The sequence below is a fragment of the Pseudomonas moorei genome (assembly GCF_042846945.1).
Taxonomy (GTDB): Bacteria; Pseudomonadota; Gammaproteobacteria; order Pseudomonadales; family Pseudomonadaceae; genus Aquipseudomonas; species Aquipseudomonas moorei.
In genome coordinates this window covers 4,159,566-4,274,908 of record NZ_AP035776.1, presented here as the reverse complement: position 1 = coordinate 4,274,908, position 115,343 = coordinate 4,159,566, and the positions used below count along the sequence as shown (strand labels likewise).

The 115,343-nt window shown below is 60.5% G+C and carries 94 protein-coding genes, 3 tRNA genes, 1 pseudogene and 2 riboswitches (2 of these 100 cut by a window edge); of the genes and pseudogenes, 44 read left to right on the top strand and 54 right to left on the bottom strand.

The annotated features are described in order from the left end of the window. Together ACGJAX_RS20110 and ACGJAX_RS20105 are read right to left on the bottom strand one after the other, a co-directional pair. A protein-coding gene (locus ACGJAX_RS20110; protein ID WP_390955855.1) for an integrase arm-type DNA-binding domain-containing protein crosses the window boundary here: on the bottom strand, positions 1-445 show its start. The gene continues 785 nt to the left of window position 1, outside the view; 445 of the gene's 1,230 nt are visible here — the first part of the coding sequence; its start codon is at positions 443-445; its stop codon lies beyond the left edge, outside the window. 163 nt (positions 446-608) lie between these two features. Beyond that, positions 609-695: transfer RNA gene (locus ACGJAX_RS20105), tRNA-Leu, on the bottom strand. A 617-nt stretch (positions 696-1,312) separates the two neighbouring features. On the opposite strand from ACGJAX_RS20105, the gene ACGJAX_RS20100 reads away from it, so the two are divergent. After that, positions 1,313-1,855, top strand: a complete 543-nt coding sequence (locus ACGJAX_RS20100) for an Hsp20/alpha crystallin family protein (protein ID WP_247257474.1) — start codon at positions 1,313-1,315, stop codon at positions 1,853-1,855. 102 nt (positions 1,856-1,957) lie between these two features. On the opposite strand, the gene ACGJAX_RS20095 is transcribed toward ACGJAX_RS20100, so the two are convergent. From ACGJAX_RS20095 to ACGJAX_RS20065, 7 genes are all read right to left on the bottom strand, one after another. Beyond that, on the bottom strand, positions 1,958-3,100 hold the full coding sequence (locus tag ACGJAX_RS20095; protein ID WP_090322506.1) for an ABC transporter permease: 1,143 nt from the start codon (positions 3,098-3,100) through the stop codon (positions 1,958-1,960). Continuing rightward, the gene (locus ACGJAX_RS20090) at positions 3,097-4,524 is read right to left on the bottom strand and encodes an efflux transporter outer membrane subunit (RefSeq protein ID WP_390955854.1); all 1,428 of its coding nucleotides are present in this window, start codon (positions 4,522-4,524) and stop codon (positions 3,097-3,099) included. Before ACGJAX_RS20090 ends, ACGJAX_RS20095 begins: the two co-directional genes overlap by 4 nt. Positions 4,525-4,583: 59 nt before the next feature. After that, positions 4,584-5,471 (bottom strand): efflux RND transporter periplasmic adaptor subunit, encoded by an 888-nt coding sequence (locus ACGJAX_RS20085; RefSeq protein WP_247257471.1) that lies wholly within the window; start codon positions 5,469-5,471, stop codon positions 4,584-4,586. Beyond that, positions 5,468-6,187: an ATP-binding cassette domain-containing protein gene (locus ACGJAX_RS20080; protein ID WP_390955853.1), complete on the bottom strand. Its 720-nt coding sequence runs from the start codon at positions 6,185-6,187 to the stop codon at positions 5,468-5,470. The genes ACGJAX_RS20085 and ACGJAX_RS20080 overlap by 4 nt, the downstream gene beginning before the upstream one ends. A 25-nt stretch (positions 6,188-6,212) precedes the next feature. Next, positions 6,213-7,586 carry an MBL fold metallo-hydrolase RNA specificity domain-containing protein gene (locus ACGJAX_RS20075; protein WP_390955852.1) on the bottom strand — a complete coding sequence of 458 codons (1,374 nt, stop codon included), beginning with the start codon at positions 7,584-7,586 and terminating at the stop codon, positions 6,213-6,215. Positions 7,587-7,683: 97 nt separating this feature from the next. Then, positions 7,684-8,604 (bottom strand): universal stress protein, encoded by a 921-nt coding sequence (locus tag ACGJAX_RS20070; RefSeq protein WP_390955851.1) that lies wholly within the window; start codon positions 8,602-8,604, stop codon positions 7,684-7,686. 66 nt (positions 8,605-8,670) lie between these two features. Further along, positions 8,671-8,925 carry an Lpp/OprI family alanine-zipper lipoprotein gene (locus ACGJAX_RS20065; protein WP_390955850.1) on the bottom strand — a complete coding sequence of 85 codons (255 nt, stop codon included), beginning with the start codon at positions 8,923-8,925 and terminating at the stop codon, positions 8,671-8,673. 237 nt (positions 8,926-9,162) lie between these two features. On the opposite strand from ACGJAX_RS20065, the gene ACGJAX_RS20060 reads away from it, so the two are divergent. Both ACGJAX_RS20060 and ftsH read left to right on the top strand, forming a co-directional pair. Further along, positions 9,163-9,810: a BON domain-containing protein gene (locus ACGJAX_RS20060; protein ID WP_090322524.1), complete on the top strand. Its 648-nt coding sequence runs from the start codon at positions 9,163-9,165 to the stop codon at positions 9,808-9,810. Between the two features lie 64 nt (positions 9,811-9,874). Then, the gene (gene ftsH / locus ACGJAX_RS20055) at positions 9,875-11,716 is read left to right on the top strand and encodes an ATP-dependent zinc metalloprotease FtsH (RefSeq protein WP_390955849.1); all 1,842 of its coding nucleotides are present in this window, start codon (positions 9,875-9,877) and stop codon (positions 11,714-11,716) included. A 23-nt stretch (positions 11,717-11,739) separates the two neighbouring features. Here ftsH and ACGJAX_RS20050 read toward each other — a convergent pair whose 3' ends face one another. Beyond that, positions 11,740-12,624, bottom strand: a complete 885-nt coding sequence (locus ACGJAX_RS20050; protein WP_390955848.1) for a universal stress protein — start codon at positions 12,622-12,624, stop codon at positions 11,740-11,742. A gap of 9 nt (positions 12,625-12,633) precedes the next feature. Beyond that, complete coding sequence (locus ACGJAX_RS20045; protein ID WP_390955847.1) at positions 12,634-15,030, bottom strand: phosphoketolase; 2,397 nt, start codon at positions 15,028-15,030, stop codon at positions 12,634-12,636. A 222-nt stretch (positions 15,031-15,252) separates the two neighbouring features. Between ACGJAX_RS20045 and fnr the strand changes: the two genes are divergently transcribed. Further along, entirely contained in the window at positions 15,253-15,999 is a 747-nt protein-coding gene (gene fnr / locus ACGJAX_RS20040) for a fumarate/nitrate reduction transcriptional regulator Fnr (RefSeq protein WP_390955846.1), read from the top strand. Between the two features lie 48 nt (positions 16,000-16,047). Here fnr and ACGJAX_RS20035 read toward each other — a convergent pair whose 3' ends face one another. After that, positions 16,048-16,971: a universal stress protein gene (locus ACGJAX_RS20035; protein ID WP_390955845.1), complete on the bottom strand. Its 924-nt coding sequence runs from the start codon at positions 16,969-16,971 to the stop codon at positions 16,048-16,050. A gap of 288 nt (positions 16,972-17,259) precedes the next feature. Here ACGJAX_RS20035 and ACGJAX_RS20030 point away from each other — a divergent pair, with 288 nt between their 5' ends. Continuing rightward, positions 17,260-18,186 (top strand): universal stress protein, encoded by a 927-nt coding sequence (locus ACGJAX_RS20030; RefSeq protein ID WP_390955844.1) that lies wholly within the window; start codon positions 17,260-17,262, stop codon positions 18,184-18,186. Positions 18,187-18,301: 115 nt separating this feature from the next. Then, positions 18,302-18,865, top strand: a complete 564-nt coding sequence (locus tag ACGJAX_RS20025) for a GNAT family N-acetyltransferase (protein WP_390955843.1) — start codon at positions 18,302-18,304, stop codon at positions 18,863-18,865. Between the two features lie 47 nt (positions 18,866-18,912). On the opposite strand, the gene polX is transcribed toward ACGJAX_RS20025, so the two are convergent. Both polX and ACGJAX_RS20015 read right to left on the bottom strand, forming a co-directional pair. After that, positions 18,913-20,703 carry a DNA polymerase/3'-5' exonuclease PolX gene (gene polX, locus ACGJAX_RS20020; protein ID WP_390955842.1) on the bottom strand — a complete coding sequence of 597 codons (1,791 nt, stop codon included), beginning with the start codon at positions 20,701-20,703 and terminating at the stop codon, positions 18,913-18,915. Beyond that, the gene (locus ACGJAX_RS20015; RefSeq protein WP_390955841.1) at positions 20,703-21,347 is read right to left on the bottom strand and encodes a c-type cytochrome; all 645 of its coding nucleotides are present in this window, start codon (positions 21,345-21,347) and stop codon (positions 20,703-20,705) included. The genes polX and ACGJAX_RS20015 overlap by 1 nt, the downstream gene beginning before the upstream one ends. 268 nt (positions 21,348-21,615) lie before the next feature. Here ACGJAX_RS20015 and ACGJAX_RS20010 point away from each other — a divergent pair, with 268 nt between their 5' ends. Then, a complete protein-coding gene (locus ACGJAX_RS20010) occupies positions 21,616-22,983 on the top strand; it encodes an erythromycin esterase family protein (protein WP_390955840.1) in 1,368 nt (455 codons plus the stop codon). 14 nt (positions 22,984-22,997) lie between these two features. Here ACGJAX_RS20010 and ACGJAX_RS20005 read toward each other — a convergent pair whose 3' ends face one another. Genes ACGJAX_RS20005 through ACGJAX_RS19995 form a run of 3 tightly spaced genes read right to left on the bottom strand, consistent with a single transcriptional unit; the run spans position 22,998 to position 25,305 of the window. Continuing rightward, on the bottom strand, positions 22,998-23,663 hold the full coding sequence (locus ACGJAX_RS20005) for a dienelactone hydrolase family protein (protein ID WP_090322552.1): 666 nt from the start codon (positions 23,661-23,663) through the stop codon (positions 22,998-23,000). Beyond that, positions 23,656-24,363 carry a phosphoribosyltransferase family protein gene (locus ACGJAX_RS20000; RefSeq protein WP_390955839.1) on the bottom strand — a complete coding sequence of 236 codons (708 nt, stop codon included), beginning with the start codon at positions 24,361-24,363 and terminating at the stop codon, positions 23,656-23,658. Before ACGJAX_RS20000 ends, ACGJAX_RS20005 begins: the two co-directional genes overlap by 8 nt. 36 nt (positions 24,364-24,399) lie before the next feature. Beyond that, positions 24,400-25,305 (bottom strand): universal stress protein, encoded by a 906-nt coding sequence (locus tag ACGJAX_RS19995; protein ID WP_390955838.1) that lies wholly within the window; start codon positions 25,303-25,305, stop codon positions 24,400-24,402. Positions 25,306-25,573: 268 nt separating this feature from the next. Between ACGJAX_RS19995 and ACGJAX_RS19990 the strand changes: the two genes are divergently transcribed. Together ACGJAX_RS19990 and ACGJAX_RS19985 are read left to right on the top strand one after the other, a co-directional pair. Further along, positions 25,574-26,140 (top strand): phosphoribosyltransferase family protein, encoded by a 567-nt coding sequence (locus tag ACGJAX_RS19990; protein WP_248916332.1) that lies wholly within the window; start codon positions 25,574-25,576, stop codon positions 26,138-26,140. Between the two features lie 42 nt (positions 26,141-26,182). After that, positions 26,183-27,148, top strand: a complete 966-nt coding sequence (locus ACGJAX_RS19985) for a ribose-phosphate diphosphokinase (RefSeq protein WP_390955836.1) — start codon at positions 26,183-26,185, stop codon at positions 27,146-27,148. 28 nt (positions 27,149-27,176) lie between these two features. Here the strand turns inward: ACGJAX_RS19985 and ACGJAX_RS19980 are convergent, their stop codons facing one another. After that, positions 27,177-27,737 (bottom strand): nitroreductase family protein, encoded by a 561-nt coding sequence (locus ACGJAX_RS19980; RefSeq protein WP_247257454.1) that lies wholly within the window; start codon positions 27,735-27,737, stop codon positions 27,177-27,179. A 254-nt stretch (positions 27,738-27,991) separates the two neighbouring features. On the opposite strand from ACGJAX_RS19980, the gene ACGJAX_RS19975 reads away from it, so the two are divergent. Genes ACGJAX_RS19975 through ACGJAX_RS19965 form a run of 3 tightly spaced genes read left to right on the top strand, consistent with a single transcriptional unit; the run spans position 27,992 to position 32,447 of the window. Further along, positions 27,992-28,840: a polysaccharide deacetylase family protein gene (locus tag ACGJAX_RS19975; protein ID WP_390955835.1), complete on the top strand. Its 849-nt coding sequence runs from the start codon at positions 27,992-27,994 to the stop codon at positions 28,838-28,840. Then, positions 28,837-30,105 (top strand): putative glycoside hydrolase, encoded by a 1,269-nt coding sequence (locus ACGJAX_RS19970; RefSeq protein WP_390955834.1) that lies wholly within the window; start codon positions 28,837-28,839, stop codon positions 30,103-30,105. Before ACGJAX_RS19975 ends, ACGJAX_RS19970 begins: the two co-directional genes overlap by 4 nt. Beyond that, a complete protein-coding gene (locus tag ACGJAX_RS19965; protein WP_390955833.1) occupies positions 30,057-32,447 on the top strand; it encodes a serine hydrolase in 2,391 nt (796 codons plus the stop codon). Before ACGJAX_RS19970 ends, ACGJAX_RS19965 begins: the two co-directional genes overlap by 49 nt. A gap of 39 nt (positions 32,448-32,486) precedes the next feature. On the opposite strand, the gene ACGJAX_RS19960 is transcribed toward ACGJAX_RS19965, so the two are convergent. The 6 genes from ACGJAX_RS19960 to groL form a co-directional block, all read right to left on the bottom strand. Next, on the bottom strand, positions 32,487-32,750 hold the full coding sequence (locus ACGJAX_RS19960; protein ID WP_390955832.1) for a phosphopantetheine-binding protein: 264 nt from the start codon (positions 32,748-32,750) through the stop codon (positions 32,487-32,489). Positions 32,751-32,761: 11 nt separating this feature from the next. Then, positions 32,762-33,880, bottom strand: coding sequence for a 2-oxo acid dehydrogenase subunit E2 (locus tag ACGJAX_RS19955; RefSeq protein WP_390955831.1), 1,119 nt, complete (start codon positions 33,878-33,880; stop codon positions 32,762-32,764). Beyond that, positions 33,877-34,872, bottom strand: coding sequence for a pyruvate dehydrogenase complex E1 component subunit beta (locus tag ACGJAX_RS19950; RefSeq protein ID WP_390955830.1), 996 nt, complete (start codon positions 34,870-34,872; stop codon positions 33,877-33,879). The genes ACGJAX_RS19955 and ACGJAX_RS19950 overlap by 4 nt, the downstream gene beginning before the upstream one ends. Beyond that, on the bottom strand, positions 34,869-35,852 hold the full coding sequence (gene pdhA, locus ACGJAX_RS19945) for a pyruvate dehydrogenase (acetyl-transferring) E1 component subunit alpha (RefSeq protein ID WP_390955829.1): 984 nt from the start codon (positions 35,850-35,852) through the stop codon (positions 34,869-34,871). Before pdhA ends, ACGJAX_RS19950 begins: the two co-directional genes overlap by 4 nt. Then, positions 35,849-37,612 (bottom strand): acetate--CoA ligase, encoded by a 1,764-nt coding sequence (acsA, locus tag ACGJAX_RS19940; protein ID WP_390955828.1) that lies wholly within the window; start codon positions 37,610-37,612, stop codon positions 35,849-35,851. The genes pdhA and acsA overlap by 4 nt, the downstream gene beginning before the upstream one ends. A gap of 68 nt (positions 37,613-37,680) precedes the next feature. After that, complete coding sequence (gene groL / locus ACGJAX_RS19935; protein ID WP_390955827.1) at positions 37,681-39,297, bottom strand: chaperonin GroEL; 1,617 nt, start codon at positions 39,295-39,297, stop codon at positions 37,681-37,683. 273 nt (positions 39,298-39,570) lie between these two features. On the opposite strand from groL, the gene ACGJAX_RS19930 reads away from it, so the two are divergent. Then, positions 39,571-40,068, top strand: coding sequence for a BCAM0308 family protein (locus ACGJAX_RS19930; protein ID WP_390955826.1), 498 nt, complete (start codon positions 39,571-39,573; stop codon positions 40,066-40,068). Between the two features lie 109 nt (positions 40,069-40,177). Here the strand turns inward: ACGJAX_RS19930 and ACGJAX_RS19925 are convergent, their stop codons facing one another. The 6 genes from ACGJAX_RS19925 to ACGJAX_RS19900 all read right to left on the bottom strand — a co-directional run bounded on the left by ACGJAX_RS19925 (position 40,178) and on the right by ACGJAX_RS19900 (position 47,083). Then, positions 40,178-41,080: a universal stress protein gene (locus tag ACGJAX_RS19925; protein WP_390955825.1), complete on the bottom strand. Its 903-nt coding sequence runs from the start codon at positions 41,078-41,080 to the stop codon at positions 40,178-40,180. Positions 41,081-41,231: 151 nt separating this feature from the next. Next, positions 41,232-41,687: a hypothetical protein gene (locus ACGJAX_RS19920; protein ID WP_247257443.1), complete on the bottom strand. Its 456-nt coding sequence runs from the start codon at positions 41,685-41,687 to the stop codon at positions 41,232-41,234. Between the two features lie 266 nt (positions 41,688-41,953). Further along, positions 41,954-42,027, bottom strand: a tRNA-Cys gene (locus tag ACGJAX_RS19915). Between the two features lie 314 nt (positions 42,028-42,341). Continuing rightward, positions 42,342-42,878, bottom strand: a complete 537-nt coding sequence (locus tag ACGJAX_RS19910) for a dihydrofolate reductase family protein (protein ID WP_090322603.1) — start codon at positions 42,876-42,878, stop codon at positions 42,342-42,344. Positions 42,879-42,971: 93 nt separating this feature from the next. Beyond that, entirely contained in the window at positions 42,972-45,866 is a 2,895-nt protein-coding gene (locus ACGJAX_RS19905) for an EAL domain-containing protein (protein WP_390955824.1), read from the bottom strand. A 245-nt stretch (positions 45,867-46,111) separates the two neighbouring features. Then, positions 46,112-47,083 carry a 2-oxoglutarate and iron-dependent oxygenase domain-containing protein gene (locus ACGJAX_RS19900; RefSeq protein WP_390955823.1) on the bottom strand — a complete coding sequence of 324 codons (972 nt, stop codon included), beginning with the start codon at positions 47,081-47,083 and terminating at the stop codon, positions 46,112-46,114. Between the two features lie 416 nt (positions 47,084-47,499). Here ACGJAX_RS19900 and hutH point away from each other — a divergent pair, with 416 nt between their 5' ends. The 9 genes from hutH to hutC all read left to right on the top strand — a co-directional run bounded on the left by hutH (position 47,500) and on the right by hutC (position 56,827). Further along, a complete protein-coding gene (hutH, locus tag ACGJAX_RS19895; protein ID WP_390955822.1) occupies positions 47,500-49,029 on the top strand; it encodes a histidine ammonia-lyase in 1,530 nt (509 codons plus the stop codon). 77 nt (positions 49,030-49,106) lie between these two features. Next, positions 49,107-50,303 (top strand): alpha-hydroxy-acid oxidizing protein, encoded by a 1,197-nt coding sequence (locus ACGJAX_RS19890; protein WP_390955821.1) that lies wholly within the window; start codon positions 49,107-49,109, stop codon positions 50,301-50,303. A 4-nt stretch (positions 50,304-50,307) separates the two neighbouring features. After that, entirely contained in the window at positions 50,308-51,684 is a 1,377-nt protein-coding gene (locus tag ACGJAX_RS19885; RefSeq protein WP_390955820.1) for an FAD-linked oxidase C-terminal domain-containing protein, read from the top strand. A 130-nt stretch (positions 51,685-51,814) separates the two neighbouring features. Beyond that, a complete protein-coding gene (locus ACGJAX_RS19880; RefSeq protein ID WP_090322617.1) occupies positions 51,815-52,651 on the top strand; it encodes a transporter substrate-binding domain-containing protein in 837 nt (278 codons plus the stop codon). Between the two features lie 73 nt (positions 52,652-52,724). Next, positions 52,725-53,384: an amino acid ABC transporter permease gene (locus tag ACGJAX_RS19875; RefSeq protein WP_090322620.1), complete on the top strand. Its 660-nt coding sequence runs from the start codon at positions 52,725-52,727 to the stop codon at positions 53,382-53,384. Continuing rightward, positions 53,381-54,052 carry an amino acid ABC transporter permease gene (locus ACGJAX_RS19870; protein ID WP_090322622.1) on the top strand — a complete coding sequence of 224 codons (672 nt, stop codon included), beginning with the start codon at positions 53,381-53,383 and terminating at the stop codon, positions 54,050-54,052. Before ACGJAX_RS19875 ends, ACGJAX_RS19870 begins: the two co-directional genes overlap by 4 nt. Before the next feature lie 104 nt (positions 54,053-54,156). Continuing rightward, a complete protein-coding gene (locus ACGJAX_RS19865) occupies positions 54,157-54,957 on the top strand; it encodes an ATP-binding cassette domain-containing protein (protein WP_390959939.1) in 801 nt (266 codons plus the stop codon). After that, positions 54,954-56,090 (top strand): histidinol-phosphate transaminase, encoded by a 1,137-nt coding sequence (gene hisC, locus ACGJAX_RS19860; RefSeq protein WP_390955819.1) that lies wholly within the window; start codon positions 54,954-54,956, stop codon positions 56,088-56,090. Before ACGJAX_RS19865 ends, hisC begins: the two co-directional genes overlap by 4 nt. Next, entirely contained in the window at positions 56,090-56,827 is a 738-nt protein-coding gene (hutC, locus tag ACGJAX_RS19855) for a histidine utilization repressor (RefSeq protein WP_090322630.1), read from the top strand. Before hisC ends, hutC begins: the two co-directional genes overlap by 1 nt. A 24-nt stretch (positions 56,828-56,851) precedes the next feature. Here hutC and ACGJAX_RS19850 read toward each other — a convergent pair whose 3' ends face one another. Continuing rightward, complete coding sequence (locus tag ACGJAX_RS19850; RefSeq protein ID WP_390955818.1) at positions 56,852-57,802, bottom strand: LysR substrate-binding domain-containing protein; 951 nt, start codon at positions 57,800-57,802, stop codon at positions 56,852-56,854. A 212-nt stretch (positions 57,803-58,014) separates the two neighbouring features. Here ACGJAX_RS19850 and ACGJAX_RS19845 point away from each other — a divergent pair, with 212 nt between their 5' ends. The 3 genes from ACGJAX_RS19845 to ACGJAX_RS19835 all read left to right on the top strand — a co-directional run bounded on the left by ACGJAX_RS19845 (position 58,015) and on the right by ACGJAX_RS19835 (position 61,077). Further along, entirely contained in the window at positions 58,015-58,791 is a 777-nt protein-coding gene (locus ACGJAX_RS19845) for a lysine/arginine/ornithine ABC transporter substrate-binding protein (RefSeq protein ID WP_390955817.1), read from the top strand. A 71-nt stretch (positions 58,792-58,862) separates the two neighbouring features. Beyond that, on the top strand, positions 58,863-59,936 hold the full coding sequence (locus tag ACGJAX_RS19840) for a Rieske 2Fe-2S domain-containing protein (RefSeq protein ID WP_390955816.1): 1,074 nt from the start codon (positions 58,863-58,865) through the stop codon (positions 59,934-59,936). A 1-nt stretch (position 59,937) separates the two neighbouring features. Further along, positions 59,938-61,077: an FAD-binding oxidoreductase gene (locus ACGJAX_RS19835; RefSeq protein WP_390955815.1), complete on the top strand. Its 1,140-nt coding sequence runs from the start codon at positions 59,938-59,940 to the stop codon at positions 61,075-61,077. 399 nt (positions 61,078-61,476) lie between these two features. Here the strand turns inward: ACGJAX_RS19835 and ACGJAX_RS19830 are convergent. The 6 genes from ACGJAX_RS19830 to ACGJAX_RS19805 form a co-directional block, all read right to left on the bottom strand. Continuing rightward, positions 61,477-61,552, bottom strand: a tRNA-Gly gene (locus ACGJAX_RS19830). A gap of 63 nt (positions 61,553-61,615) precedes the next feature. Further along, positions 61,616-62,176, bottom strand: a complete 561-nt coding sequence (pgsA, locus tag ACGJAX_RS19825) for a CDP-diacylglycerol--glycerol-3-phosphate 3-phosphatidyltransferase (protein WP_047529703.1) — start codon at positions 62,174-62,176, stop codon at positions 61,616-61,618. A gap of 32 nt (positions 62,177-62,208) precedes the next feature. Continuing rightward, on the bottom strand, positions 62,209-64,032 hold the full coding sequence (gene uvrC / locus ACGJAX_RS19820; RefSeq protein ID WP_090327357.1) for an excinuclease ABC subunit UvrC: 1,824 nt from the start codon (positions 64,030-64,032) through the stop codon (positions 62,209-62,211). 1 nt (position 64,033) lies between these two features. Then, on the bottom strand, positions 64,034-64,675 hold the full coding sequence (uvrY, locus tag ACGJAX_RS19815) for a UvrY/SirA/GacA family response regulator transcription factor (RefSeq protein ID WP_008015884.1): 642 nt from the start codon (positions 64,673-64,675) through the stop codon (positions 64,034-64,036). A 126-nt stretch (positions 64,676-64,801) separates the two neighbouring features. Then, positions 64,802-65,245 (bottom strand): GNAT family N-acetyltransferase, encoded by a 444-nt coding sequence (locus tag ACGJAX_RS19810; protein WP_390955814.1) that lies wholly within the window; start codon positions 65,243-65,245, stop codon positions 64,802-64,804. Next, complete coding sequence (locus ACGJAX_RS19805) at positions 65,245-66,003, bottom strand: nitrilase-related carbon-nitrogen hydrolase (RefSeq protein WP_390955813.1); 759 nt, start codon at positions 66,001-66,003, stop codon at positions 65,245-65,247. Before ACGJAX_RS19805 ends, ACGJAX_RS19810 begins: the two co-directional genes overlap by 1 nt. A 636-nt stretch (positions 66,004-66,639) precedes the next feature. On the opposite strand from ACGJAX_RS19805, the gene ACGJAX_RS19800 reads away from it, so the two are divergent. The 11 genes from ACGJAX_RS19800 (at position 66,640) to ACGJAX_RS19750 (ending at position 81,042) form a co-directional block, all read left to right on the top strand. Next, entirely contained in the window at positions 66,640-67,728 is a 1,089-nt protein-coding gene (locus ACGJAX_RS19800; protein ID WP_390955812.1) for a 3-deoxy-7-phosphoheptulonate synthase, read from the top strand. 317 nt (positions 67,729-68,045) lie between these two features. Further along, positions 68,046-68,927 (top strand): triacylglycerol lipase, encoded by an 882-nt coding sequence (locus ACGJAX_RS19795; RefSeq protein WP_247257426.1) that lies wholly within the window; start codon positions 68,046-68,048, stop codon positions 68,925-68,927. Positions 68,928-69,033: 106 nt separating this feature from the next. Next, the gene (locus ACGJAX_RS19790) at positions 69,034-69,315 is read left to right on the top strand and encodes a peptidylprolyl isomerase (protein ID WP_007984657.1); all 282 of its coding nucleotides are present in this window, start codon (positions 69,034-69,036) and stop codon (positions 69,313-69,315) included. Positions 69,316-69,449: 134 nt separating this feature from the next. Beyond that, entirely contained in the window at positions 69,450-71,318 is a 1,869-nt protein-coding gene (locus tag ACGJAX_RS19785; RefSeq protein ID WP_390955811.1) for an ABC transporter substrate-binding protein, read from the top strand. Then, complete coding sequence (locus ACGJAX_RS19780) at positions 71,318-72,379, top strand: microcin C ABC transporter permease YejB (RefSeq protein ID WP_090322651.1); 1,062 nt, start codon at positions 71,318-71,320, stop codon at positions 72,377-72,379. Before ACGJAX_RS19785 ends, ACGJAX_RS19780 begins: the two co-directional genes overlap by 1 nt. Beyond that, a complete protein-coding gene (locus tag ACGJAX_RS19775) occupies positions 72,379-73,401 on the top strand; it encodes a microcin C ABC transporter permease (RefSeq protein ID WP_390955810.1) in 1,023 nt (340 codons plus the stop codon). Before ACGJAX_RS19780 ends, ACGJAX_RS19775 begins: the two co-directional genes overlap by 1 nt. A gap of 13 nt (positions 73,402-73,414) precedes the next feature. Beyond that, entirely contained in the window at positions 73,415-74,992 is a 1,578-nt protein-coding gene (locus tag ACGJAX_RS19770) for an ABC transporter ATP-binding protein (RefSeq protein WP_390955809.1), read from the top strand. A gap of 135 nt (positions 74,993-75,127) precedes the next feature. Next, positions 75,128-76,543 carry a sigma 54-interacting transcriptional regulator gene (locus tag ACGJAX_RS19765; RefSeq protein WP_390955808.1) on the top strand — a complete coding sequence of 472 codons (1,416 nt, stop codon included), beginning with the start codon at positions 75,128-75,130 and terminating at the stop codon, positions 76,541-76,543. A gap of 287 nt (positions 76,544-76,830) precedes the next feature. Continuing rightward, complete coding sequence (locus tag ACGJAX_RS19760; protein ID WP_390955807.1) at positions 76,831-78,222, top strand: GntP family permease; 1,392 nt, start codon at positions 76,831-76,833, stop codon at positions 78,220-78,222. A 7-nt stretch (positions 78,223-78,229) separates the two neighbouring features. Then, a complete protein-coding gene (gene hbdH, locus ACGJAX_RS19755) occupies positions 78,230-79,003 on the top strand; it encodes a 3-hydroxybutyrate dehydrogenase (RefSeq protein ID WP_390955806.1) in 774 nt (257 codons plus the stop codon). A gap of 83 nt (positions 79,004-79,086) precedes the next feature. Continuing rightward, positions 79,087-81,042, top strand: a complete 1,956-nt coding sequence (locus tag ACGJAX_RS19750) for an acetoacetate--CoA ligase (RefSeq protein WP_390955805.1) — start codon at positions 79,087-79,089, stop codon at positions 81,040-81,042. Between the two features lie 464 nt (positions 81,043-81,506). On the opposite strand, the pseudogene ACGJAX_RS19745 reads toward ACGJAX_RS19750, so the two are convergent. Continuing rightward, positions 81,507-82,007, bottom strand: a pseudogene (locus ACGJAX_RS19745) (ATPase, T2SS/T4P/T4SS family); the annotation flags it as partial. Between the two features lie 130 nt (positions 82,008-82,137). Here ACGJAX_RS19745 and ACGJAX_RS19740 point away from each other — a divergent pair. Both ACGJAX_RS19740 and ACGJAX_RS19735 read left to right on the top strand, forming a co-directional pair. Beyond that, positions 82,138-84,675, top strand: coding sequence for a PAS domain-containing protein (locus ACGJAX_RS19740; protein ID WP_390955804.1), 2,538 nt, complete (start codon positions 82,138-82,140; stop codon positions 84,673-84,675). Positions 84,676-84,739: 64 nt separating this feature from the next. Then, positions 84,740-85,015 (top strand): peptidylprolyl isomerase, encoded by a 276-nt coding sequence (locus tag ACGJAX_RS19735; RefSeq protein WP_007933743.1) that lies wholly within the window; start codon positions 84,740-84,742, stop codon positions 85,013-85,015. Between the two features lie 164 nt (positions 85,016-85,179). Here ACGJAX_RS19735 and ACGJAX_RS19730 read toward each other — a convergent pair whose 3' ends face one another. The 8 genes from ACGJAX_RS19730 to ACGJAX_RS19695 form a co-directional block, all read right to left on the bottom strand. Then, positions 85,180-86,115, bottom strand: coding sequence for a PfkB family carbohydrate kinase (locus ACGJAX_RS19730; RefSeq protein WP_390955803.1), 936 nt, complete (start codon positions 86,113-86,115; stop codon positions 85,180-85,182). 86 nt (positions 86,116-86,201) lie between these two features. Beyond that, entirely contained in the window at positions 86,202-87,419 is a 1,218-nt protein-coding gene (locus ACGJAX_RS19725) for an alanine racemase (protein WP_390955802.1), read from the bottom strand. A gap of 39 nt (positions 87,420-87,458) precedes the next feature. Next, a complete protein-coding gene (locus tag ACGJAX_RS19720) occupies positions 87,459-88,223 on the bottom strand; it encodes an IclR family transcriptional regulator (RefSeq protein ID WP_090322683.1) in 765 nt (254 codons plus the stop codon). Positions 88,224-88,394: 171 nt separating this feature from the next. Then, positions 88,395-88,784, bottom strand: coding sequence for a RidA family protein (locus ACGJAX_RS19715; RefSeq protein WP_047529738.1), 390 nt, complete (start codon positions 88,782-88,784; stop codon positions 88,395-88,397). Positions 88,785-88,814: 30 nt separating this feature from the next. Then, positions 88,815-89,612, bottom strand: coding sequence for an ATP-binding cassette domain-containing protein (locus ACGJAX_RS19710; RefSeq protein ID WP_390955800.1), 798 nt, complete (start codon positions 89,610-89,612; stop codon positions 88,815-88,817). Next, a complete protein-coding gene (locus ACGJAX_RS19705; RefSeq protein WP_047529742.1) occupies positions 89,609-90,271 on the bottom strand; it encodes an amino acid ABC transporter permease in 663 nt (220 codons plus the stop codon). The genes ACGJAX_RS19710 and ACGJAX_RS19705 overlap by 4 nt, the downstream gene beginning before the upstream one ends. A gap of 8 nt (positions 90,272-90,279) precedes the next feature. Beyond that, positions 90,280-90,942 carry an amino acid ABC transporter permease gene (locus ACGJAX_RS19700; RefSeq protein ID WP_008015908.1) on the bottom strand — a complete coding sequence of 221 codons (663 nt, stop codon included), beginning with the start codon at positions 90,940-90,942 and terminating at the stop codon, positions 90,280-90,282. Between the two features lie 51 nt (positions 90,943-90,993). Continuing rightward, positions 90,994-91,842: a transporter substrate-binding domain-containing protein gene (locus ACGJAX_RS19695; RefSeq protein WP_047529745.1), complete on the bottom strand. Its 849-nt coding sequence runs from the start codon at positions 91,840-91,842 to the stop codon at positions 90,994-90,996. Positions 91,843-92,246: 404 nt separating this feature from the next. On the opposite strand from ACGJAX_RS19695, the gene ACGJAX_RS19690 reads away from it, so the two are divergent. After that, entirely contained in the window at positions 92,247-92,978 is a 732-nt protein-coding gene (locus ACGJAX_RS19690) for a hypothetical protein (protein WP_390955799.1), read from the top strand. Between the two features lie 133 nt (positions 92,979-93,111). On the opposite strand, the gene ACGJAX_RS19685 is transcribed toward ACGJAX_RS19690, so the two are convergent. The 5 genes from ACGJAX_RS19685 to cobW all read right to left on the bottom strand — a co-directional run bounded on the left by ACGJAX_RS19685 (position 93,112) and on the right by cobW (position 101,812). Continuing rightward, entirely contained in the window at positions 93,112-94,671 is a 1,560-nt protein-coding gene (locus ACGJAX_RS19685; protein ID WP_390955798.1) for a TerC family protein, read from the bottom strand. A 416-nt stretch (positions 94,672-95,087) separates the two neighbouring features. Further along, on the bottom strand, positions 95,088-95,633 hold the full coding sequence (locus ACGJAX_RS19680; RefSeq protein ID WP_346348935.1) for a VWA domain-containing protein: 546 nt from the start codon (positions 95,631-95,633) through the stop codon (positions 95,088-95,090). A gap of 119 nt (positions 95,634-95,752) precedes the next feature. Beyond that, a complete protein-coding gene (locus ACGJAX_RS19675; protein WP_390955796.1) occupies positions 95,753-96,751 on the bottom strand; it encodes an AAA family ATPase in 999 nt (332 codons plus the stop codon). A gap of 147 nt (positions 96,752-96,898) precedes the next feature. Next, positions 96,899-100,741, bottom strand: coding sequence for a cobaltochelatase subunit CobN (cobN, locus tag ACGJAX_RS19670; protein WP_390955795.1), 3,843 nt, complete (start codon positions 100,739-100,741; stop codon positions 96,899-96,901). Between the two features lie 3 nt (positions 100,742-100,744). Next, on the bottom strand, positions 100,745-101,812 hold the full coding sequence (cobW, locus tag ACGJAX_RS19665) for a cobalamin biosynthesis protein CobW (protein ID WP_196586166.1): 1,068 nt from the start codon (positions 101,810-101,812) through the stop codon (positions 100,745-100,747). 98 nt (positions 101,813-101,910) lie between these two features. Beyond that, positions 101,911-102,123, bottom strand: a riboswitch (cobalamin riboswitch). Positions 102,124-102,248: 125 nt separating this feature from the next. Further along, positions 102,249-102,475, top strand: a riboswitch (cobalamin riboswitch). 118 nt (positions 102,476-102,593) lie between these two features. Here cobW and ACGJAX_RS19660 point away from each other — a divergent pair. From ACGJAX_RS19660 to cobM, 4 genes are all read left to right on the top strand, one after another. After that, a complete protein-coding gene (locus ACGJAX_RS19660; protein ID WP_390955794.1) occupies positions 102,594-102,788 on the top strand; it encodes a CbtB-domain containing protein in 195 nt (64 codons plus the stop codon). An 11-nt stretch (positions 102,789-102,799) separates the two neighbouring features. Beyond that, positions 102,800-103,492 carry a CbtA family protein gene (locus tag ACGJAX_RS19655; protein ID WP_390955793.1) on the top strand — a complete coding sequence of 231 codons (693 nt, stop codon included), beginning with the start codon at positions 102,800-102,802 and terminating at the stop codon, positions 103,490-103,492. After that, the gene (locus ACGJAX_RS19650; protein WP_390955792.1) at positions 103,489-103,902 is read left to right on the top strand and encodes a cobalamin biosynthesis protein; all 414 of its coding nucleotides are present in this window, start codon (positions 103,489-103,491) and stop codon (positions 103,900-103,902) included. Before ACGJAX_RS19655 ends, ACGJAX_RS19650 begins: the two co-directional genes overlap by 4 nt. Before the next feature lie 82 nt (positions 103,903-103,984). Then, positions 103,985-104,731: a precorrin-4 C(11)-methyltransferase gene (cobM, locus tag ACGJAX_RS19645; RefSeq protein WP_390955790.1), complete on the top strand. Its 747-nt coding sequence runs from the start codon at positions 103,985-103,987 to the stop codon at positions 104,729-104,731. 165 nt (positions 104,732-104,896) lie between these two features. On the opposite strand, the gene nfuA is transcribed toward cobM, so the two are convergent. Then, positions 104,897-105,481, bottom strand: a complete 585-nt coding sequence (gene nfuA / locus ACGJAX_RS19640; RefSeq protein ID WP_024781251.1) for a Fe-S biogenesis protein NfuA — start codon at positions 105,479-105,481, stop codon at positions 104,897-104,899. 294 nt (positions 105,482-105,775) lie between these two features. Beyond that, a complete protein-coding gene (locus tag ACGJAX_RS19635; RefSeq protein ID WP_390955789.1) occupies positions 105,776-108,073 on the bottom strand; it encodes a fatty acid cis/trans isomerase in 2,298 nt (765 codons plus the stop codon). 155 nt (positions 108,074-108,228) lie between these two features. On the opposite strand from ACGJAX_RS19635, the gene metH reads away from it, so the two are divergent. Then, positions 108,229-111,939, top strand: coding sequence for a methionine synthase (gene metH, locus ACGJAX_RS19630; RefSeq protein ID WP_390955788.1), 3,711 nt, complete (start codon positions 108,229-108,231; stop codon positions 111,937-111,939). A 68-nt stretch (positions 111,940-112,007) separates the two neighbouring features. Here the strand turns inward: metH and ACGJAX_RS19625 are convergent, their stop codons facing one another. Further along, positions 112,008-115,343, bottom strand: the 3' portion of a protein-coding gene (locus tag ACGJAX_RS19625; protein WP_390955787.1) for an NEL-type E3 ubiquitin ligase domain-containing protein. 3,042 nt of this gene lie beyond the right edge of the window; only the last 3,336 of its 6,378 coding nucleotides appear in the window; its start codon lies off the right edge, out of view; the stop codon is at positions 112,008-112,010.

Below are 115,343 nucleotides of genomic sequence, written 5' to 3'. Positions count from 1 at the left end.
TGCGAGTGACATCCGCGATCGGGATCTTACCGAGCGATGGCAGCAGGTCCTTATCCAAGTAAAGCTGCGCCTGCTTGGCTGCGCCCTTCTTGGCCTCAGCCCAGCGCGGAAGTTTGAAGGCATACCACTCGCCGGCCACGACCTCAAATGTTTTGATGGACGAATCAGCAGCGGCCTGTTTCTCCTTGCGCCGCTCAGATCGGGGGTCGATACCCTTTGCGACAAGCGATCGGGCTTGATCGCGTTTCTCGCGAGCTTCTTTCAGAGAGATTTCAGGATAGGTGCCCAGCGACATTCGCGGCTGTTTGCCGTGCCATGAGAACCGGAAATGCCAAGACTTCGTGCCATTGGTGGCCACGAACAGGGAGAGGCCGCCACCGTCGGTTATGGAGAAGTCTTTGTCGGCCGGTTTGGCCTGGCGCACCGCGGTATCTGTGAGGGGCATTAGTACATCACCGAATCAGTCGAACTGGGAAAGGACTGAATGATGTACTAAAAAATATGAGATGTGGTGATAATTGATGAGAATCGCTGATAACAGTAAAGCCCGGCTCCATCGCGGGAGCCGGGCCTTTTGAGAAGCAGCGATAAAAGCTGAGAAGCGAAGATGGTGCCCGAAGCCGGAATCGAACCGGCACGCCCTTACGAGCGGGGGATTTTAAGTCCCATGCGTCTACCAGTTTCGCCATTCGGGCGGTAGCGCGGTGAAGCGGTCTGAAGTCTGGCCAATACGATCTGGCAGCCCTGACCTTGTGCAGCAGAGGGGGAATATATACATCCCGACCTGGTGAAGCAAGTTCGCATATGCCCTTTTGCAGACTAAATCTTACCAGCCGGCGCGAATAAAAAAGCTCCGTAAATCATGGATCTACGGAACTTGTTTAACAGTGGACACCAAAGTCGGAACCGTAGCGCCCCAGGCAAGTGGCTCATCCACTGACAAAGCCAAGCAGATCAATAGGTTAGCACGGCACCCGAAACGCAAGCCACTGATTTTCAAGGGATGAACCTGTTCGAAACCGCCGGTCCGGCTGATTCCCGGAGGCCTTGGCCGAAGGATGTGATGACGGATCCAGGCCACCAAAAGCGTTCGCCCTCTTCCTGATCTAAATCAAACACGCCTAGGGCGTTTACGCCGACATTAGAACCAGCACTCGCCCCTCGAATTCGGCGTCTGCGCAAACGCTCGTCTCGTGAAGGCTTTCCATCAATGCGCGTCCGCAAGGCCCGAGACAGCCACATCGTTGACTACCCGTTTGATCTGGGCGGACTGGCATTCGCAGCCTGCCCTTCACCATAGGAGTCATGAAAAATGAGCAATTCCGTGAAAAAAATGCCCGAGCATCCCGACGAAAAGGCCAGTCAACACCCCGTGACGACAGACCTTTGGCGGCCCCTGGAAAAGCTTCGGCAGCAGGTCGATCACCTGTTCGACGACTTCAATCGCGGTTCGAGCCTGTCACCCTTCGGTCGCGGGCTGTTTGATGTCGAGCCCTTCTGGAAGCGTGAGCTGACAGGGCATGGCATGCCGGCCGTGGACATCAGCGAAAAAGACGCAAGCTTCGAAATCACTGCCGAATTGCCCGGCATGGATCAAAAGAACATTGAGATCAAAGTGTCGAACGGCAACCTGATCATCAAAGGCGAAAAGAAAGAGGACAAGGAAGAGAAAAGGAAGGGCTACTACCTTAGCGAGCGTCACTATGGCTCCTTCGAGCGGGTGTTCAACCTGCCCAAAGGGGTCGACGCCGACAAGATCGAAGCGAGTTTCAGCAAAGGAGTGCTGAGCATCTCGTTGCCGAAAAAGCCCGAGGCCATGAAAGCCGATAAAGTCGTGCCAGTCAAAGGCGAGTAAATCCGAGGCGGCTGCACCCTTGCCGGGAAACCGGCAAGGTTTTTTTTTGCCTCGCGGATCGGTGTGAAGACCGATGGTTTTAACCTTTGGCCCCGCCCCGCCTCACCCCCTGAAAATATCGAACGGCTCAATTCTCAGGACTTTGCGGATCCCCAGGTAACTGGAAAAACCGGCAATCAACAGCACCAGCCCAAACGCCAGGCCAAGATTCCAGAACGTGATGATGGCGGCATAGTTGGGCAGGTAGCTCCGTGCGATAGCGATCATCAGGGTCACCAGGCCGATGCCCAGCCCGTAACCGGTCATGGCCGTAAACGTTGCCATGAACAGGATCATGTAGACCAACTCCCGACTCTTGGCCCCAATGGCCTTGAGGGCAGCGAACTTGTCCAGGTTTTCCAGAATGAAGGTGTAAAACGTCTGGCCGGAAATCGACAGGCCGACCAGAAAACTGATGATCGTCATCATCAGGATATTGGTGCCCACCCCGGTTTGATAGATGTAGTAATTGGCGATGCGCTGGTTGAATTCCTGCCTGGTCAGGGCGACATAACCCAACTGCGCTACTTGTTGCTTGATCGCGGCCTGAGCCTGCTTGCTCCTGGATTTGAGCAAGATGTAGGACACCTTGAAGCGGGTGGTCGGAATGTACTCGGTGGCGCGCCGGTAGGTGGTGTACAGCGTCGGTACGCCGGTCAAGCCGCCGACCAGGACCTTGGCAATGCCAACAATGGTGCCGCGGTGGTCGTTGAGTTCAAAGGAGGTGCCGATCGTCGGGTTGCCCAGTTTCGAAAACTCCGCATCGTGGACCATGATGAAGGCGTTCTCGGCGTAGATATCCTCGATAACACCCTGCTCCAGCGCCGGACGGCCAAACAGGCTGGTGTCGTCCAGGCCGATCACGCTGACCCCCTGGTAATTGCCATTGGCCAGGCGCACCTGCGCACTGCCGATGAAAATCGGCACGGCGTATTCCACCTGCTTCATGCTGCGTACGGCATCGAGCAGGTAGTCAGGCAAAGGGATGACACTGGTCGGGGTGTTCACCGCCGGATCAATGATCCACATCGGTGCGCCGATGTTGGTCACCGTCGAGTAGGCCCTGTTGAGGATGCCGGCAAACATCGCCGTCATCTGCATCATCAGGAACACCGAAAACGTGATACCCACCAGCAACGCGGAGAATTTGGCCCGGTCATTGACCAGGAGTTTGTAGCCGATGCGCAGGATGCCGTTGTACTTCATGGCGCCGGCCCGCCAGCACCGGCATCGGGCCGGTTCCACCACCCGCCTCCCAACGCCACGAACAGCGCGACGGTGTCCTGATGCCGCTGGGCCAGTGCCTGCAAGTAAGCGATGTTGACCTGATGCAACTGCACATCGGCCACCAACAGCTCCAGATAGGTCACCAGGCCCGAGCGATAGTTGGCTTGCAACAGCCTCAGGGCCTCTTGGGCAGTGGCTTGCGCCTCGGCCTGTTTTTGCAGGACCTGCGCATCATACTCCAGCGCCTTGAGGACATCGGCCACCTGGGCGAAAGACTCCAGCACCACCTGCCGGTAGTTCGCCGACGCTTGCTGATAGGCATCGATCGCGGCCTGGCGGCCGTACCACAGGCGACCGCCCTCGAACAGCGGGATGTCGACCGATGGCCCGACACTCCAGAATCGTCCGGCACTGCTGAACAATGAACCGGTGGAAGAGCCGGCGGTTCCGTAGGTGCCCGTAAGGCTGAAACTGGGAAACATCGCCGCCGTTGCCACCCCGATATCGGCGCTGGCCTGGTGCAACAGCGCTTCAGCGGAAAGGATATCCGGCCGCTGGCGGACCAGCACCGAGGGCAGGCTGACGGGCAGATTTTCGGGCAGCGACAGGCCCGTCAAGCGGATGTCGGGGAGCCTGGCGTCCGCCGGCATCACCCCTTCGAGCGTGGCCAGCAGATGCTCGGCCTGGCTGACTTTCTGCTGCAGCGCCGGCAACAACGCCTCGTTGCTGGCAATCAGGCTTTGGAGACTCAAGGTCGCCGAATACGGCGAGGTTCCGCTGCGCACCTGCACCTCGGTGGATTGCAGCTGCTGGCGTTGCAGCTCAATCAGCTGTTGCGTGGCCTCGATCTGCGCGGCGTAGGCGGCACGGGCGATCGCGGTGTTGACGACGTTGGCCGTCAAGGTCAGGTAAGCCGCCTGGGTCAGCCAGGTTTGATTCTCCACCTGGGCTTGCAGGCCCTCGATCGCTCGCCGTTCACCTCCGAAGACATCGAAGGTGTAGCTGATCGTGCCGCTGAGGGTCAGGACATTGAAGATTGAGCCGGTATTGGTCAGTCCTTGCTGAGCAAGGGTGCTGCGCTGGCGACTCGCACCGAAGCGGGCATCCAGCTGCGGGTAGAACACCCCATAACCGGCCATGAGCGTGTCCTGGCTTTGGCGCAAGCGCGCTTGTGCCGCCTGCAAGGTCATGTTGTCAGAGATCGCCTGCCGCACCAGCGCATCCAGCGGCGCCGATTGAAAGAACCGCCACCAGTCCGGTGTCACCTCGCCTCCGGGCACGAAGCGCTGGACCTGCCCCTCAGCCGCCACCGCAGCCGGCGTGGGCTCGCGCAGGTAAGCCTCCTGCCTGGGAGCTGCCGGGCGCGAAAAATCGGGCCCGACCATGCAGGCGCTGCTCAGCACCAGCAGACTCAGGACGAGACAACCGCTCCCTACACGACCCAACCGGCCTGGCCTGTCCATCATTTCTGACCTATGAAGACATCCACCAACTGCCCGGGGTAAACCCTCGGCAGATCTTTTTTCTCGAAACGGAAAACCACCGCCAGCACCCTCAGGTCGACCTTCTCCTGGCGCTGATTGGACAACTCGATCTTCGGCGACACATAGGGCTGAACCCGGACGAACTCCAGCGGCACCTTGATATCCGTGCCATGGATCAGCATCTGCGCCTGAATGTGCTCGGGGGCAGGCAAACGGGCAATCAGGATCTCGTCGACATAACAGCGCACCGCCAGATGATTCTGGTCGCCACTCATGACGATGAGCGGGCTGAATCCCTGGGTGTATGCGTCGTACGCACCTTGGGGCGACACATAGCTGCCGACGGTGCTGTTGATCGCCAGCACCACGCCGTCGGTCGGCGCGCGGATGACGTATTGCGCCAACGCCACCGCCGAGGCCTTGAGTGCGGCTTGGGCCTGGCTGGCCAGGTCCCTGGCCGTGTCCAGGGTGTCCTTGCTGATGGACTTCGGATCGATGCCATAGGAAACCAGCCGTTTGTTGTACTGATCCCGAGCGGTGGTCAACGTGGCTTGTGCCAGCTCGAAATTGGCCTTGGGCAAGGCATCGTCCAGGGTCACCAACGGCATACCGCGGGTCACCTCTTGCCCCTCGTGCACCAGCACTTGGGTCACGGGCCCGGCCACCTGCGGGTAAATCACGATGTTGCTGCCACTGGACTGTTCACTTTCGATAATGCCGTTGGCATAGATGGCGGTTTCATAGCTACTGCTCGCGGGGGCGAACGCTGGCGGCAGTGTCTGCGGCGTACGTCCGAACAGGTAGGCCGCGATCAATCCGCCCAGGACACCCAAGATCGCCAGTGTGAACAGCAGGGGCTTGTTCACGGCGAAGTTCCCTTGGGCTCGGTGATCCGGCCGTCTTCCATGTAAATGATCCGATCGGCGTACTCGTTGATCCGCGCATCGTGGGTAACGATCAAGATGCAGCGCTGCTCATTGAGGACCCGCTCCTTGACGAAGGCAATGATCATTTTCCCGGTATCACCGTCGAGGGATGCCGTTGGCTCATCCAGAATCAGGATCTGCGGCCTGCTCACGATCGCACGGGCAATGGCCACCCGTTGTTGCTCACCGCCGGAAAGCTTGACCGGCAGGATGTCCCCCCGATCCTTGAGCCCCACCACTTCCAGGCTTTGCCTGGCCTGTGCGATGGCATCGTTCCAGTCGTGGTGCTGGAGAATCAAGGGAATGGCGACATTCTCCGCAGCAGTCAACCGTGCGAAGAGGTGGTAGTCCTGGAACACGAACCCGATGTTGTTCAGGCGCAGCTCTGCCAGTTGATCGCTGCTCAGGCTCCAGATGTCCTGACCATTGATCGTGACCGTCCCGGCGTCGGGCCGCAATATGCCGGAAATCATGCTCAGCAGTGTGGTCTTGCCGCTACCCGAAGGCCCGACAATGAACACCATTTCGCCAAACTGCGCGACCAGCGCCACCTCATCGACCGCCTTCATCCGCGCATCCCCTTCGCCAAACCACTTGCACAGCCCGCTGGAAACGATTGCCGGATGATGTTCCGTGGCGACAGCGGTGGTGCTCATGCGCTTTCCTGCCCTGTGCTGAATGTCAAGACGGGTCGACGTGGGTCAGTTCGACGCTGTCGCGGTACTCCGGCACCGACACCGACCAGCCCAGTTCCAGACTGATCCGTCGACGCAGCACATCCGAGGCGTTGGGCTCTCCGTGCACGACATAGGTGTGTTTCGGTGGCCGCTTGAATCCGCGCAGCCATTGCATGATTTCGTCGGCGTCCGCATGGGCGGACAAGGTTTGCATCGGGACCACCTCGGCGCGTATCGGTACTTCCTTGCCGTGGATCCGCACCGAAGGCGCGCCCGCGACAATCTGCGCGCCACGGGTACCACCGGCCTGGAAACCCGGGACCAGCAGGGTGTTGACCGGGTTGGGGGCCAGGGTCTTGAGGTGGTGAATCACCCGTCCACCCGTGGCCATGCCACTGGCGGCGATAATCACGGCCGGGGTGTTGCGCTGATCCAGTTCAATGGAGTCCTTGGTGGTGCGTACGAACTGCGCCACATGGCACATGCCCTCGCATTCCTCCAGGGACAACCGGTGCTCGTTGCGAAACCGTTGGTACAGCAGCGTGACGTCGGTCGCCATGGGGCTGTTCAGGTAGATCGGCAAGTCCGGGATCGCCCGTTTCTGCATCAACCGATACAGGTGATACATCAACAACTGCGCACGCCCGACGGCAAACGATGGCACCAGGGTGATGCCATGGCGCAACGCGGTACGGGTGATGACGTCCGCCAGCTGCGCTTCAGGGTCCTCGGCCGGGTGCTGGCGATCGCCGTAGGTCGACTCCACCAGCAAATAGTCGGTCTGTTCGATGAGCTCCGGGGCGTACATCAAGGGATCGTTCGGCCGCCCCAGGTCACCGGAGCACACCAGCGTGGTGCCGTCGGCGACAACCTCCACCGTGGCGGCCCCGAGGATATGCCCGGCGCAGCGCATCAGAATGCTCATGCCGGGAACAATGTCCACCCGGTGATGCAGCTCTATGGGTCGCAGCAGTTTCAAGGCCCGCTGCGCATCGTCTTCGGTGTAGAGCGGCAACGCGGGCGTGTGTTTGGAGAACCCGTGCCGGTTGGCAAACTCGGCTTCCTCTTCCTGCAAGCGGCCACTGTCGAGCAGCAGGATCTTCACCAGTTCGCAGGTCGCGGGCGTGGCGTAGACCGGCCCGCGATAGCCATTGCGCACCAGCACCGGCAGGTAGCCGCTGTGATCCAGATGAGCATGGGTCAGGACGATGGCGTCGAGGTCCTGGACGGGCAAGCGGAACGGTTCCCAGTTGTGCAAGCGCAGTTGCTTGTAGCCCTGGAACAACCCGCAGTCGATCAGTACATGCTGGTCACGATGCTCGAGTAAGTACTTGCTGCCAGTGACCGTGCCCGCCGCGCCCAGAAATGTCATTCGCATGGCCGTTTCCTTGAAGGTTCATCGGAGCGCTATTGATTGCTCTTTGCGGCCCATGTGCTGTTGATTTTTATCAACGATGGGTGCGACGACTGCCCTGTCAGTCGAGCCACGGCAACGGTTTGACGATCACCAGACTGCACGGCGCCTTGTTCAACACGCTTTCGGCGGTGCTGCCGATGAACCGGTCGATCCCATGGGCGTAGGTCGTGCCCAGCACTACGATGTCGAAGGCGTGCTGTCGGGCGAACCGTGTAATCACCCGATGCGGGATACCCGTCTCCAGATGCCGGCGCTTCTGTTCAATCCCGTAGCGATCGGCCAGTTCATCAAACGCCTCTTGCTGCGCATCGTTGATCGCGTCTCGCAAACTGTCATCCAGCGCGGGGGTCGGCAGACTCGCTGGCGAGTCGCCCATCACCGACCAGCTGGTGACGTTGAGCAGGTGCAAGGCGGCGCCACAGGAGGCCGACAGGGTCGCTGCCAAATCGAGAATCCGGTCATTGAGGCCCTGGGTCAGTTGCTCCAGATGCGAAAGGTCAACGGCAGCGAGAATCTTCAACGGTTTCGGGTGTTGCGCCCCGGTCACCAGGTGCAGGTGCGCCGGACAATCGCGCAGCAACAGCCAGTCCAGGGGACGGTGGAACGCGCGGTCGAGGGCCGGGACATGGTGGGTGTCCTTGATCACCAGGTCCGGATGGAAGTCATTCACATACTCAAGCACATGCGCCAGGCTGGTCCTGGCCCAGACCACCTCGGTGGTTACCGGCCGCCCGACGCAGCGTTGAAACCTGGCTTGCTGCTCCAGCCACTGGCGATGCACCTGCAAGTAGCCTTCCCGAGCCTGGGCCATGGCGTCGTGGTCAAACAACCCGGCCACCGCCAGTGACTGCACATAATCGAACGCAACGATGTGCAACAACGCCCCGGTGGCACTGGCCAGGGCATGGGCCCGGTCAAACGCCGGGGTGCGAAGCATTTCGTTGGGGGCAATCAACAGGATACGTTTGATTTTCACCATCACAGACCTCGCCCTGCCTACCGGCGTACAGCCCACCCGACGTCCAGTCGTGCGGGCTATCACTCATTACTTGCGCGTAGCCTTTTCCAGCATCCGGCTGGCGCGGGTATTGGCTTCATCGGCCGTGCGTTGCGCCTGGGCGGCCGCTTGCGCCGCCTGTTCGGCCTTGTTGTAGGCTTCATCGGCCCTTAACCGGGCCGAAGCGGCATTATTTTCGGCGGCCTCCAGGCGGGAATCGACTTCCTGAGCGTGCTTGTTGCTGCACCCTGCCGTCGTGGCCAGAAATACACTCAGCAATGCAACGGACCAATACTTGTTCATGGTGTTTACCTCGTTTGGATGCAGCCGAAAAAATTCGGAGCACTTGACCGAGTATCGGGTGCCAGCGCCTGCGCACTCTGATTTTTGTCAACAGATCGCTGGCTGGCGGTTTGTACGGGCGCTCACTGGAGGCTTATTGATTTAACTCAAGGTCTTCGCGTCGATCAGGCGTACAAAAAAACAAACCGGGTTCATGTGACCCTCTGCCATTCCGTACATCCGCCACAGGACACGATCATGAGCGACTTGAGCCTACGTAAAACCATTCTGGAAGAACTGGAATTCCAGCCGCACATCGACGCCGCCAACATTGGCGTGAGCGTGGAGAACGGCATTGTCACCCTCTCCGGCCACGTCAATACCTATGCCCAGAAGGTCAACGCCGAACGCGCGGTCAAGGCCATAAAAGGCGTACGCGCCGTGGCCGAGGAAATCCAGGTCAGGCTGGAAAAAGGCGCTGGCACGGCGGATGACACCATCGCCAACCGCGCCTTGAACATCATCACTTGGAGCTCCGACATTCCCGAGGGCGACATCAAGCTCACCGTGCAGAAGGGCTGGATTACCCTCGAAGGCCAGGTGGACTGGCAATACCAGAAAGAAACCGCAGAGCGTGCGGTGCGCAAATTGTCCGGCGTGGTGGGCGTGGACAACCGCCTCACCCTTCGTCCGCGGGTGGATGTCGTCGATATCCAGCACAGCATTGAAGAAGCCCTCAAACGCAATGCCGAAGTCGACGCCAAGGCGATACGCGTCAAGGTCGAAGGCGGCGTGGTGAAACTCGAAGGCCGGGTGCATTTCTGGCGTGAACGTCAGATCGCGGAACGGGCCGCCTGGGCGGTGCCGGGTGTCAGCCAGGTGGACGATCAGTTGCTGATTGCCTGAGCCCGCCCTGGGTGATTCAAGCGCCGCCTCTCCGGCTCCCTGCGCCCATTACCGAGCCAAGGTCATGAAAAAAACTCACCAGTGGAACCTGTCTTACTTCTTGGTCGCGTTCGTCATGCTCAGCATGGTGCAAATGCTGTTTATCGAACGGCGGGTGGTGCAGAGCATTCCGTACAGCCAGTTTCTGCAATTGCTCAGCGAGCAAAAGGTCAGCGATTTGCAGATCGAGAAGGACCAGATCAGCGGCAAACTCCAGGAGCCGATTGACGGGCACACCCAGTTCTCGACCGTACGGGTCGACCCGACACTGGCCACTGACCTCGCCCACTCCGGTGTCGGGTTTACCGGGGTCAACGAAAACACCTTCCTCGCCAGCCTGCTGGGCTGGATTCTGCCCTTTGTCCTGATCATGGTGCTCTGGCACTTCCTGTTTCGCGGGCTGGCGGAAAAGCAAGGCATGGGCGGGCTGATGAGCATCGGCAAGTCCCGGGCCAAGGTGTTCGTGCAGCGCGACACCGGGATCACCTTTGCCGATGTGGCAGGCATCGATGAAGCCAAGGCCGAACTGGTGGAGATTGTTTCGTTCCTCAAGGACAAGGAGAAATACGGCCGCCTGGGTGCCCATATTCCCAAGGGCACATTGCTGGTCGGCCCACCGGGCACCGGCAAAACCCTGGTTGCCAAGGCCATCGCCGGTGAAGCCGGCGTACCGTTTTTCTCGATTTCCGGTTCTGAGTTTGTCGAGATGTTCGTCGGGGTCGGTGCCGCCCGTGTGCACGACTTGTTCGAACAAGCGCGGCAGGCGGCGCCCTGCATCATTTTCATCGATGAACTGGACGCCCTGGGCAAAATGCGCGGCGTCGGCGCGTTCGGCGGCAATGACGAAAAAGAGCAGACCCTCAATCAGTTGCTGGCCGAACTGGACGGCTTCGACCCGCGCGAAGGCGTGGTGCTGCTGGCCGCGACCAACCGGCCGGAGGTGCTGGACCCTGCCCTGCTCAGGGCCGGTCGCATCGACCGGCAGATTCTGGTCGATCGTCCTGACCGCAAGGGCCGCCAGGCGATCCTCAAGGTGCACCTGCAAAAGATCACCGTGGAACCGGGCCTCAATGAAGAGCGCATTGCCGACATCACCACGGGCTTCACCGGCGCCGACCTGGCCAACCTGGTCAACGAAGCGGCCATCGTGGCCACCCGCCGCGGCGCCGACGCGGTCAGCCTGAACGATTTCACCGCCGCCGTGGAGCGCATTGTCGCCGGGGTTGAACGCAAGAGCAGCGTGCTGCGCCCCGAAGAGCGCCAGGTGGTGGCCTATCACGAGATGGGGCATGCCCTTGCCGCCAGCAGCCTGCCGGCCATGGACCCGGTGCACAAGGTGTCGATCGTGCCGCGCGCCATCGGTTCGCTCGGCTATACCCTGCAGCGGCCGACCGAAGATCACTTCCTCATCAGTTGCCAGATGCTCAAGGACCGGATCGTGGTGCTGATGGCCGGGCGTGCAGCCGAATACCTCGCCTATGGCCAGATTTCCACCGGCGCGGCCGATGACCTGACCCGCGCGACGGATATCGCCCGGCAATTCATCACCCGCTTTGGCATGAGCCCCGAACTCGGTCAATCGGTATTGGAGCGGCAAAGCGCAACGTACCTGGGTGAGCGCATGCAGGGCGTCGGCGAGAAGGACTACTCGGAACAAACGGCCAGGGAAGTCGACATCGGAATTCGTGCCTTGCTCGACGAGGCCTACGGACGGGCCAAGGTTTTGCTAGAAAGCCGACGCGCCGACCTGGATGCCGGTGCGCGGTTGCTGCTGGAACGGGAAACCCTGACGCCTGAAGAGTTTCCCGCGCTTCTGCCGCTAAAACCCGTTGCAGTGGCTGGCCGGGTGACAGAGACCTCACCCTGAGGGTCTGTCACCCCTCGCCGCCTCTAGATCGCCATGACGCAGCAAGGGACCTGGTACAGGATGTGTTCGGTCGTACTGCCCAACAGCTTGTCCACTCCACCGGACTGGACTTTGCCCATCACGATCACATCGACGTTCTGCTCATTGGCAAACTCGCTCAGCACAGTGACGGGGTGTCCGATCACAAAGTGTCGATGATCGGCGGACACACCGTATTGGCTCGCCAGCTTGAGGAAGTTCTTTTCCAGGTCCTTGCGCAATGCCTTGGTCAGGTCCGCGAGGGTCAGACCGTCCATGTCCGCCAGGTAACCCGCCGAAATGTTGCAGGCGTAGAGCAAATGCAAATCGGCACCGCATTGCATGGCCAGGGCGGTGGCTTGCTGAATGATCCGCTCATTGAGTTCGTTGTCGGGCGACTCCTTGTCGGACACCTCCACCGCGGCAACAATCTTGCGCGGCAATACGAAACTGCTCGCACCCACCAGGTACACCGGTATCGGGCAGTGACGCAGCAAGTACCAGTCCAGGGGCGTGAAAAAGGCCCGCTTGAGCAAGGATTCATGCTGAACCTCCTTGATCAGCAGGTCGGGCTGCATTTCCGCGACATGCGCCAGGATGTCTTCGCGCAGGTCATCGGCCCATGCCACCTCGATCGTCACCTCGAGCCCCCGGGTACGCAAGTTATCGGTCTGCGCCTTGAGCCAATCGCGGTGATCCTGCAGGTAGGCCTCCCGCGCCGTTTCCCGGTCGCCCTGTTCAAGAAAGGACAAAAGGTCCAGCGGCCCGATCAACCCTGCGATGTGCAAACTGGCGCCGCTGGCCTTGGCCAGCGCGGCCGCATGATTGACCGCCGGGGAATGGCGCAAGGCCGGGTTGATGATCAATAACAGCTTTTGGTACTGGCTCATGATCTGCCTCTACTCGGGTGAGTGTTCGATTGCGCCGGCGGCCACGGGCGTCCATTGCCAGTTCAGGACTTCAGGCATGTCCTGCCCGTGTTCAATGAGATAGAGCTTGTGCTTCTCCATGGTCGACCAGTAGCGCGACCGCGCACCCTGCACCTGATCGTGCAGCCGGGGCACACGCTCGATGACGTCCAGGGCCAACTGATAACGATCCAGGTTGTTGAGTACCGCCATGTCGAACGGCGTGGTGGTCGCGCCCTCCTCCTTGTACCCGCGCACGTGGAAATTCTCATGATTGGTGCGCTTGTAGATCAGTCGATGGATCAGCGCCGGGTAGCCGTGGAAAGCAAAAATCACCGGTTTGTCGAGGGTAAAGAACTCATCGAAACGACTGTCCGGCAGACCGTGGGGGTGCTGGAACGACGATTGCAAAACCATCAAGTCCACGACATTGACCACCCGCACCCGCAGGTCCGGCACGTACTCGCGCAACAGGGTCACGGCGGCCAGGGTTTCCAGGGTCGGCACGTCACCGGCGCAGGCCATTACCACGTCCGGGTCGCCATCATCACGGCACGCCCAGGCCCAGCGACCGATACCTGCCTGGCAATGGCGGATGGCGGCATCGATATCCAGCCACTGCCATTCCGGTTGCTTGCCGGCGACGATGACGTTGATGTAGTTGCGACTTCGCAGGCAGTGGTCGGTCACGGACAGCAGGCAATTGGCATCCGGTGGCAGGTAGATGCGCACCACGTCCGATTTTTTATTGGCCACCAGATCGATGAACCCCGGGTCCTGGTGGGAGAAACCGTTATGGTCCTGACGCCAGACATGGGAGGTCAGCAGGTAGTTGAGCGAAGCGACCGGTTTGCGCCAAGGCACCTCGGCGGCGATCTTCAGCCATTTGGCATGTTGGTTGACCATCGAATCGACGATGTGGATGAAGGCCTCGTAACAGGACAGCAGGCCATGGCGCCCGGTCAGCAAATAGCCCTCCAGCCAGCCCTCGCACACCTGTTCACTGAGGATTTCCATCACCCGGCCATCGGCTGCCAGATTGAGGTCGTCCGGCTCCAGCGGCTCCATCCAGGCCTTGGCGCTGACCTCATAGACGGCATCCAGCCGGTTCGAGGCGGTTTCATCCGGGCCGAACAGGCGAAAGTTGCTGGCGCTCAAGTTGTTTTTCATCACGTCGCGCAAATACGTACCCATGACCCGTGTGGCCTCCGCACGCAGGCCGCCCGGCACTTCGAGCGGCACGGCATAGTCGGCAAAGCACGGCAGATCCAACGCTCGCAACAGTGCGCCACCGTTGGCATGGGGGTTAGCGCTCATGCGTCGATGACCGGTCGGTGCCAGCGCCGCCAGTTCGGGCAACAACGCACCATTGGCATCGAACAGTTCGTCGGGGCGATAGCTGTTGAGCCACTCTTGCAGCTGGCACAAATGGGCCGGTTGCCGGAAATCGGCCAGCGGCACCTGGTGCGCGCGCCAGGTGCCCTCGACACGATGGCCATCGACGAATTTCGGGCCGGTCCAGCCTTTGGGGGTCCGTAACACCAGCATTGGCCACAACGGCCGTTCCGGCGGTGCGGATCGCCAGGAGCGGCGCGCGTCGAGCTGAATGCCCTGGATCTTCAGCACCATGGTGTCCAGCGTCCGGGCCAGGGCCTGATGCACTTGCATCGGGTCGTCGCCCTCAACGAAATAAGGATCGTAGCCATAGCCATACAGCAGCGCCGACAGCTCGTCCTCACTGATTCTGGACAGCACGGTGGGGTTGGCGATTTTGTAGCCGTTAAGGTGCAGGATCGGCAACACCGCGCCGTCACGCACCGGATTGAGGAACTTGTTGGAATGCCAACTGGCGGCCAGCGTACCTGTTTCCGCCTCGCCGTCACCGATCACGCAAGCGACGATCAGTTCAGGATTGTCGAACGCCGCACCGTAGGCATGGGCCAGGCTATAGCCCAGTTCGCCGCCTTCGTGGATCGATCCGGGAATCTGTGCCGATACATGGCTGGAAATGCCATAAGGCCACGAAAACTGCCGAAACAGGCGAACCAGGCCGTTGCTGTTGCACTCCACCGACGGACAGAACTCGGTGTACGTGCCTTCAAGGTAGGTCTGGGCGACCACCGCCGGGCCGCCATGACCGGGGCCGGCGATGAAAATCATGTTCAGATCGTACTGCTTGATCAAGCGATTGAGGTGGGTATAGATCAGGTTCAATCCGGGTGTCGTGCCCCAATGACCGAGCAGGCGCGGTTTGATGTGCTCCAGGGACAACGGCAGCTTCAACAGCGGGTTGTCCTTGAGGTAAATCTGCCCAACGGCCAGATAGTTGGAGGCCCGCCAATAGGCATCCAGTCCCTCCAGTTGCTCAGCATTCAGAAAATCGCTCATGCCCGTCTCCGCCACAGCCCCGGCCCATTGATAGGCCTTTGTCGATTCTGCGAGCCTGGATCGCTTGGGACTTGATTTACATCAGATACCCAGGCCACTGCTCCGGGAGAAATGCGCAAGGACGTTTCCCGTTGGTCGATAACATCGGCCGACGTACGAATGAGGCGCGCGCCCGAAGTCCTGGGGCCTATGCTTAGTAGATCCACTGAGGCGTCATCTCTCATGCCGGAAGCCCGCCCCCTGCACAATCACTACCTCAAGGCTGCATGCTCCAGCTGCAGCGTGCATGAGCTGTGCCTGCCGATTGGCATGACCGGCGAGGAAATTGAACGCCTGGACACCTTGATCGTGCAACGTTTCAAGGTCAAAAAAGGCGTCGCGCTGTACCGCGCCGGCGACCCGTTGCGCTCGCTGTATGCCGTGCGAATCGGCTCGTTCAAGACCAGCGTGCTGTCGGTCGATGGCCGCGAGCAGGTCACCGGCTTCCAGATTCCCGGTGAAATGCTCGGTCTGGATGCCATCAGCACCGACCTGCATGCGTGCAATGCGATTGCCCTGGAGGACAGTGAGGTCTGCCCCATCCACTTTGCGCATCTGGAAGAGCTCGCCCATGAGCTGCCCTCACTGCAACACAACCTGAACAAAATCCTCAGCCGGGAAATCGTGCGCGATCACGACATGCTGATGATGCTGGGCAACATGAACTCGGACGAGCGGCTGGCCGCTTTCCTGCTCAACCTGTCGCAACGTTTGAACACCCGTGGTTATTCGTCCGCCGACTTTGTCCTGAAAATGCGCCGCGAGGAAATCGGCTCCTACCTGGGGCTGCGTCTGGAAACCGTTTGTCGCGGCATCGCCCATCTGCGCGATCAGGGCCTGGTGGCAATCACCGGCCGCAACGTCAAGATCCAGGATATGGAAGGACTCAAGCAACTGGTCGTGGGCTGCCATCGACCGGCTCCTTGCTGATTCCCGCTCGCCCATAGCATCACCACACGACTCATCGCACCCCATTGCTCAGGATTGCAACATCCGGCCAGGCTTGATCGCCAGCACGCTGCAAGGCGCCCGATGTAACAACTGCTCGGCCGTGGTCCCCAGTAGCTTGTCCAGTCCCTTGTTCTGAACCGTGCCCATGACGATGACATCCGAGTCGTGCTCGGCGGCGAACTCACAAATGCTCGGCACTGGCATGCCCTCCATGAAATGGCGACATTCGGGTGGTACGCCATGGCGTTCGGCGATCGCCGCAAACGCATCCTGCTGAGCGGCGCCCAACGCTTCATAAATGCCGGTGGCCAGCGGCAGTGCGCCAAAGCCCATGTCCTGGGTGTACAAAGACGTCCAGTCAAACACATGCAGCAGTTCCAGCCGGGCATTACAGACTTCGGCCAGTTTCACGGCGGCGTCGATGATCTGATCGTTGAATTCATGGTCCTGCTCTTCACTGCGCAGCACATCGATGATCGCCAACACATTGCGAGGGCGCGGATTCAGCGAATGGGTCACCAGATGCACCGGTACCGGGCAGTCGCGCAACAGTTGCCAATCCAGCGGCGTGAAGAACACCCGTTTCAAGGCCGGTTCTTCCTGCGCATCCTTGACGATCATCACCAGCGACATCTCATTGACGAATTGCACAATCTCTTCGTAGGGGTGCTGGACCCACACCACTTCGCTGGTGACCTCGATGCCGAGTTTGCTCATCGACACGGTTTGCTCCGTCAACCATTGCCGATGGGTTTGCAGATAGCCTTCAACGGCCTGGCTGATCTGCTCAGGGGCAAAAAAGCCGGCCACCGCCAGGGCCTGGACATAATCAAACGCCACAATGTGCAAGGGCAATTGCATGGCATGGGCCAAGGCGGCAGCCCGGTCGAATGCCGGTGTACGGGTCATGGCGGCGGGAGCAATCAACAGTAAGCGCTGGAGTTGCGACATGGAACACCTCGGCACGCGGGCAATGATATGGAACAGGCCTCCAGAATGAGCGCGCCACGTTCAACCGACTTGATATTTGTCAGTTAGCCGCGATCAACCGGGCACGAGGCGACTGGACAGGCTGCGTGTCACCGCAGGTCGGGCGCCATTGGCATTGCCATCTCTGTTTGACAAAGATCAAGCCCCGCTCTAGAGCCTGCTGCAGGATAAAGACGGGTTCCACTGCGCTGACGCACCGTTGCCATTGCGCACAAAAGCGTCCACGCCATTATCGACGGGAGATGTGCCATGCCTGATCAACCACGTTTCATGCTGGTCGTTTCGCACCAGATGGAAATCACACCGGCTTTCGACCGGGCCGCTGCGCTGGCCCAGGCTTCGGGTGCGGCACTGCACATCGTGGCGTTCGATTACCTGGAAGGTCTGGCGAGCGCCGGCATGGCCAATGACGAGGCGCGCGAGCAGATGCGCATTGACTACGTCGAACGTCATCGCCAATGGCTGGAGAGCCAGGCCCGTCCGTTGCGCAAAACCGGCATCCCCGTCACCACCGAAGTGGTCTGGGTGGAAAGACCCTTGCAGGAAATCCTCATTCATATCAAAGAGCAGCCGATGGCCTTGCTGATCAAGGCCCTGGAATACGAGTCGCTGCTGTCACGCCTGATGTTCACCCCCCTGGACATCCACCTGCTGCGCGAATGCCCGGTGCCGTTGCATTATGTCAGCCAAGTACATCACGACCTGCCGCGCCGGATCGTTGCCGCCGTCGACCCGTTTCACCGCGACGGTCAGTACAAAAATTTCAATGACCGGATCCTGCACGAGGCGGCGAAACTGGCGAGTACCTGCAACGCCGAGCTCGATGTGATCTACGCCCATGACCTTTCCTCCATCAGCGCTGACGAATTCGGCTTCGATAATGCTTCGGCGTTTTTTTCTTCGAACAAAGCCAAGACCCTGTTCGATGCACAGGCCGATGCCTTCCGCGAGCTGGCCGAACGCAACGGCATTCCGCCTGAGCACCAGCACATGATCATGGGCGATCCGGCCAAGGTTCTTACCCTCTACGCCGATGCCTATGACATCGACGTGATCGTCATGGGCCGTGTCGGCCATCGCGGCATGGGTCGCCTGGTGGGCAGTACGGTGGAACATCTGCTGTACAAGATGCCGTGCAGCGTCTGGGTGGTTTCGCCGCAGGTATTGGCTGATTGACAGTGTTCAGTTCTGATCCAGATCATGTTTGCCAGCGGCCAACGGTGTAGAAATAAGTGAACGGCGTCGTTCATCACGATGCGCCCACCTTTGTTACCGGACGGAGGATCACCCGATGTTCACTGCCAAAAATCATCCGTATCGGGCCGCTGAAGGCTATGCCAAAGTCACTGGCCAATACTGGATCGAAACCCTGCGCGATGGTCGTCACGTGTTGATCCGGCAATTGACGGATAAAGACTACGAACGTGAATACGCCTTCATCAAACGCCTGGCCCCCGAGTCCCGGCACATGCGTTTTCTCGCGCGGGGCAACGAACCGCAAAAAGCCATGCCGGGACGCTGGGTGGACAACGAAAATAAACAGCGCATGGCGTACATCGCCCTGGTCCACGAGGATGGCCAACTGATCGAGATCGGCGTCAGCCGCTATGGCGCCACGGGCGTGCACAAATGCGAATGCACCGTGACAGTCGCCGAACAATGGAAGCTGCTGGGGTTGGGTACGCTACTGATGGAGCATTTGATCACGGCCGCGCGCAAGAATGCCTTCCACCACATTTACGCGGTCGACGAGTCGAGCAACGCACCCATGCGCGCCCTGGCCAGATCCCTGGGTTTCGAGACGCGCGACGATCCTTTCGAGACCCGCAAGGTCGTTCATCTCCTGTACCTGTAATCATCCCGGGCTCCGTTTGGCCCGGGTTGCTGATCAGCCTTGATCGTTCAGATCACCCCGCTTCTGCCATTGCGTAAAAACGTCTTGAGCTCACTCAGCGAGCGGGTATTGAGAACGTCTTGTTTTTCGAGCCAGGCACGACGGGCCTGGGCGACGCCATAGCGCAAACAGGAAAAATCAGCGCTGCGGTGGGCATCCGAATTGATACTGATGAGCACGCCCTGCTCTTTGGCGGACTGGCAATGGATGTCGAACAGGTCCATGCGCTGCGGCTGCGCGTTGAGCTCCAGGCAGCAGCCACGGGCGGAAGCGGCCTTGATGATCGCCGGCAGGTCCAGGTTCAGCGGCGCGCGCTCATTGATCAGCCGACACAGCGGGTGAGCCAGAATGCTGAAGTAGCGATGTTCCATGGCTTTTAGCAGGCGTCGGGTTTGTTGCCGAGATGGCAGGCTGAAATGACTGTGGACGGCGCCCACCACCAGGTCCAGGCGGCCGAGAACGTCGTCCGGCAAATCCAGGCTGCCGTCCTCGAGAATGTCGACCTCGATGCCCTTGAGCAAGGTCATGCCCTGCAAGCGGGCGTTGAGTGCATCGATCTGGTCGATTTGCTGCAACAACCGGTCAGTGTCCAGACCATGGGCCACCCTCAGGGAACGGGAATGGTCGGTAATCGCCAGGTAGTGCAGCCCGGCCGCCTGGGCCGCACACGCCATCTCTTCCAGACTATTGCCGCCATCCGAAGCGCGGGTATGGGCATGCAAGTCACCCTTGAGGTCGTTCAACTCGATCAGCCCGGGTAAACGACCTGCCAGCGCCGCTTCGACCTCGCCTCGACCTTCGCGCAGTTCCGGTACGATCCACACCAGACCCAATGCCCGATAAACCGAATCCTCGGTGGCGCTGGCCACGCATTCCCTGGCCTTGAACACGCCATATTCATTGAGCTTCAGGCCCTGCTTCTGGGCCCGCTGCCGAATCGCAATGTTATGCGCCTTGCTGCCGGTGAAATACACCAGTGCCGCACCATAGGCCCCCGGCTTGACCACCCGGATGTCCACTTGCAGACCAGAACCCAGGAGGACGCTGGCACGCGTGCGCCCTTTGGCCAGCACACGGGTCACGTCCGGATGGCGGATGAAATGCCCACTGACGTCCACAGACGGCCCGGCAGCCACGAGGATATCGATGTCGCCAATGGTGTCGCGCAGGCGTCTCAGGCTTCCGGCGACCGTTGCAATCTCGACACCGGGCATCTGCCGCAGGTACTCCGTCATCCTTTGGGCCACCGGTTCGACAAACGCCAAGGGCCAACGACGTTCCTTTGCGAGGCCCTCCTGCACGGCCTTCAACAACCGGGCTTCCAGCTTTTCGCCGAAGCCGGGCAGATGGCGAATACGCCCCTGCTCAGCGGCCTGGCACAACTGCTGCGCGGTTGCGATCCCCAGGTCGTGGTAGAGGTGCTTGACCCGTTTGGGTCCCAGACCGGCAATGGACAGCAGTTCGACCAGTCCGGGCGGCACTGCCGACTGTAACCGCTGGCGCAGGGCGCAATCGCCGGTGACGACGATTTCATTGATCTTGCCGGCCAGATCGACGCCGACACCCGTCAGCTTGGGCAGCGATTCACCGCGGGTGATGAGCGGCGCCAGGCCAAAGGACAACGCTCTTAAGGTCCGCGCCGCATTACGGTAAGCGCGGATCCGGAAGGGGTTGGCGTCCTCGATGTCCAACAGATCGGCGATGTCGTCAAAAATCGCGGCAATCTCGTCATTGCCCATCAGACGCCTGGCCTGCGGCGACGAAGGCTGCAAGGCGGGCACCGGTGGTGCAAAAGGCATTATTTCTTCGTCCCCAGCGACGCCAGGTAATGAGCGACCGATTCGGCGTCCTCATCCGCCAGCGCATGAGCAACCTGCTGGGTCAGGTCGCCCCGGGGATGCTGTTCGGTGCGTTGAAAAAGCCTGATCTGCCCCATCAGGTAGGCGGCATGCTGACCGGCCAGGCGCGGCACCTGGCCACCGCCCTGACCTTGAGCACCATGACAGGCACTGCATTGAGCAATGCCCGCCCCGGGCACCCCCTGGCGAAAAATCAATTCACCCCGCGCATCCGGCGTATCGGCATCAGCCTTCATCGGGCTCTGGCTTGAAAAATAGTCCGCCAGCTCGGCGATCTGGGTCGGCGTCAAACGGGTAAAACCCCACATGTACTGAGTGCCGGTCTTATCGCTGCGTCCATGGTTCTTGAAGTCGACCAGTTGCAATTTCAGGTACTCCTTTTGCTGGCCGGCCAACTTGGGAAACGTCGGTGAGATGGACTCGCCCGTCAGTCCATGGCACTGCGCGCACACCTGGTCCGCCATGGCGATGCCGGACATGGGCGAAGTGCCTTGCCCGGCCTCCTCGTTCGAATGGGTACAACCCGTGAGCATCGCTACGCAGAGGGCAAGAACCCAGTGTGCCTGGTGCAAAGTACGCTTCATGGCGGTGGCTCCCATGGTCTATGCCCTGCGTCCAACTGTCCGGAAGCCATTCGGAACACCACCTGCCGTTCAGGGCCTATCGGGCGGTCTGCGAATGCTTGATCCAGACACCTTCTCCCAAGCCGTTGCAGCCTTTATTGACGAATCTCAATTTTCCCTCCGAATCAGGGTGTAGGAATAAACAATCAGCTCCGAAGCGACCCTCAGGGCCGAGCCTGGACACTGGCTTCTGCTGGCGGGCTAACCCACTTCTAAGGGAACGATGGTCATGAATACAGCCTCGCAAGACCTGCTGGACTCATTGGATGGCTCGCTGCGGCGCATCGACGATGCCGCCATCGAGCCGCTTCTGCGCCAATACGCCGAGCCGCTGCCGGAACTGGACGCTCCGGCCTTTGGTGAAATGTTCGATCGTTACGCCGATGCCCGTGTGGTGATGATCGGTGAAGCCAGTCATGGCACCCGCGACTTTTATCGAACCCGCGCAGCCATCACCCGACGGCTGATTGAGCAGCACGGGTTCAACATCGTGGCCGTAGAGGCCGACTGGCCGGATGCAGGCCATGTCGATCGTTATGTCCGGGGGCTGGCCCCCACGGCCTGGAAGCGCCACATCTTCAGCCGATTCCCGACCTGGATGTGGCGCAACGCCGAGGTGAAGGAATTCGCCCATTGGCTGCATCAGTACAACCATCAGCTAGCCCCGGAACGTCGCGTCGAATTCCGCGGCCTGGACGTCTACAGCTTGCGCAACTCGATTCATGAAGTGCTGGCTTATCTCGACGGCGTCGACCCGCAACTGGCCCACGAAGCCCGGCGCCGCTATGGCTGCCTGACCCCTTGGCAGGATGACCCGGCGCTGTACGGTCACTTCGTCGAACGCGGCGGCCTGATGCCCTGTGAACAGTCGGTCATCGACCAGCTCAACGCCATGCTTGCCGAACAGCTGGCCGGGGACATCAAGGACGACGAGGCTTTTTTCAACGCGGCGCAAAACGCCCGGGTGGTGCAGGCGGCCGAACAGTATTACCGGGCGATCTATCGAGGCTCGACCGCCTCCTGGAACCTGCGTGACCGGCATATGTTCGACACCTTGCAGGCATTGCTCGAGCATCGCGGCCCGCAGTCCAAAGCCGTGGTCTGGGCCCACAACTCCCATATCGGCAATGCGGCAGCCACGGAAATGGGCTGGAAGGGTCAGTTCAACATCGGCCAGCTATGCCGCAGCGCCTTTGGCCGAAACGTGGTGCTGATCGGCATGAGCACCGATCGCGGCCAGGTCGCCGCGGCCGACGACTGGGACGGCGAGATGCTCATCAAGGACATTCGGCCGTCTCGCCCGGACAGTTGGGAACATCAGTTCCTCAAGGCCGGCGTGCCGGCGTCGTTGACGGACTGGCGCGACCCTCAGCGCACGGCGCTGCGCCGGGTGCTGTCCAAACCATTGCTGGAGCGCGCCATCGGGGTGATTTACCGCCCCGAAACCGAACGCGCCAGTCACTATTTCGAAGCGATGCTGGTTGAACAGTTTGACGCGATGATCTGGATTGAACAGACCCAACCGGTCACGGCGCTGCCACTGCCGAGGCGCCAGACCCTCGAACCCGAAGACGAAACTTTCCCGTTTGGCGTGTGAAGGATCAAGGTTCATCAGGCCTTTGGATGACGACGCTGCAGATGCGTTCCAAACCAGTCGCGAGCCAGCCTGGCGACTTCCTCAAGGGTTCCGGGCTCTTCGAAAAGATGCGTAGCGCCCGCCACCACTTCCAGACGCTGCTCGCAGCGCAAGACATGACTGATTCGCTGGTTCAACTCGAGCACCATCGGGTCCCATGCGCCGACGATCTGCAAGGTCGGCGCCCTGACTTGCAACAATGCCGCCTCCGCCAGGTCGGTTCGCCCTCCCCGGCTGACCACTGCATGCACCACGTCTGCGCGCGCGGCGGCAGCCAACAGCGCCGCCGCCGCACCGGTGCTGGCACCGAACAGACCGATGCGCAGCGAGCGCAACTCCGGGTCCCGGCCCACCCAGTCGATCACCTCCACCAGCCGCCCGGTAAGCAAATCGATATCGAAACGCAGCTGGCCGGTGAGGTTATCCAGGCGTTGCTCCGCCTCCGTCAGCAGGTCGAACAACAGCGAACCCAGTCCCCGCCTGGCCAGCGACTCTGCGACAAACTGATTGCGCGGGCTCAAACGGCCGCTGCCGCTGCCATGAACGAAGATCACCAGACCCTCAGCATGCGGCGGCAGTCGCAAATCGGCGGATAACTCAACATCTTGCAATTCCAGCTGTCGAGATTGAGGCTCAGTCATCGAAAGGCTCCCGAGAGGAGGAATCGCTGGCGGCCTCTCGCTGCCAGGCCCGCTGCAACAGATCAATGACTTCCTCATCCGAGGTCTGGGGGAAGCTCAAGTACCAATATCCGATCGACATCATCCATTCCGGCATGAGCGGGCAGATCACCTCGTCGACTTCGAAGCTCAGCGTCTCCACTGTTTCCAGTGGCGCAACCGGCACGGCGACGACGATGCGAGCCGGTGCCTGCAGGCGCACCGCGCGGATCGCCGCCATCATCGAGGCGCCCGTCGCCAGGCCGTCATCGATCAGGATTACCACCTGCCCCTTGAGCTGCAAGGGTGGCCGGGCGCCCCGGTACAATTGCTCGCGCCGATGCAATTCGCGTGTTTCACGCGCCACCACCGCCTCGAATGCGGCCGGGGAAACCGGGTGTGCCCGCAGCGCTTCTTCATTGCGGATCTGGATACCGCCACTGGCAATGGCGCCCATGGCGAACTCAGGGTTGGACGGCACGCCCAGCTTGCGCACCAGCATCAGGTCCAGGCGCACGTCCAGGGCCTTGACCACTTGATAGGCGACCGGCACGCCGCCACGGGGCAAGGCCAGGACGATGACATCGGGTCGATGCGCATATTTGAGCAGCGGTTCCACCAGACGACGACCGGCTTCGCTGCGGTCCTGCAAAGTGGTTTGCAATGAGGGACTTTGAGTCATGGAATACCTCCACCGGCGATGACGCCTGGGGTTGGGTTACACAGGGTCTGGACCGTTCCAGATCGCCAGAACACTGCAAGGCACCTGATACAGGATATGTTCGGTCGTGCTGCCCAGAAGCTTCTCCAGGCCATGGTGCTGAACCCTGCCCATCACGATCACATCCACGTGCTGCTTGTTGACGAACTCACTCAGCCCAGCGACGGGATGCTCAAGGATGAAATGGTGACGATCGGAGGGTACGCCATAGCGAGCGGCCAGATTGAGGAACGCTTTTTCCTCGGTCGAACGCAGCTCTTCGGTGATGTCCGACGCCGACAGGCTGCCCATGTCCGCCAGATAGCCCGGGGTCAGATCGCAGGCATACAACAGGTGCAACTCGGCATCGCACTGCAGCGCCAGTTGGTTGGCTTGTTGGATGATTCGGTCATTCAGCTCGCCGTTTGCGGGTGCTGTATTGGACACGTCAACCGCGGCCACGACCTTGCGCGGCAACGCATGGGTCGCGCCGCCCACCAGATAGACCGGTACCGGGCAGTGGCGTAACAAGTGCCAGTCCAGGGGCGTGAAGAATGCGCGTTTGAGCGCGGATTCGTGCTGCACTTCCTTGATCAACAGGTCGGGTCGCATTTCCCTGACGTGGTCGAGGATGTCTTGCTGCATGTCGTCGGCCCAGGTCACTTCCGTCGTCACCTTGATCCCGAGTGCCTGGAGCTTCGCGACCTGATTCTTCAGCCAGTCACGATGGTCCTGGAGGTAGCTTTCCCGGGCTTTTTCCCGCACACCCTCTTCGAGGAGTAAAAGTATGTCCAACGGTTTTGCGAACGCCGCAATATGCAAGCTCGCGCCACTGACCTTCGCCAGGGCGGCAGCATGCTGTATCGCAGGGGAATGGCGCAGGGCCGGGTTGATGATCAGCAACAGGCGTTGATATTGACTCATGGTTTGACTCCAGCCAGGTGGGACTCGACGTCCACCACTGCCCCGTTGCCCGGGCCGACGGTGACGCCTGCGCCGGATCAGCCACCAGCGTGGATTCAGGTTCCTCCGTTGAGGTCTTCATGGCGTTGATTAATGTCAAATCCCCGCGCAAGACCGAGCATTGGAGGAATGGTGGCGAGTGTCATTTCAGCGCACTTGATCAATATCAATAGGGCCGGATCGAAGAGTACTAAGTTGAAAACGAATCGGTTCCCGTCAGGAGATGGTCATGTCGCCTCACATTGCCAGTCAGCGCTTACGCTTGTACGACAGCGAAGAACTCGAGGGCGTACTGCAGGCGATGGCCCGCCAGGCCGCGGCCTTGTTGCCGCCCACTCAAGCGGCACTGATTGGTATCCAGCGCCGTGGCGAGCCTCTGGCACAGCGTTTACAGCAGCATTTATCGCGCCTGACCGGACAACCGGAACTGCCGGTCTACCCATTGAAGGTCAAGCGCTATGCCGACGATCTCAAGGTGCTGCACGCACACACCGAATTGACCGAAAACCCGCTGTTGGGTGAACTGGACCTCGCCAACACCACCTTGCTGGTGGTCGATGATGTGCTGTTCGAAGGCCATTCGCTGCTGCGTACCTGCGCGTACCTGGCGCAACTCGGGGCCCGTCGGGTCTACACTGCAATTCTGGTCGACCGGCATGTCTGCCAGCAGCCAATCCGTGCCGACATTGTCGGCGTGCATCTGCAAGTTGCCGCCCGGGACATCGTCGAATGCCATGTCCCGCCCTATGAAACGGAGTTCTGCATTGAGGTCTGGCGTCATGGTGCCGCCCGATGATGGCGCGACTGTTCGTTCGATGAGCCTCAAAGGAGCCAAACCATGCTCAGCCATCGCCCGCTTCTTTTCGCTCTGCAAGGCAGTGAGGACTACGCAACCGCTGTCGCACAGCGACTGGGCTGCGCGCTGGCGCTTCATGAGGAGCGCGACTACGAAGATGGCGAGCATAAATGCCGGCCGCTCGATTCGGTTAACGGTCGCGAGGTTGTGGTGTTCCATTCCCTGTATGGGGATGGCCGGCAGAGCGCCAACGACAAGCTGTGCCGCCTGTTGTTTTTTTGCGGTGCGCTCAAGGATGCCGGCGCTCGCCATGTGCAGGTCGTTACGCCTTACCTCTGCTACGGACGCAAGGATCGCCGCAGCCAACCACAGGACCCTACGATCACGCGTTACGTGGCGACCCTGATTGAAGCCTGCGGCATCGATCGTCTGATGGCGCTGGAAGTGCATAACCCGGCGGCATTCGACAATGCCTTTCGTATTCCCGCGCGGAACGTGCAGTGCGCAGAATTGTTCGCCCGGCACTTCGCCAGGCATGTCGGTGATGCCGAAGTGGTGGCGGTATCCCCGGATTCCGGCGGCGCCAAGCGCGCCGAGCAGTTTCGCCAGGCCCTCGAACGACAACTGGGGCGTCCGGTGGGCAGTGCGTTGATGGAAAAACACCGTGTTCACATGACGTTGACGGGCACCCTGCTGGTCGGCGACGTCGCGGGCAAGACCGCCATTGTGTTCGACGACCTGATCAGCACCGGTGAAACGCTCAAACGTGCCGGCCTTGCCTGCCAAAGAGATGGAGCGGCGCGGATATTCGCCGCCGCCACCCATGGTTTGTTCACCAATGGCGAGCAGCTGTTTGACCCGCCGTTGTTCGAGCACATTGCGGTCGCTGACGGCATACCGCCGTTTCGCCTGTCTACCGAATGTGTGAAGCAGCATGTGCACGTCATCGACAGCACCGCCCTGATCGCCACCTTGCTCGCGGAAAATGGCGCATTTGAATGCGATTAGGCAGGTGCATCGGGCTTGGCCGTGAAGATCAACCCATCCAGCGAATCACCGGTTCCCTGTGCGCAACAGGCACCGGGCTGGTCTCCGGATAGCCGACGATGATGGGCGCCACTGGCGTCCACTCGGCAGGCAGACCGAGGGTCTTCTTGCCCTGCGGCGTATTGAGAAAGCCTTGAGCGAAACCGATCCAACAGCTACCCAGCCCTTCGGCATACGCGGCAAGCATCAGGTTCTCGGCGGCCAGCGAGCAGTCTTCGACGATCCACTGGCCCGGCATATTTCCAGAAATGAGGATGAGCACTGGTGCGTGGTAGAAAATCTGGAAGTCTTCGTCCGTCAGCAACCCATGGAAGTGCCCGGAGTGCGGGCCGGCCGGCATTGTTGCGAGCATGTAGGCCTTTGCTTCACGGGAGATCCGGTCCAGCAGTTCCTGGTCACGAATCACCGTGAACGTCCAGGGTTGCTGGTTTACCGCACTGGGCGCCTGGACGGCGGCATTGATCAAACGACGAATGATTTTTTCATCAACCGCTTCAGTCGTGTATTCGCGCGTCGAGCGCCGTCCGGAAATGGCCTGGTCAATGTTCATGAATGCGTACCACAAAATGGGGTCGTTCCATAAAGTCGGCCAGGCACGGGCACCTGCTGTTGATTTAGATCAATTCAACGCTGAACCGGCCTTTCGTTTCGTCCGAAGTCTCGCCCACGGCAGTGCGAGACGACCTCGTACGAATTTGATCTGCATCAGAGGGACGCTGTGCGCTCGCTGCACACTGAATACGCCGGGCTCGCTTTCGCGAGAGGGGTAATGCGGGTGGAAATGGCTCGCGCAGGAGCACTGACATGTGCGTAAAACTCAGGCTGCATCGCCACGGCTGGGCCACGCTGCGGTGGCTGATGGGCGTCGCGCTGCTGTGCATCGGCGCACTGGTCTGGGGAGCCGACAGCACCGTGCAGCGCGTCGAGCCGCGTGTGACGATACTGGTTTACCACCGTTTTTCGGACTCGGCGGATGACTCGATGACCGTGCGCATGAGCACCTTCGAAGCCCAATTGCGTGTCCTGCGCGAACATGGCTACCAGATCGTGCCGTTGCGCGAGGTCGTCGACTGGCTGCGCGGCCCGGATGCAACGCTACCGCCCAAGCCAGTGGTGATCACCGTCGACGACGGGCACCGTTCGGTCTACGAAAAACTGCTGCCGGTGCTGCTGCGCGATCGGTTCATGGTCACGCTGTTTATCTACCCGTCGGCGATATCCAATGCGTCCTATGCCATGACCTGGGAGCAATTGCGTGCCCTCAAACAGACCGGGCTGGTGGACATCCAGTCGCACACCTTCTGGCATCCCAATTTCAAGGTCGAGCGTCGACAGCGCACGCCGGCGGATTTCCAGCAATTTGTGCGCATGCAACTGAGCAAATCGCGACAACGTCTCGAAGCGCAAACCGGTGCGCAGGTCGACATGCTCGCCTGGCCGTTCGGTATCTACGATGACGAGTTGATCAGCCTCGCCACAGCCGAAGGCTATACCGTCGGCTTGACACTGGACGCCCGCAAGGCCGACCGGCACGCACGGCTGCTGGCACTGCCGCGCTTTCTGATGACCGATGCCTACGGCGCAAAAGCGTTCGCCCGCCTGCTCGGTGAACCCGACACCCCGTCCGTGTCCGCAACGGGGAACTCACCATGAGTTTGACGCGCCTGTTGAAGCCTCGGGGGATCCCGGTGTTGTTTGTCTTCACCGCCCTGCTGGCGGGTCAGGCCCTGGCCATCAGCGGCGTCGTACTCGACGCCAGTACCCGGGATCCATTGGCCGGCGCGATCGTCACGACCTCGGCGGGTGTGACGCGAACCGACGAGCAGGGGCGATTCGACATCGATGGCGCGAGCGAAAGCGTCGCGGCCCGCGCTCCGGGTTATCTGCGCAGCGAAGCCAAGGTGTCCGACGAAACGTCCGTGACACTGGCGTTAACCCCCTTTCGCCCGAAAGCCGTTTACCTGTCGGTGTTCGGCGTGACCAGCGCGACCCTGCGCAACAGGGCCGTCAGCCTGGCCGACCGTACCGTGATCAATGCCCTGGTCATTGACGTCAAGGGCGACCGCGGCCTCACCCCTTACCGCAGTGCAGCGCGCGAGGCAATTGGCGCGGCGGCTCGCGCGACCACGCGCGTACCCCATGTGCGTGACTTTCCTGCGCTGGTTGCCAGGTTGCATGCACAACACCTGTACCTGATCGCACGGATCGTGGTGTTCAAGGACGATCCGCTCGCCGACGCCCATCCGCAGTGGAGCGTGCACACCGCCGACGGCACACCCTGGCGCGATGGCGAAAATTTGCAATGGATGGACCCGTTTTCGCAGGACGTCTGGCAGCACAATCTTGATGTCGCCGAGGAAGCGGCGCGGATGGGCTTCGATGAAGTCCAGTTCGACTATGTGCGCTTTCCAGACAAGACTGGCCTGCACTTTGCCCGGGCCAACACCCGGGCCAATCGGACCGAGGCGATCGTCGGCTTCCTTGAGGCTGCACGCACCCGGCTGGCGCCCTATAACGTCTTCGTCTCCGCGGACATCTTCGGCTACGTCTGCTGGAACCTCGACGACACCGCGATCGGCCAGCAGATCGAATTGCTCGGTGCACCGCTCGACTATATTTCGCCGATGCTGTACCCGTCGGGCTTCACATGGGGGCTGCCGGGCCTGACCGATCCGGTGAGCGATCCCGGCCAGATTGTCAGGCGTTCCCTGGCCGAGGCGATGCATCGCACCCGTCTGCCGGGGGTGCGTTTTCGTCCGTGGCTCCAGGCCTTTCGTGACTATGCGTTCGATCATCGCCTGTTTGACGCGACGGCGATCAAGGCGCAGATCAACGCTGCCGATGCCGCTGACTCCGATGGATGGATGCTATGGAACCCACACAATCACTACGACGCCGCCGATCTGCCCCAACGTTGATCGGAACGCTGATACGCCGGGCCGTGCTGGTTGGCCTGTTGACCGCCGCGACAATCGCCGGCGCCGTCGAATTCGATGCGCCCGCGCGTCTGCAAGTCGCACGGATCGTCGAGGGGCAGATCACCGCCGGACGCCTGCCAGGGGCCGTCGTGCTGATCGGTGATTCCACCCATGTGCTCTATCGCCAGGCGTTCGGGCAACGCGCGACCCTTCCTTTTCCCGAGCCGATGACACTGGATACCGAGTTCGACCTTGCGTCGCTGACCAAGGCCATCGCCACCACCACCGCAGTGATGCAGCTGGCCGAAGCGGGCCGTATCGATCTGGATAAACCCGTCGCTCACTATTGGCCTGCCTTTGCCCTGCATCGCAAGAATGCGGTCACCGTGCGTGAGTTGCTCGCGCATACGTCGGGGCTGCCGGCGGATCTACCTGCGCGGCCCGCAAAGGCGGGACGGGAAGCGGTGTTGAGCGCCATCGCGGCTCAGAGCCTGCGTAGCGAACCCGGCGAGCGGGTCATTTACAGCGACCTGAATTTCGTGGTGCTTGGCGAGTTGGTCGAACGCATCACCCACCTGCCACTCAACGCTTACTGCCGGATTCACATTTTCAGCCCATTGGGCATGCGCGATACCGTTTTCCTTCCGGACCCAGCGCGAGCGGCACGCAGCGCCCCAACCCTTGCCAACGACACCGGCACCCTGCGCGGGCATGTACACGACCCGACGGCGCGCTGGATGGGCGGCGTTTCCGGCAATGCCGGACTGTTTTCCACCGCCGACGACCTGGCCCGCTTCGCGCAGATGATCCTCAACCAGGGGCGCGCGGGAAGTACCCGGATTCTGCGCCCGGAGAGTATCGCTGCCCTTGCTGCCCCTGCCTCTGCGCTCGCGTCCACGCCATGGCGCGGCCTCGGCTGGGAACTGAGCGCACCGCTCGTGCAGAATCATGACCGCCTGCCACCGATCGGTGTCATCGGCCACACCGGCTACACCGGGACGGGCCTGTGGATCGATCAGGTCACACGGCAGTTCATTGTCATCCTCACCAACCGCGTGTACCCGGACGACCACGGTGACGCTCGCCCGCTTCGTGCGCAGTTGCTTGCGCTGCTGGCAAGCCGCGCCGCGCCGGCGAGCGTCGCGCAAATCGGGCGTTTGATGCCGTCAGCATTGCCGGCGCTGCAGGCCGCCGCTCGACTGCCGACTTCCACGGGCCCGGTCCAGGCCGGAATCGACGTACTGCAAGCCCAACAATTTGCTCCGCTCGCCGGCCTGCGGGTGGGGTTGATCACCAATCGCAGCGGCTTCGACGCCCGGGGCAGGCGCACCATCGATGTACTTGCCCATGCACCAGGGGTCAGGTTGGCAGCGCTGTTCTCGCCGGAGCACGGGCTTGATATCGATGTCGACGAGCGCGTCGGTGACACCCGCGACACCGCCACCGGCCTCACCGTACACAGCCTCTACGGCGCCACGCAGCGCTTCCCGGCGCAATCGCTGCAGGCTCTGGATGCGTTGGTGTTCGACATACAGGATGCCGGCGTGCGCTTCTTCACTTATGAGACGACGCTCGGCTATGCGCTCGAGGCCGCTGCGGCCCGGGGCATTGCGCTGTTCGTGCTCGACCGGCCCGACCCGCTGGGTGCGCAGCGATTCGGCGGCCCGGTGCTGGACAGCCGCCGCCCATCATTCACCGGCTACTTCCCGGCGCCGCTGCAACCCGGCATGACGGTCAGTGAGCTGGCGAGCCTGTTCAATCGCAACAAGCACATTGGCGCGGATCTGCGCGTCGTGCCGATGCAGGGCTACCGACGCGCCATGACGTTTGCCGACACCGGCCTGGGTTGGGTGCCGCTTTCGCCGAACCTGCGCACGCTGAGCCAACTCGACTTGTACCCGGATGTCGCTTTGCTTGAGGGTGCGAATGTGAGTGTGGGACGCGGCACACCGCATCCGTTTGAATGGATCGGCGCGCCATGGATCGATGCGAAGCGGCTGGCATCCGCGCTGAATGCGCTTGGGGCTGGCGCGCATTTCGAGCCGGTCGATTTCGTCCCCACCGAGGCCACGTGGCGCGGTCAGCTCTGTCACGGTGTGAGTATCACCCGCGATCCGCCGGCCGATGCCGTGCCGGTGGCAAGCCTGGGATTATCGTTGCTTGCCACCCTGCACGGGCTCTATCGCGACACCTTCGACTTTGCGGCAACCCGCGATTCGGTCGGCTCGCCCACCGTGTGGCAAGCCATTCGCGACGGCGCTACACCGCAGGCAGCACAAGCACTCGACGCCGCGTCGCTCGCACGCTTCGCGCGACTTCGGCAGCAGAACCTGCGTTATTGAGCCCGCGAAGAAACCACTCGGTCGGTTCGCCAGCGCCGCTCAAATGCGCGCTTGCGCGGGGTTGGACTTTTGCTCGAGGTAGCTTATGAGCGTGTCCAGGGTGTCCACATGCTGGTAATCGCTTTCAGCAATGGCAATTCCCAGACGCCGGTTCAGCGCCTCGATGAAACGAAGCCAGTCCATGGAGTCCAGATCAACCTCTTCGCGCAGTGACCTGTCGGCACGCAACAGCTCGGTCTCCAGCTCCGGAGCAATGCCCTTCAAGGCACTCAATACTTCATTGCGGATCATTTGCCGGTCCATGTGTCCTCTCCTCAAAGAGCCTCCGGGGATTGCAACAAGCGGCGGACTTCGCTCAAGAATCGCGCGCCATAATGCCCGTCGCTGACTCGATGATCGGCGGACAGACTGCTGATGACCGTCGGCAGGACACACAGCTGTCCATCTTTTACCCAGGGCCGTTCGCTGATCCGACCGAAGCCGACCAACGCCACTTGGGGTGGGTAGATCACGCCCAATACGCTGTCCACGCCCTGATCGCCGAGTTGAGTGACCGTTATCCCCGCACCGCCCAACTCGGAGCTGCGCAGGGAACCGCTGCGGGCACGTTCTACCAGGCTGGCCAGTTCACCCATCAAATGAATCAGGGGGGTGTCGGCCACACGATGCAGGACCGGGGCCACCAGCCCGCCCTGGCGCAAGGTGATGGCCACCCCAAGGTCAGTATCGGGTGCTGGCGTGAACGCATTGTCGCGCCAGAAGCCGTTGAGCTGAGGATAGTTGCGCAGGGCCAGCGCCACCGCTTTGAGCAGCAATACACTGGGCAGCAGGCGCTCCTGAAGCGTGCTTTGCGCATTGTGGACCTGCAGCCAGGCCATGGCGTTATCCAGGGCGATCGTGTCGCTGAGGTAGTAATGGGGAATCTCGCGTTTTGAACGACTCATGGCCGCAGCGATCGTGCGACGCATGGCCTGCTCAGGGTCAGGCGTGGGCGCCACACGCGCCGCTGTTTCAATGTCTTCCAGGGTAATGACGCCCTGTGGACCATGGCCTTTCAATTCGCCGGTACTGATTCCCAACTCGGCAGCACGCTTGCGCGCCGCGGGAGAAATCCGCGGGCGCCGCTCAGTGGACGGTTGCTCTTCGATCAGCAACGGCGCGGGCGACGCTGGTCGTTGCACACTTTGCGCACTTTCACCCGGTTCCAACAACCAGGCAATGGCGGTACCGACAGGGACCTTGGCCCCGATATCGATCAGCAGTTGCAAAACCGTGCCGTCATGCCAGCACTCCACGTCGATGGCCGCCTTGGCGGTATCGACGACGGCGATGACCTGCCCCGGTTTGACCACATCGCCCGGCTGGACTTTCCATTCCAGCAACTTGCCTTCATCCATGTCCGCGCCCAGGGAAGGCAGTTTGAATTCGATCATGCTGCTCCCCCTGACAGGCCCTGGCACAGGGCATGCGCCGCCGCAACGATGCTCGACACTTGTGGCAGTGCCGCCTCTTCCAGATGCCGGGGATAAGGTATCGGCACCTCGGCGCTGCACACCCGTGCCGGCGGCGCATCCAGCTCGAAGAAGGCTTGTTCGATGATCCGCGTGATGATCTCGGCGGACAGGCTGCCACTGCGCCATCCCTCATCGACCACCAGGGCTCGACGGGTCTTGCAGACGGACGCCATCAGCGTCTTGTCATCCAGAGGGCGCAGTACCCGCAGGTCGATGACCTCGCAATCAATGCCCTCCCCGGCCAGTTGTTCGGCGGCCTCCAGGGTTTTGCCGAGCATGCCGCCATAAGCGATCAGGCTCAGGTCCTTGCCGGCACGGCGTACCTTGGCGCAACGGATGTCCACGGCGCCCCACTCGCCTGTATCGCCCTCCAGATTGTAGAGCTGGGCATGTTCGAATATCAGCACCGGGTCCGGGTCCAGCAGCGCGGGCCAGAGCATGCCGCGCGCATCTTCGACGGTCGCCGGTGCAAGGATTTTCAGCCCGGGAATATGAGCGTACCAGCCTTCCAGGCTGTGGGAGTGTTGCGCTGCAAGCTGACGTCCGGCACCGGTCGCCATGCGCACGACCAAGGGCACGGAAAACTGCCCGCCGGACATGTGCCTCAAGGCGGCAGCGGTATTCATCAGCGGGTCCAGGGCGAGCAGGCTGAAGTTCACGGTCATGATTTCCACAATCGGCCGCATGCCGCCCAAAGCCGCGCCGATACCGGCCCCCACAAAACCCAACTCGGACAGTGGCGTGTCGCGAATGCGCTCAGGGCCGAACGCTTCGAGCAAACCCAGTGAGACGGCGTAGCTGCCACCGTAGCGGCCGACGTCTTCGCCCATCAGAAATACCCGCGGGTCCCGCTGCAGCGCTTCACGCATAGACTCGCGCAATGCTTCGCGATAGGTCATTCGGATGCTCATGACGTCGCCCCCGGTGTGTACACATCACGGGACAGATCCTCTAGCGGTTCCAGAGTGCCGCTCTCGGCAAAGGCAACGGCGGCCTCCACTTCAGCGTCCACCTGAGCCAGGATCGCCAGAAATCCAGGTTCGTCCAAAAGGCCTTCTGCCTTGAGTTGGGCGCTGTATGTATGAATCGGTCCACGGCGCTTCCATTGCTCTACCTCTTCCTTGTCCCGGTAAAGCTGTGGATCGAACATCGAGTGAGCACGGAACCGATAAGTACGAAACTCCAGGAAAAAAGGCCCATGCCCGGCGCGGATGTGTTCAACCGCCTGACACGTTGCTTCATACACGGCCACCACGTCCATGCCATCCACAGACCGGTTGTCGACGTTGTACGCCGAGGCCTTCGCACACAGGTCGGTTTGCGATTGTGAACGCTCCAGGGCAGTCCCCATCGCATAGAGATTGTTTTCGCAGCAAAACAGCATCGGCAGTTGCCACAATGCGGCCAGGTTGATGGACTCATGAAAGGCCCCTTCGGCCATCGCGCCTTCGCCAAAGAAACAGGCAGACAGGCGCGATCCACCTTGCATGCGCTCAGCGAGCGCCAGGCCGACCGCCAGCGGCAAGCCACCTGCGACGATGGCGTTTCCGCCGAAGAATCGTGTATCGGCATCGAACAGATGCATGGAACCACCACGCCCTCGCGAGCAGCCTTCCTGGCGACCATACATCTCGGCCATGATCGCGTTCATCGCAACCCCCTTGATCAGGGCGTGGCCATGCTCACGATACGTCGCGACCACCGCATCGTTGTCGGCCAGTGCATGCAGAACGCCGACGGCGACCGCCTCCTCGCCGATGTACAGGTGCAGAAAACCACGAATCTTGCCCTCCCCATACAACTCACCCGCCCGCTCCTCGAGCCGGCGGATGCGTACCATGTCCCGTAACAGGTCGAGAGCGAACTCCGGGGCCAGCCGTGGCAGGTTCATGACGGACGCTCCATGCTGGACGTGTCGCCTTCAGGCAAACCCAGTTCCCGGGCCTTGAGCAGACGCCGCATCAGCTTTCCGCTGCGGGTGTGTGGCAGCACCTCGACAAACTCCAGCTCCTTGGGCGCTACGACCGCTCCCAGGCGCTTGCGTCCATGACCAAGCAACTCGTCGTGCAGGACCTGGCTGGCAGTGAATCCGGCCTTGAGTGAAACAAAGGCCTTCACGGTTTCACCCAGCAGCGGGTCGGGCTTGCCAATCACCGCGGCCTCCGCCACGGCCGGGTGCTCCATGAGGGCGCTTTCGACTTCGAACGGACCGATCAGGTGCCCGGCCGACTTGATGACATCGTCGCTGCGGCCAATAAACCAGTAGTAGCCATCGGCATCGCGACGCACCAGGTCGCCGCTCAGATACCACTCTGCGACAAAGCAGCGACGATAGCGCTCCTCCTGCCCCAGGTAGGTTCGGAACATCGCAGGCCATGGCTGCTTCAAGGCAAGATCACCGACCTCGTTGTCCCCCAGAAACACCAATTGCCCCTCGTCGCCCCGTGCCACGATGGCTGCTTCTACGCCCGGCAGCGGCTTGCCCATGGAGCCTGGCTTGATGGGCATGGCGACCGTGTTGGCGATCATGATGCCGCCGGTTTCGGTCTGCCACCAATTGTCGTGGATCGGCAGCCCAAGCACCTCTTGGCCCCACCAGACGGCCTCGGGATTGAGCGGTTCGCCGACACTGGCAATGAACCGCAGGCTCGCAAAGCGATGGCTGCGCGCCAGCGCTGCACCGGCTTTCATCAACAGGCGAATAGCCGTAGGGGCTGTATACCAGACCGTTACCTGTTGTTTCTCAAGTATCCGGTACCAACGCTCGGCATCGAACTCACCGCCCTCCACCACACTGGTGACGCCAAGCAACAACGGCGCAAAAATCCCATAGGACGTCCCGGTCACCCAGCCCGGATCGGCCGTGCACCAATAGACATCGTCGGGGTGCAGGTCCAAGGCATATTTTCCGGTGACGCGGTGAGTCAGCACCGCACCATGAACATGCAGCACGCCTTTCGGGGTGCCCGTCGTGCCGCTGGTGAAATGTAAGAGTGCGGGGCTGTCGCTTGTTGTCGATGCGATGGTGAACGCCTCTTCCGCCTGTGCCAGCAGTTGATGCACATTCAGCGTCCCTTCCAAAGGCGCTATTTCCCCACCCCCTTCGTCATACAGCAGAACATGCTTGAGTGCCGGCAAGCGCTCGCGAATAGCCGCGACTTTGCGGCGGTAGAGGCTTTCGCTGGTCAGCAACACACTGGCTTCGCCAAGACGCAGGCGGGTTTCTATGGGTTCCGGGCCGAATGCGCAAAATAATGGCGACACCACGCAACCCAGTTTCAGGCCCCCGAGCACACCGAGATAGAGCTCCAACCCCCGGTCACAGAGCACAAACAATCGCTCGCCCGGCATTACACCCAGCGTTTTCAATACGTTGGCAAAACGGTTGGTCTGGATGCTCAGTTGGGCGTAGCTGATGTCGCGACCGCTGCCATTGCGATCAAGAATGCGCAATGCCGTATGCAGTCGATTCTTGCCCTGCGCGTGCCGATCCACGGCTTCAAAGGCGAGGTTCAAACCGCCTCCCGGCAAACCAGCCAAAGCGCTGGCTTCGCTCTGCCATGAAAAGGCCTCTCGCGCTTGCACGCTATCGATCCAATTCGGCGTCAACGGCAAGTTCGCCAGGGTTTTCTCAATGAGCGGCGGATGCATGATTGCCCCCTTCAGTCGCGTACTGTTCAACCGAGTCAGCCACCCTGGCGGGTGCCCACTCATCGCCATCACTCAGGAAACGCCGGCTGGGCGGGTGATTCCTTTTCGGGAATGTCGGTGATGGTCGCCTCGGTCAACAGCAGGATGCTGGCGACTGAAACGGCATTTTCGAGGGCGATGCGCACCACTTTGGTCGGGTCGATAATGCCGGCTTCGTACATGTCCACGTAGCGATTGGCGGACGCGTCGAAACCAACGTTGCCGGGTTCGGCCAGCATGCGCGCGACCACGACGCCAGCATCGACGGCCGAGTTCTCGGCAATGAGCCGGGCCGGCGTTTCCAGTGCCCGACGCAGAATCTGCAGGCCGGTCCTGGCATCTCCCTCATACCGCGCTTCCTCGGCGGCGAGGATCGGCACGGCCTTGAGCAGCGCCAGGCCTCCTCCCGGAACAATGCCTTCCGAGATCGCTGCCCGTGTCGCGCTGATGGCATCATCGAGTGCGTCTTTGCGGGCTTTCATTTCCGCTTCCGAAGGCGCACCGACACGAATCACCGCGACACCGCCGGACAACCTCGCCAAGCGTTCCTGGAGTTTTTCACGGTCGTAATCGCTGGTGGTGCTGTCGATTTGCGCACGGATCTGCTGCAGGCGCGTTGCGATGGCCTCGGGGCTTCCTGCACCGCCAATCAACGCGGTACTGTCCTTTTGCACCACGACTCGATGCGCTCGCCCCAACTGGCTCAATTCCATCTGTTCAAGGGTGATGCCCAGGTCATTGGACGCCACCGTTGCCCCGGTGAGAATGGCGATGTCCTGGAGCATTTCCTTGCGTCGATCACCAAAGCCCGGTGCTTTGATCGCTACGGCCCGCAGGACACCGCGTATCTGGTTGACGACCATCGTCGTCAGCGCTTCACCTTCGATGTCGTCGGCAATCAGCACCAGCGGCTGTCCGCTTTTGGCAATGAGTTCAAGCAACGGCAGCAAGTCTTTGAGGGCACCGATCTTGTGGTCACAGAGCAGCAGGTAGGCATCGTCGAGTTCGACCTGCATCTTCTCGGCGTCCGTGACGAAATAGGGCGAGACATAACCCCGGTCAAAACGCATCCCTTCCATGACCTCGACCACGGTTTCGGTGGTCTTGGACTCCTCGACGCTGACGACGCCTTCAACGCCGACCTTTTCCAGCGCGTCTGCCACCAGTTGACCGATCACGGCATCGTTATGCGCCGACAGCGTGGCGACCTGAGCTTTTTCCCTGGGTGTGCTGACCGGGCGCGACTGGGCTGCCAGTGATGCCACGACCAGCGACAGCCCCAGATCCAGGCCGCGCTTGAGGTCAATTGCACTGGCACCGGCAACGACGTTGCGTATGCCATCGGCCAGGATGGCATGGGCCAGTACCGTTGAGGTACTGGTGCCGTCCCCGACCGCTTCGCCTGTGCGTTCCGCCGCTTGTCGCAGCATTTGGGCGCCGAGGTTTTCCTCGGGATCGAGCAGGTCGATGCGCTTGGCGATGGTCACGCCGTCATTGCAAACCGTCGGATTGCCCCATTTATTCTGGATCAGCACCGATTTCGATTTCGGTCCCAGCGTCACGCGTACGGCGTCCGCCAACTGTGTGGCGCCGCTCAGGATTTTCTCGCGAGCAGTCGCGCGAAACACGATTTTGCTGTGGGCCATCAGGGTGCACTCCTGCCAGTTCGCTAACAAATGCCTTCCTGCAGCTTGTAGGAAATGCCCCCTGAGACCTTGACTTTTATCAACAATGTCAGCCCATCGCCGCGCCCTTTTCGGCACCTCCGCAGGTCAGTCTCCGCAGCGGTTAGACCGACTGTCAGCACTCGCCCCCGAGTTGATAAAAATCAAGCCGGGCGACCAGAAATCGAGTCCCAATGGATGGGCGAAATCCACAACGGTTGGATTTTTTCGATCTCACAGGCGAGGAAAAAAACCATGGACAAGTATCAACAGAGCCAGAAAAACCAACTGTTCAAGACGGATACCCACGACCCTTATCGTTCGCAGCGCTTTGAAGGTTCCGCCAAATGCCCACAGTGCGACTCGGTTTACCATGCCGGCAACTGGACCTGGAAAAGCCCTGAAAACACGGTGATCCACGACGCGCAATCAGTGACGTGCCCGGCATGCCGACGCATCGATGACAACATGCCTGCGGGTACGCTGACGCTATCGGGCAGCTTCTTGCTCAACCATCGCAATGAAATCATCAACCTGATCGAAAACACCGAGAAAAAGGAAAAGGCCGATCATGCCCTGGAGCGCATCATCAAAATGACCGACTCAGGGGATGACTTGATCGTCACCACCACCGGCATCCATCTTGCCAGTCGCCTGGGCCATGCACTGGAAGCCGCCTACAATGGCGACTCTGACTACCGGTACGGCGATGATGAGTATGTTTTGACCGTCAGTTGGAAGCGTGACGAATAGCACCAGGCATGGTTGTCGCTGACCCTGCCTGGATCAGCCCTGGCGCTGCGGTTTGCTTGAAACCGGGCGCCCTGGGCAATCAAGCCAAATGGCAATCGCCATTCACCTGCTAGTTCCTGATCAAGTCCGGTTCCAGCTGCCGCGCCTCTTCGACGGCTTTGGGCGATTGGGCGCCCGCTGGCAGTTTGATCGCCAGGACGCTGCAACCGGCGCCTTCGAGAATCCCTTCAGCGGTCAAGCCAATATCGGACGCCAGCAGATGGTGATTGGCCGCGCCAATGACCAACAGGTCGTAGGCACTGCGCTGCAGGTAAAAACGAATGGCATTGGCCGGAGCACCAGGGATGAAGTGACGATGTTCACTGGCGATACCATGCTGACTGGCCAAGGCATCGAATGCCCGCTTGCGGGCCTCATACAAGGACAGGTCACCATGATCGCTGGCACCGCTGTCGTAAACGCTGATCAGGTGCAACGCAGCACCACAGGCGTTCGCCAGGTGCCGCGCAGCCTCAATGATCGAGTGATTGCCGTTGTCCTCAGCCTTTGCCTGAAACGCCATGTCGACCGCGACCAGAAACTTGCCGCAGGTCTGGATCGGCCCCGGCCGGACGAAAAGCACGGAGACCGGACTGGCACTCAATAACTCCCAATCCAGCGCTGACAATCCGGGCCGCGCCTGCATGTCCTTGATGATCAAGTCCGCTTCGACGCGTTGCGCGTAGGCAGCGCACTCCACCGCGCTGGAACAGATCACGTCTGGGTGGACCTCCACGCCCTTGGCCTGCAGGCGAATGCTTTCGCTCTTGAGCCATTGGTGACGCTGCGCCATCACCCGTTCACGTGCCATGTCAGGGCTTTCTGCGCCCGTCTGGCTGGCGAGCTCAGCCCCGTGAGGATCGATGAACGCCGTGAGGTGCAAGGGCACACCCAGGGTCAATGCCAGATGACCGGCATATTCCAGGCCGGCGCTGTGGACCGCCTGGGGATAGGCGAGAAAAAGCAAACGCATTGGAAGGAACATTTCACACCTCAGCATCGGATGAAACAGTCGGCATCCCTGCGTAAATGCAACATGCGCCACGCTCAACCGCACGCAGCAACTCTTTGGCGCGAGAACAGGGGCGGCCTGGGCGCTACCCGGAACATTTCGACAACTTGACTCACAGTGTGAGGCGCGTGGCCAATTCGGCATTGGGCACCCACAAGGTATTGATGCAGACCGTCTCGTCCGCTTCCGTCACCGGTTCAAGGGACACCGGATCAAACCAGTGCCTGTTGACCATGGCCAGGCGAACAATACCGTTCTTGTCGAGAAGCGCCTGAGCCAGGCATTGGCACAAGGACCGAGGCAGCGCGCTTTCGAGGGGGGCCATGTCGGATCCTTCAAGCTCAATCTCCAAACGCGCAGTGCATGTCCCCACCAAGTCCTGCACCGTATAGGAGGCATAGCGAAACGCCGTGAGATATCCCACCGTCAGCGTCAGCAAAATTGACATCAGGATGGTGGCCTCGCGTTTCCAGGACCTTGTGCCTGGCCAGCGAAGCAGCCTGAGCACGGTACCCCGGCCCCAGTGCCCGACCGCGTGAACCCCGCTGATGAGTTTGTCGTAAGCCATGACCGGATCTCGCGCCCATGTTTATCAAAAGCATGGCGCTGATCGCCGTAGGGCGTTTGATCTGGATCAACCTGCGTGCAGCGGGGCATCGTTGGATGACGTCCGGTGCCATTTGGCAACGATCCGGTTTGTGGGGGGGACCGCCAGGTTGAACGGCTGGCGCCGACAAGAATCCACTGGACCTGAGTCTTCAAGGTTTTGCGGACAAATGAATTTTTAAGGCAATAAAAAACCCCGCAGACGTTAATCTGCGGGGCTTTTAATAGTGGAGGCCGAGGTCGGAATCGAACCGGCGTAGGCGGATTTGCAATCCGCTGCATAACCATTTTGCTACTCGGCCTCAAAACATCTGCTGTCAGTAGCACAACAACAAATGCGTACAAACCTGGGTGAGATACCACACATTGATTAGTGCCTATCTCATTGAAAACATTGAACTTTTTCAGCGGTCAGTGCTTTCGATGGCGTGAATTATGTACTCATTTCTTGAGGCTGGCAACCCCTTGATTTCAAAAAAAATTCTGGGGCCTGGTTTCATTACTCCAACGAGGTGCGATCCCCTTCCGCTGCGGCGCAATCACCCCCATGGCCCCATACAAGGCTGGAAAATGACAGCCTATGACTCGATTAGCGGGTTTCGATCACTCGAGCAGATCATGGCGTCAGCCGGTAAGTGGACTGCACCAGACCCGAGGGAAAACAGCGGCTGGACACCAGCTTCAAATCTACATCTTGCTCAAGGCCACCGAACAATGGCCTTCCCGACCCGATCAGCACCGGCACGGTGGTGATTACCATATCAGCGACTAACCCATCGCGAAGGAATGATTGCACCAGCTGCCCGCCATCGACATAGACCCGGCGCATGCCCTGTCTCTCCAGCTCTGCCATTACCTCCTTCGGAGCGAGGTTGGAAAATCGCAGTTTGCCCTCGAGCGCCTCGGGCACCGGCGAATTGGCCAGTTGTTCGGACAGCACCACCACGGGCAGGTCGTAGAACCAGCTATCGAAGGTCCGCACCTTCTCATAGCTGCCCCGCCCCATCACGATCACATCCTTGTCGGCGATGAAGGCTGAGTAGCCATGATCCTCGGTCTGATCATCGCGTTGCAAAAGCCAGTCAATGTCGCCATCGGGGCGGGCGATGAAACCGTCCAGACTGGTGGCGATGAAAACATGTGCGGTGGTCATCTTCAGGGGCCTTTTTTGAGGGACAGGGGTAAAGCTCGATCGGGTTGTTGGGGGATGCACGCCGGACATCTGTAGCCGCCCGACCTCGAAACATCAACGGATCAGCGAACTCGCCAGCAACGCCTCCAACCCCATCGGTTTGGCGAAATAATAACCCTGGGCCTGCCCTGCGCCCATTTCACGCAGCAAGTCCAGTGTCGCCTCGTCTTCGACACCTTCGGCCACCACACTCAGGTCCAGCGATTCGGCCATCCGCACAATCGCCCGGACGATCGCGCGACTGCGGGCACTGGTGGTCAGTTCAAGGATGAACGACTTGTCGATCTTCAAGCCGCTGAAACGGTATTGATGCACATAGCTCAGGGATGAGAACCCGGCACCGAAGTCATCGAGCACCACCGACATGCCGTTGTCGGCCAATTGCTGCATGGTCAGTCGGGCGATCGCCGGCTCGGCAACCAGCGCACCTTCGGTCAACTCCAGGCAGATCCGCGACGGCGAGACCTGATACCGCGCCAGCAACGCAAGTACATCATTGGCGAAGTCAGGCCGCGTCATGCTGTAGCTGGAGCAATTGACGTGCACTGGCGGCCAATTGGCGTGCCGTGGCTGTGCGAGGATCACTGCAACGCTGGTGAGCATGTAAAGATCCAGCCGCCCGATCAGTCGTAAGCCCTCGAAATCCGGCAAAAACTCGCCCGGCGCGATCACCCGGCCGCCGGGCTGATGCCAACGCACCAGCGCTTCAAGGGCCAACAGTTCGCCGCTTTCGACGCTGACAATCGGCTGGAAATACGGCAGCAGTTCGTCGGTACGCTTGAGCGCGTTGCGCAAGGCCCCTTCTCGCTCAACCTGGTCCGAGACTTCACGGCGCACTTCCTGGTTGAACACCGCGTAGCTGTCGCGCCCGGCACTCTTGACCCGGTACATCGCCGCGTCGGCATCGCGCAGCAAGTCGGCTGGCTCGTGATGGAACTGGCTGTCGGCGCTGACAATGCCGATGCTGCAGGACGAAAAAACTTCATGGCCATTGATGAAAAACGGCAGGTCGAACGCCACCAGGATCCGTTCAGCGATGTCGATCAACACATCCAGCGGTGCCTCGGGCGCCAGCACCGAAAACTCATCGCCGCCCAGGCGAGCCAGCATGTCGGTGTCGCGCAGGCAACCGCGCAGACGGTGGGCGGCCTGCATCAACAGCAGGTCGCCAAAATGGTGACCGAGGCTGTCGTTGACCAGTTTGAAACGGTCGAGGTCGATGAACATCACCGCCAGGTGCCCGCCTTCGCTGCCGAACCGCGTCCACGCCAGATTGAGACGCTGTTGAAGGTAGGTGCGATTGGGTAGCCCGGTCAGGGCATCGTGGGAGTTTTCGTGTTGCAACTTGGCATTGGCGTGATCGAGTTCGCGGGTGCGGCTCTGCACCCGGGCTTCCAGCTTGAGGTTGGCGGCATGGATCGCTTCGGCCGCCGTGCGTCGCGACAGTGCAGTGTCAATGTGGCGCGACACAAAGGTCAGCAGTTCCTGGTCACGCAGGGTGTAACGCACCTGGGAGGTATAGCTTTGCACCGCAAGCACGCCACGCACGACGTCGCCATCGAACAAGGGAATGCCCAGCCACGAGTAGGATCGGACAGACTCCTGGGCAATTTCAATTTCGCCGACTGCGGACAAGCGTTCAGCTTCGCCGACGTCAATCAGGCAAGGTCGACGCTGGCGAATGACGTACTCGGTCAAACCGCGACGACCACGCCGCGCCGGCGGGCAGGTCGTCTGCCGCTCATCGACATAATAGGGAAAGGTCACTTCACTGGTCGCGTCGTCGAACAGCGCGATGTAGAAGTTCTGCGCGAACAGCAGATCACCGACGATGCCATGCAAGGATTGAAACAACTCAGCCATGTCGCCCGGTTGGCTGGACAATTCTGCAATCTGGAACAACGCGCTCTGCAGATGCTCGGCTCGCTCCCGGTCGGCCACTTCCTGCCTCAGTGCATCGTTGACTGCCGACAGCTCGAGGGTGCGACGTATCACCGTCTCTTCAAGGTCCTCGCGGTGCAGAATCCGGTCCAGGGCCATGGCGACGTGGCGCGCCACCACAAGGAACAGCGCGCGGTCTTCAGCGCTGTAGATACGAGAAACGTCGTAGACCTGCATCGCGAGCATGCCAAACACGTCATCCGATGCGTTTTTCAACGGGGCGCCCATCCAGAACTCGGGACGGTCACCCACGCAATAGAATCGGCCTTCGGCCTCAGCCGCGAGGATGCCGGCGGCATCGATCAGCAATGGCTGCTCGGAGGTCAATACCTGGCCGGTCAACGACAGGCGCGCGCGGTCCAGGTATTCGTAGTTTTCGGCCTCCAGGGCATCGACGTCGATGATGTCGACGTAATACGGGTAGTCAATCTTGCCCGTGCGCGGGTCGTACAACGCGAGATAAAAGTTCTCGGCATCGATCAGGCTGGCCAGCAGCCGGTGTACCCCTACGAGAAATACTGAGCGATCGCGGGTCGAACTGGCCAGGTAGGTAATTTCATACAGCACGCGCTGGGTAATTTGCGCACGGGCCAGGGTATTGGTCTGCAGCTCAATGCCCAGGCGCAGGGCAAACTCGGCGAGCGCCGGTTGCGCAGGATCATCGACTGGCGCCAACAACCAACCCAGTACACCTTCCCCTCTGCCGGTCGGCCAGCGTTGCAAGCGCCGGTTCGAGCAAAAGGCTTCAAACGCTTCGTTTGCGACGCTGGATGGCCACTGCATCCCTGGGTCGCCCTGCCCGACCAAATGCATTTGCTCACCGGCGCGGTAAACCGCCCACCCGGTGGTGTGGGCCCAGTGACGCGCTGAGTCCAGCAGTTGTTCGATCGTGTCTTCGTTGCCAGCGTATGTCATCCCGACCGTATCCGAGTTCCCTTCCAGTTGAGATGCGGCCACGTCGCAGCCTTTCGATTGTCTCGGGAGGTCTGTCAAAGGACGAAAACCCATCAACGCTCCCTGAGCCAAAAACTGGCGATACCCACCGACCGTTTACTGGCAATGCCAGTGAGCCTTCCGTTTAAAGCCTGCTGAGGTTTTTTTCAATAGATTTATTCGCTTTGTGCCAACGATGGCGCGCAATTCCTTGATAGGAGGAAGCTCCCTCGGCCTCATGCCTCACATTCGGCCTCAGGAGACTTCCTCAATCACCTCATGTCCAAACCTGCGCGCCCCCCCCCCAGAAACTGGATCCTCTACTTGGCACTGGCTTTTTTACGATAGGCCATCGAGTCATCGATGCGCTTGAGAATGTAATCTCCCGCGGCCACCGGCGGATACAGACTCTGGGCCGGGTCAATACCCAGATCGCAGGGATCGACAACCGCGCTATAGGTCGGGTCGTAGAAGGTCGCGATGGAGTAGCGTTCATGACCTGAAGTGTTGATCACCCGGTGCAGGGTTGAACGAAAACGATCATTGGACCAATGCGCCAGCAGATCCCCGACATTCACGACCAGGCTACCCGGGATCGGCGTGGCTTCGATCCAGCGGTTGGAGCCCAGTTCGCGGACCTGCAAACCACCGCTGTTATCTTGATAGAGCAACGTGATGCAGCCGTAATCGGTGTGCGGGGCCACACCGAACTGGTCGGCCTCAGCCTTGGGCGGCTGCGGAGGGTAATAGACCATCTGCGTACGCTGCAGCGGTTTTGTGTATTTATCCGTGAAAAAACCCTCTTCGATTCCCAACCCCACCGCCACGGCGCGTAGCAGATCAGCGCCCGCCTTACCGATTTCCTCATAGTATTCGGCCAATGCCTCACGCAGCTGTGGCATGAATGCGGGCCACTGGTTCGGCCCACGCAAGGCCTCGCCGGCAAGAACGCAAGGATCATCTTCCGCGAGCTCAAGACCCATACTGAAGAACTCCTTGTAGTCCGGTTTGGTGGCTTCATACATGGTCGCCCCACCCAGTGCATGCCAGCCTCTATGGCGGTTATTCACTGCCACCTGGCGTTTGACCTCAACCGGAAAGGCAAAAAACTGCTCGGCAGCGGCCATGGCTCTGTCGATCACCGTTTGCGGTACGCCGTGATTGATGATGTAGAAGAAGCCGGTCTCGCTACAGGCTTTCCGGATGGCGTCACCGGCTCGACGAATACTCGCCTGATCACCTTCGCGGACACCGGACATATCGATCAGGGGCAGATTGGCGCTAGAGGTCATGTTAACTCCTGGGTGCATCGTGCATACCGTGGTGGGAGAACAGGGTGCGTCAGCGAATGACGAACCGGTATATACAGGATAAAGCATTTACTGTGCCGCTTAACCAGGCAGGTGACGGCGATCCTCGGGCTAAAGCGAAAAGCACTTTCCGATAACAGAAAAAGATCCCAATCGATCTGTTACCCGCCTGTTTCCATTGCCCCATCAGGGCGCGCAGAGTTCCCATTTGGTGCAACTTTTGGTTACAGGCCTGCCCGATGAGGCGCCTGTAATTGTCTTTCAGTCTTGGGTTAACAGGGTCTGGAACGCTGACCGGCGAGCGGAATTGTGACGTTGGCCTGCATTTTGCCTTACCTGTATATACAGGAGCATATAGCTACACTGTTTCCCACCACCCTGACCTCAGGACACTCTCAATGTACGCATCGATGCAGCTCAAACCCGGTCAACTCACCCTCGATCAATTGCGCGCCATTTACCAGCTGCAAAGTCCTTTCGAACTGGACCCGGCCGCACGCGACGTTGTCGAAGCCAGTACCCGTACAGTAGACGAGATCATCGAAAACCAGCGCACGGTCTACGGCATCAACACCGGTTTCGGCCTGCTGGCACGGACCTCGATCCCCACCGATTCGTTGGCCAAACTGCAACGCAACCTCCTGCTGTCGCACTGCACGGGCACCGGCCCTCTATTGGATGACGCCAGTGTCGGCTTGATCATGGCGCTCAAGATTGGCTCCCTTGCCCGTGGCTTTTCCGGGATTCGCTGGGAAGCCATTCAGGCCCTGAGCAAGCTCTATGCCGCCAGGGTTTATCCGTGCATACCGTCACAAGGCTCGGTCGGCGCTTCCGGCGATCTGGCACCACTGGCGCATATGTCCGCCGTGTTGATCGGCGTCGGCCGGGTGCGCCATGAAGGCCGTGAAATGGATGCCGTCGAAGGCCTGGCGATTGCCGGCCTCGAACCCATGGTGCTGGGCCCGAAGGAAGGCCTGGCGCTGATCAATGGCACCCAGGTTTCGACGGCGTTGGCCCTGCGCGGTCTGTTCGCCTGCGAAAAGCTGTTCAGCGCAGCGGTGGTCGCCGGCAGCCTGAGCGTGGAAGCCCTGAAGGGCTCAGACGTGCCTTTTGATCCACGCATCCAGGCGGTTCGTGGACAACCGGGGCAAATCGACGTGGCAATGTTCTACCGTGATCTGCTGGCCACGAGCGAGATCCGTGAATCCCATCGCGACTGCGACCGGGTGCAGGACCCTTACTCGCTGCGTTGCCAGCCTCAGGTCATGGGCGCGTGCCTGGACCACATGCGCTTCGCCGCCGGGGTCTTTCTGCGTGAAGCCAACGCCGTTTCGGACAACCCACTGGTGTTCTGTGCCGACGGCGACGTGCTCTCCGGCGGCAACTTCCACGCCGAACCGGTGGCCATGGCCGCCGATGTACTGGCCTTGGCGATCTCCGAGATCGGTGCCCTGTCCGAGCGGCGAATCGCACAACTGGTTGATCCGGCACTGTCGGGCCTGCCGGCCTTTCTGGTGCGCGAAGGCGGCCTGAACTCCGGCTTCATGATCGCCCAGGTCACCGCTGCCGCCCTCGCTTCGGAGAACAAGACCCTGGCGCATCCAGCGTCAGTCGATAGCCTGCCAACCTCAGCCAACCAGGAAGATCATGTCTCGATGGCGACTTTTGCGGCACGTCGGTTGCTGGACATGGCCGGCAACAGCAGTGCGGTGGTCGCGATCGAACTGCTGGGCGCAGCTCAGGGCGTGGATTTGCATGCGCCATTGCAGACTTCGGAAAAACTCAGAGAGGTGCTGACGATGATTCGCCGTGAAGTGGCTCACTACGATGAAGATCGCTATTTCGCCCCGGATATCGCCACGGCACGAGCCTGGGTCGAGAACGCGGCGTTCACTCGCTGGTTGCCCGCAGAACGCCTGTATGCCTGATTCGTACAACTGAGCTGAACCCGTTCGCCGCCTTGTTGCGGCGAACGCCGACTCTTACGTAGCCGATGGGATATGCCATGCGCCGCTATTATTCAGGCCCGGACTATCGTCGAGCCCATAGCATTGCCGAGCTGGCAGTGATGGCCCGCCGACGCTTGCCGCATTTCGCGTGGGAATACCTGGAGGGTGGTGCCGAAGAAGAATTGACCTTGCGCCGCAACCGTCAAGGCTTCGCGGACATTGCCCTGCTGCCGCAGACCCTGGTGCCCTGCTCGGTAACGCACCCTCAGCGCTTGCTGTTTGGTCGAGAGCTGCCGTTGCCCATGGCGATCGGTCCCACCGGCTACAACGCCATGCTTTATCGCGATGCCGATATTCACCTGGCCCGCGCTGCAACGGAGCGCGGCCTGCCCTTTACCCTGAGTACCGTTTCCACCAGCTCTCTGGAGCAAGTGGTCGCGGCGGTGCCGGAGGTGAATCTCTGGTTCCAGCTCTATTGCCTGCGTGACCCAAAGGTCCAGGAAGACCTGCTCCTGCGCGCGGCCGCCGTGGGCTGCAAGACCTTGTTGCTGACCAGCGACGCGGTACTGCTGGGCAACCGGGAGTGGGACAAACGAAACTTCATCCGCCCCCGGCAACTAAGCCTGCGCAACAAGCTCGACGTGTTGAATCATCCACGGTGGATGGCCCAGACGCTTTGGCCACATGGCCTGCCAAATCTGGGCAACATCGAACGCTATCTGCCATCCGGGAAACGCACTATCGAAGGTGCTGCCCATTTCATCGGCTCGCAAATGGACACCGGTCTCGATTGGGATGCCCTCGCCCGCTTACGCGACCGCTGGCCACAACGGTTGTTGCTCAAAGGGGTGCTGCACCCGATGGATGCCGAGAAAGCCATCGCACTGGGTCTTGATGGCGTGGTGGTCAGCAACCACGGCGGCCGGCAACTCGATGGAGTCCCTGCAAGCATCGACTGCCTGCCAGCGATTGCCGCCGTCGCCAAAGGCAAGCTCACGCTATTGCTCGACAGTGGCATCCGCCGTGGCACCGACATTCTCAAAGCCTGCGCTCTGGGTGCTGACGCGGTTTTGCTCGGGCGCGCTACCTTGTATGGAGTGGCAGTCGGCGGGCAGGCAGGTGCCGGACATGCGCTCGACCTGCTTGCACAAGAATTGCGCCTGGCCCTGTCACTGCTCGGAACACCCGACCTGAACCAGCTCCACCGTCGCCAGTTGTCCGCGACGCCCTCCACCTCCTTCACCGTGAGTTGAACCGATGAACGATTTGCAACAGACCCTCGAACAATTGCGCCTGGCGCTGGGTGATGCCGCAGTGGTGACCGGTGCCGATATCAGTCAACGGCACTACAGCGACTGGACCGGCCACGCGCCGGCCTGTCCTGCCGCGCTGTTGCTGCCGCGCACCACGGAGCAGGTCGCAAGCGCCTTGCGCATCTGCAATGAGGCAGAGCAATCGGTGGTGCCCCAAGGCGGCATGACCGGGTTGGCCGGTGGCGCAGTGCCTCGCGAGACAGACATCGCCCTGTCCCTTGAGCGCCTGCGCGGCATCGAAGAAATCGACCCGGCGGCAGCAACCATCAGCGTCTGGGCCGGCACTACGCTGGAGGAGATTCAGCAAGCGGTTCTCGAGGCCGGCTTTGTGTTTCCCCTCGACCTCGGCGCGCGTGGTTCATGCCAGATCGGCGGCAACATCGCCACCAATGCTGGCGGCAACGCCGTCATCCGCTACGGCATGACCCGAGACCTGGTACTCGGCCTGGAGGTGGTCCTGGCCGATGGCCGGGTGCTCAACCTGCTCAATAAAATGATCAAGAACAACTGCGGTTATGACCTGAAACAGTGCTTCATCGGCAGTGAAGGCACCCTTGGGGTGATCACCCGCGCGGTATTGAAACTGGCCCCGACACCCGGCGAAACCACCACCCTGCTCTGCGCCCTGCCCGACTACCCCAGCGCGGTCAGCCTGCTGCGCCGGGTGCAACGCAGCGTCGGTACGCCGCAAGCGTATGAATTGATGTGGCAAGACTTCTTCCGCCTGGGGGTTTCCTGGCTGGAAAACCCGACCGCACCGATGTCGCTGGATCATCCGCTGTATGTTTTGCTCGAGTCGGCCGCCCCCCGGAACCTGCTTGAAGAAACACTGGAGCAGGCCTTTGCCGCCGGTGAAGTGGTTGACGCGGTACTGGCCAGCTCCCAGACCCAGGCTCGGGCACTCTGGAAAATCCGTGAAGCAACCGGCGAGTTTCCCCTGCGCATGACCCCATTGAACTTCGACGTCAGCCTGCCGATCGGCCTGATCGGCGACTTCGCCGAACGCTGTCGCCAGCGCCTGGGGCAACGCTGGCCGGGTAACCACAGCGTGTATTTCGGTCACATCGGTGACAGCAACCTGCACCTGACTGTCGACTGCGCCTCCTTGCCTCAGCCGGCCCCCATCCTGGAGGTCGAAGAGCTGGTTTACAGCGCGGTCGGCGAACTGGGTGGCTCGGTCTCGGCCGAACACGGCATCGGCCTGCTCAAGCGCGAGTTTCTCCACCATTCAGTCAGCCCCGAGGCTCGCCAGGCGATGCAGCAACTCAAGGATTGCTTCGACCCCAAGGGCATCCTCAACCCGGGAAAAATCCTCGGTTGAGTGACGATTCAAGCTGTATATACCGCAGTGGCACGTTAACTGCTTTAGCAGCATTGATTTACCTGCAACACATAACCAGAACCAACACACACACCATAAGCCTCACTGCACCTGATGAAGGAGTTACACCATGCAACTCGATTCTCTGTTCAGTAAAAAATTCAACAGCCTGTGTATCGCTTTGGCCCTGACTGGCGCCTGCATGGCGGCCCAGGCCGATCAACTCGCCGACGTGAAAAAATCCGGCGAACTGGTGGTGGGCACCGAACTGCAATTTGCGCCTTTCGACTTCACCGAGAACGGTAAACAGAAAGGCCTGAACTCCGAGCTGTTCGAGCAGTTGGGCAAAGAATTGGGGGTCAAGGTCAGGTTCATGGACCTGCCATGGCCGAGTGTGTTGCCAGGGCTGGAAGCCAAGAAATTCGACATCGTCGCCGGTCCTATCATCGTGACCAAGGCACGCAAGGAGCGTTACCACTTTGTCATGCCGATCGCCGAGGCAACCGTAGCGTTGCTGGTCAGCGCCAAGGACAGCCCCGTCAGCAAACCTGAAGACATCGCCGGCAAAGTCGTGGGCGCCGGCAAAGGTTCGGCGCAACTCGAAGAACTGAAAACCTTCGCTGCCACCCTGCCGAAAAAGGTCGATGTGCGTGAATACATCGACAACAACCAGGCCTACGCAGAACTGGGGACCAAGCGCATCGTCGCCGTCGCCAACTCACTGCCGAACATCTCCTACGTCGCCGCCCAACACCCGGACAAGTACAAAGTGGTGATGCCTCCCTTTGGCAAGAAATCCTACTTCGCCTACCTGGGACGCAAGGATGACGACGCCAACAGCCTGATCGCCGCTCTCGACGCCGCCATGCTGAAAATGCACGAAGACGGTCGTCTTGCCGCCCTGCAGAAGAAATGGCTGGGTACCGAGATGGACGTGCCAAAAGCCGACTTCGAGCCCACCTGGTAAACAAGGATTGCAGGGTTCATGAACGGATCGCCGGCTCAGCCGAGCCGGCGATTTATCCACTGGAGGCACGACGATGTTCGATTGGCCTTTACTGCTGCAAAACCTGCCCCTTCTACTGGACAGCCTGCTGGTGACCCTCGAGATTTCCGTCGCGGCACTGGCCATCGGCTTTGTCATCGGCGTTATTGTGGGCAGCCTGCGTCTTTCCCCCCTGCCGCTGCTCAGACGTTTGGGGGGAGCTTATATATTCGTGTTCCGTGGCATACCGCTGCTGGTGCAACTGCTGTTCATCTATTACTTCCTGCCGCGTATCGGCCTGCCCAACGTTTCGCCCATGGTGGCGGCGGTGATCGGGCTGTCCCTGGCGGCCGGTGCCTATATCGCTGAAATCATGCGTGGTGGCTTTCTCGCCATCCCCGGCGGTCAGCTGGAAGCGGCCGGTCTGCTGGGTCTGAGTTCAGGGCAAATGCTGGTGCGCATTCGCGTCCCTCAAGCCGTGCGCCTGACCCTGCCGGCACTGGTCAATGAAATGATCCTGCTGATCAAGGCTTCGTCGCTGGTGTCGGTGGTCGGTCTGGCCGACCTGACCCGCACAGCGCAGAACATTGCGGCCAGCGACTACATGTTCGTTCAGGACTACCTGATGCTGGCCGGCTTCTATTGCCTGATCAACATCCCGCTGGCGTTCTTCGGCGGCCTGCTGGAACGCCATCTGAAGGAGCGCACGGCATGATCTTCGACCCCACGATCATCACCCATCACCTCGCCGACATCGGCCAGGGCTTCATGGTTACGCTCGGCACCTGGTCCGCCGGTGTCGCACTGGGTCTATTGCTGGGCTTATTGATTGCCGTCGCGCAACTGTTCGGCAACAGCCTGGTGCGCGCGCCGTTGCGAGTGTTCATCGAGATGATTCGAAGTACGCCGTTTCTGGTCCAGTTGTTCCTGGTGTACTACGGCGGCCCGTCTTTCGGTTTGAGCCTGGACCCCATTCCGGCCGGCATCCTCGGTTTGGGCATTTATGGCAGTGTTTATTTCGCGGAAATTTTCCGTACCGGTTTTGAATCCGTCGCCCGCGGGCAACTGGAAGCCGCCGACTGCCTGGGCATCACCCGCCTGCAATGCATCACGCGCATCCAGATCCCACAAATGCTGGTGATCATCCTGCCCGCGCTGGTCAATCTGATCACCATCCTGTGCAAGGAAACCGCCGTGCTGTCGATCATCACCATCCCCGAACTGACGATGGTCCTCACCGGCATTGGCTCGGAAACCTTCGCCTTTGTCGAAACCCTGCTGGTGCTGTGCATCGGCTACCTGCTCTTGGTGGAAGCCTGCTCGCGGCTGGGCATGCTGCTGGAAGTACGCGTAGGGCGATTCATGCAGAAGCAGCCGCAATGAGCCACCTCCATTCGACACCGACTGCTGCACCACACTCATCCGTATTGAACGAATCAGGTGAAGCGATGAAGACTTCAAAAACACTCTCCGACAACAGCGCGCCGATGCTGAAACTGCACAATGTCGGCAAGAGCTTCGGCAACCTGCGCGTGCTCAAGGGTATCGACTTGCAGGTCCGGCATTCTGAAGTGGTGTGCCTGATCGGCCCTTCCGGCTCGGGCAAAAGCACCCTGCTGCGCAGCATGGCGTTTCTTGAGGAGTACGACGAGGGCGAAATCTATATCGAAGGCCAGTTGCTTGGCTGGGTGCCGGACAACGGCAGAGGCCGCAAGCGCGCGGCGCAGTCGCAGATCAATCAGGTGCGGCGCAATGTTGGCATGGTCTTTCAGCAATTCAACCTGTGGCCGCACATGACCGCCCTTGGCAATGTCAGTGAAGCCTTGCTGCGTGTGCGAAAGCTGTCCGCCGATGAGGCTCGGCAACGCGCCATGGCGATGCTGGATAAAGTCGGTCTGGCCCATAAGGCCACGGCCTATCCGGCGCAGTTGTCCGGTGGCCAGCAACAGCGCGTGGCGATTGCCAGGGCATTGGCCATGGAGCCGCACATCATGCTGTTCGATGAACCCACCTCTGCCCTCGACCCGGAACTGGTCGGTGAAGTACTGCAGGTCATGAAAACCCTCGCCAAAGAAGGCATGACCATGGTGGTGGTCACCCATGAGATGGGTTTCGCCGCTCAGGTCGCCGACTCGGTGGTGTTCCTCGATCAAGGCCAAGTGGTCGCTCAAGGCACCCCTCACGAAATCTTTCACAACGCCGAACAGCCACGTCTGCAGCAATTCTTGCAGAACTACCTGGACCGCAACGCCTTCTGGCAGGACACCAAAGAGGTTAGCCCGGTATGAATTCCAACGACCTGAATCTGCTGGCCCGCGCCGAAGTGCGTGACCTGGCCAGCTACAACGCCGGCCTGGGCTCGGACGCGGTGCGCAAGCGCTTTGGCCTGACCCGCATCGCCAAACTGGGCAGCAATGAAAACCCGATGGGGCCGGCTCGCGCCGTCACCCCCGCGATGACCCGGGCCTGCTGTGAGATTGCGCTGTATCCCGATGCCGGTTGCCAGGCATTACGCGCCGCACTCTCGAAAAAACTCGACGTACCAGAAGATCAATTGGTCTTCGGCAATGGTTCGGAAGATTTACTGAGCGTTATCAGTCGCGTGTTCCTGGACCATGACGATGAAGTCGTCACCGTGGTGCCGTCCTTTGGACTGCATTTCATCTACCCAATGGCTGCCGGTGCCCGGGTAGTGGGCGTGCCGATGACCGATGAAGGCACGTTCGATGTGGCGGGCATGGTCGCCGCGCTCACGCCCCGCACGCGTTTGTTGATGTTTTCCTGTCCGTCCAATCCGGTGGGTTGCACCCTGAACGCCGACGAGTTGCAGCAGTTGCTCGGCGCATTGCCCGCACAGTGTTTGCTGGTATTCGACGAGGCCTATTACGAATACGCCCGATGGGAGGCCGACTATCCGGATTGCCTGGGCTTGATTCAGGCCAGCGGCAAACCCTTCATACTGCTGCGGACCTTCTCCAAGGCATACTCCCTGGCGGGCTTGCGAGTTGGTTACGGAATCGTCAGCGATCCACTACTGGCCGATTTGATCAACCGCGTTCGCACGCCCTTTAACGTTAACCGCGTGGCCCAAGCCGCGGCGGTTGCTGCGCTGGCCGACGATGAATATCTGCAAGCCTGTCTTTCCCATGTCGCCAGCGAACGCCGGAGGGTGGCCGTCGCGCTGCAAGAGCAAGGCATCATGACGGCACCCTCCATGGCAAACTTTCTGTACTTCCGCACGCCTTATCCTGCCGAAGACATCAATCAGGCACTGCTACGCGAAGGCGTCATCATCAAGCCATGGCGCGAAGCCGGCTATTCTCAGCACTTGCGGGTATCCATCGGAAGCTGTGAGGATAACGACCTTTTTCTCCAGGCACTGGCAAAAGTACTTGCCGCACAAGCATTACGGACCGACTAATGATTAAAAATGCACCGCAAGCGCTCTATCAGCGCGCGAAGGATTTTGTGCAAGGCCAGCTTCGCGCGGGCGTTTGGAAACCCGGCGACCTGATCCCTTCAGAGAACCGCTTGGTGCAAGAACTGGGCATGTCGCGCATGACCGTCAACCGGGCATTGCGCGAACTGACTGAAGAAGGGCACCTGGTGAGGATTTCAGGCGTAGGCACCTTCGTCGCCGAAAGCAAACCGCAATCGAATCTGCTGCGCATCACCAACATCGCTGACGAAATCCTCGCTCGAGGTCACAGCTACACCTGCCGCGTCCTGCACCTGGGACGCGAGGCGGCTTCCATGCCGGTGGCCGCCGCCCTGGCACTGCCCACCGGCTCTTCGGTTTTTCATCTGGTCTGTGTGCATTGCGAAGAAGGCGTGCCGGTGCAGCTCGAAGATCGTTACGTCAATCCCGAGCTGGTGCCGGATTTTTTGCAGCAAGACTTTGGCGAGCACCTGCAACCCGCCAGATACCTTCTGCAAATCATCAGGCCCGATGAAATGGAGCATATCGTCGAAGCCAGCCACCCCAGCAGCGACGAAAGCAAACACATGCAAATCGATGCCAATGAACCCTGCCTGGTCCTCATGCGCCGGACCTGGAGTCAGGGCAAAATTGTCACCTACGTGCGCCTGATCCATCCCTCCTCACGCTATCGCCTGGGAAGTCGCCTGCCGGTAAATGGCGCACACAGAGACAGTTAAGGCCTGTGTATTGAACCCTGTGTGTCACTCTTCTTGAGCCCCTGATCGGGTCAACAGCTGCTCATTGATTGCCATCTGATCCCGCCCACGCGCTACCAGCCATCGATGGAAATCGCGGCAGTGAGCCTTGTCGAAAACATCCTTGGCCCCGACTAAAAAATAGGATGAAGGCAATTGCAGCGCCTGGGCGAATGGCATTACCAAACGCCCATCCGTTAACGCATCGGTGATCATTGAACATTGCGCCAACACTACGCCCTGTCCCGATATCGCAGCCTGAACAGCCATTGATGACAACGAATAGACACGATAGCCATCGCGTATTTGTGAACTGTCGACTGCTTGGGCGCTGAACCAATCACGCCACGAGGGCGGAGAGGCGAACTTCGGCAACCAGTCAATCGACAACAGTGGATAGGCCAGCAAGTCGGCCGGAGTCCTTAGCGGTGCATCGGCTCGCAACATAGTTGGACTACAGACCGGAACGACGCAATCGCGGAACAGTTCAATAGCGTGTTCGGTAGACTCATAGTCCCCGTAAGTGACCCGAAAATCGATTTCGTAGCCATCGGGCGCGGGTTCCGCATGACTGCCGTCGAGGAAGAGATTGAGTTCCGGGTGATCGCTCTGCCAAGTGTAGATAAGCGGCGCCAACCAATCTGACAATAAGGAGGGCAATGCACTGATGCGTAAGTTGCTGGCGCTCTTCGACCTCTCGACGTCTACCTGGGCAATGCGCAGTATTTCAAACGCTGCCACGCAGCTGTCGTGATATCGCTGGCCCGCCGCCGTCAAGCGAATGCGCTTGCCCACTTTGAAGGTCAAGCTCAAACCCAGGCTGTCTTCCAACAAGCGCATTTGCTGACTGACGGCACCGGCAGAGATGCCGAGGCGCCTTGCAGCTTCGACAATTCCACCATAGCGGCCTACGGCCTCGAAAACCTGTAAAGCACGCAGGGAAGGCAAGCTGTTCATAAGCGTCTCTAGTAACGAACTCGCCGATTAATACTTTAGCTCAGCTACACGAAGCAACAGTTTTTAACATTTTTTCGAATATTCAGACTCTCGTATTCTGGTCCTGTCACTGCCGGCTCCGAAGGCACTGAACAACACAGTCAGGCAACGGCCATAACGTTGCTCAAACAACATACAGCGCAAAACCCTATGACAGACAAAGGAAAATAAAAATGAAAAAATTTGTCCTTGCGGCTTTATTCGCATTCGCTTCCGCTTCCACCGGCGTCCAGGCCAAAGACCTCAGTGTCATTCGATTCGGTGTAGACCCGACATTTGCACCCTTCGAATCAAAAGCACCAGATGGGCAATTGGTCGGTTTCGATATTGATCTTGGTAACGCTATTTGCGCTCAACTCAAGGCTAAGTGTGTCTGGGTTGAAATCGCTTTCGACAGCATCATCCCGGCACTCAAGGCGAAAAAGTTTGACAGCATCCTTTCGGCGATGACCGTTAACGAAAAGCGCAAAGAAAATGTCGCGTTCTCTGACAAGCTTTACAACTCACCCAATCGTCTCATCGCCAAGTCCGATAGCGGTCTGATTCCCACCGTAGAGTCGCTTAAGGGCAAGCGAATCGGCGTGGCCCAAGGCAGCACCCAGGAAGCCTACGTTAGAGCCGCCTGGGCGCCGCACGGTGTCACCATGGTCTCTTACACGAACCAGGATCTACTGTACCCAGACCTTGTCAGCGGTCGTATCGATGCCACCTTGACTGATGCGGTAGTTGCGGATATCGGCTTTTTGCAAACACCCAGAAACACCGGTTTTGCCTTTGCGGGCGATACCGTTCAAGACGAAAAGCTACTAGGAAGTGGAATCGCGATAGGCCTGCGCAAGGAAGACCAGGACCTGATTAACGCGATCAATGGCGCACTGGCGGAAATGCACAAAAACGGCACCTACGACGCGATTCAGAAGAAGTACTTCACCTTCGATATTTATGAATGAAGCATGAGCAAAGGTCGTTAACCATCGCTCGCCTGCAAAAGGCCAACAACAAAATAACAGGGAGAGAGCCCATGTTTTTACAAAACGCATGGTATGTAGCTGCCAGTGAAGCTGAGTTAGGCGAAGAGTTGTATCCCGTCACCCTTCTTAATGAACCCGTGGTGCTTTACCGCAAGAGTGACGGCACACCGGTAGCCCTCGAAGATGCCTGTCCACACCGCAAGCTCCCGTTGTCGATGGGCCGTCGCAAGGGGGATGACATCGAGTGTGGCTATCATGGACTGACCTTCGACTGCTCTGGCAGCTGTGTGCATGCTCCTGGTAGCCGACGCATCCCACAAGGAGCCAAGGTTCGCAGTTATCCTCTGGCAGTACGCTACGGCTTGATCTGGATCTGGATGGGTGATCTCGAACTGGCAGACGAAACGAAAATTTGCCATGTGCCGGAATGGGGGGACCCGGCATGGGGACTCAATCGTGGCGATAGCATGGTCATTCCTTGCAACTACCTTTACATGACCGACAACCTGCTCGATCCGGCTCATGTAGCGTGGGTGCATCAATCCTCTTTTGGTAACTCTGCCTGTGCAGAAGAACCGCTGCAAACGACAGTAACCGATGCCGGCGTGATAGTTTCTCGCTGGATGCGCGATGTCGAAGTGGCACCTTTTTATGCCAAGTTCGTCAAGTTCAAAGGCAATTGCGATCGCAAGCAGCACTATGAGGTGCACTACCCTGCACAGGCCATTATCAAGGCCTTGTTCACCCCGGCAGGGACAGGTTCCGACGAAGGTGCACTGCACGAACATGTGTTCCTCATGAACTCCTACAACTTCATGACACCCATCGACGAATCGAACACGCGTTACTACTGGTTCCAGGTGCGTAATTTCGATACCGAAAACGAAGATGTTTCCCGCCAGTTTGACGAAGACGTGCGCCACGCCTTCGCCGAAGATCGAGTAGTTCTGAGTGCCGTACACAAGGGCATGGCCAATAAACGCAGCCCCAACATCGATCTTGCCTCCGACTCAGGGCCGCTACGTTTTCGTCGCAACCTGAGTAAGTTAATTGCGCAGGAACAGCATGGCAGCTTGATTCCGCTGACCGAACAACACACCGCGGAACAAAAGATGGAGGCGTGAGATGGGCACTGAATCTCGGACACAGCACCCTCCTCAAGGCTTTAAAAGTTTTCGGGTGATTGAGAAGACACAAGAAAGCGCCGTCATCACCTCCTTCGTCCTGACTGCGGTCGATGGCGTTTCCAACCCTGGCTTTCGCCCGGGGCAGCACCTCATCGTTCGCCTCATGCTGGACGGCGGTGTCAAGGTGCTGCGCAACTACAGTCTCTCCGGGGACGCTAACGACAGGTCGCGCATACGCATTTCGGTCAAGCGCGAACCTGCACCTTTCGACCGACCCGAACTGCCGCCAGGCCAAGGCTCCAATCACCTGCACGACCATGTGCAGATCGGCGATTTACTCGAGATCGTCGGCCCCACGGGCACCTTCGTGCTGGACGAAGAGAGTTCGAGGCCCGTGGTGCTGTTCAGTGGTGGCGTGGGACTCACGCCGATGCTGAGCATGCTTCATCAACTGAGTAATCGTTCGTCGCGGCCGGTGTATTTCATTCATGCCTGTGAAAATGGCGCAGTGCATGCTTTTCGCGACGAGGTGTTGTCACTGGCCAGCCGCCGCCCAGGGATCAGCGTGCACTTCTGCTACCGTAACCCTGATGCCGACGACCAGGCCAATGATGTCTTTCACAGCCAGGGCCTGGTCAACCGGGATACCTTGCAACAGCTGCTTCCGCTGGATGACTACGACATCTACCTCTGTGGCCCCAGGCTCTTTATGCAGGCGAACTGGCGCCTGTTGCGCAGCCTTGGGATCGCCGGCGAGCGCATCCATTATGAATTCTTCGGCCCTGCGACCATCCTCGAAGAAGACGACGTCATACCAGTGACGTCATCAATACCCGCGGTAACCGAGCCCAAGACGCCGACCGGGACAACTGAAGGTGCACCGATCGTAGAGTTTCTTCCGACGGGCACCCGTGTGGTCTGGAATCAGAACTGCCAATCACTTCTCGAACTTGCTGAAGAGGCCGGCCTGACGCCGCCCTTCAATTGCCGCGCCGGCCTGTGCAATACCTGTCAGGTCACCCTCCGTGAAGGCTCCGTCGAGTATTTCGAAACGCCGCTGGACACTCCTGAAGACGGCAATATTTTGCTTTGTTGTACACGCCCGACCACTGCAGTAACGGTGGATTTTCGGCAGTGATATGCCCTATTACGATCACCACCGTTCAAGGTCGAGGCCGGTGGGGTCGTGGAGGTGGATATCAATCCAGCGAAGTTCGAGACCGCCAAACAATTGGGTGCTACCGACTTCGTCAATCCAAAGGAAAGGTCGCGGTGAGTTACCGTCATCTGAGGCTCTTCTCCTCGCCTGCCACCTGCCGCCTCGTCTCGATCAAATGAGGAGAGATGTAAGGATCCGGCAATGCTTTATCTATCTGGACGCTGCTACGCGCGAACCTGGATTTCAACGTACTGATTGATGTACTTGAAATGCATGGCTGGCCGAAGCCGATAGAATTCGCCGGACGAAAAAAAAGAGGCCTAAGCCTCTTTCTTTTTTAGCCTTGCAGCCTTCAATGAAGCGCTGCCAGGCAATGTTTGGAGCGGGAAACGAGACTCGAACTCGCGACCCCGACCTTGGCAAGGTCGTGCTCTACCAACTGAGCTATTCCCGCGTCTTGGTGTGGCGCATTCTATAGAATCTGGAAGCCCCGTCAACCCCTTGATTCAAAAAAGTTTTATTTCTTTTCCACGTCGGTCTTCAGATGTGGCCACGCTGCCCGTAAGTATTGGACCATGGACCACAAAGTCAGGCCTGCAGACACCATCAGCAAGGCATACCCCATCAGGACCCAGAAGCTGAAATCCGACGGATTGGCCAGCAGGATAACCAGCGCCAGCATTTGCGCGGCGGTCTTCCACTTGCCCAGGTTCGACACCGCGACGTGAGCACGGGCACCGAGTTCCGCCATCCACTCTCGCAAGGCAGAGACGACGATTTCGCGACCGATGATGACGGCAGCCGGCAGCGTCAGCCAGAGGTTGCCGTGTTCCTGCACCAGCAGCACCAATGCAACGGCAACCATCAACTTGTCGGCTACGGGATCGAGAAAAGCCCCGAACGGCGTGCTTTGCTCCAGACGGCGGGCCAGGTACCCGTCCAGCCAGTCCGTGGCAGCGGCAAATGCGAAGACAGAGGCTGATGCCACGTAGCTCCATTGGTAAGGCAGGTAGAACAGTAAAATGAAGATCGGGATGAGCAGGACGCGTAGAACGGTAATCAGATTAGGGATATTCATCGGCACAACTGGCTACGAGGTGAGGTGGCATTCTACTCGCTGTGCAGATTTGCATAAATCAACTCTGCGAGCTTTTTACTGATCCCGGGTGCTTTGGCGATCTCGTCGATGCTGGCACGAGACAGCTCCTGCAATCCACCAAAATGTTTCAACAAATCGCGGCGACGTGTCGGTCCAACGCCGGCAACGCCCTCCAGTGTAGACGTACGCCGGGTTTTGCCACGGCGGGCGCGGTGCCCGGTGATAGCAAAACGGTGAGCTTCGTCGCGAATCTGCTGGATCAAATGAAGCGCGGGGGAATCACCGCGCAACGTGAACTCGTGAGCGGCATCATTGAGGTACAGGGTTTCGAAACCGGCCTTGCGCGTCGCCCCCTTGGCCACGCCAAGCAGGATCAGATCCGGCACCGCCAACTCATTGAGCACGTCGCGCGCCATGGACAACTGCCCCTTGCCGCCATCCACCAGCAGAATGTCCGGCAGCTTGCCCTCCCCGTCTTTCAGCTTGCTGAAGCGCCGAGTCAGCGCCTGGTGCATCGCCGCGTAGTCATCGCCCGCGGTAACGCCTTCGATGTTGTAGCGGCGGTAGTCGGACTTGATCGGACCCTCAGGGCCGAACACCACGCAGGAGGCGACGGTCGCCTCGCCGCTGGAGTGACTGATGTCGTAGCACTCAAGGCGCTGAGGCGGTTCGTCCAGTTTCAGCACCTGCGCCAGGGCTTCAAAGCGCTCGGCAACGTGCTGGCGGTTGGCCAGGCGCGCGCCCAGTGCCTGTTCGGCATTGGTCACTGCCAATTGCTGCCAGCGCGCTCGTGTGCCACGCACCCGGTGACTGATGGTCAGTTCGCGACCGCGCAGCTCAACGATGGCCGCAATAAGTGTCGGGAAGTCTTCGTGAACCACGTTGACGATCAGCTCGCTCGGCAAGTCGCGTTCCGGGCTGCTGATGAAATACTGGCCGAGAAACGCCGCCATGACTTCGGAAACGTCCTCTTCAATACCGACCTGCGGAAAGAAGTTCTTGCTTCCCAGCACTCGCCCACCGCGCACGCTGATCAAATGAACGCAGGCACCGCCGGGATTGACGAACGCCGCGATCACATCGACATCGCCCGTCCCGCCTTCCATGCTTTGCTGATCCTGTACCCGACGCAGCAATGCGATCTGGTCACGCAATTCTGCGGCGCGTTCGAACTCGAGATTGATCGCCGCCTCTTCCATTGCAGCGGACAACTCGTCACTCAGGGCATTGCTGCGGCCTTCCAGGAACATCACCGAGTGTCGCACGTCTTCGGCATACACCTCGGGCTCCACCAGACCGACACAAGGCGCCTTGCAGCGTTTGATCTGGTATTGCAGGCAAGGCCGCGTACGGTTCTTGTAGTAACTGTCTTCACACTGCCGGACGAAAAAGGCCTTCTGCAACAGGCTCAGGCTTTCGCGAATGGCGCCGGCACTGGGGTAAGGACCAAAATATTTGCCCTTGGCCTTTTTCGCGCCGCGATGGATGCTCAAGCGCGGGAACTGGCCGTCGGAAAGGAAAACGTAGGGGTAGGATTTGTCGTCACGCAGCAGGATGTTGTACGGCGGACGCCATTCCTTGATCAACGTCTGCTCAAGCAACAGGGCTTCGGTTTCGTTGGCCGTGATGGTCGTTTCGACTTGGGCGATTCGCGCCACCAACGCAGCGGTCTTGGGTGCCAGACCGGTTTTACGGAAGTAACTGGACAGGCGATTCTTGAGGTTCTTGGCCTTGCCGACATAGAGCAGGCGGGCATCGCTGTCGAACATGCGATACACACCGGGACGCCCACTGACGGTCGACAGAAAGGCGCCGGGATCAAAATTATCAGTCATTTCAGAGGCTGGCATCGACCATGCCGTGACGAACCGCCAACAGCGTCAACTCGACGTCACTGCTGATCGAAAGCTTTTCGAATATGCGGTAACGGTATGTGTTCACGGTCTTCGGCGACAGGCACAACTTGTCGGAGATGATCTGGACTTTCTGGCAACCGACAATCATCAGCGCGATCTGGATTTCACGCTCCGACAAGGCATCGAAGGGCGAGTCGTTGGTCGGTTGAAAGGATTTGATCGCCAACTGTTGGGCGATCTGCGGACTGATATAGCGCTGCCCGGCGAACACCAGGCGGATGGCCTGGACCATTTCCGGCAACCCGGCGCCCTTGGTCAGGTACCCGGCAGCACCGGCCTGCAGCAGCCGTGTAGGGAACGGATCTTCCTCGCACACGGTCACGGCTACGACCTTGATGTCCGGATGACTGCGCAACAATTTGCGAGTGGCTTCGAGACCGCCAATACCGGGCATTTTGACATCCATCAATACCACATCAGGCTTCAGCTCACGCGCTTTGAGCAGGGATTCCTCCCCCGATTCAGCCTGGCCGACTACTTGCAGGCCATCGATGTCAGCCAGCATTCGTGTAATGCCTGTACGAACGAGATCATGGTCATCGACTACTAGAACCCTAATCAAGCAGACACCTCGCGATATGGTCTTATTGGGTTGCCGACACCTTAGCAAAAAGCAACTGGCAGACCTAGCGCCAAGCGCTATATAAAAAGTTTCAATTCATCTTGAAAGGCCTGTGGCATGCGTGTTTCAGCGATGCGATGCATCGACATCGCGCTGCATTCTCAGGAAACATTCGTCCGTGCCCACCACGTGTAGGCCCTTTCTTTCATACAAAGTTCGCGCCGGATTATTTTCAAAGACCGTCAAGCGCAATGCCGGGCGTCGTTCCTGGCGAGCCATGGCAAATACCTGATCGATCACCCAGGAACCAGCGCCCTGCCCCCGGTGCGTTTCGACAATGTGCAGTTCGCGAATGTACAGGGCCCTGGCATCCCGACTCAGGCTGACAAAACCCACTCGACTGTCGTCATGCATGATGATCCGGGTTTCACGCCCCGCCCAGGCGACATCGAACGCCTCGTCCTGCCATAACAGGTCATACCGGATGTAATAGCGCAGCATATTGCTGCGGGTCAGGTCGCGGGCGAAATCGAGATCACCCGCAGTCGCCGCGCACCATTCGAAGCCCATCAAGCCTCCATGACCGACACGACTTGTCCGCTCCAGCCGTCAACATCGCGACGAGCAATGACTATCAAGTCGCCCGTACCCGGCGCCGCAGCAACCAACGAACCGTTCGCCGACCAGATTGCGCTGCGCCCTGCGGATTCCCAACCTCCCGTGGCACCCCCATGGTTAGCCATCAGCACGACCATCGAATGGGTTTGCGCATAGCCTTTCAACAACCCCGTATCCGGGCCATAGCCCTTCTCCGTGATCAGCACCCCGGCAGCGTAAACATCGGCACCCTGCTCTGCCGCCGCAGCGGCATGGGAAGCATGGGTGAAGTCTGCACACACCGCCAGGGCGATGGTATCGGCACCGACAAGCAGCGTCTCGCCGCCATATCCAGGTGCGAATACGACCTCTTCTCCCAGGTGCAAATGCTGCTTGCTGTAAACCCCCAGTGAACCGTCGGCACCCATCACAAGCGCTCCGATCAATACCGGAGCAGTGTCCGACAGACGAATCGGCATCCCGACCACCGTCGTCACCCCGACTTCCTGCGCAAAATCACGCAGTGGTTGCAACGCGGCAGCGTCCGGCGCGAGCGCCAACTCAGCCGCGACCCCGCGCTCGTAACCGGTCAACGACAACTCCGGAAACACCAGCAATTGCACGCCTTGCTCGGCAGCCACCTTTATGAAGCGTTGATGCCGGGCGATGTTGCCCGCAAGGTCGCCGGCAATGGAAGACGATTGCGCGGCGGCGATGATCAGAGGCGGCATGTTCCATCCTTATGACGTGATGTTTTCGAGAGCGCAGAGTGTGTCACAACCTCCAGCGCGCTCAAGTGATAGAAAATGCCCTGAATCATCGATAGCAATTTCTGATTGAATCCTCGTGCCTGGCTCTAGTAAGCTCGGGCAATCCATCGGAGACACACCATGATCAACGCCCTCTCACCGCTTAGTACCGTCAGCGCCCTGCGCTCGGTTGCGGCTGCCCGGGTGAACGACATGTGTGCTCCGGTCAGCTTTTATTTTGGGTATTGGTTTAGCCACTGGCGCGCCTGATACCCACACGGCGCCCACTTTAAACGGGTCGCCACCAGAGAATTCTCAACCCCCGGTCGGCCTCCCGACCGGGGGTTTTGTTTTTCTGGCCCGGAACAAACAGCCCCAAACACTTTTAGCGACACCCGACAACTTGAGGATCAACGCAATGAACTACGCCACTTATTACCGCTACGACAGCTTTACCGCCTGGCGATTTACCACCCTCCGCTCGGGACAGCCTGCCGCCTCCGATCGGTCACCCACAGGTGGCAAGCACACACACGTAGCCAATCCGGCCAACTGTCGAACACCCCAGTAGGGCCGAGTGCGCGGGAACAACCCGCCATCCGCCCAGGAAGCCTGAACATGAATTCGTCCGTCTCTGCTCTGCCACTGTCTACCCTGAGTCCTGCCAATGAAGCGCTGACCCTGCGTCTGCCAAGCTCGTTGCAACTCAAGCAGCAATTGCCCCTCACCAGCACCCTGACCCAGCAAGTCGCAGCCCACCGCCAGGCGGTTCGGGCGATCCTCGACGGTGAAGACTCCCGTCTGCTGGTCATCGTCGGCCCCTGCTCGATCCATGATCCTGAGTCCGCGCTCGAATACGCCGGCAAACTGGCTCGACTCGCCGCCGACGTCAGCGACGAGATGCTCCTGGTGATGCGTGCCTACGTCGAAAAACCCCGAACCACCATCGGCTGGAAAGGCCTGGCCTATGATCCGCACCTGGACGGCAGCGACGACATGGCCGGCGGCCTGACCCTGTCTCGTCAACTGATGCGTGAAATGCTCCTCATGGGTTTGCCGGTTGCCACCGAGTTGCTGCAGCCCATGGCTGCCGGTTACTTCGACGACCTGCTGAGCTGGGTGGCCATTGGCGCCCGCACCACGGAATCGCAGATCCATCGCGAAATGGCCAGCGGCCTGGGCATGCCGGTCGGTTTCAAGAACGGCACCGACGGCGGAGTCGGGGTCGCCAGCGACGCCATGCGCTCGGCAGCGCATCCGCATCGCCATTTCGGCGTCGATAGCCAGGGACATCCGGCGATCATCCAGACCCCGGGCAATGCGGACACTCACTTGGTATTGCGCGGCGGTCATGGCGGGCCGAACTACGACCGGGCCAGCGTCGCCAGGGTGCACGGTGATTTGACCCGGCTGAAGATCCCGGCACGGATCATGGTCGACTGCAGCCATGCCAACAGCGCAAAAGATCCGCTGCGCCAACCGGCAGTGTTCAACGATGTACTTGAACAACGCCTGCAAGGTGATCGTTCGCTGATCGGCATGATGATCGAAAGTCATTTGTTCGAAGGCTGCCAGCCACTGAGCCCGTCGCTGAAATACGGCGTTTCGGTCACCGACGGTTGCCTGGGCTGGAACGGGACAGAGGAGTTACTGCGTCAGGCAGCAGGACGCCTGCGTGTGAAGCGCGGCATTCAAGCACTGGCATGAATCTCGCCCGCCGACCAGTTTTCATTCGGGAACTGGTCGGCGGTGGCGATTCGCTGCATCCACCGAAATCGTGACCTCCCTCGGCGGCACGGAAAAACGACTGGCGACAGGTAGGTCATTTATTCAAACGCACTCGGCGCGGGTTGAATGGATGGCCGGACATTCCGATCCAGACCTCATCCACATCCGAATTCTCATACTGTTTCTATTCCGTTTTCATCAGGTTACCGCGGCTTTTTCATACATCGCCGAGGCGTTGGAGTGCTTTAGAGTGAGGCACCAATCACCTCCCTGAAAGGCTGAAATAAGGTATGAACATGCAACGGAATGCAGACACTCAATATCCTATCCTGCTGGTCCACGGGCTCTTCGGCTTCGAGCGAATCGGCACCTTCGAGCTCTTTCATGACATCAAGCAAGCGCTGCGCAATGCTGGCGCAAGGGTGTTCGTGCCGCACCTGTCGGCAACCCACAGCAACGAAACGCGGGGCGAGCAGTTGCTGTCGCAGATCGAACGGGTTCTGGAAGGGACTGGCGCGAATAAAGTCAACCTGATCGGTCACAGTCAGGGCGCACTCGCCGCGCGCTACGCGGGAGCGGTTGCACCATACGCCGTGGCTTCGGTGACGTCGGTCAGTGGCCCCAACCACGGCTCGGAACTGGCCGACTACCTGCGCAAGGCATTAACGCCCGGACGTCTGCCGGAACAGGTGGCGGAGACGATCGTGAACCTGTTCGCAGACTTTCTCTCGTTAATCAGCGGCAATCGTCAGCTGCCGCAAAATGCCATTGCCGCTCTGAACGCCCTGACCACCGAAGGCGTGGGCGCCTTCAATGAAAAGTACCCCCAGGGGCTGCCGAGAACCTGGGGCGGCAAGGGGCGCGAACTGGTCAACGGCGTACGCTACTACTCCTGGAGCGGCATCCTTCAGGGAAACATCCTGGACGAGGGAGCCCATGCACTTGATCCACTGCACGGTTTCTTGCGGGCCTTCTCTCAATATTTCACCACCGAAGCGGCGCAGAACGATGGCATGGTCGGCCGCTACAGCTCCCATCTGGGCACTGTCATCCGCTCCGACCATGCGCTGGACCATCTGGGCACGCTCCGCCAGCCCGCTGTTCAGATCGGCAAGAAAGTCGACCCCGTCGACCTCTATGTACAACACGCCGAACGTCTTAAAAAAGCCGGTCTCTGACCATCACACCGCCGTCCAGGCGACTCGAAGGGAACTTTGAGGAGAAATAGCCTACCGAATCCGGTAGGCTCAACACTTTACCGAATATTGAAAGGAGCATTTTCCCATGGCTAAAGCCACTGCCCGTCATATCCTTGTTGCCAGCGAAGCCAAGTGCAACGAACTCAAGGCCCAAATCGAAGCTGGCGCAGACTTCGCCGAAGTTGCCAAAGCCAACTCCACCTGCCCTTCCAGCCGCCAGGGCGGTGACCTGGGTTCCTTTGGTCCAGGCCAGATGGTCAAGGAATTCGACACCGTGGTGTTCAGCGCACCGATCAACGTGGTGCAAGGTCCGGTCAAGACCCAGTTCGGCTACCACCTGCTGGAAGTGACCAGCCGTCAGGACTGATCGACACCCGAGCTCTGCGCGCAACGGCCCGCCTTTTGGTGGGCCGTTGCGTTTGCGACACGTAACAGGCTGGCGAGGGACGCGCCTCTAGCGTACAAATTGTCGTTAACGACCACCCGGCTCTAAGGCTGACAATGCGACTGGCTTTCCCGACTTTAATATTCACTGCCGTGGCCTTGCTGTTGGGCGCCGCAGGCGTGAATGCCGCACCGCAACATGCGTTGACCGTCTATGGCGAACCGGCCAAATACCCTGCCGGCTTCAGCCATTTTGCCTACACCAACCCCCAAGCCCCCAAGGGTGGCACCATGCGTCGTTCGGCGATCGAAATCGGGCAATTCGATCATGTATTGCCGTACATCGACAAAGGCATAGGCGTCTCGCAGATTGACGGCCTGATCTATTCGCCTCTGGCCCAACGTTCGCTGGATGAACCCTACACCGTGTACGGCCTGGTGGCGCAACAGATGGAGCGCTCCGATGACGGTTTGTCCCTGCGCTTCTATCTGAACCCCAAGGCGCGCTTCGCCGACGGCAAGCCGATCACTGCCGAAGACGTGCGCTACACCTTCGATCTGCTGATGACCCAGGGCAGTCTGCGTTATCGCACCCAATTCGCAGACGTCAAGGGTGTAGAAGTCGAGGCGCCCTTGACCATTCGCTTCGACTTCAAGAACAACGAAAACCGCACGCTGCCGCTGGACATCGCGACCTTGCCGGTGTTTCCCGAGCATTGGTGGAAGACCCGCGACTTCGCCGGTGGCGGCGGTTACGAGGCACCACTGGGCAGCGGACCCTATCGAGTGAGCAAGGTCGACTCCGGCCGCAGTATCACCTTCGAGCGCAACCCCGACTGGTGGGGCAAGGACCTGCCCGTCAGCCGCGGCCTCTACAATTTCGATCATTTCAGCATCGAGTACTTCGGCGACACCGATGTCGCGCGCCAGGTGCTGCGCGGTGGTGCCTATGATTACAACCGCGAGTTTTCCGCCACCGGTTTCTCCATCGGTTATGAAAGTCCGGCATTGAGCGACGGTCGCCTGCAAAAAGCACATCTGGCCACCGAAGCGCCGCAACCGAGCCAGGGCTTTGTGTTTAACCTGCAAAAGCCCATGTTCCAGGATCGCCGGGTGCGTCAGGCACTGGCCATGCTCTGGGATTTCGAATGGAGCAACCGGCAGATGATGCGCAACATGTACATCCGCCAGCAGAGTTTCTTTTCCAATACCATCCTCGCCGCCCGGCAACTGCCGGACGCTGGCGAACGGGCGATTCTCGAACCACTGCGCGGACAGATTCCCGACGAAGTGTTCACCACCGTGTTCGAAGCGCCAAAAACCGATGGCAGTGGCGTGATCCGCGACAAGCAGCTGCAGGCCCTGGACCTGCTGGAACAGGCCGGCTGGAAACCGGATGGCGATCAATTGGTCAACGCTGACGGGGAGCCGCTGAGCTTCACCTTCCTGGTCAGCCAGAACGGCATGGACCGATTGCTGCTGCCCTACAAGCGCACCCTGAAACAGATCGGCATCGACATGAACATCCGCCGCATCGACTCCTCGCAGTACGTCAATCGCCTGATGAGCCGCGACTACGACATGATCGTCACCGGCTACCCGGTCACCACCTCTCCGGGAGGCGAACTGCTCAACTATTTCGGCTCGGCGGCGGCCACCGACCCCGGCTCCAACAACTACATGGTCCTGAAGAACCCGGCCGTAGACACCTTGATCAGCGGGCTGATTCGCGCCAACACCCAGGCTGACATGTTGCGCTACGCCCATGCCCTGGACCGGGTGTTGCAGTGGAACTACTACTGGATTCCCAACTACTACCCGCCGGGCACCTCCACCGTGTGGTGGAATCGCTTTGGCATACCCGACGTGCAAGCGAGCAATGACGAAGCCATCGAGAGCTGGTGGGAAGTGAGCACCACGCCACTGACCAACCAGCAGATGACCGCCGAGCGCATCCGCCGTGGCAGACCCGGAGGACCACACTGATGTGGGCTTACATACTGCGGCGACTGCTGCTGATCATTCCGACGCTGGTCATCATCCTTCTGGTCAACTTCGTGATCGTCCAGGCCGCGCCGGGCGGGCCGGTCGAACAGGCCATCGCCCACCTGCAAGGCATCGGCGGGGTCAGTGTCGGCGGTGGCGCCCGCGAAGCCTCCAGCGGCAGCTCGCGGGCCAGCCGCGGCCTCGATCCGCAACTGATCAAGGACATCGAAAAACAATACGGTTTCGACAAGCCGGCCCACGAACGCCTCTGGCTGATGCTCACCAGCTACGCGCGCCTGGACTTCGGCAAGAGCTTCTTCCGTGGCGCCACCGTCACCGACCTGATCCTGGAAAAAATGCCGGTGACCATCTCCCTCGGGCTCTGGGCGACGTTGATCACTTACCTGGTGTCGATCCCGCTGGGCATCCGCAAGGCCGTGCACCACGGTAGCCATTTCGATATCTGGAGCAGCACTGCGATCATCATCGGCTACGCGATGCCGGCGTTCCTGTTCGCGATGTTTCTGATCGTGGTGTTCGCCGGGGGCACGTCGCTGAACTGGTTCCCGGTGCGCGGGCTGGTCTCGGACAATTTCGAGTCGCTGTCGACCCTGGGCAAGGTCGTCGACTACTTCTGGCACCTCGTACTGCCGGTGACGTCACTGGTGATCGGTGGTTTCGCAACCCTGACGATCCTGACCAAAAACTCATTCCTTAACGAAATCACCCGACAGTACGTAGTCACCGCCCGCGCCAAGGGCTTGAGCGAGCGCCGCGTGCTGTACGGCCATGTGTTCCGCAATGCGATGCTGCTGGTGGTATCGGGGATTCCCCAGGCGTTTATCAGCGTGTTTTTTGCCGGTTCGCTGCTGATCGAAGTGATTTTTTCCCTCGACGGCCTGGGCCGCATGAGCTACGAAGCGGCGGTTTCGCGGGACTATCCGGTGGTGTTCGGATCGCTGTTCATCTTCACCTTGTTCGGCCTGCTGATAAAACTGGTGGGTGACCTGTGCTACACCCTGGTCGACCCGCGTATCGACTTCGCCGCGAGGAACGCCTGATGTTCAAGCTCTCGCCGTTGGGCCGTCGTCGCTTCGAACGCTTCAAGAAGAACCGCCGTGGCTGGTGGTCGCTGTGGCTGTTTCTCGGTCTGTTCATGTTGAGCCTGGGTGGCGAACTGATCGCCAACGACAAACCGTTGATCGTCAGTTACCAGGGCTCGTTGTACTTCCCGGCCCTCAAGCGCTACACCGAGCAGGAGTTCGGCGGGCAACTGCCGTTCCAGGCCGACTACCGCAGCGACTACGTGCAGAACCTGATCAAGAAGGACGGAGGCTGGCTGCTGTTCCCGCCCATTCCGTTCAGCGACGACACGCCGAACTATGACCTGAACAAACCGGCTCCGAGCCCGCCCACGAGCGTGAACTGGCTGGGCACTGACGACCAGGCGCGGGACGTATTGGCACGGGTTATTTTCGGCGCGCGGGTGTCGATTCTGTTTGCCTTGATGCTGACATTCGTCAGCGCGCTGATCGGCATCGCTGCCGGCGCCCTGCAAGGCTATTACGGCGGCTGGGTCGACCTCATCGGTCAGCGGCTGCTGGAGGTCTGGTCCGGGTTGCCGGTGCTGTACCTGCTGATCATCCTGTCGGGCTTCGTCGAACCGAATTTCTGGTGGTTGCTGGGGATCATGGCGCTGTTTTCCTGGCTGGCGCTGGTGGACGTGGTGCGCGCCGAATTCCTGCGCGGGCGCAATCTGGAATACGTCAAGGCCGCCCGGGCGCTGGGGCTAAGCGATCGCAAGGTGATCGTGCGGCACATCCTGCCCAACGCCATGAACGCGACGTTGAGCTACCTGCCGTTCATTCTCACCGGCGCGATTTCCACCCTGACGGCACTGGATTTCCTCGGTTTCGGCATGCCCGCGGGCAGCGCCTCCCTGGGCGAACTGATCGGTCAGGGCAAGCAGAACCTGCAAGCGCCATGGCTGGGGCTGACGGCGTTTTTCACCCTGGCGTTGATTCTTTCGTTACTGGTGTTCATTGGCGAAGCGCTGCGCGACGCCTTCGACCCCCGATCCTGATGCGGATATTGAAATGACCAACCTGATCGAAATCCGTGACCTCAGCGTGGCCTTCAGCGGCCAGACTGTGGTGCGCAATCTGTGTCTGGACATCCGCCCCGGCGAATGCCTGGCGCTGGTGGGCGAGTCGGGCTCCGGCAAATCGGTAACCGCGCACTCGATCCTGCAATTGCTGCCCGAGGGCGGCACCGAAAGCCGTGGCAGCATCCGCTATCGAGGCCGGGAACTGCTCGGCGCCCCCTCCAGGGTGTTGCGCGAGTTGCGTGGTAACCGCATCGCGATGATTTTCCAGGAGCCGATGACCTCGCTCAATCCGCTGCACAGCATCGAAAAGCAGATTGGCGAAACCCTGCTGGTGCACAAGGGCCTGGCTGGCAAGGCGGCGCAAGCGCGGATTCTGGAGTTGCTGCATCTGGTCGGCATCCAGAAACCCAAGGAGCGGCTCAAGGCTTATCCCCATCAACTGTCCGGCGGCCAGCGTCAACGGGTGATGATCGCCATGGCCCTGGCCTGCGAACCGGAATTGCTGATTGCGGACGAACCCACTACGGCCCTGGATGTGACCGTGCAGCGCAAGATCCTGCTGCTGCTCAAATCCCTGCAACAACGCTTGGGCATGTCATTGCTGTTGATCAGCCACGACCTCAACCTGGTGCGCAGCATCGCCCAGCGGGTGTGCGTGATGAAGGCCGGGGAAATCGTCGAGCAGGCGCCCTGCGAAACGCTCTTCACCGAACCGCAGCACCCTTACAGTTGCATCCTGCTCAATGCCGAGCCGGAAGGCGAAGCCCTGCCCCGGGACGAGCGCGAAAAGGTCCTGGAGGTGCAGGACCTGCGGGTGCAGTTTGCCGTCAGCGGCGGGTTGTTTCAGCGCAAGACTTACCTCAAGGCCGTGGACGGCATCAGCCTGAATGTCCAGCGCGGCAAAACCCTGGGCATCGTCGGCGAATCCGGTTCCGGCAAATCCACCCTCGGCCAGGCCATCCTGCGCCTGCTCGACTCCGAGGGCAGTATTCGCTTCCAGGGTCACGCGTTGAATGGCTTGACGCAGAAACAGCTGCGGCCATGGCGCAAGAAAATGCAGGTGGTGTTCCAGGACCCCTTCGGCAGCCTCAGCCCACGGATGTCCGTGGCACAAATCATCAGTGAAGGCCTGGAAGTGCACAGCCAGTTGAGCGCCGACGAATGCGAAGCCGAAGTGATACGGGCACTGCAAGAAGTCGGCCTCGACCCGCAGAGCCGCCATCGCTATCCCCACGAGTTTTCCGGAGGCCAACGTCAACGCATTGCCATCGCCCGGGCACTGGTGCTGAAACCGGCGTTGATCCTGCTGGACGAACCGACCTCGGCCCTGGACCGCACCGTGCAAAAGCAAGTGGTGGCCCTGCTCCGCCAGCTTCAGGAAAAACATGGCCTGACCTATCTGTTCATCAGCCATGACCTGGCTGTGGTCCGCGCCCTGGCGCACGACATGATCGTGGTCAAGGACGGCAAGGTCGTCGAGAGCGGCGCCAGCCACGACGTTTTCGACTCGCCACAGCACCCGTATACCAAGGAGCTGTTGGCGGCGGCGCATACGGGGGCGTCATAATCCGGCGCATGCCGCTGAACCACGTCGCGGCCATCGCGAGCAGGCTCGCTCCCACAGGAGTATGGATTTCAATGTGGGAGCGAGCCTGCTCGCGATGTGGACCGCACAGTCAACACATCATCAGGATCTGCACCCATGAACACCACCGAAAGCCTCAAGGACTACCAGCGTGTACGGCTGCTGGCGATCCGCTCATTGTTCGAGATCATCGAGCAGTCGAGCGAGGGCACGGTGATTGTCGACCGCGACGCCAATATCGTGTGGATGAACGAGCGCTACGCCAAGCGTTTCGGCCTGCAATCGGCGCAAAATGCGATCGGCAAGGCCTGCGAGAGCGTAATCCCCGGCAGCCTGTTACGCGAAGTGGTGCGCACCGGACGCCCGATTTTGCTCGACATGCAGGACACCCCCAAAGAACCGTTGGTGGTCATGCGTCTGCCGATTCAAGACGATGCCGGCGAGGTGATCGGCGCCATCGGCTTTGCCCTGTTCGACGAACTGCGCAGCCTGTCGCCCATGCTCAAGCGCTACATGAGCATGCAGGAAGAACTGGCATCGACGCGCTCACTGTTGCGAGCGCGGCAGACCAAATACAACTTCGCCCATTTCATCGGCACCAGCGCCGCCAGCCTGGAAGTCAAACGCCGCGCCCGCCGCAGCGCCAGTACCGATTCGCCGGTGTTGCTGCTCGGTGAAACCGGCACCGGTAAGGAATTGCTGGCGCAGGCAATCCACAATGCTTCGCCGCGCGCGCACAAGGCGTTTGTCAGCATCAACAGCGCAGCGATCCCCGAATCGCTGCTGGAAGCCGAATTCTTCGGCACCGCGCCCGGCGCCTTTACCGGCGCCGACCGCAAGGCCCGTGCCGGCAAATTGCAGATCGCCCAGGGCGGGACGCTGTTTCTCGACGAGATCGGTGACATGCCCCTGCCGCTGCAAAGCAAACTGCTGCGGGTGCTGCAGGAAAAGGAATTCGAACCAGTAGGTTCCAACGACGTGATCCAGAGCGATGTGCGGGTGATTGCCGCGACTTCAACCGATCTGGAAGCCGCCATCAAGCGCGGCGAATTTCGCGCCGACTTGTATTACCGCCTCAACGTCCTGCCCATCCAGGTTCCGCCGCTGCGCGACCGCCTCGACGACCTGCCCGCGCTCAGCGAAGCGATCCTTGAGGAGCTACGCAGCCAACACGAACTCAACGGCGAGGCCTTGAATCTGTTGGGAGAGCACGCCTGGCCGGGGAATATCCGCGAACTGCGCAACGTGCTGGAACGGGCCGCATTGCTCAGTGACGACCTGCGGCTCACGGTGGCGGATATCCGCGCGGCAATCGGGACGTTTACACCCGTGCAGCGCATGGCGTTGGCACCAGTCGAACCGGTGGAGCATGAGACCTTCAACGCTGCCCGGGCACGCTTTGATCGGCAATTGATTGAGACCACCCTGGCGCAATGCGGGGGCAAGGTAATTGAAGCGGCGGCGCGGCTGGGGCTAGGGCGATCTACGCTGTACAAGAAGATGCTGGCGTTGGGGATTGCGGAGTCTCAATAAAGAGACTCGAATCTCCGTTGTTAGATAGACCATCGCGAGCAGGCTCGCTCCCACAGGTTTATTGGATCGAGAGCAAGAATGCGATCAACTGTGGGAGCGAGCCTGCTCGCGATGAGGTCGGCCCAGTAAACAAAAATCTCAAAACAGAGACATCAGCCCGAACCTAGTTCAAAGAAAACCTAATATTTCCTTATATTTCAGACACTTAAGCATCTGGCACACAATTCGCTATAGCGCTCTCCTACAAAAGATCCACCCTACAAAAATAACAACCCAGGAGACACACCATGAGTGTGATCATTGCCTTGGCAGCCCTCGCGCTGTTGATGCTGGCTGCTTACCGTGGCTACAGCGTTATCCTTTTTGCCCCGATCGCCGCCCTCGGCGCCGTTCTGCTCACCGACCCCTCTGCTGTCGCGCCAGCGTTCACCGGCGTGTTCATGGAGAAAATGGTCGGTTTCGTCAAACTGTATTTCCCGGTGTTCCTGCTCGGTGCCGTGTTCGGCAAGCTGATCGAGTTGTCGGGTTTCTCGCGCTCGATCGTCGCCGCGGCCATTCGCTTGCTGGGCACTCGCCAGGCGATGCTGGTGATCGTGCTGGTTTGCGCCCTGCTCACTTACGGCGGCGTGTCCCTGTTTGTCGTGGTGTTCGCGGTCTACCCCTTTGCCGCTGAAATGTTCCGCCAGAGCAACATCCCCAAGCGCCTGATTCCGGCGACGATTGCCCTCGGCGCGTTCTCCTTCACCATGGACGCCCTGCCCGGCACCCCGCAGATCCAGAACATCATTCCCAGCACCTTTTTCAACACCACGGCCTGGGCCGCGCCCTGGCTGGGCTTGATCGGTACGATCTTCGTGTTCTGCGCCGGCATGCTGTTTCTGCAGCGCCAACGCAACAAGGCCCAGCGCGCCGGTGAAGGCTATGGCACCGAACTGCGCAACGAGCCGGAAACCGCCGCCGACATCAAGCTGCCCAACCCATGGGTCGCCCTCTCGCCGCTGCTGGCCGTGGGCATCATGAACCTGCTGTTCACCCAGTGGATTCCCCAGTGGTACGGCAAGACCCACAGCCTTGCGCTGCCGGGCATGGCGGCGCCTGTGACCACCGACATTGCCAAACTGACGGCGATCTGGGCGGTACAAGCGGCGCTGCTGGTGGGCATCATCATGGTGCTGGCGTTCGGCTTCCAGGCGATCCGCAGCAAACTCGCCGAAGGCAGTAAAAGCGCGGTCAGCGGTGCGTTGCTGGCGGCGATGAACACCGCGTCCGAATATGGCTTCGGTGCGGTCATTGCTTCGCTGCCGGGTTTTCTGGTCCTGGCCGACTGGCTCAAGAGCATTCCCAACCCGCTGGTCAACGAAGCGATCACCGTGACCCTGCTGGCCGGCATTACCGGTTCGGCCTCGGGCGGCATGAGCATTGCGTTGGCGGCCATGTCCGAACAATTCATCGCCGCCGCCCACGCCGCCAACATTCCGCTGGAAGTGCTGCACCGCGTGGCCGCAATGGCCAGTGGCGGCATGGACACCCTGCCGCACAACGGTGCGGTGATCACCTTGCTGGCGGTCACCGGCCTGACCCACCGCGAAGCTTACAAAGATATTTTCTGTATTACGCTGATCAAGACCCTTGCGGTTTTCGTGGTGATCGGCACTTTCTACGCCACTGGCATTGTGTGAGGTATTCATGACGACTCTTTCGGGCAAGACCGCACTGGTTACCGGTTCCACCAGCGGCATTGGCCTGGGCATCGCCCTCAGCCTGGCCAAGGCCGGCGCGAACCTGATCCTCAACGGCTTTGGCGACGCCTCCCAGGTGATAGCCGAAGTGGCGCAGTACGGCGGCAAGGTCGGCCATCACCCGGCCGATGTCAGCGACCCGGCACAGATCGCCGAGATGATTGCCTATGCCGAACGGGAATTCGGTGGCATCGACATTCTGGTCAACAACGCCGGCATCCAGTATGTGGCGCCGGTGGAAGAGTTCCCCGTGGAGCGCTGGGATTCGATCATCGCGATCAACCTGTCGTCGGTGTTCCACAGCACTCGCCTGAGCCTGCCGGGCATGCGCGCCAAGGGCTGGGGCCGGGTGATCAACATTGCTTCGGTGCATGGCCTGGTCGGATCGATGGGCAAAGCGGCTTATGTCGCGGCCAAGCACGGGGTCATCGGCTTGACCAAGGTGGTCGCCCTGGAAACCGCTACCAGCAACGTCACCTGCAATGCCATTTGTCCTGGTTGGGTGCTGACACCGCTGGTGCAGAAGCAGATCGATGACCGCGCCGCCACCGGGATTGATCCGCAACAGGCACAGCATGATCTTCTGGCTGAAAAGCAGCCATCGCTGGAATTCGTGACGCCGCCGCAACTGGGGGAACTGGTGCTGTTCCTGTGCAGCGAAGCGGGCAGTCAGGTGCGCGGTGCGGCATGGAACATAGACGGTGGCTGGTTGGCGCAGTAAGGCACCGCTGCCCGTTGTGGCGAGGGAGCTCGCTCCCTCGTTACAAATGCCCGTTTGAATTCATGAATAAGAAGAGGCAAACCATGTCCGACATCCTCTGGCAACCGAGTGCCAAACGCATCGGCAAGACCCGCATCGAGGCCTTTCGGCGCTTCATCAATCAGCGGTTCCACCTGCACATCGATGACTACCCTGCCCTGCACCAATGGTCCATCGATCAACGCGCGGACTTCTGGCAGGCCATCGTCGACTTCTTCGATATCCGCTTCCATCAGCAACCCGACGCGGTGCTGGTTGAAGGCTCGAAAATGCCCGACGCCCAGTGGTTCCCCGGCGCCACCCTGAACTTCGCTGAACACCTGCTGCGCCGTCGCGACGATGCCGTGGCCGTCGTGGCCGTGGCAGAAAATGGTCAGCGCGAACACTTGACCTGGGGTGAACTGGCCGAGCATGTCGCCGGCTTTCAAAACGGTCTGATCGCCGCCGGTGTCGGCCTCGGCGACCGGGTGGCCGCGTGCATGCCCAACACCTGGCAAACACTGGTGGCGATGCTTGCTACCACCAGCCTCGGGGCGATCTGGTCCTGCTCTTCGCCGGACTTCGGCACCCAGGGCGTGATCGACCGTTTCGGCCAGATCGAGCCGACAGTGCTCGTCACCTGTGCCGGCTATCGCTACGCCGGCAAGGAGATCGACCAGACCGTCAAGGTCAACGAAATCCTCGAACGCCTGCCATCGCTGCAGCAGTTGATCGTAGTGCCCTACGCCCGGCCGCAGGCTCGCATCGAAGACTTCCGCACAGCCGCCAATGTGACGCTGTGGGACGATTTCTACGACCCCGGCGGCGAGCCGGATTTCGTCGCCGTGCCCTTCGCCCATCCGCTGTACATCCTCTATTCCAGCGGCACCACCGGCGTGCCCAAATGCATCATCCACAGCACTGGTGGCGTGCTGCTGCAACACGTGAAAGAGCACGGTTTGCACAGCGATCTCGGCCCCGGCGAACGCTTGTTTTACTACACCACTTGCGGCTGGATGATGTGGAACTGGCTGGTCTCGGCCCTGGCAGTCGGCAGTGCCGTGGTGCTGTACGACGGCTCACCGTTTCATCCCGATCCCGAACGCTTGATCGACCTGATCGATGACGAGCGCATCAGTGTTTTCGGCACCAGCCCCAAGTACCTCGCCACGCTGGAAGCCAACGGCGTCAAACCCCGGCAAAGCCATGACTTGAGCAGCCTGAAAACCCTGCTTTGCACGGGTTCCGCGCTATCACCGCAGAGTTACGACTACGTCTACCGCGATTTCAAGGCTGACGTGTGCCTGGCGTCGATGTCGGGCGGCACCGATATCGTCTCCTGCTTTGTCAACGGCAACCCGTTGCAACCGGTGCGGCGCGGCGAGATGCAGGGCAAGAGCCTGGGCATGGCGGTTGAAGTGTGGAACGACGAAGGCCGACCGGTCGTTGGTGAAAAAGGCGAGTTGGTGTGCGTCCGACACTTCCCGGCGATGCCCATCGGCTTGTGGAACGACCCCGACGGCGAAAAGCTGCGGGCGTCGTATTTCAGCCAGTTCCCCGGCGTCTGGGCGCAAGGCGACTACGCCGAACAACTGCCCCACGGCGCGATGTTGATCCACGGCCGCTCCGACGCCGTGCTCAACCCCGGCGGCGTGCGTATCGGCACGGCGGAAATTTACCGCCAGGTGGAAAAAATCCCGCAAGTACTCGACAGCGTGGCCATCGGGCAGCAGTGGCAGGATGACGTGCGAGTGGTGCTGTTCGTGCGGCTGCGTGAAGGCGTCAAACTGGATGAAGCGCTTGAGCAACAGATTCGCCAGACCATCCGCGCCAATACCACGCCACGCCATGTACCGGCGAAGATTGTCGCGGTCACGGATATTCCGCGGACCATCAGCGGCAAAATCGTCGAATTGGCAGTGCGCAATGTGGTGCATGGGCAAAAGGTGAAGAACACCGATGCACTGGCCAATCCCGAGGCTTTGGCGCAATTCCGCGACCGTCCGGAACTGCGGGATTAAAGTGCTCCAATAAGACCTGCTCGCGAGGGCGGCGTGTCAATCAATGTCAAAGTTGAATGTGCCGCCCTCATCGCGGGCAAGCCCGCTCCCACAGGAATTGCTTGTCAGATGCAAAATGCGCATACAACCACTATCCCTGTAGGAGCGAGCCTGATCGCGATGGTTGCGAACGATAACGCAGGGAGCCTGATGCCCCGCGGCGGTCTCCAGTTCATCGCGAGCAAGCTCGCTCCCACAGGGGATTGGCGGTGCATGCACATACCGCGCCCGCCACAAAACCTGTGGGAGTGTGGCTTGCCCGCAATAGCGTGGGTTCAGTCGACGTAGACGCCAGCTCCCCCCAGCCATATTGGGCAGGCTCACCTCAACCGGCGCTTGCGCTTGAAGTTGCATGCGGAGGGATCGACAGGTCTGGATGCACCAACGGGTGAGTGGGGACTGATGGACTGACGCACATTCGCCGGGCGATGAAGGTATTCGATCGGGTCTTCGATGGTGACGATATGCCCATGATCGTGGCGATTGCGGTAGTCAATCAGTGCCGCCAGCGAGGTAGACTTGCCGGAGTCGGTGGCACCGACGAACAGCATCAAGCCCTGCTTGAGCATCACGGTTTCGAGCAGCACTGGTGGCAATTTGAGATCTTCGAAGCGTGGCATGTCGAGTTTGACATTCCGCACCACCATCGACACATCGTTACGCTGTTTAAAGATATTGAGCCGAAAGCGTCCGATGTCCGGCAGGGAAATTGCCAGGTTCATCTCCAGTTCCCGTTCGAACTCAAGTCGCTGTTCGGCGTCCATAATGGACGCGGCGATGGCCGCGAGCTCTCCGGGCCTGCACGGCTGATCCGCCAGCGAGGTGAGAACACCGTCGAACCGCGCACAGGGTGGTGCACCCGTGGACAAGTAAAGGTCGGCGCCATTGCGGCTGGCCAGTTGTTTTAATAACGCGTCGATTTCCATGGCAAAACACACCTACGATGCATTCAATGAATAAAAATGACCCGAACCTCTGAAGTGCCGGGTCATCCAGCGTCTACCGCTCAGCCAGCTTAGTAGACGCCGTCACACCGACTTGAAGCAGGACACCTTGATGAACGCCTCACCGACCGGCAGCGATGCCCAGGCCCTGATTGCCAGACTGGACTGGGAAAGCAGCCCACTGGGCGCGGCCAGTACCTGGCCACAGAGCCTGAAAACCGCCGTGGACATCGTGATTCATTCACCGATGCCGATGCTGTTGCTCTGGGGGCCGCAGTTGACGCAAATCTACAACGACGGCTTCGCCCTGCTCGCTGGCAACAAGCATCCGCACGCTTTCGGACAGCCAACACACGATATCTGGCCAGAGTTAAAGGATTTTACCGACCCGATTTACCGAGCCGTCCTACAAGGACAGGTGCGGACCTACAGCGAACAGCGCTTCACCCTGCAGCGCGATGGCAAGGATTCCGACTTCTGGCTCGACCTGACCTACAGCCCCATTCGCGACGAAAGCGCCGAGGTGGCCGGGATTCTGGTCACGGCCATCGAAACCAACGAGCGTCGACGCATCGCGCTTGAACTGGAACAGCGCTCGGCTGCCAGCCTCAAGGCCCAGCAAGAAACCGAGGAACGCCTGCAACTGGCCCTCGCCGCCACCGACGCGGTCGGCACCTGGGACTGGGACATCAGCGAGGATCGCTTCCTGGCGGACGCCCATTTCGCCCAATTGCACGGCATCGACCCGGCCATGGCCAGCCAGCTGCCGATCACCGAGTACCTTCGCGGCGTGCACCCGGAAGACCGCGCCCTGATCGCCCGCAGCATCAAACATTGCATCGCCCATGGCACCGAATACGCCGAGGAGTACCGCCTGCTGCAACCCAACGGCGAATTGCGTTGGGTATTTGCTCGCGGTCGTTGCTACAAGGACCACCATGGCCGGCCGATCCGCTTCCTGGGCGCCGCCCTAGACCTCACCGAACGCAAAAACACCGAGCAGGCCCTGCGCCAGAGCCAGACCGAGCTGCAACTGATCATCAACGCCATGCCGATCCTGATCAGCTACGTCGACCGCGAGGAACGCTTTCGCCTGAACAATGCCGCTTATCTGGACTGGTACGGTCTGACCCCTCAGGAACTCTATGGCCGCACCATTCGCGAGGTGCTGGGCGACGAGGCCTACGCCCTGCGCGCCGAGCACATCGCCGAGGCCCTGTCCGGCAGGTCCTGCTGTTTCAGCATCAACACGCCGCACCGTGATGGCAGCATCCGTCATGCACTGATGAACTATTTGCCGCGCCACGGTGCGGACGGCGCGGTAAACGGTTTTTACATCTTCGTGATCGACGAAACCGAGCGTAAACAGACTGAAGAAGCCCTGCGCAACCTCAATGAAACCCTCGAAGAGCGGGTCAGCGCCCGCACCCGGCAACTGGCCGAAGCCAATGAAAAACTGCTCAAAGAGATGTTCGAACGCGAGCGCGCCGAAGAAGCCCTGCGCCATGCCCAGAAGATGGAAGCAGTCGGCCAGCTCACCGGTGGCATCGCCCATGACTTCAACAACATGCTCACGGGGATCATCGGCAGCCTGGATCTGATGCAACGCTACATCGCCGACGGCCGTGCCGCCGAGATCGCCCGTTTCACCGAGGCCGCGGTGTCCTCGGCCAACCGCGCCGCCGCGCTGACCCATCGTCTGCTGGCGTTCTCCAGGCGTCAGTCGCTGGACCGCAAACCGCTGAACCCCAACGACCTGATTCACTCCCTGGAAGACCTGTTCAGTCGCACCAAGGGTGACCATATCGCGCTCAAACTGCGCCTGGCCAAAGACGCCTGGATGGTCAGCACTGACGTCAGCCAACTGGAAAACGCCCTGCTGAACCTGGTGATCAACGCCCGGGACGCCATGCCCGATGGCGGCGAGTTGTGCATTGAAACCGCGAACGTCCACCTCGACGGCAGCGACATCACCACCCTGGAACCGGTCAAGGCCGGGGATTACCTGATGATCGCCGTCAGCGACAACGGCACGGGCATGACCCCGAAGGTGCTGGCCAAGGCGTTCGATCCGTTTTTCACCACCAAACCCATCGGCCAGGGCACCGGGCTGGGCCTGTCGATGATTTATGGTTTCGCCCAGCAGTCCGGCGGCCATGTGACCCTGTTCAGCATGCCCAACCAGGGCACCAGCGTGCGTTTGTACTTGCCGCGCCTGCACGGCATGGAACCGCAAGACGTGTTATCGCCGGTTATCAGCGAGGCGCCCTCGGCGATTGCCGGTGAAACCGTGGTCCTGGTGGAGGACGACCCGGCCGTGCGCATGCTGGTGTTCGACCTGCTCAAGGAGCTGGGCTATCACGCCTATGAAGCCGAAGACGCGAAGAGCGCCCTGCCCTTGCTCGAGTCCGAACTGCGGGTCGATTTGCTGGTGACCGATGTCGGGTTGCCCGGCATGAATGGCCGGCAACTGGCGGAAATTGCCCGTCAGCACCGACCTGAACTCAAAGTGCTGTTCATGACCGGTTACGCGGAAAAAGCCGCCGAGCGTCAGGGTTTTCTTGAGGAAGGCATGGACATGGTGGCCAAACCGTTTTCGATTGATCTATTGGCCAACAAGATTCGCACGATGATCGGCCAACCGCAGTGAGTTAGGGCATAATCGCGCGCCCCGCGTCACACCCATGTCACCACCGTTGCAAGGTATCCGCCCCATGAAAGCTCAAGCCCGCCATATTCTGGTGAAAACCTCGGAAGAAGCCGAGCAGCTCAAACAACGCATCGCCAAGGGCGAAGCCTTCGATGTGCTGGCCAAGAAGTATTCCACCTGCCCGTCCGGCAAGCGCGGCGGAGACCTGGGCGAAGTGCGGCCGGGGCAGATGGTTGGCGCCATCGATGCGGTGATTTTCAAGAAGCCGCTGCGGGTGGTGCACGGACCGATCAAGAGCAAGTTCGGTTATCACCTGGTGCAGGTGTTTTACCGGGATTGAAGCCGCCCGTGGCGAGGGAGCTTGTCGGATCGCCTTCGTCCCGCTGGACTGCGAAGGGGCCCCAAAACCTGCAACCTTGATCTGCCTGAAAAATCGAGTTCAAAGGATTTGCGACTGCTGCGCAGCCGAGCGGGAGTAAACTCCCTCGCCACAGGGCATGCATTTCAAGGTCTGGGAATAAGCGCCCCCGGCACCTGGATCACCCGACTCGCCAACCGGTGCCCCGCCTCGGCCGCTTCGACCGGGCTAGCGCCCTTGAGCCGCGCTGCCAGGTACGCCGCACTGAACGAATCCCCCGCCGCCGTGGTGTCCACTACGCGCTCGACTTTCTGCGCCGGCACTTCGAACGCCTCCCCCTCACACCGAATCAGGCACGCCTCGGCGCCACGCTTGAGCACCACTTCGGGTGTGCCGATCTGCTCATAGGCGTCAAACACCGCCGCGCAATCGGAGAAGTGGAACAGCGCCTGTTCGTCATCGACGGTCAACAACGCCAGGTCGACATAAGGCAGCACGCTGCGATAGGCCGCCCGCGCGTCCTCGACCGAGCCCCACAGCCGTGGCCGGTAGTTGTTGTCGAAGACGATTCGGGCGTCGCGCTGCCGGGCCTGGATCAGGGTTTCCAGCAACTTTTCCCGGCCCTTCACGCCCAGTACCGCCAGGGTAATGCCGCTGAAATACAGCACGTCATAGTCCGGAAGCGCCGCCAGGATCGGCGCGGCCGCCGGCGTAGTGAAGCAATCACGAACCGCCGCTTCATTGCGCCAGTAGAGAAAACGACGCTCGCCAGCGGCGTCGGTCTGGATGCAATACAGCCCTGGCAAGCGTCCGGGCAGGCGCTGGACCATGCCCAGGCCGATGTTTTCCTCGGCCCAGCTCTGGCACATGGCATCGCTGAAACTGTCATCGCCCAGGGCCGTGACGTAGTCCACCGTGCCAGCGCCGGCCAATTCTCGGGACAGGTACACCGCCGTGTTCAAGGTATCGCCACCGAAGCTCTGTTGCAGGCTGCCATCGGCGCGGTGTTGCAGCTCGATCATGCATTCGCCGATCAGGGCGATGCGCGGGGCGTGGGGACCCAGGGTGTTGAGGGTGTTCATGGTTGTGGGGGTCTCTGGTGTTCTTTGTTGTCTGGTCGGGCCTCTTCGCTGGCAGGCCAGCGAAGGGCTCTGCGCAGTCTCAAACCTTAGAAACAGGTTTCCATGGTTTCGATGACGTTCAATTGCTCATCCACCAGACACCCCGTGCGCCACTTGTCGAACGTCAGGCACGGGTGCGAAGTGCCGAACGAAATGATGTCGCCTACCCGCAACTCGACGCCCGGCGCCACGGTCATGAATGCATGCTGGTCCATCACCGCCGTCACCTTGCAGGCACTCACGTCGTCGCCTTTGGCGGGCAGCACGCCGGCCTTGTAACGCAGCAATGGCACCGGCAAACCGGCGTCGTAGGCCACGTCACGCTTGCCCAGGGCAATCACCGCGAAGCCCGGCTCCGGCAGCGACTGCACGTGCGCCCAGACTTCCAGCGCCGGGCGCAACCCTTCGTGCAGGTCGCTGCGGCGGTCGAGCACGCAGCATTGCGCCTCCTTGTAGATGCCATGGTCGTGGGCGACATAACTGCCAGGACGCAGCACGCTGAGGAAGCGCCCTGCAGCGTTCTGCGCTTCGAATTCCTCGGCGATCAGGTCATACCAGGCCGAGCCTGACGCGGTGATGATCGGCTTGGCGATTGCGAACGCACTGCTGTCCTGCAACTGCACCGCCAGGCGCACCAGGGAACCGGCGAACGCACGAATGCCGCTGATGGCGTGATCACCATGAATCACCCCTTCATAGCCTTCGATCCCGGTCAGGGCCAGTGCCGGTTGCGCGGCGATGGCTTTCGCCAGGTCGATCACTTCCTGTTCGCTGCGGCAGCCGCAACGCCCGCCGACCACGCCGTACTCGATCATCACGTTCAAGCGCACACCGCGCGAGGCGAAATACGCGCCGAGGTCGGCAACGTTGTCCGGGTGATCGACCATGCAGTAGAAGTCGAACGTCGGATCGGCCAGCAGATCGGCGATCAGCGCCATGTTCGGTGTGCCGACCAGTTGGTTGGCCATCAGCACCCGACGCACACCATGGGCATAGGCGGCGCGGGTTTGCGTGGCGCTGGCCAGGGTAATGCCCCAGGCACCGGCGTCCAGCTGCCGGCGAAACAGCGCCGGGGTCATGCTGGTCTTGCCGTGGGGCGCGAGCTCGGCGCCGCTGTTGCTGACGAAATCCTGCATCCAGCGAATGTTGTGCTCCAGCGCTTCACGATGCAGCACCAGCGCGGGCAGGCTGACGTCACGGACAAGACTGGCGCCCGTGCGGGCAAAACCCTTTTCCACGGCGGCGGTATTTTCGGCAGTAGTCATGGTCGAACTCCTCACATTCGCGGCCGCAAGCAGCCGCTGTTATTCGTTGATGCGACGGGCCAGGCTGTTGGCGCTTTCGATCAGCACCCGGCGGTAGTCGTCGTAATTTTTCTTTGCATCGGCCCGGGGGGCGACGATGCACAGGGTCGCGATGGCCACGCCGCCGGGGTCTTTGACCGGCGCGGCGAAGCAATGGGTAAAGGTGTCGGCGACGCTATCGAAGGAGAAAAAACCATCGATGCCGGCCTGACGGATTTCCTTGAGAAACTGCTCCAGCGGCAGGCGTTCACCATCGGGCAGGATGAAGTCGTCATGGTCGATCAGATCGATGATTTCCTGGTCGCTCAGGTGCGCCAGCAACAGGCGCCCGGACGCAGTCCAGGGGATCGGTGCGTTTTCGCCGATGTCCGAGGAGATACGGAAATGCCGCTCCCCCTCTTTCATCAACGCCACGGTGTATTTGCGCCCGTTGAGCAGGCACATCTGCGCGGTTTCATGGGTTTGGCTGACGATTTCCTGCAAGGCGTGATCGGCCTCGCGGGTCAGGTCGAAATGGCGCAGATGCGCCTGTCCGAGAAAGTACAGCTGGCGCCCCAGGTAAACGTGACCGTCCTTGCCCACCGGCTCCAGAATCCGTCGCTCCAGCAACGAGGCCACCAGTTCGTAGACCGTGGATTTGGGGCTGCCGATGCCACTGGCGATTTCATTCGGGCGCAGGGGCTGGCCGATCTCCTTGAGGAAATCGAGGATGTCGAACGCCCGGTCCAGACCGCGCGCCCGGCGTTTGATGGTGTCTTCGGTCATGTCAGTGGTTCCCATTCAAAGTGCCGGGAGTTTACCGAGAGTGCGGTAACGACTGTTAGGCCGTCTTCGCTGGCAAGCCAGCGCCCACAGGTGTTGATGGTGTATCTGCAATCTGTGCCAGCCTGCAAAACCTGTGGGAGCGTGGCTTGCCCGCGATGGGCGCGACTCGATTCAAGCCTTTTTCTTGTACGCGATGCAGTCGATCTCGACCTTGCAGTCGACCATCATGTTCGCCTGCACGCAGGCCCGGGCCGGGGCGTGTTCGGGTTTGAAGTACTCGGAGAAGACCTTGTTGAAACTGGTGAAATCCCGCGGGTCCTCCAGCCACACGCCTGCACGCACCACATCTTCCAGGCCATAACCGGCCTCTTGCAGAATCGCGATCAGGTTCTTCATGGTCTGGTGGGTCTGCTCGACGATGCCGCCGGTAATGATCTCGCCATCCACCGCCGGCACCTGCCCGGAAACGTGCAGCCAGCCATCGGCTTCAACGGCTCGGGCGAACGGGCGAGGCTGACCGCCAGCGGCGGTGCTGCCGGTGCCGTAACGAGTAATGCTCATGAGTGTTTCTCCTGATTGAAAATCGAATGTTTAAAAGCGCGTGTTCTTGAGGAATTCCGCCAGGCGTGGCGATTTCGGACGCTCGAACAGTTCCTTGGGCGGCCCCTGCTCTTCGATGCGCCCCTGATTCATGAACACGATCTTGTCCGAGACTTCGAAAGCGAAGCGCATTTCGTGGGTCACCAGCAGCATGGTCATGCCGTCTTCGGCCAGTCCCTTGATGACGTTGAGCACTTCGCCGACCAGCTCAGGGTCCAGCGCCGAAGTCACTTCGTCGAACAGCATCAGGCTCGGGTTCATCGCAATCGCCCGGGCAATCGCCACGCGCTGCTGCTGACCGCCGGACAGCTGGCCAGGATAGTGATCGCGACGTTCCAGCAAACCGACGCGTTCCAGCCATTTTTCCGCCAGCGCCACGGCCTCGTCCTTGTGCAGTTTTTTCACCTTAAGCAAGCCCAGGGTGACGTTCTGCAACGCGGTGAGGTGCGGGAACAGGTTGAATTGCTGGAACGCCATGCCAGTCATGGCGCGATGACGGGCGATGACTTTTTCCGGGTGACGGATGCGTTTGCCATTGACCTCGTCATACCCGATGGATTCGCCGTCGAGCATGATCTGCCCGCCCTGAAACTCCTCGAGCATGTTCACGCAGCGCAGCAGCGTGGTCTTGCCCGAGCCGCTGGAGCCGATCAGCGTGACCACGTTGCCGCGCTGCATCGTCAGGTCGACGCCCTTGAGCACTTCCAGCGGGCCGTATTGTTTATGCAGGCCGCGAATGTCCAGCAGAGGCTGTCCGCTCGGGACGTTGGATTGTTGTACTTGACTCATGGCAGGGCCACCCGCTTTTCAATGTGCCGGCCGAGTAATTCGATGCCGTAGTTGATGACAAAAAACAGAAAACCGGCGAACAGGTAAAACTCCAGGGTCATGAAGGTCCGGGCGATGATCTGCTGGGTGCTGAGCAGCAATTCGGCCACGCCGATCACCGACAGCAGCGTCGAGGCCTTGACGATCTCGGTGGACGAGTTGACCCAGGTCGGCAGGATTTGCCGCAGTGCCTGGGGCAATAGCACGTAACCGAGGGCCTGGTAGAACGTCAGGCCGATGGCCTTGCTCGCTTCCATCTGCCCACGGGGCAATGCTTGCAGTGCACCGCGCACGATCTCGGCGACGTGGGAACCGCAAAACAGCGTCAGGCCCAGTGCACCTGCCTGAAACGCGCTGATCTGCCAGCCCAGTGCCGGCGCCATATAGAAGCAGGCCAGCACCAGCACAAACACCGGGGTACCGCGAATCACGTCCACGTAGAAACGAAACGGCGCGCGCATCCAGAACTTGCCGTAGGTCAACACCAGACCGGCGAATACGCCGACCACGGTGCCGAGCAAAATCGCCAGGGCCGACACCTGAACACTGGTCAGAAAGCCTTGCCACAGCACTTCCCGGGCGACCCACAACTCATGCAACCAACTGGGGGATTCGTACATGGGGCCTCCTATCGGCGGATCGCCAGGCGCTGCTCGAGGTAACGCAGCATCATGGCAATGAGGTAACAGGCCGCGACATAGAGCGCCGTGGTCACCAGCCAAGTTTCGATCACCCGGTAGCTCTCGACATTGATCTTGCGCGCGTAATAGGTCAGCTCCGGCACGGCAATCGCGGCGGCCAGCGAAGTGTCCTTGAACAGCGAAATGAAGTTGTTCGACAAGGCCGGCAACACATTGCGCAACATCACCGGCACAGTGACGTAAGCCTTGACCTGCCACTCGCCCAGGCCGATCGCCAGCCCCGCTTCACGCTGGCCCTTGGGAATGCTCAGCAGCCCGCCACGGAACACTTCGGTCAGATACGCACCGGCGTACAGCGACAGCGTGATGATGAACGAGGGAATCTTGTCCAGCCGGATGCCGAGACTCGGCAAGGCAAAGTAGATCAACAGAATCAACACCAGAATCGGCGTGTTGCGAATCACCGTCACATACACCGATGCCAGCACCCGCAATGCGCGGTGCTTCGACAGCAAAGCAAACGCCATCATCAGGCCGATCACGCAACCGATGGCGATCGATACCAACGCCAGTTCGAGGCCCAGGCCGAGCCCCGCCAGCAAGGTGTCGAAATCGCGCCACACCGCGGCAAAGTTCAACTGATAGTTCATGGTTGGCAGTACCTTGAGCGGGGCGCATTTCGGCGCCCCACTCTCACGGGATCATTTGAATTCGACAGGGAAGCCAATCGCCGGAGTAGGCAGATCGACACCAAACCACTGCTTGAACGACGCCGCGTAAGCCGGGAACTCAACACCGGTCATGGCTTCATGCAGCGTGGTATTGACGAAGTTCAGCCAATCCTGATCGCCGCGTTTCACGGCACACGCGTAGGTCTGCGGGCTCCAGGCGTAGGCCGGGCTGCGGTAGCGACCGGGGTTTTGCACCATCAGGTATTTCACCGAGGACTGGTCGGTGGCTGCCGCGTCGGCACGGCCCGAGTTCACCGCTTGGTACATCAGGTCCACGCTGTCGTACTGATCGACCTTGGCCTTGGGCAACGCCTGATGCACCAATTCCTCGGCATAGACGTTTTGCAACACGGCCACGGTGAGGCTGTCACCGGCGGCCTTCATGTCATCGATTTCCTTGTACTTGCTGTTGGCTGGCAACAACAGGCCAACACCTTCGCGGTAGTACGGCAGCGTGAACGCCACTTGCTGGGCACGGCTGGCGGTCACGGTGATGAACTGGCAACTGATGTCGACCTTGTCGGTCAGCAAGTTGGGAATCCGCGCATCGGAAGACTGCACCACGTATTCAACCTTGCTCGGGTCGTTGAACAAGCCCTTGGCAATCATGTGCCCGATATCGATATCGAAACCCTGCAACTTGCCATCCGCCCCCTGAAAGTGCCACGGCGCGTTAGTGCTGCCGGTGCCCACGATCAGTTTGCCGCGGGCCAGAACGCTATCGAGCTTGCTGTCGGCCGCCTGGGCCACGCCCACGGCAGCTGCAGAGGCTGCAAACAGAAAAACACACGCTTTGAACAAGGAAGGTCGGCGATGCATGGCAAGCACTCCAGGATGATGTTTATTCCGCTATACCGGAACTTGGTATGTAACAACGGAATAGACAGCAGAAAGTGTGCCACAGCCTCGCAGGGAAAACCTAGTGCAACTGAAAGCTCAATTGAATCAACGGCATGCATGGAAACGCCGTCGCTGGCGTTACCTGGTCACTCAACGAGCGGGTGCTACCGTTGGCTACAGGTCGTGGGCAATGCGCTTCGTTTGAGTGCGCGGGAAGCAGTGCGTGTCACGCAAACCGACACTCACGCGGCATGGCGGTGAGTACATCAAGCAGTCAAAACCCTTGCCAACCTGTCAACTCTGACAGTAGACGCCCCGCAAGCCCTGAGGAAATACTGGCTCGGCATGTCACTTATAAACATCGCCTCTCCAGGGAATTAAATGTGAATACAGCAAGGATGTTTTTTATAACTACCGCACTCGGGACTTTTTTATCGGGTTGCGACATCGAACAGACCAACAGCATTGCCACGGTAAACGAAGAATGCGCGAGCCTCGTCAGCGCAAAGTACATTGGCCAAAACGGTGCGGAAGTTTGTGTCACGACGCCACTGTCCAAAAGCGACACATCCATTGCGGGAACTATCGTCGGCGTCGACTCGGCGGGGCCGTTCATGGTAACGGCGTTAACAAGCGACGGAGATATCCTGAGACAGGCAACCACGCTTGCCAACGGAGATTTCACGATGACTCAGTTGAACCTCTCGAGCCTGCCAGGCAGGGGGATTTCGTTCTCGGTGTTTGTAAATGGAATCAGTTCGCCTCCTACCAGACTGGTCGTTGGGCAAGAGCCTGCGGTCAAGTGCGTTCGCGGCACACCGAACTACCCGTTATGCGGAACCTATCCGGGTGCAATTTTCTTCCCGATAAAAAATTCCGTTACCACCCTCTTTTCGGTTCCATCGGGCGATACCTTTCGCGCGCCAACGCTGTTGCCGCATTTTGTTGGCTTGAACGTTATTTACTGGCGGCCAGGCAAAGCCATCGGCCGCTTGCCCAATGTCCCTGCGCCACTCAAACCCGGAGAGGCGCAAACCGTTTATGCGACGGTAAACATTAACGAAGAATCGTTCGCCTACCCGGTGACCCAGACTGTTTTGCCAGGCGACAAGTAACACGCCAACAGACCGACACGGAGTGAACACCGCCACGACATCTGGGCCTCATCGGTCAAGCCGTGCCTACAGATACATCAACAGCCTGTAGGCACGGATATGCCAGCGCAGTGCCCTCGGGCCCGCCCCAACATCACCCGTCGACACGCGCCAGAAACACTCGCGTCACCCGCCGCTCTTCGACCTTGAGGACGGTCATGCGCCAGCCCTGCCACTCATGGCTGTCACCGATCATCGGCAGGCGATCCAACAAACTCATCACCAACCCGGCGAGGGTTTGATAGTCGTCCGTCGGTTGCGCGGCAAACCCTGTGCGTTGCCGCACCCGCGCCAGGTTCAAGGCACCACTGACCACAAACCCGCCATTGTCCTCGTGCACATCCGGGCCTTCGATTTCGCTGGCATCGGGTAACTCGCCGGCAATCGACTCCAGAATGTCGGTCATGGTCAGCACGCCGACGAAATCCCCGAATTCATTGACCACAAAGGCGATGTGGGTCGATGCCTTGCGCATCTGCTCCAGGGCATTGAGGATCGAATAGCTGTCCAGCAAGTTGATGGTCTGGCGCGCCAGGTGCGCAAGATCAGGCTCGTTACCGGCCAGGTATTCCTTCAGCAGTTCCTTCTTGTGCACGAAGCCCAACGGTTCATCCACGGCACCGTCACGAATCAATGGCAGACGCGAGCAGGACGAATGCATCAACCTTGTACGAATGGCCTCGGCGTCATCGGTCAGGTCGATATGATCGACGTCGGCGCGCACGGTCATCAGGGTACGGATCGGCCGTTCAGCCAGTTGCAACACGCCGCTGATCATCACCCGCTCGCGACGGTCGAACAGTTCTTCAGTCGGTGCTTCGCCGTTGTCCAACAGGTCGGCAATGTCTTCACCGACCTCCTCCACGGCCAGTTTGCGACCGCCCAGCAAACGCATTACTGCATGAGCCGTGCGCTCGCGCATCGGTCGCAGGCCCTGCATCGAGCGCTTGCGGCGAGCCCGGGCAATCTGGTTGAACACCTCGATCAGGATCGAGAAACCGATGGCCGCGTACAGGTAGCCCTTGGGAATGTGGAAGCCCAGGCCCTCGGCGGTCAGCGCAAAACCGATCATCATCAAGAAGCCCAGACACAGCATGATCACCGTCGGGTGCGCGTTGACGAAACGGGTCAGCGGCTTGCTCGCAACGATCATCAGGCCGATGGAAATGATCACCGCGATCATCATCACCGCCAGTTCATCGACCATGCCCACAGCGGTAATCACCGCATCGAGGGAGAACACGGCATCGAGCACCACGATTTGCGCCACGATCGGCCAGAACAAGGCGTAGGCCGTATGGGAGGAGCGCTGGCCGACATGCCCTTCGAGGCGTTCGTGCAGCTCCATGGTGGCCTTGAACAACAGGAACACACCGCCAAACAGCATGATCAGGTCACGGCCGGAGAAGCTCTTGTCGAACACCTCGAACAGCGGTTGGGTCAACGTCACTAGCCACGAGATACTCGCGAGCAAGCCCAGACGCATCAACAACGCCAGGGACAAACCAATGATGCGCGCACGGTCGCGCTGCTCAGGCGGCAATTTGTCCGCGAGGATCGCGATAAACACCAGGTTATCGATGCCCAACACCAGTTCCAGCACAATCAGCGTCAACATACCCAGCCAAGCGGTGGGGTCAGCTATCCATTCCATGTAAACGTCTCGATCTCGTCAGTGAATTCAGAATGCCGGGCACGGCAAGGCGCGGCGCAATGGCCGTGAAACTGCAAAAACAAGGGCGTTTGAATGGTCGAAGACCGGGTGTATGGCGTGCGTCAGGAGCGCGCATTGGCGCGAAGGGAAAGGGTAGCCGGGGGGCTCCGTGAAGGTGTTCATGCAAATCCTGAATGGAAAAAGGACTTGGATCGTACAGGTGATCGGGATAATTCCTACAGCCGAAAATCATTACAAAATCTGTAGTAGTCAGGAAAGCGGGATGTCCGAGGACCCTCTTCGCGAGCATGGGGCATCCGCTGTCAATCGAGTCTGTGCTTCACCCGGACCATTGTGGGAGCGACCTTGCTCCGGTCGACATTCCGACGATGACGAGAGCCCGCACACCGCACCTCTCAGCCGGGCAGCAACCCGTCGATATGCCGATACTCAGCCTGAAGCTGCGCCGCCAGGACCCGGCTGCGCCCGAGGCGAATCGGCCCGCGCTCGATGTCGATGACCAGCCCCGGACAATCGAGCGCGGGCAACGTCGGCCAGTCCTTCAAGCGGCCATCGGTCACTATCAGCAACCGTTGCTGCTCCGCCGGGAAGCGCTTGTGCCGCGCTCCCAGCCAGCGCCCCGCTTCACTCAACGCCGCCAGCAACGGCGTGCCACCGCCGGCACCGAGTCCGTCGAGCCACGTGCGCAATCCGCTGGATGCCTTCAACCCTTGCACCTGCCATTTCGGCTGCGTCCCGCTGGCTGTCAGCAGGCCCAGCCGCGCGCGTTGGCGGTAAGCATCGTCGAACAGCTGTGCCAGCAAGCCTTTGGCGTCACTCAAGGCCTGATGCCGTCTCGTCGACGCCGACGCATCGACGATCACCAGCCACAGCTCATGGGCGGAACGGGTACGCAGGTGGAACAACAGGTCGTCGCGCTGACGTGGCCGGCCGTTCAGCAACGTACCGGGCCAATTGACCGCCCCGTCGCGCGCGGCCTGACGTTTGCCCTGCTTGCCGTGGTCGAGGCGTCCGGCGCGGGGTCTGGCATTCGCCCCCGCGTCAGAGCGAGGGCGAATGCCTAGGGCTTTTTTGGCCAGCTCGGCACTTCACGGCGAGCCCCGACCGGCAGCGCCTGGACAGGCATTTCACCCCACTGTCCCTGGCCTGAGTCCGGGTTTGACTGTTGACTGGCGTGGGACTGCTGCTGTTGTGGGGCCGGTGGCGTTGGCTCACGACGACGATGGCGCAATGCAAATTCGGCGACCGCATCGATATCTTCGACGGCGATGGCACCCACCCCACGCCAGGCGGCATGGGCCCGCGCCGCCCGCAACCAGACCAGGTCGGCGCGCAAACCGTCGACCCCGGCGGCAAAACAACGCTCGGTAATCTGCGCCAGGGTGTCATCGTCCAGGGCAATGCTGGCCAACGTGCTGCGAGCCTGCTGGCAACGCTCGCGCAACGCCTGCTGGCGGCTCTCCCACTCGGCGCAGAAGCCGTGCGGATCGCTGTCGAAGTCCAGGCGCCGCCGGATGATCTGCCCGCGCTCGGCCGGCGCGGTGTGACCACCGAGGGCGACGTTCAAGCCAAATCGATCGAGCAGTTGTGGGCGCAGCTCACCCTCCTCCGGGTTCATGGTGCCGATCAGCACGAACTTCGCCGAATGCCGGTGGGAAATGCCGTCGCGCTCGACCAGATTGGTGCCACTGGCCGCCACGTCGAGCAGCAGATCGACGAGGTGGTCGGGCAGCAGGTTGACTTCATCGACGTAAAGCACGCCACCGTCGGCCTTGGCCAGCACGCCCGGGGAAAATTGCGCGCGACCTTCGCTCAATGCAGCGTCGAGATCGAGTGTGCCCACCAGGCGTTCTTCGGTGGCGCCCAACGGCAAGGTGACAAACTGACCGCTGGCCAGCAGGTCCGCCAGGCCACGGGCCAGGGTCGACTTGGCCATGCCGCGCGGGCCTTCGATCAACACACCGCCGATCTTCGGGTCGATGGCGGTGAGGCACAGCGCGAGTTTCAAATCGTCGGCGCCGACCACGGCGGAGAGCGGGAAATGGGGGGTATCGGTCATTGTTCAATCTCGGTCATGGTCGGTGATTTCACAAACACCTTGATCCCTGTGGGAATGAGCCTTCTCGCGAAGGCGCTGCGTCAGTGGCTATTGAGGCGACTGACGCTCCATCGCTAGCAAGCTCGCTCCTACAGGGTCGGCGGTGTTTCAACTGTCTTCTTCTATATCCAGCAACAGATTCTCCAGTGCCTCGCGATACGCGCCCGGCTCTTTCCACATCCCCCGCTGTTGCGCTTCGAGCATGCGTTCGGTCATGTCGCGCAAGGCATGGGGATTGTGCTCGCGAACGAAGTCACGGGTGTTGGCGTCAAGCAAATAGGCATCCGCCAGCAGCGCGTATTGGTGATCGTCGATCAATTGCGTGGTGGCATCGAAGGCGAACAGGTTGTCGACCGTCGCGGCCATTTCAAACGCGCCTTTGTAGCCGTGACGTTTGACGCCTTCGATCCACTTCGGATTGGCTGCCCGAGAGCGGATGACCCGGCTCAGTTCTTCCTTGAGCGTGCGGATTTTCGGCAGGTCCGGCTGGCTATGGTCACCGTGATAGCTGGCCGCCGTCGCACCACTGAGATTTTCCACGGCGGCCAGCATGCCGCCCTGGAACTGGTAATAGTCATTGGAGTCGAGCAAATCGTGTTCGCGGTTGTCCTGGTTTTGCAGCACCGCTTGCACCTGGCTCAGGCGCTGGGCGAACTGCTCGCGGGCGGCGGTGCCTTCGTCGGAGCCACCGTAGGCATAGCCGCCCCAGTTCAGATACACCTCGGCCAGATCCTCGCGGCTCTGCCACAGGCGACCGTCGATGGCGCCCTGCACACCCGCGCCATACGCGCCAGGCTTGGCACCGAAGATGCGCCAACCGGCCTGGCGTCTGGCCGCGTCTTCGTCGAGCCCCGATTGCAACAACGCTTCACGCTCGGCGCGAACCTTGGCCGCCAGGGGGTTGAGGTCGTCCGGCTCGTCCAGTGCGGCAACCGCCTGCACGGCGGCGTCGAACAGGCGGATCAGATTGGCAAAGGCGTCGCGGAAGAAACCCGAGACACGCAACGTCACGTCGACCCGCGGGCGATCGAGCAAACTCAGCGGCAGGATTTCAAAATCGTCGACCCGCTGGCTGCCCGTCGCCCATACCGGACGCACGCCCATCAGCGCCATGGCCTGGGCGATGTCGTCGCCGCCGGTGCGCATGGTCGCGGTACCCCATACCGACAGGCCGAGCTGACGCAAGTGATCACCATGGTCTTGCAGGTGACGCTCAAGGATCAGGTTGGCGGACTGGAAACCGATGCGCCATGCGGTGGTGGTCGGCAGGTTGCGCACGTCCACCGAGTAGAAGTTGCGCCCGGTGGGCAGCACATCCAGGCGCCCGCGACTCGGTGCGCCGCTGGGGCCGGCCGGAACGAAGCGACCGCTAAGGGCATCGAGCAGGCCGCGCATTTCGGCGGGGCCACAGGCGTCCAGTCGTGGTGCGACCACCTCGCGCAGGTTGTCGAGGATGGCTTGCACCTCGGTCCAGCCGGCCTCTTGTAGGCGCGAACTTGCTCGCGATGGTGTGTCAGTTGGCATCAATGTGGCTGATAAACCATCGCGAGCAGGCTCGCTCCTGCAGGAGGCATTCAGCGTCTGCGAGATCAGTTGTGTGGCGAACAGTTCCAGGCGTTCGCGGGTGTCGCCGGCTGTGCGCCAGACTTCGTCGGTGACGGTTTGCAGTTCGATCGGACGCGGCCCGCTCCACGGCTCGGCCAGCACACAATCGAGCGGATCGAAGCCCAGTTCAAAGGCTTTCGCCAACGCCCTTGGCAGGCTTGACTGCGCACCACGCCCATCACCCCGAGGAATGCGCAGCAGCGCGAGCAAGGTGTCGATGCGCAGGCGCCCGGTCGGTGACTCGCCGAACACGTGCAGGCCATCGCGGATCTGCGACTCCTTCAAGTCGCACAGGTAGGTGTCCAGACGTGGCAACCAGATCGACGCGTCGGCGTCGCTGTCGAGTTGTTCGTCCAGTTGCAGTTCGCGGTCGATGTGCGTGTCGCGCACCAGTTGCAGGATGTCGCGCTGCAACTCCCGGGCACGCCGCGGATCGAGCAGTTGCGCTTCGTAGTACTCATCCGCCAACAGCTCGAGATGGCGCAACGGGCCGTAGGTTTCAGCGCGGGTCAGGGGCGGCATCAAGTGGTCGATGATCACCGCTTGGGTGCGCCGCTTGGCCTGGGCGCCCTCGCCCGGATCGTTGACGATGAACGGATAGATATTTGGCAACGGCCCGAGCAACGCGTCCGGCCAGCAGTGTTCGGAGAGCCCGACACCCTTGCCCGGCAGCCATTCGAGGTTGCCATGCTTGCCGACGTGGATCACGCCGTGGGCGCCGTAGGTGTTGCGCAGCCAGAAGTAAAACGCCAGGTAGCCGTGGGGCGGCACCAGGTCCGGGTCGTGATAGACCGCGCTCGGGTCCACCTGATAACCCCGCGCCGGTTGAATGCCGACGAAGCTCAGGCCGAAACGCACCCCGGCAATCATCATCCGTCCGCCGCGACACATCGGATCGCTCTCGGGCGCGCCCCAGCGTTGCAGCACCGCTTGGCGGTTGGCTGCGGGCAGCGCGTTGAACATTTGCAGGTAATCGTCCATGGCCAGGCTCTGCTGGCAAGGACGCTGGTCGAGGGTATCGAGATCGTTGCTGACGCCGCCGAGCAGTTGTTGGATCAGGGCCGTGCCGCTGTCCGGCAACTGCGCCGGCAATGGATAACCTTCGGCATGCAGTGAACGGAGGATATTCAGTGCCGCCGCCGGCGTATCAAGGCCGACGCCGTTACCGATGCGACCATCGCGGGTCGGGTAGTTGGCGAGGATCAGCGCAATGCGTTTTTCGGCATTCGGCAGCCGCGCCAGATCGATCCAGCGCCGCGCCAGTTCCGCGACAAAGTCCATGCGTTCCGGTTGCGCGCGGTAGCAGACTACATCGGACTGACTGCGCTCACTGCGCCAGGCCAGATCCTTGAAGCTGATCGGTCGACTGATGATCCGCCCGTCCAGTTCCGGCAGGGCGATATGCATTGCCAGATCACGCGGGCCGAGCCCTTGTTCACTGGCGCGCCACCCCGGTTCGTTATCCTGGGCGCAGATCGCCTGAATCACCGGGATGTTGCGGCGAAACGGACGCAAATGCGGGGCTTCAGGACTCGACTGGGCGAAACCGGTGGTGTTGAGAATTACCGAGGCGCCGATCTCGTCAAGCCAGTCCTCGACCACCGACAGGCAGCCGGGCTCCTTCAAACTGGCCAGGGCGATGGGCAACGGGTTCAACCCCGCTGCCTGTAAACGCTGACAGAAAACATCGATGAAAGCGGTGTTCGCCGCCTGCAAGTGCGAGCGGTAGAACAGCACCGCCGCCACGGGTTGGTCGGCCCGCCATTCGGCTTGCCAATCGCTCAGTTGCGCGGGACTTTTGTGCGGGTGATAGATCGCGGTGCGTGGCAGGACTTGCGGCTCGGACCAGGCGTAGTCACGACCCAGCCAGCGATTGGCCAGGCAGCGAAACAGGTCCAGCGCATTGCCCATGCCTCCCTGGCGCAGGAAGTGCCAGAGCCGCTCGCGGTCCTGTACGGTCACTGTGCTGAGGTCGCTGAGTTCCGGATCGGGACGGTCATCGCCCGGCACCAGAATCAGCTGCACCCCACGCCGGGAAAGCTCCACCAACCGCTCGACGCCATAACGCCAATAGGCGATGCCGCCGTGCAGCGAAATCAGAATGACCTTGGCGTGGCGCAGCACTTCGTCGACGTACAGATCGACCGAGGCATGGTTCTGCACCTGCATCGGGTTGGCCAGGCGCACGGTCGGGTAATCGTCGGGCAACTGCTGCGCCGCTTCGGCGAGCAGCGCCAGACTGGAGTCACCGCTGCACAGGATCACCAGTTCGGCGGGGGTTTGCCCAAGGTCGGCAATGTTGTCATCCGACACGAAACCGCCGGGCTGGGTCCTGAGCAGGTGCATGGCTTACACGCTAAGCGCGGCGCGCAATTGCGTTTCGAGCAATGCGGCGTCCAGCGCCTGGCCGATCAACACCAGACGCGTGGTGCGTTCTTCTTCGCCACCCCACTGACGGTCGAAGTGTTTGTCGAAACGAGTGCCCACGCCCTGGATCAGCAGGCGCATCGGTTTGTTCGGGATCGCCGCGAAACCCTTGACCCGCAGGATGCTGTGCTCGACCACCAGTTGCGTCAGTGCGTCCATCAGCAGGCTTTCGTCAGAGGCCGGCAGCTCGATGGAGATAGAATCGAAAGCGTCGTGATCGTGGTCGTCATGATCGTCATCGTCGTGGTGATGATCGTGATGGCTGTGGCGGCTGTCGATGTGTTCTTCGGAGCCGGCGCCCAGGCCGATCAGCACGTCCAGTGGCAGGCGACCGCTGCTGGCTTCGATGACCTTGACCGCTGGCGGCAACTCTTCGGCGACTTCCAGGCGGACGCGGGCCAGGTCTTCCGGGCTGATCAGGTCAGCCTTGTTGAGGATCACCAGATCAGCGCTGGACAACTGGTCGGCGAACAGCTCGTGCAGCGGCGATTCGTGATCCAGGTTCGGGTCGAGTTTGCGCTGGGCATCCACCTGATCCGGGAACGCGGCGAAAGTGCCGGCGGCCACGGCCGGGCTGTCGACCACGGTGATCACCGCGTCGACGGTGCAGGCGCTGCGGATTTCCGGCCACTGAAAAGCCTGGACCAGCGGCTTTGGCAGGGCCAGGCCCGAGGTTTCGATGAGGATATGGTCAAGATCGCCGCGACGGGCGACCAGTTCGCGCATCACCGGAAAGAACTCTTCCTGAACGGTGCAGCACAGGCAGCCGTTGGCCAGTTCGTAGACCCGGCCATTGGCTTCTTCTTCGGTGCAACCGATGGAGCACTGTTTGAGGATTTCACCGTCGATGCCCAGTTCGCCGAACTCGTTGACGATCACCGCAATGCGGCGCCCCTGAGCGTTGTCGAGCATGTGCCGCAGCAAGGTGGTTTTGCCCGAGCCGAGGAAGCCGGTAACGATGGTGACGGGGAGTTTGGCCAGTGTTTTCATCGAATGCCCTTTGGCAAGGTGGCGGGCATACGGGACGAGTACCGGCAACGCCTGTGCGCGCCGGAAGCGTTCGCCACCGGATCACCCCGCCCGGTTGTAGTGAGAAACTGTATCGAGGCAGGTCTCCTGGCTGACGGTGTGCCAGTCGCTTGACTGGCGTTGGCTGCGCCTTCCCGCGGGCTCAGGACTTGAGCGTGCAGTGGCGTGGCAGCGAACATCACCGTTCACAGTTGCGGGGGCAGCCGCGGCTTCGACCGCGTTCCCTTCTTAGCTTCGACAAACGCCGAAGAACCTCGAAAGCGCAAGGCTACGCATCGTATTGGGGCGGGTCAATGTTCATGCTGAGTTCTACAGCGCCTCAACGCCGTCATCGCGAGCAACTGCGCCCCGAGTTGAGAACGCTTGCCAATTGACGCCCCACCCTTGCCCATGCTCTCCTACACGCCTTGTTACGGGTGCCCTTCACAGGGTGAAACGGGAAACCGGTGAATCATGTGCTTTACTCTTAAGCCATGTCAGTCCGGTGCTGCCCCCGCAACGGTAAGCGAGCGAAGCGTCAGATCCACTGTGCCCGTGCGGCATGGGAAGGTGATGCTTGCAGGTTCAGGCGATAGCCAACACCCCTCGTGAGCCCGGAGACCGGCCCGCAACACAAAGTGAACCTTACAATCACTGAATGACAACCCGCGGTGGGCGGGCGCTGTTCGAACCTCTGCGCGCTCGCTCGTGCAGGGATTTGCATGCGCTCTCATTCCCCGCTGACAGAACTGAGGGAAGCGCCATGTCGATCATCAGCACCACCGACCACAGCACCACCACGAGCAGCACCACAACCCTGACTCAACGCCTGACCGCCGCCGTTTGTGCGTCGATCCTCGGCGCGTGCCTTGTGTATTTCGCCGGTTTCTCGCACATCGAAGCGATTCACAACGCCGCTCACGATACCCGTCACAGCGCCGCCTTCCCGTGCCATTGAGACCCGCCGACATGATCAAGCGTATCGCGCAAACCGCAGGCTTCACGGGGTTGCTGGCCGCCCTGCTGCTGACTCTGCTGCAAAGTTTCTGGGTCGCTCCGCTGATTTTGCAGGCCGAAACCTACGAAAAAGCGGAACCTGCGTCGGTCGAAATGCATGAACACGCCGCTCACACCCACGATGCCGAAGCCTGGGAGCCGGAAAACGGCTGGCAACGCGTGTTGTCGACCACCGGCGGCAATCTGGTGGTGGCTGTCGGTTTCGCCCTGATGCTCGCCGGCCTGTACACCTTGCGCGCGCCGACCAAAACCTCACAGGGGCTGCTCTGGGGCTTGGCCGGTTACGCGACCTTCGTGCTCGCGCCGACCCTCGGCCTGCCGCCTGAACTGCCAGGCACCGCCGCTGCCGATCTGGCGCAACGGCAAACCTGGTGGATTGGCACTGCCGCCTCAACCGCGGTCGGCATCGCATTGATCGTGTTCAGCCGCCACTGGCTGATGAAAGTCCTGGGTGCAGCCATCATTGCCGTCCCCCACGTGATTGGCGCGCCGCAGCCGGAAGTGCACTCGATGCTAGCACCGCAAGCACTGGAAACCCAATTCAAAATTGCTTCGCAGTTGACCAACGTCGCATTCTGGCTGGCCCTGGGCCTGATCAGCGCCTGGCTGTTCCGCCGCAAGCTCGATGACCAATACCACGCATGACCGATACCGGCACAGCGCCGACCCTGGTGGTCGGCCTGGGCTGCCAACGAGGCTGCCCCGTCAGTACTTTGCGGGCGCTGCTTGATCAGGCGTTGCAAGCGCATCAGATCGGACTGCATCAGATCAAGGCCCTGGCGAGTATTGATTTGAAGCGCGACGAACCAGCCCTTGTCGAACTGGCCGAGCAACTCTCACTGCCATTGACGTATTTCAGCAGCGCCCAGTTGGCCGGCTATGAGCCTCAACTCAGTCATCATTCGCAGATCGCCTTCGAGCGTACCGGCTGCTACGGTGTCGCGGAAAGTGCCGCCCTGGCCCTGGCCGAACAGTTGACCCAGACGCCGGCCAAGTTGCTGATTACCCGGCAAAAATATGCCCAGGCCACCCTGGCATTGGCCAGCTCGACGTAAAATCCCGATAATCCGCGCGTTCAATCATGAGCAATCTTCATCTGGCGCCCTGCCCAGCCCCCTTTTCCCACAGGAATCGACGATGACCGTCTACTTCATTGGCGCAGGTCCAGGCGACCCCGAGCTGATCACCGTCAAAGGCCAGCGGCTGATTCGTAGCTGCCCGGTGATCATCTACGCCGGTTCGCTGGTGCCCGCCGCTGTGCTGCAGGGCCATTGCGCCGAACAGGTGGTCAACAGCGCCGAACTGCACCTGGAACAGATCATCGACCTGATCAAGGCCGCCGATGCCAAGGGTCAAGACGTGGCACGCGTGCATTCCGGCGACCCGAGCCTCTACGGCGCGATCGGTGAGCAGATTCGCTATCTGCGCGAACTCGGCATTGCCTTTGAAATCATTCCCGGGGTCACCGCTACGGCGGCCTGCGCGGCGCTTTTGGGGGCGGAACTGACCCTGCCCGATGTCTCACAAAGCGTAATCCTGACCCGCTATGCCGACAAAACGGTGATGCCGGCCGGCGAAGAATTGGCCAGCCTGGCGCAACATGGGGCAACCATGGCGATTCATCTGGGGGTCAATCATCTGGAAAAAATCCTGGCCGAATTACTGCCACATTACGGCGCGGACTGTCCGATCGCGGTGATTCATCGGGCAACCTGGCCGGATCAGGACTGGGTGGTAGGGACGCTGGAGAACATTGCCGGGAAGGTTCAGGCCAAGGGGTTTCGGCGCACGGCATTGATTCTGGTGGGACGGGTGCTGGGCAGTGACCATTTCAGCGAGTCGTCGCTGTATCGCGCCGGCCATGCGCATTTGTACCGCCCCTAAAGCACTTGTGGCGAGGGCGCTTGCTCCCGCTGGACCGCGAAGCGGTCCCAACATCAGCCAAGGCATTCATCTAGGAAAAATGCATCGGCTGTATTGTGATGGCTACGCCATCAAACGGGAGCAAGCTCCCTCGCCACAGCGCCGTCTTTTTTCGCAGCGAACGCCTTAGTAGTAGGCGTTTTCTTTCTGCGTATGGTCGGTCACGTCACGAACACCCTTGAGCTCAGGTATACGCTCAAGCAGGGTGCGCTCAATGCCTTCCTTCAGGGTGACGTCCGCCTGGCCGCAGCCCTGGCAACCGCCGCCGAACTGGAGAACGGCGATGCCGTCTTCAACCACATCGATCAGGCTGACCTGACCGCCGTGGCTGGCCAGCCCCGGGTTGATCTCGGTTTGCAGGTAATAGTTGATGCGCTCGTTGATCGGGCTGTCGGCATTGACCATCGGAACTTTGGCGTTTGGCGCCTTGATGGTCAGCTGGCCGCCCATGCGGTCGGTGGCGTAGTCGACGACCGCATCGTCCAGGAAAGCTTCGCTGAACGAATCGATGTAAGCGGTGAAGCTTTTCAGCCCCAGAGCGGTGTCTTCAGGTTTTTCTTCGCCCGGCTTGCAGTAGGCAATGCAGGTTTCGGCGTACTGGGTGCCAGGCTGGGTGATAAAGATGCGGATGCCGATGCCCGGGGTGTTCTGCTTGGAGAGCAGATCAGCCAGATAATCATGGGCGGCGTCGGTGATGGTTATAGCGGTCATGGAAACTCCTCGCAGGCTTGGGCGCAGTTTACGCCAATCATCGCGCCGGACAAAGTCCTAGTATTTTTGTCGGGAAAGAACCGAAGCCACCTCGCTCTCCGGTTCGCCGTCATTCCATACTTTAAGCCACCGATAGCTGCATTTTTCCACCCATTCGTAGCTTAGCCATGATCCCGACCCGATGATGGCAGAACAAACCGCGATCATCACATAGGAACAGTCTGTTGCGCTCGGGAAAGGATTTCGACATGGCGCCTAAAGCGTCCGGCATCGGCCCATCGTGTCAAAGGTTGATCAAAGGTTCTCGTAGCGGTTCATGTCCAGCACGCCCTCTTCCACCGGATCGGTTTCGTGGATGTAGCGGCTCAGGTCATGGAAGTACTCCCAGAACTGCGGGTGACTGCGCCTTACACCCCAGCGCTCGACAATCTTCTCGAAGCTGTCGGCGTCCCTGGCGTTTTCCATGGCGTCGACAAAGGCCGGGACTTGCTCGGCGGGAATGTTGAACATGAAGTTCGGGTAGCTGCTCATGACCCCCGGATAAATGGTGAGCGTGTCGAGCCCCGGCTGATAGCGCAGCGACTCGCCCAGCAGGAACGCCACATTGCTGTGCGCCCGGTTGCGCAGCAGGCTGTAGACCACACGCTGGCCGCTCGCGGCCTCGACGCGCAACATGGTCGCTTCGGGCAATTGGTCGATGACCTTGAGTCCGGCCGCCGGGCGTGAAGCCAGGCGACTCAAGGCCTGTTCGGCGCCTTGCAGGTCCGGGTCGATGTTGGGTCGCGAGCAGTAGGCACCGTCACAGCGATTGATCGGGTCCGGATTGGCGTTGAGCTCGCCATAGCGCGCCAGCAACTGCATGGCGAAATCGCGCTTGGGGTCATCTGGATCGAGTTTCAGCGCCGTCGGCGTGTCGTCGTCGATCGATTCGTAGTCCAGCCACATCTTGAATTTGCCACTGCTCTGGTACCAGTCATCCAGGTAACGGTCGCGGGAATTGGCCGGCATCAGGCGCAGGAAGTTCTGCTCGGCGCCATTGCGAATCAGGTCGAAATACAGGCGCGTCTGGGCTTGATGCGAGACGTTGCCGAACACGTCGAAATTCACCGCCAACTGATAGTACGTGCGCTCCAGCAACGGGAAGTCGAACAGCCAGATGGTTTGCGGCACGTCACCGATCAGGCCCTTGGTCACCGAAGCACTGTCGAAATGGCGAAAGATGCTCAACAACGCGTTGTCATTACCGGCCCACAGGCTCGACCAACTCGGCGGCGGCAGTTCGGCGTAGCTTTCCCGGCGCAGGGCTTCGTACTCGTTACGCTTGTCGCGGTAGTCGTGCCAAAGGCTCAGGACACTGCCCACGTCGTCGTTCTGCCCGGGCATTGCCAACAAAGGCGTCGCCTGGCCGCGGTAGTTCGGGTCGGTGATGTAGAGGTCGTGTTCCGGGGCCTGGAACAATGCCCAGAAATTATCGCGAATCACATCCGTGGCAATCTGCCCCCGGCAGACCGGACCGCGAATAAAGGTGCGAACGAAATACTCGGCGTTATCGAGCATGAACTGATAACGCGCCTGGGCCGGGATGGCTTCGAACGTGGTAAACGGATTGGCCCGGCGTTCCGGCCCGTAGCCCGGTAGCGCGTTGACCTGCCAGTTGCCGTTGTAGAACAGGCTCTTTATGCGCGCCATCTTCGCCGCACTCAGCGGATAGGTGATGTGGGTCTTGTGCACGATCACGCCCTGCACCGGCCACAGGCGGTAATAGAACTGACTGCCGGGATCGTCATTCGGTCGGCGGGTATTGATCAGGTCGATAGGCTGGCCGCTCGGCGTACGCGAACGCACCCACTGGAAGAAATGCCCGGGTTCGCCGTCCTTGAAATAGAGGTGAGCAAGAAACCAGTGCTCGAACAACCAGCGCCCCACCAGACTTTGCCGTGCACCCGGCGCATTGAGCAGGTTCTCCCATTGCATCACCTGAAAGGCCTCGTTCGCGCTGGGCTCCAGGCCTTGCTCATCAATGGGCGCGCCGGAGGCTAGCCAGCGTTGCAAGGTCTGATATTGCTGATCGGTCAGGCCGGTAACGGCCAGCGGCATGCCCTGTTTCGGGTGGGAGCCGGCATAACCATCGAACTCCGCCGGCATGGCACACATGTTTTCCCGGTTCAGCCCAAGGACAATGTCGTCGGGCAACCTGGCATAGGGCTGCATGGGCGCCTGATGGCCCAATTCGAGCATCCGCGCCATCAGCGCGGCCTGACTGCCCTGGGCGTCAAGTACCGAATAGAAGCCCTTTTGCTGCCAGGCACGTTTGCCGAAGGCGTCATAAAACAACCGGGTCGGCGCGGCGGCCTGACTGCGATTACCGTCATAAACCAGGGATTTGTTCGCACCGCGAGCGGCGCCCTCGCCGCTGGCCAGGTTGAGTTGGCAGGGAGAGTCATAGCAGGCGTGGCAGGCCACGCACTTTTCAGTGAAGATCGGTTGAATGTCGCGAGTGTAGGAAATGCCCGTAGAAACAGCGGGACTTTGCGCTACGGCGCCCCAGCTTATAAACAGCAATGCAATGCTGATGACGACGCGATACGACATGTCCCTGGTCCCGATCGTTAAAAAACGCCGCGATTCTACCGGTCCGGCCGCCCTGCCAACATGAGCGATATTCACGTTAAATCCGGACATGCTCCAAAAGCGCACAGGTTTGCTATTATCCCGGGCCTTCGTCATGGCCTTACCGAGTAGTCCAAATGTCCGATCGCAGCGTTCGCCTTCAAGCTCTCAAGCACGCCCTCAAAGAGCGCATTCTGATTCTCGATGGCGGCATGGGCACGATGATCCAGAGCTACAAGCTTGAGGAGCAGGATTACCGCGGCAAACGCTTCGCCGACTGGCCGAGCGACGTCAAAGGCAACAATGACCTCTTGGTCCTGACGCGCCCGGATGTGATTGCCGGTATCGAAAAAGCCTATCTGGATGCCGGCGCCGACATTCTGGAAACCAACACCTTCAACGCCACTCAGATTTCTCTGGCCGATTACGGCATGCAGGGCCTGGCGTACGAGTTAAACGTAGAAGGTGCACGGCTGGCCCGCAAGGTGGCCGACGCCAAGACCCTGGAAACCCCGGACAAGCCGCGTTTCGTCGCCGGCGTGCTCGGCCCGACCAGCCGTACCTGCTCGCTGTCGCCGGACGTGAACAACCCTGGCTACCGCAACGTGACTTTCGATGAGCTGGTGGAGAACTACACCGAGTCCACCAAAGGCCTGATCGAAGGCGGCGCCGACCTGATCCTGATCGAAACCATATTCGACACCCTCAACGCCAAGGCCGCGATCTTTGCCGTGCAAGGTGTGTTCGAAGAACTGGGCATCGAATTGCCGATCATGATCTCCGGCACCATCACCGACGCCTCCGGCCGAACCCTGTCCGGCCAGACCACCGAAGCGTTCTGGAACTCCGTGGCCCATGCCAAGCCGATCTCTGTCGGCCTGAACTGCGCCTTGGGTGCCAGCGAGCTGCGCCCGTATCTGGAAGAACTGTCGAACAAGGCCAACACCCACGTCTCGGCGCACCCGAACGCCGGCCTGCCCAACGAATTCGGCGAGTACGACGAACTGCCTGCGCAAACGGCCAAGGTCATTGAAGAGTTTGCCCAAAGCGGCTTCCTCAACATCGTGGGTGGCTGCTGCGGCACCACGCCGGGCCACATCGAAGCCATCGCCAAAGCCGTGGCCGGTTATAAGCCGCGCGAGATTCCGGAGATCGCCAAGGCTTGCCGCCTGTCGGGCCTGGAGCCGTTCACCATCGATCGCAACTCGCTGTTCGTCAACGTCGGCGAGCGCACCAACATCACCGGTTCGGCCAAGTTCGCCCGCCTGATCCGTGAAGACAACTACACCGAAGCCCTGGAAGTCGCCCTGCAGCAGGTCGAGGCCGGCGCCCAGGTGATCGACATCAACATGGACGAAGGGATGCTGGATTCGAAGAAGGCCATGGTGACCTTCCTCAATCTGATTGCCGGCGAACCGGACATCTCCCGCGTACCGATCATGATCGACTCCTCCAAGTGGGAAGTGATCGAAGCCGGCCTCAAGTGCATCCAGGGCAAGGGCATCGTCAACTCCATCAGCATGAAGGAAGGTGTCGAGCAGTTCATACACCACGCCAAACTGTGCAAGCGCTATGGCGCCGCGGTGGTGGTGATGGCCTTCGACGAAGCCGGCCAGGCCGACACCGAAGCGCGCAAGAAAGAAATCTGCAAACGCTCTTATGACATTCTGGTCAACGAAGTCGGCTTCCCGCCGGAAGACATTATCTTTGACCCGAACATCTTCGCCGTGGCCACGGGCATCGAAGAACACAACAACTACGCTGTGGACTTCATCAACGCCTGTGCCTACATCCGCGACGAGCTGCCGTATGCGCTGACCTCGGGCGGCGTGTCCAACGTGTCGTTCTCGTTCCGTGGCAACAACCCGGTGCGCGAGGCGATTCACTCGGTGTTCCTGCTGTACGCGATCCGCGCCGGCCTGACCATGGGCATCGTCAACGCCGGTCAGCTGGAGATCTACGACCAGATCCCGGTGGAGCTGCGCGATGCCGTGGAAGACGTGATCCTCAACCGTACCCCGGAAGGCACCGACGCCCTCCTCGCCATCGCCGACAAGTACAAGGGCGACGGCAGCGTCAAGGAAGCCGAGACCGAAGAGTGGCGCAACTGGGACGTCAACAAGCGCCTGGAACATGCGCTGGTCAAGGGCATCACCACCCATATCGTTGAAGACACCGAGGAGTCCCGTCAGTCCTTCGCCCGCCCGATCGAGGTGATCGAAGGCCCGCTGATGGCCGGCATGAACATCGTTGGCGACCTGTTCGGCGCCGGCAAGATGTTCCTGCCGCAGGTGGTGAAATCCGCCCGCGTGATGAAACAGGCCGTGGCCCACTTGATCCCGTTCATCGAGCTGGAAAAGGGCGACAAACCGGAAGCCAAGGGCAAGATCCTGATGGCCACGGTGAAAGGCGACGTGCACGACATCGGCAAGAACATCGTGGGCGTGGTGCTGGGGTGCAACGGCTACGATATCGTTGACCTTGGCGTGATGGTGCCGGCGGAAAAAATCCTCCAGGTCGCCAAGGACGAAAAGTGCGACATCATCGGCCTGTCCGGCCTGATCACCCCGTCGCTGGATGAGATGGTCCACGTTGCACGCGAGATGCAGCGCCAGGACTTCCATCTGCCGTTGATGATCGGTGGAGCAACCACCTCCAAAGCGCACACGGCGGTGAAGATCGAGCCCAAGTACAGCAACGACGCGGTGGTGTATGTGACCGACGCCTCCCGTGCCGTCGGCGTGGCCACGCAGTTGCTGTCCAAGGAACTGAAGGCCGGTTTCGTCGAGAAAACCCGCGAGAAATACATCGAGGTCCGCGAGCGCACCGCCAACCGCAGCGCCCGCACCGAACGCCTGAGCTACGCCGCAGCGATTGCGAAAAAACCGCAGTTCGACTGGAGCACCTACGAGCCGGTCAAACCAACGTTCACCGGCACCCGGGTGCTGGATAACATCGACCTGAACGTGCTGGCCGAGTACATCGACTGGACGCCGTTCTTCATTTCCTGGGACCTGGCCGGCAAGTTCCCGCGCATCCTCCAGGACGAAGTGGTCGGTGAAGCCGCCACCGCGCTGTACGCCGATGCCCAGGAAATGCTCGCCAAACTGATCGACGAGAAACTGATCAGCGCCCGTGCGGTGTTCGGTTTCTGGCCGGCCAACCAGGTGCGCGACGATGACATCGAAGTCTACGGCGATGACGGCAAACCCTTGGCCAAGCTGCATCATCTGCGCCAGCAGATCATCAAGACCGACGGCAAGCCGAACTTCTCCCTGGCCGACTTCGTCGCGCCCAAAGACAGCGAGATCACTGACTACGTGGGTGGCTTCATCACCACCGCCGGTATCGGTGCAGAAGAAGTGGCCAAGGCGTATCAGGACGCAGGCGACGACTACAACTCGATCATGGTCAAGGCACTGGCCGACCGTTTGGCCGAGGCCTGTGCCGAGTGGCTGCACCAGCAGGTGCGCAAAGAGCACTGGGGTTACGCCAAGGACGAAAACCTCGATAACGAGGCGCTGATCAAGGAGCAGTACACCGGTATCCGCCCCGCCCCGGGCTACCCGGCCTGCCCGGACCATACCGAGAAAGCCACGCTGTTTGCCCTGCTCGACCCCGAAGCCCGCGAAATGCAGGCCGGCCGCAGCGGTGTATTCCTCACCGAGCACTACGCGATGTTCCCGGCGGCGGCGGTCAGCGGCTGGTACTTCGCCCACCCGCAAGCGCAGTATTTTGCCGTGGGCAAGATCGACAAGGACCAGATGCAGAGCTACACGTCGCGTAAAGGTCAGGAGCTGAGTGTGACTGAACGCTGGCTGGCACCGAACCTCGGCTACGACGACTGAAGCGCCCATGAAAAAAGCCTCGCGGTGCCGGAAGAAACGGCACCGCGAGGCTTTATCGGCACAATCACCTAACTGTTGGAAGGTCCCGGTTTTGGCTCGGTGACCGACCAATGCTCAATCGCTTCGACTTCTTTTCGAGACAGCTCGATCAGCTTGGCATTGCGGGTAGCAGCCAGGTCGAACAGCTGGCTTATCAGCGCCTCATCATCAACCGCCTCACCCTCCTCTGGCGCCGTAGCCGCCTCGTCGATTTTCCTCACCTCCTCAGGGTATGTCTCGCGCAAGTAGCTCAGCCAGTAATCGCGCTGGATAAGGTCTTCGTAGAACGCATCGGATCGCTCGGCATTCATGACCGTAGTGCGCGCATCCGCCAGTTGTTGAGGCGATACGCCTGAGGCGTAGGTCATGTGTCTCGGCTGCCCGGGCAAGTCCAGTCCGTCGCTCCATCCCCGCGTCAATCCGATTCGATAACCCAGGCGCACCTCTGCCTGGTCCTGGCCGGCATGGACAGCGGCCTTGCTCGCCAGGTCATCGACCTTGTCCAGCCGGAACAGTTGCCTGGACAGGTTCAACAGCGCCCGACCTTTTGCCCCCGCACGCCCGACAGGAATGTCGAGCAAGGCGTTGTGGGTGAACACCGTGCTTTCCAGCGCACTGAAGGTGAGGATTCGACCGTCGACACAGGTGCCATGGGTATTGGAACTGGCGAACAGAACTTCTCTGAGCTCGGCATTACTCGCGGCGGCTTCAAGGACAGTCCACACCCGACGGGTCAAGTCGGCGTTCGCCACCTGGAATTCCCGCGTGTCCTGCAATCTTGAAAGCAAATGAAAGAACGCCGCATTATCCGGCTCGGCCGCGAGCTGATTCCAGATCCGCGTTTTGCCGGCCAGATCCTCGGAGGCGGCGCTGGACAACCAGGGCTTGCTCTGTTCAGCGTCGGGCTGTTCATCCGGCAGTTCCTCATCCGGCTCGACGCTTTCACCCGACTCCTCGCCTCGGTCAGCAGCATCATCGATCATTTCGTCCAGGTCCGAACGGGAAATCCCCAGCACTGTGTCATGGACGCCAGCCTCGCGGTAACTTCTGAGTCGATCGAGACTTTCCGGCAACAGGTTGTAGTTATCGCTCAGATCGGTGCCGGCGATCAGGGTTTCATGGCTGCCATCCAGCGCCTGCTCAGGAATCGACGTGATGTCGTTGCCACTGAGGTTCAGGATCCCGAGGTGATCGGCGTCCAGCACGCCGTCGGGCCACTCGGTCAAATTGTTGTTGCGCAGGTCAAGGGCCTCAAGTTGCGAAAAATACGAGACATCGAAGGCATCCAGTTCGTTGTAGCTCAGGTCCAGCCAGCGCAAGCGCTCCAGATGGCTCAATGAGGAAAACAGCGACTCGGTGTCACGCAACCGGTTAGCGGATGCCGTCAAGCGTTCGAGCGTGACCATGGACTGGACCGGCTCGGGCACCACGTCCAGGTCATTACCGTTGAGTTCCAGGGTTTCCAGCCGGGTAAAAGCCTTGAGGAAGCCGTTGGAGCCTTGGGCGGAAAGCCTTGTCCCGGTCAGGTTCAAACTGGCCACATGGGGCAAGTCCACCGGTAGCTCAGGGAGATCGCCCAATTGCAGGCCATTGAGACTCAGAACAGAGGTGGCACCGCCGTCACTGGCTATCAGGCCCTCGCCCCAGCATTCGAGAATGCGCAAGGCACCCAACCTGCGGCTGCGAGAGGAAATCACCCAACTCGGGCCACGGGACTCCCGGGTGTACAGCCAATCATTCAACCGACGCGTCAACGCGGCATGTGCCTGCTCCCAATGATCGATGCGCTGTCGAATCTGCACGTCGCTGGCACCGTTCGCGCGCATCCGCTCGATCACTTGGGTGGCTTCATCCTCCGCGAGGCTCGGTCGCAGCCGTTGCAGAAGCCGGGCATTAGGCACAACGTCTGCCGCCGGGATTTCGGGCAGCGGCAACAGGTCGCCTGCTATCGAGAAGCCGCTCTCGGCGGGCGGGAACGTCGTGGGTATCGCCTCCCGGGCGAACCTTTCCAAAGCACCTGCGGGCAGGCCTTTGGCAATCTCCAGTCGCGCTCGGGCGGCTTTGAGCGCGGCCTTCGCTTGCTGACTCAGCGGTGCGCCATCGAGGTTGATTTTGAGCACGCTATCACCTTGCAACACCGCTTCCGGCAGCGAGGCGATCTTGCTGTCGCGTAAATCCAGCCATGTCAGGTGCGGCAGATCTTGCGCACCGGTCGGCCACTCCCTTAGATCCGTCGCCCGCAGATTCACCGCCTTGAGCTGACCCATGGCGCTGACATCCAGCGTATGCAGCGGGTTGTCGCTCAAGTCCAGGTATTGGAGCGCGGGCATACCCTCGAATCCCTGTTGCACCGCAGGGGTGACGACGATCCGGTTGCCGGAAAGATCCAGTCGGGTCAACTTCGCCAGATCGCCTGGCGCAACCGGCACGTCGGTCAATCCGCTGCCACGCAGGTCGAGTCTTTGCAGCTCGCTGAACACGCGCACAAAGCCACGCACCTGTTCGGCAGTGGCTTGGGCGCCATTCAGGTACATCGTCTGGACCTGCGGGAATACCCCCTCCGGCAGTTCGGGAAACCCGCTCAGTTCCAGATTCGACAGATCCAGCACCGAAGCCTCGGCGGCGGCGCCATAGCGATTGAATGCGCCGTTACGCCAGCAGGCTCTGAGCGAAACCGTTGCCATCGTTCGCTCAACCACCTCATGGACGTCCAGGCCCGCCTCCATCGAACGCAGGGTCCAATCGTTGAGTTGCCGGTCAAGCACCTGGTATTGCTCGCTCATGGCCTCGATCGCCTCGAACCTCGCCTGCGCGTGCGGCCATTGATTGAGAAACTGGCTGAACATATCCTCGGATGACCTGCCGAGACCTTCGCCCAGACGCCTCAATTCAGTCCTGCAATAGCCCCGGACCATCTCGTCCAGATCGATCAGGTGTTGTGGATGGTTCTTGACGTACTCATACGCGGGCTTGAAGTTTTCGCGAGGGAAATTCGACCAGTCCAGGGACAGGCCGGACCACAGCCGTTCATGCCCCTCGAAGAGGCCGTCGGGCAATGTTCTGATGGCGGTGCCTCGAAGATTCAGACGTTCAAGGTGAGGCAGCTCAAGAACACCGGCAGGCCACTGATCCATGTTAGGCGCCAGCACATCGAGCATGCGCAGGCGGCGTAGCGGGCTGACGTCCAAGGCCAACGGAACGCCCCAGGTTGAATACACACTGAGCTCTTCAAGCCTGGTCAAGGCACTCAGCCTCGCCGGCATGTCCGCCGCGTAGGGAGCCGTCGAATACAGGCTCAACCCCGTGAGCTCCTGCAGTGAGCCCAACGATTCGGGTACATTGCTGAAGCTGTTTCCTGTGGCATT

Excerpts from the sequence above, each read along its gene's own strand:
- ACGJAX_RS20100 (WP_247257474.1), top strand. The coding sequence starts at position 1,313 with ATGAGCAATTCCGTGAAAAAAATGCCCGAGCATCCCGACGAAAAGGCC.
- ACGJAX_RS20095 (WP_090322506.1), bottom strand. The coding sequence starts at position 3,100 with ATGAAGTACAACGGCATCCTGCGCATCGGCTACAAACTCCTGGTCAAT.
- ACGJAX_RS20080 (WP_390955853.1), bottom strand. The coding sequence starts at position 6,187 with ATGAGCACCACCGCTGTCGCCACGGAACATCATCCGGCAATCGTTTCC.
- ACGJAX_RS20075 (WP_390955852.1), bottom strand. The coding sequence starts at position 7,586 with ATGCGAATGACATTTCTGGGCGCGGCGGGCACGGTCACTGGCAGCAAG.
- ACGJAX_RS20070 (WP_390955851.1), bottom strand. The coding sequence starts at position 8,604 with ATGGTGAAAATCAAACGTATCCTGTTGATTGCCCCCAACGAAATGCTT.
- ACGJAX_RS20065 (WP_390955850.1), bottom strand. The coding sequence starts at position 8,925 with ATGAACAAGTATTGGTCCGTTGCATTGCTGAGTGTATTTCTGGCCACG.
- ACGJAX_RS20060 (WP_090322524.1), top strand. The coding sequence starts at position 9,163 with ATGAGCGACTTGAGCCTACGTAAAACCATTCTGGAAGAACTGGAATTC.
- ftsH (WP_390955849.1), top strand. The coding sequence starts at position 9,875 with ATGAAAAAAACTCACCAGTGGAACCTGTCTTACTTCTTGGTCGCGTTC.
- ACGJAX_RS20050 (WP_390955848.1), bottom strand. The coding sequence starts at position 12,624 with ATGAGCCAGTACCAAAAGCTGTTATTGATCATCAACCCGGCCTTGCGC.
- ACGJAX_RS20045 (WP_390955847.1), bottom strand. The coding sequence starts at position 15,030 with ATGAGCGATTTTCTGAATGCTGAGCAACTGGAGGGACTGGATGCCTAT.
- fnr (WP_390955846.1), top strand. The coding sequence starts at position 15,253 with ATGCCGGAAGCCCGCCCCCTGCACAATCACTACCTCAAGGCTGCATGC.
- ACGJAX_RS20035 (WP_390955845.1), bottom strand. The coding sequence starts at position 16,971 with ATGTCGCAACTCCAGCGCTTACTGTTGATTGCTCCCGCCGCCATGACC.
- ACGJAX_RS20030 (WP_390955844.1), top strand. The coding sequence starts at position 17,260 with ATGCCTGATCAACCACGTTTCATGCTGGTCGTTTCGCACCAGATGGAA.
- ACGJAX_RS20025 (WP_390955843.1), top strand. The coding sequence starts at position 18,302 with ATGTTCACTGCCAAAAATCATCCGTATCGGGCCGCTGAAGGCTATGCC.
- polX (WP_390955842.1), bottom strand. The coding sequence starts at position 20,703 with ATGCCTTTTGCACCACCGGTGCCCGCCTTGCAGCCTTCGTCGCCGCAG.
- ACGJAX_RS20015 (WP_390955841.1), bottom strand. The coding sequence starts at position 21,347 with ATGAAGCGTACTTTGCACCAGGCACACTGGGTTCTTGCCCTCTGCGTA.
- ACGJAX_RS20010 (WP_390955840.1), top strand. The coding sequence starts at position 21,616 with ATGAATACAGCCTCGCAAGACCTGCTGGACTCATTGGATGGCTCGCTG.
- ACGJAX_RS20005 (WP_090322552.1), bottom strand. The coding sequence starts at position 23,663 with ATGACTGAGCCTCAATCTCGACAGCTGGAATTGCAAGATGTTGAGTTA.
- ACGJAX_RS20000 (WP_390955839.1), bottom strand. The coding sequence starts at position 24,363 with ATGACTCAAAGTCCCTCATTGCAAACCACTTTGCAGGACCGCAGCGAA.
- ACGJAX_RS19995 (WP_390955838.1), bottom strand. The coding sequence starts at position 25,305 with ATGAGTCAATATCAACGCCTGTTGCTGATCATCAACCCGGCCCTGCGC.
- ACGJAX_RS19990 (WP_248916332.1), top strand. The coding sequence starts at position 25,574 with ATGTCGCCTCACATTGCCAGTCAGCGCTTACGCTTGTACGACAGCGAA.
- ACGJAX_RS19985 (WP_390955836.1), top strand. The coding sequence starts at position 26,183 with ATGCTCAGCCATCGCCCGCTTCTTTTCGCTCTGCAAGGCAGTGAGGAC.
- ACGJAX_RS19980 (WP_247257454.1), bottom strand. The coding sequence starts at position 27,737 with ATGAACATTGACCAGGCCATTTCCGGACGGCGCTCGACGCGCGAATAC.
- ACGJAX_RS19975 (WP_390955835.1), top strand. The coding sequence starts at position 27,992 with ATGTGCGTAAAACTCAGGCTGCATCGCCACGGCTGGGCCACGCTGCGG.
- ACGJAX_RS19970 (WP_390955834.1), top strand. The coding sequence starts at position 28,837 with ATGAGTTTGACGCGCCTGTTGAAGCCTCGGGGGATCCCGGTGTTGTTT.
- ACGJAX_RS19965 (WP_390955833.1), top strand. The coding sequence starts at position 30,057 with ATGGAACCCACACAATCACTACGACGCCGCCGATCTGCCCCAACGTTG.
- ACGJAX_RS19960 (WP_390955832.1), bottom strand. The coding sequence starts at position 32,750 with ATGGACCGGCAAATGATCCGCAATGAAGTATTGAGTGCCTTGAAGGGC.
- ACGJAX_RS19955 (WP_390955831.1), bottom strand. The coding sequence starts at position 33,880 with ATGATCGAATTCAAACTGCCTTCCCTGGGCGCGGACATGGATGAAGGC.
- ACGJAX_RS19950 (WP_390955830.1), bottom strand. The coding sequence starts at position 34,872 with ATGAGCATCCGAATGACCTATCGCGAAGCATTGCGCGAGTCTATGCGT.
- pdhA (WP_390955829.1), bottom strand. The coding sequence starts at position 35,852 with ATGAACCTGCCACGGCTGGCCCCGGAGTTCGCTCTCGACCTGTTACGG.
- acsA (WP_390955828.1), bottom strand. The coding sequence starts at position 37,612 with ATGCATCCGCCGCTCATTGAGAAAACCCTGGCGAACTTGCCGTTGACG.
- groL (WP_390955827.1), bottom strand. The coding sequence starts at position 39,297 with ATGGCCCACAGCAAAATCGTGTTTCGCGCGACTGCTCGCGAGAAAATC.
- ACGJAX_RS19930 (WP_390955826.1), top strand. The coding sequence starts at position 39,571 with ATGGACAAGTATCAACAGAGCCAGAAAAACCAACTGTTCAAGACGGAT.
- ACGJAX_RS19925 (WP_390955825.1), bottom strand. The coding sequence starts at position 41,080 with ATGCGTTTGCTTTTTCTCGCCTATCCCCAGGCGGTCCACAGCGCCGGC.
- ACGJAX_RS19920 (WP_247257443.1), bottom strand. The coding sequence starts at position 41,687 with ATGGCTTACGACAAACTCATCAGCGGGGTTCACGCGGTCGGGCACTGG.
- ACGJAX_RS19910 (WP_090322603.1), bottom strand. The coding sequence starts at position 42,878 with ATGACCACCGCACATGTTTTCATCGCCACCAGTCTGGACGGTTTCATC.
- ACGJAX_RS19905 (WP_390955824.1), bottom strand. The coding sequence starts at position 45,866 with ATGGGTTTTCGTCCTTTGACAGACCTCCCGAGACAATCGAAAGGCTGC.
- ACGJAX_RS19900 (WP_390955823.1), bottom strand. The coding sequence starts at position 47,083 with ATGACCTCTAGCGCCAATCTGCCCCTGATCGATATGTCCGGTGTCCGC.
- hutH (WP_390955822.1), top strand. The coding sequence starts at position 47,500 with ATGTACGCATCGATGCAGCTCAAACCCGGTCAACTCACCCTCGATCAA.
- ACGJAX_RS19890 (WP_390955821.1), top strand. The coding sequence starts at position 49,107 with ATGCGCCGCTATTATTCAGGCCCGGACTATCGTCGAGCCCATAGCATT.
- ACGJAX_RS19885 (WP_390955820.1), top strand. The coding sequence starts at position 50,308 with ATGAACGATTTGCAACAGACCCTCGAACAATTGCGCCTGGCGCTGGGT.
- ACGJAX_RS19880 (WP_090322617.1), top strand. The coding sequence starts at position 51,815 with ATGCAACTCGATTCTCTGTTCAGTAAAAAATTCAACAGCCTGTGTATC.
- ACGJAX_RS19875 (WP_090322620.1), top strand. The coding sequence starts at position 52,725 with ATGTTCGATTGGCCTTTACTGCTGCAAAACCTGCCCCTTCTACTGGAC.
- ACGJAX_RS19870 (WP_090322622.1), top strand. The coding sequence starts at position 53,381 with ATGATCTTCGACCCCACGATCATCACCCATCACCTCGCCGACATCGGC.
- ACGJAX_RS19865 (WP_390959939.1), top strand. The coding sequence starts at position 54,157 with ATGCTGAAACTGCACAATGTCGGCAAGAGCTTCGGCAACCTGCGCGTG.
- hisC (WP_390955819.1), top strand. The coding sequence starts at position 54,954 with ATGAATTCCAACGACCTGAATCTGCTGGCCCGCGCCGAAGTGCGTGAC.
- hutC (WP_090322630.1), top strand. The coding sequence starts at position 56,090 with ATGATTAAAAATGCACCGCAAGCGCTCTATCAGCGCGCGAAGGATTTT.
- ACGJAX_RS19850 (WP_390955818.1), bottom strand. The coding sequence starts at position 57,802 with ATGAACAGCTTGCCTTCCCTGCGTGCTTTACAGGTTTTCGAGGCCGTA.
- ACGJAX_RS19845 (WP_390955817.1), top strand. The coding sequence starts at position 58,015 with ATGAAAAAATTTGTCCTTGCGGCTTTATTCGCATTCGCTTCCGCTTCC.
- ACGJAX_RS19840 (WP_390955816.1), top strand. The coding sequence starts at position 58,863 with ATGTTTTTACAAAACGCATGGTATGTAGCTGCCAGTGAAGCTGAGTTA.
- ACGJAX_RS19835 (WP_390955815.1), top strand. The coding sequence starts at position 59,938 with ATGGGCACTGAATCTCGGACACAGCACCCTCCTCAAGGCTTTAAAAGT.
- pgsA (WP_047529703.1), bottom strand. The coding sequence starts at position 62,176 with ATGAATATCCCTAATCTGATTACCGTTCTACGCGTCCTGCTCATCCCG.
- uvrC (WP_090327357.1), bottom strand. The coding sequence starts at position 64,032 with ATGACTGATAATTTTGATCCCGGCGCCTTTCTGTCGACCGTCAGTGGG.
- ACGJAX_RS19810 (WP_390955814.1), bottom strand. The coding sequence starts at position 65,245 with ATGGGCTTCGAATGGTGCGCGGCGACTGCGGGTGATCTCGATTTCGCC.
- ACGJAX_RS19805 (WP_390955813.1), bottom strand. The coding sequence starts at position 66,003 with ATGCCGCCTCTGATCATCGCCGCCGCGCAATCGTCTTCCATTGCCGGC.
- ACGJAX_RS19800 (WP_390955812.1), top strand. The coding sequence starts at position 66,640 with ATGAATTCGTCCGTCTCTGCTCTGCCACTGTCTACCCTGAGTCCTGCC.
- ACGJAX_RS19795 (WP_247257426.1), top strand. The coding sequence starts at position 68,046 with ATGCAACGGAATGCAGACACTCAATATCCTATCCTGCTGGTCCACGGG.
- ACGJAX_RS19790 (WP_007984657.1), top strand. The coding sequence starts at position 69,034 with ATGGCTAAAGCCACTGCCCGTCATATCCTTGTTGCCAGCGAAGCCAAG.
- ACGJAX_RS19785 (WP_390955811.1), top strand. The coding sequence starts at position 69,450 with ATGCGACTGGCTTTCCCGACTTTAATATTCACTGCCGTGGCCTTGCTG.
- ACGJAX_RS19780 (WP_090322651.1), top strand. The coding sequence starts at position 71,318 with ATGTGGGCTTACATACTGCGGCGACTGCTGCTGATCATTCCGACGCTG.
- ACGJAX_RS19775 (WP_390955810.1), top strand. The coding sequence starts at position 72,379 with ATGTTCAAGCTCTCGCCGTTGGGCCGTCGTCGCTTCGAACGCTTCAAG.
- ACGJAX_RS19770 (WP_390955809.1), top strand. The coding sequence starts at position 73,415 with ATGACCAACCTGATCGAAATCCGTGACCTCAGCGTGGCCTTCAGCGGC.
- ACGJAX_RS19765 (WP_390955808.1), top strand. The coding sequence starts at position 75,128 with ATGAACACCACCGAAAGCCTCAAGGACTACCAGCGTGTACGGCTGCTG.
- ACGJAX_RS19760 (WP_390955807.1), top strand. The coding sequence starts at position 76,831 with ATGAGTGTGATCATTGCCTTGGCAGCCCTCGCGCTGTTGATGCTGGCT.
- hbdH (WP_390955806.1), top strand. The coding sequence starts at position 78,230 with ATGACGACTCTTTCGGGCAAGACCGCACTGGTTACCGGTTCCACCAGC.
- ACGJAX_RS19750 (WP_390955805.1), top strand. The coding sequence starts at position 79,087 with ATGTCCGACATCCTCTGGCAACCGAGTGCCAAACGCATCGGCAAGACC.
- ACGJAX_RS19740 (WP_390955804.1), top strand. The coding sequence starts at position 82,138 with ATGAACGCCTCACCGACCGGCAGCGATGCCCAGGCCCTGATTGCCAGA.
- ACGJAX_RS19735 (WP_007933743.1), top strand. The coding sequence starts at position 84,740 with ATGAAAGCTCAAGCCCGCCATATTCTGGTGAAAACCTCGGAAGAAGCC.
- ACGJAX_RS19730 (WP_390955803.1), bottom strand. The coding sequence starts at position 86,115 with ATGAACACCCTCAACACCCTGGGTCCCCACGCCCCGCGCATCGCCCTG.
- ACGJAX_RS19725 (WP_390955802.1), bottom strand. The coding sequence starts at position 87,419 with ATGACTACTGCCGAAAATACCGCCGCCGTGGAAAAGGGTTTTGCCCGC.
- ACGJAX_RS19720 (WP_090322683.1), bottom strand. The coding sequence starts at position 88,223 with ATGACCGAAGACACCATCAAACGCCGGGCGCGCGGTCTGGACCGGGCG.
- ACGJAX_RS19715 (WP_047529738.1), bottom strand. The coding sequence starts at position 88,784 with ATGAGCATTACTCGTTACGGCACCGGCAGCACCGCCGCTGGCGGTCAG.
- ACGJAX_RS19710 (WP_390955800.1), bottom strand. The coding sequence starts at position 89,612 with ATGAGTCAAGTACAACAATCCAACGTCCCGAGCGGACAGCCTCTGCTG.
- ACGJAX_RS19705 (WP_047529742.1), bottom strand. The coding sequence starts at position 90,271 with ATGTACGAATCCCCCAGTTGGTTGCATGAGTTGTGGGTCGCCCGGGAA.
- ACGJAX_RS19700 (WP_008015908.1), bottom strand. The coding sequence starts at position 90,942 with ATGAACTATCAGTTGAACTTTGCCGCGGTGTGGCGCGATTTCGACACC.
- ACGJAX_RS19695 (WP_047529745.1), bottom strand. The coding sequence starts at position 91,842 with ATGCATCGCCGACCTTCCTTGTTCAAAGCGTGTGTTTTTCTGTTTGCA.
- ACGJAX_RS19685 (WP_390955798.1), bottom strand. The coding sequence starts at position 94,671 with ATGGAATGGATAGCTGACCCCACCGCTTGGCTGGGTATGTTGACGCTG.
- ACGJAX_RS19675 (WP_390955796.1), bottom strand. The coding sequence starts at position 96,751 with ATGACCGATACCCCCCATTTCCCGCTCTCCGCCGTGGTCGGCGCCGAC.
- cobN (WP_390955795.1), bottom strand. The coding sequence starts at position 100,741 with ATGCACCTGCTCAGGACCCAGCCCGGCGGTTTCGTGTCGGATGACAAC.
- cobW (WP_196586166.1), bottom strand. The coding sequence starts at position 101,812 with ATGAAAACACTGGCCAAACTCCCCGTCACCATCGTTACCGGCTTCCTC.
- ACGJAX_RS19660 (WP_390955794.1), top strand. The coding sequence starts at position 102,594 with ATGTCGATCATCAGCACCACCGACCACAGCACCACCACGAGCAGCACC.
- ACGJAX_RS19655 (WP_390955793.1), top strand. The coding sequence starts at position 102,800 with ATGATCAAGCGTATCGCGCAAACCGCAGGCTTCACGGGGTTGCTGGCC.
- ACGJAX_RS19650 (WP_390955792.1), top strand. The coding sequence starts at position 103,489 with ATGACCGATACCGGCACAGCGCCGACCCTGGTGGTCGGCCTGGGCTGC.
- cobM (WP_390955790.1), top strand. The coding sequence starts at position 103,985 with ATGACCGTCTACTTCATTGGCGCAGGTCCAGGCGACCCCGAGCTGATC.
- nfuA (WP_024781251.1), bottom strand. The coding sequence starts at position 105,481 with ATGACCGCTATAACCATCACCGACGCCGCCCATGATTATCTGGCTGAT.
- ACGJAX_RS19635 (WP_390955789.1), bottom strand. The coding sequence starts at position 108,073 with ATGTCGTATCGCGTCGTCATCAGCATTGCATTGCTGTTTATAAGCTGG.
- metH (WP_390955788.1), top strand. The coding sequence starts at position 108,229 with ATGTCCGATCGCAGCGTTCGCCTTCAAGCTCTCAAGCACGCCCTCAAA.